Genomic DNA, 114,557 nt, shown 5'->3' on the forward strand with positions numbered 1-114,557 from the left:
CGCTCTTCCGAGGCGTCGAGGACAGCGCCTTCCACCTGGAGGTCAAGGACAACTACGCCGTGGCCGACGAGGCCGAGGCGCTGCGTCGGTGGGCGGCCGGTGAACCGTACGAACATGACGAGCAGCCGGACTCCTGGCACGCGTGGGACGAGCTGATGCGCGAGACGTCCGCGCGCGGCGTAGCGCTCGAACGGCTGCGCGTCGTGACGGTGCCGCATTCCGACTACGTTCGGTGGCTCCTCAGCACGACCGCCGGAAACGTCGATACTGGCGAAGATGTGCGCTGGCTGCCGCGCCACCTGATCCAGCCGACCGACGTGCCTGCCGATGACTACTGGTTGTTCGACCGCAGCACCGTCGCCTACACCACCTTCGGCGAAGACGGAAGTTTCACCGGGCTGTCGATCAGCACCGACCCGAAGCTCGTCGCGTGGGCAGTCGAGGCGCGAGATACGTTGTGGCCGTTGGGTATCGCACACGCGGCATACATGGGCAGCGAGTACGCAACGACGTGACCGGCGTCGAACAGGCACGAGCGGCACTCGGCGCCCGCCTACGGGAACTGCGCCGGGATGCCCGCCTGTCCGGCATCGGCCTGGCGGCAGCGTGCGGCTGGCATTCCTCCAAGGTCTCCCGGATCGAGCACGGCAAGCAGAACCCAACCGAGGCGGACCTCGCCACTTGGTGCCAGGCGGTCGGCAATCTCGCAGTGCTCGATGACCTGGTGGCGTCGCTTCGCAACATGCAGGCCATGTACCTGGAATGGCAGCGCACCGTGGCGGCCGGCCACGCGCACCGGCAACGTCAGTCGATCAAGCTCGAAGCTCAGACCCGGCACGTCCGCTGGTGGGAGCCCGAGGTGGTTCCTGGCCTCCTGCAGACCGAGCGCTATGCGCGCGGCGTGCTGGCGGCGTGCATAGCGGTCATCGCCGGGCGGGATGACCTCGACGATGCGCTTGCCGCCCGGATGCAGCGCCAGCAGGTACTCGCTCAGGGCGACCATCGGTTCCACATCGTCATCGGCGAATGGGCGCTCTACCGCACGGTCGGCGATGACGATGTGATGCGGGAGCAGCTTGACCGCTTGACCGACCTTCTGGCACACCCACGGGTCCGCCTCGGTGTCCTGCCGCTGCTCGCGGAGTACCGGGGACCGGCGTCGAACTTCGTCATCTACGACCGGGCCAAGGTGCTGGCCGAGACCGTAAGCGCCGAGCTGACGATCACCAGGCCGTCCGAGATTCTTCTCCACGAGAGGACGTTCACGATCATCGCCGAGCAAGCTCGCTATGGCGCCGAGGCCGACGCGCTGATCACTGCCGCCGCACAGCAACGGCGCTGAGGACGCGGTGCCTCGGCAGAGTCAGATCCCAGCGGCTCGTCGCTCGAAGAACTCCTTGACCTCGGGCACCTTGTGATGCGGCTGCACGGCCCGCGCGATGCCCTCGATGTCCGCGTCCAGGCGCGTCGAGGCCAGTCCCTTGAACGTGTGCAAGTTCGCCGACAGCAACGCACACGATGCAGCAACATCTCCGGCGGCGAGGTAGTTCCTAGCCAGATGCACTTGCCAGTGCCAGTGCTCGCGGGGCCACGCTTTCGAGCCGCCGATTGCTGAGCGCAGGTGGGTATCCGCCTGCCGATGGTCGCCCGCCCGCATGAAGGCGAGGCCGGTCAACCCGGTCAGTTCGGCTTCGGGAAGGTAGACCCATTCCGGATCGTGCCCGCGCGCAGAGTCGTAGGCACGGTGTGCCCGGCTGACCGCACTAGCCATCGAGGACGTGTCACTCACCGCGCCCTGCGCCTCGGCCTCACGGACTGCGCAGAGGGCGCGCAGTCTCGGGCCGCCGTGCTTGGCCGCTGATCTCTGCGCAGCATGGGTGAGGTTGACGCCATCGCGCGGCCGGTTGCCTTCGCGGAAGGCCACGATGCCAGCATTCAGCAGGGCATGAGCACCGGCGATCCCATCGCCTGCGGCGGTGGCTGACTGGGCGGCGTCGGCGTAGTAGTGGCGCGCGTCATCCATCCGGCCAGCGCCGTAGTGCACCCAGCCGGCGGCGGTCATCATCTCGGCACCCGCGCTGGCGAGTGCCCGGCCGGTCTCCTCGGAGTAGGTGCCGGTGGTGAGTAACTGCTCGACGTAGCGCACTTCGTTGGCGGCCGTCCGACACAACCGATCACCACCGACGATCAGGTCGAGCTCGTGTATCTGATTCAGACTGGCGTTGATCGCGGCTACGTCGCTCGCACCGACCTTCACCCCCGTGGCCGCCCCAGCTTGGCCAAAGGAGCCCGCAGCGGTGACGGCCACGCCCGCGCCGCCAAGCGCTCCAGCTCTGAAGAAGTTGCGACGATCCACGTCCGCCTCCTCATCCGACTCCACCACCAGGATAGACAGCGGAACGTGCAGCGCGTGGGCTACACGACGTAGTACACGGACATCGTGTACCCCAGAGCCGCCGTGCTCCAGCTGTGAAATCGCGGGTTGGGTGTAGCCGAGAATTGCGCCGAGCTCGGTCTGGGTCATTCCGAGAGACCGGCGAACTCGGCGGATAACCTCGCCGGTGGTCATATACATCTTGGTCAACCCCGATGTCATAATTTTGCGTCTGTTTGCGAGTCTTTCCGACCTGAATAGCTGCTCGGTCGGGGTTTCGCGGCCCCTCCACCCGACCATATACCGCCTTTCTTATTTTTCAGAACGGCGGCCAATTTCAGCCGGTTTTCGGCCCTTCCGGCCGCTTACGGTCGCTTTCGCACCCGGTACCGGGCCGACGCCGAACAACCCCCGTCCGGCGCATTGGCCGCCAAGGTGGCAGGCCAGTGGCTACCGCCCCCGGTACCGGGTGCCCTCATATTCGGTGAGACTCCAGAGAGGCCACTCCCATGGAACCGACCGACCGCCGCCTGCAACCGAACGCGATGAGCGGCGATACGCCACGATCTCGCTGCGCCTACTACCGAAGCGTCTGCCAGTTGCCTGCGGTGCTGGAGCCGCCGACGGGTCGGATCTTCTTCACCACCGGCCGGGTCTGGGCGATCTCGATGCCAGCGGCGATGGGGCAGGCGGTCAAGCAGCACCTGGACCGCCGCCACGGTGGTGGGGGGCCGATCATCTCGCATCCGCGCCGCCACACCTGGACGATGCTGACGCGAGCCGACACGCCGCCAAACGCCGTGCGCGACGAAGCGATGCTCCAGCACTACGGCATCCGCGTCCTGCGCGGTGGACAGCGAATCGCACTGCCGTCGCCTGCCGATCGAGGCACGCAGTTCCGAGGATGGATCCTGCCGGCCCGCAGCACTTTCTGTCCGTCCGGGCTCGTCGTGCTGGCCTCGGCGCGCATCGTGCTGGGTGCGCGGGTGACTCACCGATAAGCAACCCCGGCCCATTACCACTCCGTCACGAGCCTGACGGACGGGTGTTGGTGTACCTGCCTGGCACGCGCGTGACTTCGCCGAGTGCCTTCGAGCGGCACCGCTGTTAGTCCAGCAGCACTATGTGGAGGCGGTCAGCGCCACTGCCACTGGCGCTGACAAGCTGCCGCGACTACTGGATGAGCGGCTGTATTCGGCTCCTTGAGTCGAGGATCTCACGCGTGCTCGCGCGAGACTGAGCTGCTTGCCGCCAGAAGGCTTGACGTACATCGTTCGACTGACAGCTCGGTGCGAGCAAAGGAGCTATAATTCCAGAGTTTCACCTGGGATACGGTACGCCAATCAAGCATAATGAGGTTCTGTAGAACTGAAGTTCGGGGAGCATGACACACCCAGGGCAGGACTCAATAGCTGGGGAGGATTGTAGTGGGAAGACCTCGCAAATCCGAGGGGTTGCGGCGCTGCCGTCTGTGTCGAGGAATCACTGTCAATGCGCGCCATCCGAAGATCTTAGTTCAAGCACCCTTTTTTCGGCGTCTCGATGGGTCGAACTCGTCCACCGAGTTGAGAATGTCCACATACACCGACGGATTCGGAGATAAAGAAGTATGGGACGAACCGGTCCAGCTGGGTCGGATCTATGTCGAGAGCATATGCTCCTATTGTAGGATCAAGATCGCCACCGAGATTGACATCCCCGCTTCCGAGGTCATGAGTCAATTAGCCGATCTATCAGAAGTAGCCATCGATGCTAGAGCGGCTGAGCATATCTCGCGCTTTACTGTCAAAACACTACTACTCATGAACGTCGCAGAGCCAACCTTTTTTTCTCCCGCTCTCGCAGCAGAACTCCGCACCGTCATGAGGACTAAAGTTCCGCTCGCCAGAAATATCAGCGTCGGCATAGCTCGTACCACAGGTAGAGAGTCGAAAGGATTGCAGTTCAGACAAATCGGCAAGAACGAGGCTCGATGCACATTCGGGACCTTGAGCGTTCACAACTTAGCTCTCTATGGATGCATCCCACAAAACACCGAAGTATCGATAGAAAGCATCGTGCCTTCTTCGCATCCCTATTGGCGATTTCAATCCGCATTCACTCCACTCTGGCCGTCACGAAGTTTTACACTACAATGGCCATTACCCGACGCTATAGGTATAGCCGACATTAATGAAGCATACGAAAAAGTGCGCACTTCAAAGCCAGGCACCGATCCTATTATAGAAGCGCTGCGACGGGCAGGTCTCCGATAGGATTGCGAATCGGAGTATTGCCTACATCAAGCTCATGAAACGAGGATCAGCCGATACTGCCCTTAGCCACTGCAGTGCATCGTCATTAGTTGAAAAGCCCTTGTGCGGCATAACTAGGCCCGCGAGCTCCGAGAGCAGATTCCGCAGCTCGCCTTTCCGGCTACTTCGGCGGCGCAATACAGCGATCTGAGCTGCCAAGCCCAATCTACGTCCACGAGCGTCTTGGTAGGCCTCCCATGCCTGAAGCGTTAGATCGGCTAAGCTTTTCAGATTAAAAACATAGTCCGATTTAAGCTGCAGAGCCATCTCTTCAAGGATGGCGATACGACATTGCAGATGTGGCTCGTCCAAGCTGTCGAGCAGCTGGCGCAGACTACTACGCTCCGAATCGTCAGCCTTGCGGACTTCGAACACTACGTCGATAAGGTATGCCTCAGTATATAAAGCTACCGCATGCCGCCGTCCCCCGGCGCGTACATGTTTCTGCGCCGCAGTAACGAATGCGTCCGACACTTGCCGCGCTGAATCCACGTCACTCAATGTTGATCGCAGAATCCACGCTTGCCCTTCAGCCGAATCTGCTTCACGTCCAAATGAATCGGCGAGATCCGGCGCTTCCTGGACTCGCTCCATGAAGAAGTGCCAATCCTTTGCTACCTCATGATTACCTTGAAGCCCGTAGAACTCTACCGCATGCCTCGCCATGCCAGCCGCATAAATAGGAAAGGATCCCAGGGATTCTCGATCGATCGCGCTCAACAGCTGTGGTGTCATAATTCCACCTACTCCCACCCAATTCAGCGACCTGCTGAACGTCAAAGCCAACCCCAACTTCACCACGTTGACAATGTCGGTCTGCAGTACCGACTTGAGCTCAGGAATGGGAACGGGCCACTCTACGAGGATTTCGCGGATCTTGTATGACACTTCAGCAACTGCCAGCAGCACCTCTGGATCATCAGCAACCCGCTTATCGCGCTGAACTAAGCCGCGCAATTTATCAAGATATTCTTGCCTTGAAATCTTCCCAAAGTGAAAGCAGGCCTTGAGCATTGCTTTATACTCAAGGTACCCGATGGCGATACCATTATGGGTATACACCATTTCTATATAGTCCTCGAATCGGCCGAGGTATGCCATTCCGACCCGGACATCGCCAACGAGTTGGTCGAGCCGATTGCGCTCGATTGTTTCCAGAATTGCAACTGGGAACTGTTTCAAGACAGTGCATATTGTTGGCGCCCAATTGATCAACTCGGGATGCAGGCGTCCGAACCGGGCGGTGGCAATTGACTGCCTGAATTCGAAATAAGCTTCAATGAACGAGTGTACGATGTCGCGTCGGTTTGCCCGCGTCACGTCACGGAAGAGTTGAGCCGTCACTCCGTGAATGCGGATATTTTTGAGATCCCGCGTAATAAGGTATCGACGATGGAGCGGTTCTGCTACTGCTTTTACAGCAAACTTCGAGAGGTCGCCGAACTCTGGAAATAATGTGCCGTAACGCGACAGAGTTTCTCCGCAGACCTCGGTCGGAACATAATCGGTACTGAGATGAGCGATACTCGCCAGCAGCAGAGATGCTATTACGTCTTCGCTTTCAAGCCTTATGAAGTAGCGCTCGTACAGCTTGTGAACTGCGCGACGATTTGACTCTCCCTTCCGCTGAATGAGACGACTCTCTTCGTTCGCGATTAGATCAGACATTTCATCTAGCGAAGTGTTGTCATTGGGGAACATTGCTAAACAGTCCATGATTATTCTTGGTTTGCGTCCTACCGAGCTAGCGAATCGACAGACCGCCTCCGCGCTCTCCTCGGGGCGAAACCAAGAGATCAACTGTTGAGCGGACGAAAGAGGCATTGGCTCAACATCGATAACGCTGAAGGGGTGAATGAAGTCGGTTGGGACTATCCTTTCTTCTGCAGTGATAAGAGTTCGAGACGCCCAGACGACAATGGGCTCGACTTCGGAAAAGTCGGAAACATTGTCGAGGAATACGATAGAATCAATACTTCTAGCGTCCGCCCGAGACAGCGTTCTTACAAACGAATCGATCGCCTTCTTGACGTCTGGTACAGGACCCTCTGGAAGATACTTTCCCAGCGTCATTTGTAGGCTCAGAATGTTTCCCGCATCGATATAGTAGACCGTAGAAGCGTATTTGCTTGCGGCGAGCGTTTGCATTGCGAGCGTGGACTTTCCATTGCCACTATCCCCCGCTAATAGCAGCACACGTTGTTTCCCTGAAATCCAGCTCTCTATCTCCGCAATTTCTTGAGGTCGCTGAATTATTGGTGGTCCATCATCGGCGGAGCGTCCAAAACGAGCGGCTATGACCCACTCGCCTGAGAGCAACGAAGCGGATGTGTCTGTTACTTCATCCACCTGCTCGCCCTCTCTCGCAATATCTTCACAGACTGGAGAGAACTCTCTCCTGAGAGGCAATCTCACGGGGGCACCCAGAATCAGAGCACGAATTTCAGGATCGTTGAGTGTTTTCCAGAGGTATCCGACATAACTCCGTCGGTACAGCGGCAACTTATTACGCGCTTGCGAGTTGTCGTCGTGCATCTCGCGGCCTTGAGTGCCCACCTTTTTGCCTGCACGCTCCCGCCTCTTAACTAGACCGGGTTCGACTCGGTCTTCAATAAGAAGCATCTCGCCCACCGCTTGCACGATATCGTGTGACATTGTCCCGCGCGAGTTTTGCTTTTTGCGCGCAACCTTCTTCTCCTTGATGCTCTCACCCTGCGCAAACCTGTCAAGAGCAACCAGGACACTTAGCAAGACCGCCGGATCTTCGACGCCGGGATCCTCTGAACCCAGAGCTTTTGCGACTAGCGCTCTGAGTTTGTCCAGTTTCCCCAGCTGATCAAGGTGAACCGCACCGCATGTGGAATGCTTGTACAAGCTGGTCAATTCTTCGGCCACTACACGGAGAAGCTGGGCGGTCCCCAGAGGTGATCCTAGCCCGTCCGCGCTTTGCATAGGCGATATGGTACCTGAGGCTGTCGCACCCGCTCGCAACGAACTGTGTTGCGCCTCCAAATATCTTGCAATTTAATACAAAGTATGGTACAATAACTCTGGGTGCGCATCAGTAGAAGGGTATACCTCCTGATGAGCAAGAATTTGATCGACATTCTCGAAGACCTCACGGGCGTATCGCGCGAATCAATTGTCGCAGGACTCGCTGCAGTGGGGATACAAGAATCTGACGTCAAAGAGTTCTCTCCCGCGCAACCAACGGTGGAGGAGGCGCTCCAAGCGGCTGCACGCATCCGCGCGCAGTACGCCATCGCCGCATGCTGGCACATGCCCAACGGGATCTACGAGGGCACAGGCGATGATGTCTACCTTCTGAGGCATGGCCTCGATTGGTGAGTCTTCACCAGCCGAACCCGATTCAACTCGCCACGTTCACCTGTCCATCTAGCGCACCCCTACGGCCCGTTCTCCCTGGAGAGCGGGCCTTTCTCGTCGCGCATTGATTTGCGACACGGTGTCCGAGTAATAAAATTGTCAGATTTCCGTCACAGCCGTGCGCATAGTCCTATCTCGAAGTTGTCAGGTATCCGTCAGGGACCTGACGGCCAGTAGGCAAAAGCGCTGGTAGACAGGTGATTACACGCTGGCCTACCTTCTGGGTGTCATCAGCTGCGACCCCGTGCAGAACTAGGAGCAAATCATCAGTTACGCAGCGATCGTTCGAATCCGAGAAGAAGGGCAGAGAATTGCTGACGGCACTGACCGTGTGGGCATTCCTAATGCTCACCTACGTGATCGTCTTTCCCGACGTCGCCTTCCAGGTGCATATGAAGCTCACCAAGCGCTTCAGCCCGGACGGCAGGAAGCGGCGCCACCGCAAGGGAGGCCGTCGCTGAGCTAATCCTATTGACGTACTCGGGGCCGAATACGCCACTCGGCCCCGAGTATGTCATGGAAATTCTTCTACAGAAAGGAATCCGCGCCTATGCCGATGAAGAAGACGCTGCCGCGCGGCAGACAGCCGCGCGTTCCCACAAATCTTCGCTACGTCGTCTTTGCCGTCGCTGTTGCCATTCTGGTCATCGGCGCATTGTGCGGGTGCGCATCTGCCCCCACGGATCAGGTCGCGTCCGCGATAACGCTCGTAGCTACAGCTACCAGCGCTGAACCCCGCCCGAGCCTGCCAGATTCGCTGGCGAACAAGCTGGCCAGCATGACTGAGCGCTCCAAGCAACGCGGCGACGCCACAGTCCGACTCCTGACCTCCGCTACCGGCGAGATCCACAGCATCGACATGACGCCGACGCGGCCGAACGGCCAGGTGCAGCATGCCGCAGCCGACGCCGAGCGCCAGATCAACGCGGCCATCGGGAAGCTCGGCGAAACCCTCAGCAACGCGACGGCACCAGTTCCGGGCTTGGCCGTGCTGCCGCTGCTCGACCGAGCCGCGCAGATCCCGGACGCCGACATTCACGTGCTGTCCTCAGGCATCAGCACTGAAGCCCCGATGGACTTCCGGGTGCTCGGCTGGAACAGCAACGTGGACAGCATCGTCGACAGCATCACCCGGCAGGGTCATCTGCCCAACCTAACCGACCGTCACGTGACCTTTCATGGCCTGGGTATCGCTGGCGGCTCTCAGCCGAGCTTGCCGCCCTTCGCCCGCGCCATCGTCGAGCGGGTTTGGGTCGGCATCTGCCAGCGAGCCGGAGCGGCGAGTTGCACCGTCGCGCACGACGCGCCGTCTGCAGCGGCGCCCGTGGCCACGATGCCGGTTCCGGTGATCCCCGTGCCGGAGGCGATCACCGAGGGCGGCTGCCCGGTATGGATGAACCTGTCGGATGCGGTGCTGAACTTCGCGGGCGGGAGCGCGGTCCTGCCGGCCAGCGCCGACGAGGCCCTGCGCCCGATCGTGGAGGCCACTAAGCGCTGCACCGTCCAAGCCATCGACATCACCGGGCACATCGCCGACACCGGTGACGGCGACGATCACAACAACCTCGCCGGACGCCGCGCCCGCGCCGTGGCGGACCGCCTGCTCGCGCTCGGCCTGCCACCCGCACTGCTCGGCACGGTGTCCGGCCGAGGTGCCCGCGAGCCGGTCATCCCCAACTTCACCGGTGGCGTCTTCGACGAGCAGAAGGCCGCAGCGAACCGGCGCACAGAAATTGTCTTCCAGCAGGCGAGCCGCTGATGCCCGCCATCCAACCCCAGACTCCCTTGTCTGCCAGCGAGATCGGAGATTACTCATGACCATCGCCCCCGCCACCCGCTCGAACGGCCAGCATCCCGAGCCGTTGCCACCGAGGACGGTGACGCTGCGCAAGCGCACCGAGCCGCTCGCCACATCCGAGGGGCCGCCGCACACGCCGCCGTCGGTGCCCACGCGGGACCGGCTCCTGTCCAAGCTCACCAACCGTCCGAACCACCGCACATGGATGGCGGAGACCATGGCGCTGGTCGACGAACAGAAGCGCATCGGCAGGCTGCGCGACCGTGATCTGCTCAGCAACATGGAAGCGCTGGTGCTGAGCAAGGGCATGGCGAGCGCAGGCCAGGCCCGCGACACGGGCGCTGCGCAGATCACCCAGCTGGTCGAGCAGTACCAGCGCACCGAGGCCGACATCGTCGTGTTGAGTGCCGAGCTCGCTCGACTCGACGATCAGCCAGTGACCGGTATGAACGGAGAGAACACCAGTGCGAAGCGGGCGAGCCTGCGCATGCAGGACGTCGCGGCCACCGTGCAGAAGGAGCACGACGCGGGCAGCCTCAAGCACCGCCAGGTGCCGCTATGGCTGCACCGCTCCTCGACTTGGGCAGCGCTGCTGGACTTCCCGGTGCTGCTCTACTTCGTGACGCAGGTGTTCAATGTCGACCTCGCCGGGATCGCTTCTGGCGACGGCGCCGCGCTCGGCGAGAGCATCGTGCCGCTGCTCACCTCGATCGTCTTCGCCCTGCTCGGCACCGCAGCGGTGGCGATCGGCCTGAAGTTCTTCGGCCGCGACCTCAAGGGCTTCAAGGACGAGCACGGGCACATCCAGCTGCCAGAGGGCAAGGCGCGGGTGATCCCGCTGCTGTTCATTGGCCTGGCGACGCTCTTGGCCATCGGGGCGGGGATCGTCATGGCCTACCGCATCGTGGCCGACAGCCTGGCCGCAGGCAACGGCATCACCAGCGCCCTGATCCTGGGCGTGTTCTTCGCGGTCATCGTGGTCGCGGTGAACGTGGTGGTCTTCGCGGTGCATTTCCGCGACGGCTCGCTCCAGACCGACGAGATCGGGCACCTGAACACCCAGGTGGCTCCGCACGCCGCGCGACGAGCCGAGCTGCACCGCCGGATCGACCAGCTCACCCCGGAACTCGATCTGCTGCGTGCCCGCGCTGAGCGGGTGTACGCCGCCACGTTGACCAAGATGGGCGAGGCGATCAAGGCGGCGGATCAGCTGCGGTTGCTGGCGCGGTCGTACCACCAGGGCTGCGGCGCTGAAGCCGAACTGACCGACCAGCAGGGTCGGCCACTGCGGGGACTGCTGCTGCCTGATGTCTCCCTCGATACCTCGCTGCTGGACGGGCTGCTCAAGCAGATGACACCGAAGCTGAAGGCCAGCCAGGACGCCAACGACGCGGATGCCGAGCAGGGTAGCGATGCCACGGCGGCCGGAGCTTCCGAAACCGTCGGCCCTGGCGAAACCGTGGACGACGACCTCGGCGGGGAGTGGTGACCGAATGAGCGACGACCTGAACATGGCCGAGAGGTTCAAGCGCGGCTGCATCAGCATTCTGGTCGGCACCATCGCCGTCTACTGCGCCATCAGCGTCATCGAGTCCATCTGGCCGACCCTGGCGATCATTCTCGGGGTGCTGGGGGTGATCGCCCTGCTGGTCGGTGCGATCATGCTCTACCGCAAATTCCGTTCGGGCTGGTAGGTGAAATAGCTGTGGAAAACCAGCACCTCCTACCCCTGTCAGCCGTGTTCGTACCGGCGTAGTAGTTTTCACAACTTTTCTTTGCAATTGCGTTCACGCAACGCATAGTGACCCTTGAACTTGTTGCGCGAAAGCAACAGTGAGTCACGGACGCGACATTCCGCGTCAATTCGAAGAAATCACCGTAATTCATCGAGGAGGAGAGCTATGTCCAAAACAGGAAGAACCAACCACCGTCGGGCTGACCGCGAAGCCAAGCGCCGCAGAGGCTCGACCGGCGCCGAGCGCCGCATCACCGTGCGCAGCGAGACGCGCACACCACCCGACCTGTACAAACTCAGCCGCGCCGTGATCGCCATAGCGATGGCTGACGCCGAGGCGGAGAAGACGGCCGCGAGCGATGACGCTCGTAGCACCAAGCCCACCGCCGGGAGGGAGAAGACTCATGACGACGAATAGTCTCTCCCCCGACCTCACCGCCGACTCTCTCGTTTGGCAGCTATTGTTCTGGCCGAGCCCATTTCGAGAAGGAGCCGCCACCTCGCTTCTGCGCGACTGGGCTGCGCAGAAGCACGCGCCTCAGCTTATTCTCGAAGCCCGCTCCACCGCTGACGGCGTCGAATATCTCGTCGGCAGTCAACTGCGGCACGCCCACGGCGTTCGGCGTTCGGTCGAGCAGCTAGTCAATGGCGCAGTGGTGACCCCGTTTGACCCGACTGAGCGCGGTGACATCGTCACGGCGCGTCGGATGAAGCTCACCGCGACGGACTGGCCGCTGGAGCCGGTCGACCGGGTGGCCTCCAGCCGCTCCATCCTGTCCGCGCTTACAGCGGTCAAAGTTGCTGAGCGCCTGGTGATCCAAGTCGTCCTCGGCCCGCGCCGCCAGCCGATGCTGCCGCCGGTCGAACAGCCATCCAGCGGCCATCAATCGACCGCCTCGAAGGTATGGCAAGGTCTGCTGCCCGACAAGCGTCCCAACGCCCGCCAAGCCCTCGTCCGCAAGCTCGGCCAGCACGGCTTCGCTGCGGTGGTGCGGATCGGCGTCGAGGCCGGCACGGCGGAGCGTCGCAAGTCTTTGCTACTCGGCCTGGCTGCGGCTATCGGCACGGTGGAGACGGCCGGCGTGCACTTCAAGCTGGCCGAGGAGAAGGCCGGGAAGATCAACGAGCCCAAGTCCGCCTGGTCGATTCTGACTCCGGCACAGCCGCTCAGCGTGCCGGAACTGAGCCACCTTCTGGCATGGCCGGTATCAGATAGCCGCGATGATCGCTTCCCCGGCCAACCGCCGATCCACCCTCGCCCCGTCAGACCGACCCCAGCTCTATTGTCCGGTGAGCGGGTGATTGCCGAATCCAATGCGCCCGGCGTCTCCGGCACCGTCGGCTACGACGTCCTCGACGCCATGCGCCACACCTGGGTGATCGGGCCGAACGGCACCGGCAAGTCGACGCTACTGCTCAACCTGATCGTCCAGGACCTCCAGGCCGGGCGTCCGGTCGTGGTCATCGAGCCCAAGGACCTGGTGGCCGATGTGTTGGCCCGCATTCCCGAGCACCGCCGCAACGACATCGTCCTGCTCGACCCGCTCGATGAGGCACCGGTGGGCATCAACCCGCTGGCGCACAGCGAAGGCCGCACGCCGGAGGTGATCGCCGACTCGCTGTTCGGCACCATCCACGCCATTCACGGCGACCTCGGCCCGCGCTCGGCCGACATCCTGCGCAACAGCCTGGAAGTGCTGGCCAAGCGCGACGACGCCAGCCTCACCATGCTGCCGTTGCTGCTGACCAATCCGGGGTTCCGGCGGTCACTCACCCAGCGGGTCATCCGCGAGGATCCGTTCGCGGCTGGGCCGTTCTGGGCCTGGTTCGACTCGCTCTCGCCGGAGGCAGTGGACACCAAGATCGCCCCGCTGAGCAACAAGCTGCGCCCGTTGCTGACCAAGCAGCTCCGAGCCGTGCTGGCCCAGCGTAACCCGAGGTTTAATACCCGGCAGGTGCTGCGCGAGAACAAGGTGCTGCTGGTGCCCTTGCAGAAGGGCGTGATCGGGCCCGAGGCGGCGCAGCTGCTCGGGGCGATCATCTTGGCCGAGCTCTGGCAAGCAGTACGGGAGCGAGCGGGCACATCAGAAAACTCCCGCACGCCGGTCATGGTCTACATCGACGAGGTGCAGGACTACCTGCGCCTGCCGACCGACCTCGGGGATGCGCTGGCCACGGCGCGCAGCTTGCGGGCCGGATTCCACCTGGCCCACCAGTACCAGAAGCAGCTCCCGCCCGCGATGCTCGACGCCTTTCGCAACAACGCCCGGAGCCGGATCACCTTCCAGCTACAAGCGGGCGATGCCAAGGACATGGCCACCGGGCAATCCGTGCTCGCGCCGGAGGACTTCGGCGCGCTGCCCGCCCACCACGTCTACGTCAACCTGATGCGCGACAACACCGTGCAGCCGTGGGCCTCGGGCGTCACGCTGCCGCCACCACCAGTCACCAGTGATCCAGCCGAGATTCGGCGCCTCAGTCGAGAGCGCTACGGCCAGCCCTTGGACGAGATCGAAGCCGGATTCACCGAACTGCTGGAGCAGGTGAGTGGCGGCGGCGCCGAGGGAGCTGGCGGTCGACGCCGAAGGAGGCAAGCATGACGGAGAAGTCGTACGAAAGTGGTGGAAGCGACGTAGAAGTCACATCGGTCAGCGGTATTCATCCCGCTATTCGCACCGGCCCGACCACGAACCCCCCTCTGACCTCGTCATCTCCCGCCCAGCGGAAGCCGAATGATGGTGCCCATGGGGGCACCACACCCCGGCGGTTGGTCCGCGATCTGAGCAAAGTCGCCCAGCAACTCAGCGACCGGGACTGGTCAGTTCTTCGCTCGGTCGCCGAGCACCGCTACCTGAGCGTCCCGCATATCCGGGTCCTCCACTTCGGCGAGATGCCCCAAGCCAGCGGTCTGCGCACCACCCAGCGGGTACTGGCCCGACTGCGCCGCGACCGCGTACTCGCCAGTTTGCCCGCCCGGATCGGCGGCCACCGCTCCGGAAGCGGTGCCACCATCCACTACGTCGACGAGATTGGCGACCGGCTCCTCCGCCAACAGGCAGAGCGGCGCACGCGCCGTCCCTTCCGCGAACCAACGCAGCGGTTCCTTGATCATCAGCTGGGCATCGCCGATGCACACGTCGCCTTCGTGGAGGCCGCCGCCGTCGGTCGGCTCGAGCTCCTACGCTGCGAGACCGAGCCCGGTGCCTGGCGCGACTACGTCGGCATCGGTGGCGCGCGCGTGACCCTCAAGCCTGACCTGTACGCCGAGACCGCCAGCCCGCCCGGCAGCGACTACGTCGACGCGGCGTTCATGGAGATTGATCGCGGCACCGAGAGCATTCCAACCTTGCTGAAGAAGTGCCGCGAGTACGAGTCCTACCGCCGCCAAGGCGTCGAGCAAGATCGCAACGACGGCGCGTTCCCGCGCGTGGTCTGGGTCATGACGGCCACCACCGCCGAGAAAGCAGAGCGCCGTCGCACCGCGTTGCAGGAGGCCATCACCAAGGACCGCAGCTTGCCGGACGGACTCTTCGTCGCCATTGCCCCGGAGCAGCTCGTACCACTTATGCAGAAAGGAGCCGAATCATGAAGGAGAACGACGCAGCCAACTCATCCTCACCGGCCAGGCGCTACCGCACCATCTTGGCCGACCCGCCCTGGGACATCCTGCAGCAGGGTGCACGCGGTGCCGAGCACCACTACCCGCTGATGACCACCGACGAAATTGAGGCGATGCCTATCACTGATCTCGCCGAGGAGGACGCCCACCTGTGGCTGTGGGTCACCAACGGCTCGTGGCGCGCCGGATACGACGTCATGACCGCCTGGGGCTTCACGTACCGCTCACCGCTCACCTGGGTCAAACCCCGCCTGCAGCTCGGCCACTACCTGCGCAATATGACCGAGCATGTCCTGTTCGGCACTCGCGGGAAGGCGCCAGTCAAGTTCCGAGCCCAGCCGACCTGGTTCATGGCTCCCACCCAGGAGCACAGCCACAAGCCCGAGGAACAGTTCGGCATTATCGAACGGGTCAGCCCCGGGCCGTACCTGGAGCTCTTCGCTCGCCGCCGTCAGCCCGGCTGGGACGCGTGGGGAAACGAAATCGACTCCGATGTCGTCATTCCCGGCTACCCGGTACCGTCGGACTCCGCCCGAGCACCGCGCGGACCGCTCGGGCCACCAAGCATCAGTTCATGACCTCCCCCCCTGAGCGCGCCCACCGCCTCGTCGGTGCTGTGCGGCCGTCACCGTGAACACACCACGTGTTCGCCGGCCGCTCGCACCGAGGAGGAGCGACATGTCCACACCCGACCCGTCGAGCGCGGCCAAGGAAATCACCTTGGCCATCCGCATCGACACCGCACGGCACGCCCAGCTCACCTGGATCGCCGAACTGCGCGGCAGCAACCTCAAGCGCGAATGCTTGAAGGCCGTCGATGCCCACATCGAAGCCGCCAAGAACGATCCCGAGCTGATGGCCAAGGCCGACGCCGCCCGCGCGGCGATCGAGGCCGAAGCCCAGGCACGCCAGGCGGCCATCGCCAACCTGTTCACCGCCACCCAGCCTCCCGAGCCCGTGCAGACCGACACCCCCGACGACGGAGGTAGCGGCGAGGACGAGCAGGCGAAGGAGACACCACGCAGCACGCGAGGGCGGCGCGGCCAGCAGGCCAGCGAGTAGGAAAACCGGGTAGCGGGCGACGTAGCTCGTACCCCCGACAGGGCCGGGCAGATAGCACAAACAGGCGAGGTCTTTATGAGCCCTCACTGCTATCCGCCCGGCCCGCTATTCCTCACACTTTAAGAAGACACAGTTCCGATCCCAAGAAGTTCTGCAATTCTCGCAATTATACATTTTGGTTTTAACTGTTGCTTAAACGCAACAATGGAGTTATTGTCAATGGTAGGGGAAATTGAATAGGAGAATAGCAAAATGAGAGCATCGCATAAAGAGGCGGCAATAGCGATCGGAAGGACGATCGACGCGCGATGCAAGGAATTGAAGCTCACACGAGCTGCAATCGCAGCACGATCCGGCATGAGCCGATCAACAATTACACGGGTCGCACAAGGGGTTTTTCTTCCGACGCCGAACAGCCTTAAGGCCATCGCGGATGCTATCGAGGTACCGCACGAAGAGCTGTTTACCCTGGCGGGATGGCGAGACTCGCTCGCAATCCCTTCCCGTAGAGGCCCTCACGTCCAGGTCACGTACCACGACGTTCCACGGGAGATCGCACAAGAGATTCACGCCGCGATCGACGAAGTAGCAGCACGCCATGACCTGTGTCTGCAACCAAATTGCACCAGACCAGAGTGTCGCCACTGAACAGGCGCCACAGTAGACGACAGCAGCGAGAGGAGGTATCACCATGAGGAAACGAAACGACAATTCCAAAATACCGCAGAGCACCGCGACTCAACGTGGCGAACTCCGAACAGCTCGATTTAGCGACCTTCGCGATGTCGCCCGCAGGGAAGCACGTCCGATCGGGTACGCGGGGACGCTCCGTGTAGCGCAGCAGCAAGCCGCCCTGCTGCTCACCGGACACGGGGCAGTCGCTCCCGTACCAATAGAAATTATCTCCGGCCTGAGACAGCTACGAGTGGAATTCGTCGACGATCAGCATCTGCCGAGCGCAAGCTTTTGGGATGTATTAACCCGTCGATGGGTGATCCAAGTTTCCTCCTCGCTCGAACTGGCACAGCGCCGAGTGGCCATCGCCCGCGAGTTCAAACGAATCCTCGATCACCCGGACGCCACGATCGGCGTCGACGAGTTCGTCGAGCACCTCCTCGTACCTGGGGCTTTGCTTCACGAAGCGATCGAAGCCGGACACACGACGCCCACAATGCTCTCGGAATACTTCAAGGTGCCCGAACCCGTGATCACGCAACGACTCAGAGGTTCTGGACTCGGTCCGGGTATCCACGCGCGAGCTCATCTCGATACCCAAGCCCTGGCAGATCGCCCACAGATGAACATGGAAGGTGCCGCACAGGAGAGTGAGCCCCAGTTCCCGACTGGGGTTCTGTTTCTTTCCATCGAGACCCCGTCCGCCGCCGATAAGGCAGCTGGGAGCGAGGAGCCTATAGCAATCGGGATACAGCGTGATATAGGGCATCGCCTTGCGGTCGACCGTGGAATAGGGATCGTCAAGGAATTCGTCGAGGTCGGCATACCTGCAGCGAGCCTGCGGCGTCGGCCAGTCCTGCGGCGCGCGCTGGCCTACCTCGAAACCCATCCTGGCATCAGCTACGTAGTGGTCCCGGGTCCGGTCCCGCCGATCAGCACTCGCGCTCATGCAGAGTTGATGGTGAGCCACCTCAAACGCCTCAGGCTGCGCGTCGTACTCAGTGACCAGACCATCGCAACCGCTCCCGAACTATCCCCAGAACCAGGAGTCCTTGCATGACCAAGACAACCGATGCTATTGACATCGCGACCGCAGACATCGCTCTCGACTTCGCCGTCTCTTACCTACGTGTTTCCAGCAAGAAGCAGATGGACACCGCTCGTGACATTGATCCTGACGGCAACTCGATCGCCACCCAGCGCATCTATGTCGACCGCAAAGCCAGCGCACTCAACGCGCGCATTATCGAGGAGTTTCTCGATCCCGGCCTCTCGGCGAAGTCGATCGAAAAACGCCCCGACTTCCAGCGGATGATGGAGTATCTGCGCGAACATCCCGAGATCAAATACGTCATCGTCTACGCCCGCTCACGCGCCTTTCGCAACTACATCGATGCCGCGCTGACCAAACGTCTGCTCGACAAGCTGGACGTCAAACTCGTTTCCGCCCGCGAAGACTTCGGCGACGGCATCTACGCCGAGATGATGGAAGCGGTCACCGACATTTTCAACGATGTCCAGAACAAGCTCTCCGGCGAAGACGTGCGCATGAAGATGCGCAATAAGGCCATCAACGGTGGCACCATTGGCGTTGCCAAGCTCGGCTACCTCAACGCCCGTGTCGACGTCGGCGGACGTTTGGTCAACACGATCGAGGTCGACCCGGAGCGGGCGCCGCTGGTCTTGCGCGCCTTCGAGCTGTACGCCACCGGCGAATACAGCATGGATCTGCTGGAAGCGACGATGGGCGACCTCGGTCTGACCTCACGACGCAGCGGCAAGCCCGTCACCGACGGCACTCTGCACAAGATGCTCTCCGACCCGTACTACCTCGGCTACGTCGTCTACAAGGGCGAACGCTACGAGGGACGTCATCCCGCCATCGTCAGTCCGGAGCTGTTTCATCGGGTTCAGGATGTCCTCAATGCTCGCAGCGCTCGCGGCCAGCGCGACCGCGTCCAGACCCACTACCTCAAGGGCGGTCTATTCTGCGACCGCTGTCACCGCGCCGGACGACATGCTCGCCTGATCTACACCGAAGTCACCAACCGCCACGGCATGCGATACGGCTACTTCCTATGCCGCGCCCGGCAGGAGGGCCTCTGCGACCTCCCGCATCTGTCCGCCGCCATGGTCGAACAAGCCATCTCCGACCACTACCGCACCCTCCAACTACCCGCCGACTTCGCTACCGAGGTCCACAGACGCCTCGAAGCGGCCCTCGGCCAGGAGCAGTCAGCCACACAGGAGATGCACAACAGTCTCAAGAAGCGGCTTCGCGAGATCGAACAGCAAGAGAACCGGCTCATCGAACTCGCCGCTCACGACACCATGCCCCAGGCCAAGATCCGGGTGCGGCTCCTGGAACTGGGCGAGGAACGCAAGCGCGCCGAGGCCGGACTCAACGACACCAGCGCCGAACTGCAAGTCGGCGCCCAGGTCCTGCGAGACGCGCTGCACCTCGTTGCCGACCCGCATGCGCTCTACCGCGACGCACCCAACAGCGCACGCCGCCATCTCAACCAGACCTTCTACGAGCGGCTCTACCTCGACGAAACCACTGTCACCGACGAGGAACTCAGCCCGCTCTTCCAAGAGATCAACGATGCGATGCGCGAGTACGTGCGTAGCAACCCCGGCACGCGGCCACGAACCGCTCGCAGGCAGCCTCGGCCTGCCGAGACCCCAGTTCGACAACACGAAGGAAGCCCCCGCGATGCGGAGGCTCCCAGATCAACTACCTTGACCGATCTGCTCACCCTTGCCGATGTTTTTTCGGTCAAGGGTTCGAGTAAACCCGTCATGGTCGGCGATGGAGACCGAGGAGCAGATCGTCGCGACCTTCCTGCACGATGTGCCCGCCGAGCTGGCGGCCGAGGAGCTGGCGCGCGGGCGGGAGCAGGTCGAGGACGGCGACGTCCCGATTCCGCTGGATGCCTGGCCGGAGGTGCCGACCCGGTTCCTGGTGTGCCGGGACGACCGCTTCTTCCCGGCGGACTTCATGCGCACGCTCGTGCGCGAACGGCTCGGCATCGAACCCGATGACATCGAGGGGAGTCACGGGGTGATGCTGAGCCGTCCGCGCGAGCTTGCCGACCGGTTGAACCGGTACGTCACATCTTGGCGTGCTTCGCCTGGAAGAAGTTGAACAGGCCGTAGGCGGCGATCCCGAGCGCGGCGAGCACCAGCAGCACCTGCCCGAAGGGCTGAGCGCCGAGCGTCTTGAAGGCGCCGTCCAGGCCGGAGGCCTTGCTCGGGTCGTGGTCGAACACGGCCCAGGCGATCAGCCCGCCGATGACGGCGATGGCGATCCCCTTGGCGATGTAGCCGGTGGTGCCGAGGCGCTTGGCCAGCTGGGTGTTGGTGTCCAGGTCCTCGAGGAACTTCTTGGTGACGCCCTTGTACACGTAGTAGGCGCCGACGCCGAGCACGACCAGCGCCGCGATGACCAGCAGCGCCTTGCCGCCGGTGCTCTCCATCAGCTTGGCGGTGGTTCCCTTGTTCTGACCGCTGCTCGAGTTGCCGCCGCCCTTGGCGAAGGAGTAGGCGGTGAGCGCGAGCCCGGCGTAGATCACGGCGGTGCCGAGCGCCTTGACCCGGCGGAACGCCTCGCCCTCCTTGCTGTTCTTGTCCGGCTTGTTGGCGCTGCCGAAGGCCGCCTCGGCCAGCCGCCAGAGCGCCATCAGCACGAAGGCGACCACGGCGAACCAGAGCACGAACTTCCCGCCGGGCGCGGCGGCGATCTCGGCCATGGCCCCGGACTGATCGGCGGTGCCGCCGCCGCCGAAGGCGACGCGCAGGGCGATGTAGCCGACGAGCAGATGGACGATTCCGCTCATCACGTATCCGGCGCGGGCCACGCGCTCGAACGTGCTGTTCTGGGCGATCCGGCTAGCGGAGCCCGTCGAGGTGTTGGTGATAGCCATGGCGCCTTCTCATCAAGTGTGGTGCGGTCGTTCGGCGAGTTACCCGGCCGCGCGGCGCCGAAACGGGCGCCGCTGCCCGCGAACGGGTTACGGCCACCCGGCGCCGGGCGCGGGTGCGGGCACCGCGGCCACCACTCCCGATGGCCCGCCCCGCTCGTCGCCCCACCGCTGGCCGACCACGTAGAGCTGCGGGTTCGCGCCGCGGCCGAGCGTGCAGGAGAAGGCGCCGCGGTCGAATTCCACGGTGCCGCAGCGCTCCCCGCCCGCGCGCACCCGGACGCAGCGGGAGGTGCCGACATCGGCGTACCAGATCGCGCCGTCGGCGTCGGCGCAGATGCCGTCGGGGTGGTCACCGGGGGTGGCGGCCCACTCCGCGGCCGCGCCGAGCGTGCCGTCCGGGTGCACGGCGAACGCGGTCAACCGCTCCGCGTAGGACTCGGCCAGGATCAGGGTCCGCCCGCCGGGCAGGACGGCCATGCCGTTCGGGAAGGCGACGTCACCGGCCACCCGGCGCGCGATGCCGTCGGTCTCGACGAGGACCAGGAAGCCGGGGGCGAATTCGCCGCCGGGGAAGTCGAAGCCGATGTTGTTCAGGTAGGCGCGGCCCGCCGCGTCCACCACGATCTCGTTCCACGGCGTGGCGCCGAATTCGGCCAGGTCGGCGTGGGTGGCGAGGGTGCCGTCCGGTTCCCGGCGCAGCACCCGGCGCCCGGCGGAGTCGAGCAGCAGCAGCCTGCCGTCCGGCAGGAAGTCGAAGCAGAGCGGGAAGGACGGGACCTCGGCGATCACCTCCGCCCCGCCCGCGTCGTCCAGCGCGAGCACCTGCCCGGCGGCCCAGTCGGCCACCCAGGGCCGTCCGCCGTGCCAGCGCAGCGATTCCCCGAATCCGATCCCCTCGCGCACGATTCGCATTCCCGGCTCCTCACGTCGATGTCATCGGTACCGACGGACCGAGTCGCCGGAACTCGTCGGTCCGCGCGGCGTGCGTCGCTATTCTGGACGGGGGCCGGACGCCGCGCCGGCACTACGCGTGCGGGCACGACGCCGCGTCGTCGTGCGCCGGACGCAATCGGGAGGTCCCGTGGAACCGCGTTACGACCGTGCCGCCCTGGCCCGGATACTCGGCTCGCTCGCCCACCCCGCGCTGCTCGCCGCGGCCGCGCCGGAGCGCGAGCCGTTCACCGCGCACTACCGGGCGGTACCGCTCACCCCCGAACCGGGCCGCCACCTGACGCTCTCGCAGCGGCTCTACCTCGAAGGCTTCATGCGGCCCTGCCCGCCGGAGCTGGTGACCTCGGCGACGCACCGCCTCACCTGGGTGGACGAGGACGGCATCGGCAACACCGGGCACTTCCACGCCGACGGGCTCGGCCCGATCGTGCCGATCGCCGCCCGCTCGGCGTACCTGGAGCTCTGGCGGGCGCTGCGCACCGACGCGGAGTTCCTCGGCCGGGTGCGCGCCCTCGACGAGCCCGACCGCGCGGTGCTGGCCGGGACGACCACCGACCAGGAGCCGCTGGAGATCGTCCGGGTCGGGGTGGAGGCGGCCGCGCGAGCGCTCACCCAGCACGCGCTGCTCGCGCACCGCACCCCGTACCGGGATCCGGCGGATTTCGCGCGGGCGCTGCGGGATTCGGGGATCTTCGGCGCGGTGGCGACGCGCTGGTTCTGGGAGCTGCAGGCCTCGACTCATCGGCGCGGCATGATCCCGGTGGCGTTCGAGAGCAGCGGCGAGCGGCTGCGCTACACCCCCGAGTCGGTGGCGACGCTGCACGCCATGAAGAACGCGACGCTCGCCGAGGCGCGCGCGGTCATGCACCGGGCCCGCACCGCGGAGGGGCTCGGCACCGAGCAGGCTATCGCGAAGTACCACGACGAGCTGGACCTCATCTCCCGGCAGTACGCGCTGCTCGGCCCCGCGGAGCGGCCGGTCTGCCCGGCCACGAGCTGGCAGCGGGTGGATGGCACTGCGCTGCAGCCGCACGGCCTGGTGGCGGAGCGGTTCGTCGAGGCGTTCGCGGCGGCGGTGCGGCGGGTCGACGTGGTGCCCGCTCCCCCGGCCGAGGCCGAGGACGGGCCGGACGGGCTGGTCACGGTGCCGGACATGAACTGCAAGCACTGCGTCCGCACCATCACCGCCGTGCTCACCTCGATGGACATCGCCGTGCACGACATCGATCTGGAGCGCAAGACGGTGCACGCCGAGTTCCGCAGCCCGCGCAACCGCGAGCGCGCCTTCGAGGCGCTGCGCGACAGCGGTTACAACCCGGCCCTGCTCACCCCGGACCGGGCTCACCTGGCCTGAGCCCGGGCGCCGGTGGCGCCGGGCGTGGCGGTACTCAGGCGGCGTGCAACGCCGTGACCAGCTCCGCGACGGCCTCGGGGGCCGGGGTGTAGCCGGGGAAGTAGCAGCAGACCTCGGCGACGTCGGGCCCGAACCGGGCGCGGATCCGCGCGGCGCACTCCGCGGGCGTGCCGACGATGCCGATGCGCCGCACCATCTCCTCGGTGACCAGCGCGCGCATCTCGGCGTAGCCACCGGTCTTGGAGAGCTGGTTCAGCTTCGGCTGCACCTCGCCCCAGCCCTCCGCCTCCAGGACCGGGCGGTAGGCGGGGGTCGAGCCGTAGAAGGAGATCAGCATGCCGACCCCGGCGAGCGCCGCCGCCAGCTCCGCCTCTGTCCGCCCCACCGCCACCATGACCTGCCCGATCACCGGGAAGTCGGCGGCGCTGCGGCCGGAGCGGCGCAGCCCCTCGGCGATCGCGGGGGCGGTGCGCTCGGCCAGGTGCCGGTCGGTGTTGAACGGCATGACCAGCAGCCCGTCCGCCACCTCGGCGGCCTTGCGGGTCATCACCGGGCCGAGCGCGCCCATGAGCACCTGCGGCGGCCCGAACGGGTTCGGGCCCGGGTTGAAGTTCGGCGGCATGAGCGTGTGCGTGCTGAACTCACCGCGGAAGTTCAGCGGCGCCTTGCCCTCCCAGGCGTCCAGGATGGCCTTCACGGCCGCCACCGTCTCCGCGGTGCGCGCGGCCGGGTTGCCCCAGGTGCTTCCGTACCGCTTCTCGATGTGCACCCGGATCTGCGAGCCGAGCCCGAGCCGGAACCGCCCCGCGCTGTAGCTCTGCAGGTCGTGCGCGGCGTGCGCCAGGTGCAGCGGGCTGCGCGGCCCCGCGATGGCGACATTGGTCATGAGCTCGAGCTGCCCCGCCCCCGCGGCGACCACCAGCGGGAAGAAGACGTCGTGCGGGCCCTCGAAGGTGAACAGGCCGTCGGCGCCGGTCTCGGCCAGTTCCCTGGCATGGGTGGCGGCCCGGCCGGGCGCGCCGTCGACCTGCAGGTGTACTTTCACCCCGCCATCCTATGGACAGGACTCCGTTCAGGTGTCCAGTTCGGGGACGATCAGGCTCACGCCGTCACCGAGGCGCAGCCGGTGCCCCGCCGGAGTCTCTGTGAGCACCAGCAGCACCGCCGCGCAGGAGGCGCAGCGCAGCACCGCGCCGGGGCCGCGCAGGTAGGCGGGGGCCGCGCCGATCGGGCCCGCGGCGCCGCAGGCACCGCAGCGGCAGCCGCACGCCGTGACCTCCACCGCGAAGATCTCGGCCAGCGGCCCGGCCAGGGCGTTTCCGTCCAGGTGCGTGCTCATCGACTACCTCCCGGCCGGGCCGAAGCGTTCGGTGCGGATCAGGGCCGGATCGTGCCCGAGCTCGACGAGCTGGGCCGCGGTGGCCTCGACGAAGCCGGTCGGCCCGCAGACGTAGCAGGTGACGTCCGGCGCGGGGGCGAGCCCGTGCTCGGTCAGCTCGGCGGCGGTGAGCCTGCCGGGGTCGCGGGGGTAGCCCTCCGGCACCCGCCTGGTGTACGCGACGAAGACGCCGTCGGCGTCCAGCTCCGGGCCGTAGTAGCGCTGCGCCGGGGTGCGTAGCGCATACAGCGCCCGCACCGGGACCCTGGCGTTCGCCGCGCGGCGCGCCCGCAGCATGGCCATGATCGGCACCACCCCGGAGCCGCCCGCGACCAGCATCGCCGGGCCGCCGGTGGCCGGATCCCAGACGAACCAGCCGCCGACCGGGCCGCGCAGCTCGACGCTCGCGCCGACCGGCAGCTCGTCCACCAGGTAGCCGGAGACCTCGCCGTCCGGCACCCGCTGCACGGTGAGCTCGACGATGTCGCCGTCGGCGGGCGCGGCCAGGGAGTAGCTGCGCACCGCCCGGTAGCCGTCCGGCGCGGTGAGCCGGACGTCGACGTGCTGCCCGGGCAGGTGCCCGGGCCAGTCCGCGACCCGCAGCAGCAGGGTGCGGGCGGTCGGCGTCTCGAAGCGCTCGCCCGCCAGTTCGGCGGGGCGCCAGCCGCGGGCCGCGGTCAGTCGTCCCGGTACCGCTGCTCGCGCCATGGGTCTCCGTAGTCGTGGTAGCCGGCGGCCTCCCAGAAGCCCTGCTCGTCGCGGTCGAGCAGCCGGATGCCGCGCACCCACTTGGCCGACTTCCAGAAGTAGAGGTGCGGGACGAGCAGCCGCGCCGGGCCGCCGTGCTCGGGGTCGAGCTCGGCGCCGCCGTAGCGGTGCGCCACCCAGGCCTTGCCGTCGAGCAGGTCGTCCAGCGGGAGGTTGGTGGTGTAGCCGCCGTAGCTGTACACCAGCGCGTACTCGGCCTGGGTCTCGACCGCGCCGAGCAGGGTGTCCAGCGAGACGCCGGTCCAGTCGGTGTCGAGCTTGCTCCAGCGGGTCACGCAGTGGATGTCGACGTGCGGCTGCTCCTGCGGCAGCGCCAGGAACTCCGCGCGGCTCCAGGTGGTCTCGGCGCCGGTCTCGTCGGTGACGGTGAAGCTCCAGCGCTCCGGGGCGATCCGCGGCGTCGGGCCCGCGGAGAGCACCGGGAAGTCCTTGGTCAGGTACTGCCCCGGCGGCAGCCGGTCGTCGGCCCCGCGGGCCCGGCCGCGGAACCCGGGCGAGAAGATGGCCATGCCGAGGATCGTAACCCCCTGGTTGCCGGGGTGCAGCGCTCAGCGCTGGAGCCGGTCGAGGAAGGCGCGCAGGTTCTCCCGCACCCGCTCGACCTTCTCCTCGGTGCTCAGGTTCTCGCGGTAGCGGTTGCCGAGCGCGGGACGTCTGCGGCCGCGGGCGTAGAGCGAGCAGGCCAGGTCGGTGCACATGAGGGTGCCGACCGAGTCGCCGCGGCGCCCGGCCTCGCCCGCCTTGTGCGCGGTGAGCAGCGAGACGCCGCCGCCGGTGTGCGTGGTCAGGCAGATGGTGCACATCTGGGCCCGGCCGGAGCCGCCGGTCTCGTAGCGCAGCGCGACCCCGATCGGGCCGTCGGCGCCGGGCGCGACCAGGTAGCAGCGGCCGGGCAGCGAGCGATCGCTCCAGCCCAGGAAGTCGAGGTCGTCCCAGGGCCGCTCGGCCAGGTCGCGGGGTACCGGCAGCCGCTTGGCCTCGCCCTTGGAACAGTTGACGAACGACGAGCGGATCTCGCCCTCGGTGATCGGATCCATGCGACCGACGGTACGAATTCCGCGCCCGGGGGACAACGCAATTTCCGTACCACCCCCATTCGCTACTTGTTTGCCCGATCCCGAGCGGGGCACCGCCGATGCGCGCACGATGAAGGCACAACGATCACCGAGACAGGAGGTCGACATGCCCCATCGCGACACCCCGTGGCCGACCGGCACCCCGTGCTGGGTCGATTGCCAGGTCGACGACACGCACCGGGCCGCGGCGTTCTACGGCGCGCTGTTCGGCTGGAAGATCGAGGACGGCGGCGCCGAGTTCGGCGGCTACCTCATGGCCATGCGCAACGACCGCGCCGCCGCCGGGATCGGCCCGAAACCACCGGAGATGGCCATGCCGTCGGCGTGGACCACCTACCTCGCCACCGAGAGCGCCGACCGCACCGCCGAGGCGGTGACGGGCGGCGGCGGCGCCCTGCTCGTCCCGCCCTTCGACGTGCTCACCGTCGGGCGGATGCTGGTCGCCGCCGACCCGACCGGCGCCGCCTTCGGGGTCTGGCAGGCGGGCGAGCACAACGGCGCCGGAATCTACAACGAGCACGGCGCCTACTGCTGGAACGAGCTGCACACCGACGGCTACCGGCGCGCGCAGGAGTTCTACACCGGGGTCTTCGGCTGGGCCTACACCGAGATCGGCGACGGCGCGAACGTCGTCTACTCGACCTTCGCGCACGCCGCCGACGGCGAACCACTCGGCGGCATCAATCAGGCCGCGGCACCGTCCTACTGGCTGACCTGGTTCCAGGTCGACGACACCGACGCGGCGCTGCGGCACGCCGCCGAGCTCGGCGCCACGGTGCTGAGCGGGCCGGACGACGGTCCGTTCGGGCGGATGGGCATCCTGCGCGGCCCGCAGGACGAGGTCTTCGCCGTCATCGACCCGACCCGGACGGTGGCCCCGCCGCCCGGCGGCTGAGCACGGGGCGAATCCCGCGGGAGCCGCGGCGGATGGTCGCGGCCCCGGTCAACTGCCGCGATTCTCCCCGAGCTCCTCGACGATCGGGTTGACCGGCACCGCGCGCTCCCGCTCGGTCACCGTCGGGTGCGCGTGGTCGCGGTGCTGGGCGGCCTTCTCGGCGGCCGAGCGGCCGTCGTCCAGCGTCACCGACTGCACCACCTCGCCGACGTTCGCGTACTCCACCGGCGGGATCGCGTTCAGCGCGCGCACGGTGTCGTCGTCGGCGCCCGCCTCGGTCGCGGAGCGCACCAGCTCGGTCTTCTCGGCCGGGAAGTCGGCCTCGGCGAGCGCGCGGTGCACCCGCTCCACATCGGTCGTCACCATCTCGAATCCTTCCCCGGGCCGGGCTCGGCCCTCGATCCTGCAGTGCCGATCCCGGCGGTACCCGGGCGGCAGGACCGCGAAACCGGCTCAGCCGCGCAGGCCGTCCAGCGCGAGCGCGAGGCAGCGCTGCCCGGCCTCGGCCCCGGCCTCCGCACCGAGCAGCGACATCGCCCAGATCAGGTGCGCCACGTCGGTGTCGCGGAGGTCGGGGCGCACCACCCCGGCGGCCCTGGCCCGCGCCAGCACGGCGGTGAGCCGAGCGGCCCCGTCCCGGCAGGCATCGGCGATCACGGCGGCCGCGGAATGCTCGCGCACCAGCAACTCCAGCAACCCGCGGTCGGCGGTCATGTGCGCGACCAGCCCCGCGCAGAACCCGGTCAGCGCCCGCCACGGGTCGGGCTCGGCGTCGGCCGCGGCGGCCAGCTCGCCGAGCACCGCGAGCCGCTCCGGCAGCAGCGCCTCGATCAGCGCGTCGCGGTGCGGGAAGTGGTTGTAGAGCGTGCCGATGCTCACCCCGGCCCGGCGGGCCACCTCCTCCAGCGACCCGTCCAGCCCCTGCGCGGTGAAGACCTCGGCCGCCTCGCGCAGCAGCTTCTCGCGGTTGCGGGCGGCGTCGCGACGCAGCGGTCGGGTGGGCACGGCGCCATTCTACGAAATCGAGGCGCCCCTCGAGTTCCGTGGTACCGTGCGGTAAATCGAGGCCCCCCTCACTTTTGGAGGTAGCAATGTCCCCTTCCCCCATCGCCCTCGTCGTCGGCGCCGGTCCCGGCCTCGGCCTCGCCATCGCGCGGCGGTTCGGCCGCGCGGGACTCGGCGTGGTGCTGGTGTCCCGCTCGGCCGAGCGGCACCCGCGCTACCTGGCCGACCTGGCCGCCGACGGCATCACCGCGCACGCCTACGCCGCCGATGTCACCGACCCGGCGAGCTTCCGCGCCGCGCTGGCGGCCGCGCGCGGCCACGGCGACGTCGAACTCCTCTACTACGGCCCCGCCCCGAGCCACCTGCCGATCCCGCTCACCGCGACCGACGGCGCCGTCGCCCGGACCGCCTTCGACTGGGTGTGGCCCGCCGCCGACGCGGTCGCCGCGGTACTGCCCGGCATGCGGGAGCGGGGCTCCGGCGCACTGCTGTTCACCGGCGGGCTCTCCAGCGTCCGGCCCATGCCGATGCTCGGCCAGCTGGCGCTGCCCGCCGCCGCCATCCGCAACTACGCGCTCACCCTGCACGCGGCGCTGGCAGGCGACGGGGTCTACGCGGGCACCCTCACCATCGGCGGCGTGGTCGAGCGCGGCGACATCCACACCATGGTCGCCGCCGATCCCGGCACCTTCGGGCCGCTCGCCGGGCACACCCTCGACCCCGACGAGCTCGCCGAGGCGGCCTGGCGAATGACCCGCGAGCGGGACCGCGCGGAAGCGGTCTTCGACGTGTTCAGCGCCGCCTGAGCGAAGGGGCGGGGCCGATTCCGCGCGCCGCCGCGGCGTGGGCGACGTACCGTCGAGATCATGGCGGAACTGGTTCTCGGTCCGGTGCTGCGGCACGTCGACGCCACCTCGGCGACGGTGTGGGTGGAGACCGACGCACCCTGCGAGGTCACGGTGCTCGGCGCCCGTGCCCGCACCTTTCAGGTCGGCGAGCTGCACTTCGCCCTGGTCGTGGTGACCGGGCTGGAGCCGGACGGCTCGGTGCCCTACGAGGTCGCGCTGGACGGCGCGCGGGTGTGGCCGGAGCCGGATTCGGAGTTCCCGCCCAGTCGGATCCGCACCCACCCGGTGCGCACACTGATCTTCGGCTCCTGCCGCGCGGCCAAGGCGACACCGGGCGCGCAAGCCGCGGACAAGGTCGGTGTCGACGCCCTCGACACCTACGCGCTGCGCATGAAGGAGCGCGCCGAGCCGGAGTGGCCGGACGCGCTCGTCCTGCTCGGCGACCAGGTGTACGCCGACGAACCCACGCCGCGGATCAAGGAGTGGCTGGCGCGGCGGCGGGACGGGGCCGAGCCCGCGGGCGAGGTGGTCTCGTTCCGCGAGTACGCCGAGCTGTACCACGAGTCCTGGGCCGACCCGGAGATCCGCTGGCTCATGTCCACCGTGCCCACCTCGATGATCTTCGACGACCACGACGTGCGCGACGACTGGAACACCTCGCGCACCTGGCGCGAGCAGATGGCCGAGCTGCCCTGGTGGCCGGAGCGCATCCGCTCCGGGCTCGCCTCCTACTGGGTGTACCAGCACCTGGGCAACCTCGCGCCCGCCGACCTGGCCGCGAACGAGCTGTATCGGAGGGTCACCGAGCACGGCGGCGACGTCGGGGAGCTGCTGGAGGAGTTCGGCGCCGCGGCGGACAGGGAGGCCGACGGGCGCAAGCCGGTGCGCTGGAGCTACCGCCGCGATTTCGGCCGGGTCCGGCTGCTCGTCATCGACACCCGCAGCGGGCGCATCCTGGACGGCGACCGGCTCATGGTCGGCGCCGAGGAGTTCGAGTGGCTGGAGGAGAACGCCGCGGGCGATATCGACCACCTGCTCATCGGGTCGTCGCTGCCGTGGCTGATGCCGCCCGCGCTCAGCCACTTCCAGTCGCTGAACGAGCGCGCCGCCGGGTTGCCGGGGTGGCGCGGGCGGCTCGGCGAGAAGGTCAGGCAGGAGGCGGATCTGGAGCACTGGCCCGCGTTCCGCGCCTCCTTCGAGCGGCTGGCCGCGCTCATCCGGCGGATCGGGAGCGCGCCGGACGCGCCCGCCACCATCTCGGTGCTCTCCGGGGACGTGCACCACAGCTACGCCGCGCGCGCCGACTACCCGGAGCCGACGACATCGACGGTGCTGCAACTGGTCTGCTCACCGGTGCACAACGAGCCGCCGAAGATCTTCCACGCCGTCTTCGCCGCGGCCTGGGGGCGCCGGTTGGCGCGGGCGCTGCGCCGGCTCGCCGATCGGCGCGGGATCTCGCCTGACCCGGTGCGCTGGGAAAAGATCAGCGGGCCGCACTTCGGGAACTCGCTCGCCGCGCTGCACCTGGACGGGCGGCGCGGGCGCTTCGTGCTCGAGACCGCGCGCTCGGACGAAGGATTGGTGAAGGTCGCCGATCTCGAGTTGCGGGCGCCGCACTCCTGACCACCGCCGGTGGGTTCGGCGGAGCGCGCCGCCCGAGCACCACCGGCCCGGCGGTCACGTCCGGGGCCGACCCTGCTTCGTCATGCTGGTGACCCGCACCGGCCCGCTCCACCCGCAGGGCGAGTCGCAGACCCCGACCACGTCGCGCCGGGTGCGCCCGTCGGCGACGAGGGTGTGCAGCCACGCGGTGGCGGGATACCCGCAGCGCGGGCACTTCCCGAAGTAGTCGAGGATCTCGGTGGCGGTGCGGCGCCCGACGGAGGCGCTCATCCGGCGGCGTCCGGGTCGTACTCGAGCAGCGCCCGGCGCAGCAACTTCCCGGTGGCGTTGCGCGGTAACTCGTCCAGCACGATCACCTCCCGCGGCACCTTGTGCCGCGCCAGATCCGCCTTGACGTAGTCCTTGATCTCCTGCGCGTCCACCGACGCCCCATCGACCGGGACGACGAACGCCCGCAACCGCTGCCCGAAGTCCGCGTCCGGCACCCCGACCACCGCCGCCTCGGCGATATCCCCCCGCTCCACCAGCAGGTTCTCCACCTCGAGCGGGAAGACGTTCTCCCCGCCCGAGATGATCATGTCGTCGTCCCTGCCGTCGACGAACAGCCGCCCCTCGGCGTCGAAGTGCCCCACATCCCCGCTGGAGAGCAGCCCGTCCACGGTCTCCCTGGTCCGCCCGTCGGTGTACCCGGCGAAGCTCAGCCCGCTGGAGACGAAGATCGTCCCGACCACCCCCGGCTCGGTGATCCGCGCCCGCCGCTCGTCGTACAGCGCCACCCGGCACCCCACCGGCGGCCGCCCGACGGTCCCCGGCGCCAGCCGCATGTCCTCCGGCGTCGCCACCGCCGCCACCGCCACCTCGGTGGAGGCGTACAGGTTGTAGAGCACGTCGCCGAAGAGCTCGGCGGTCCGTCTGCTCAGATCCGGCGAGACCGACGATCCGGCCGCGAAGATCACCCGCAGCGCGGAGGTGTCGTGCGCGGCCAGCTCGGCGGCGGGCAGGTCGACGATGCGCTGCAGCATCGTCGGCACCACCACCAGGCTCGCGGCCCGGTGCTCGGCCACCGCGGCGACCGTCCAGCGCGGATCGAAGCGCCCGGGCCGCAGCACGACGGTGTTGCCGAGCGCCCAGCCCAGCCCGAGCTGGGAGAGCCCGGTGCCGTGGAACAGCGGAGCCGCCATCACCATGGCGCTGTCCCTCGGCAGCGGGATCCGGTCGAGGAACTGCGCCGACTGCAGCGGCGAGACCTTCTCCCGCGGCGCGCCCTTCGGCGTCCCGGTGGTGCCGCTGGTCAGGATGACCAGCCCGCCCGCCCTGGCGGGCGCCGGCAGCGGCTCGGGCGCGTGCGCGGCGGCCAGCCCGTCCACCGTGAGCACTCCGGGCTCGGCCCCGTCCGCCCTGGTGAGGATGCGCGCGATGGTGTCCGGCGCCGCGGCGAGCAGCGGTAGGAACTCGGCGTCGAGCAGGAGCGCGGCGATCCGCTCGCGCACCGCGACCTCGGCCAGCTGCCGCCCGCCGAACCCGGTGTTCAGCAGCACGACCCTGGCCCCGAGTTTCCCGGCCGCGGCCATCGCCAGCAGCATGCCGCGGTGGTCGCGGCAGAGCACGCCGAGCACGGTGTCCGCGCCGTGGCCGCCAGCGGCGAGGCCGCGGGCCAGCGCGTCCGAGCGGGAGTCCAGCTCGGCGAAGGTCAGCCCGCCGCGGTCGTCGATCACCGCGGTGCGCTCGGGCCAGCGCCGCGCGGCCGCCCGCAGCACCGTGGTGAACGGACCGTAGCGGCTCGCGTCCCGCGCGGCGCGCAGGGTGTGGTCCGGGCGCAGTGGATCCAGCATGCCACGCCGGACCAGCACGCTCGCCGCGGCCAGTGAATCGGTGAGCGGACGGGTCAGCTCCTGCAGCCCCACGGCGGTTCTCCCTCAGCGATGACGGATAGGTGCGCAGAGCGTAGCGCAGGAGCAGAATGCCCATTCACTTATTTCGACATCCGGCGTCATCGGAGGCGCGATCGTTGTTGAACCGTTGATTACATGAGAGACTTGGAGTCAACTTGTTTCATCTACTCTCGGGAGGTCGAAGATGACCCGCTCGATCCAGCCGATGCCCAGCACGCCGGGCACCGAGCCGACGGACCGCCGCCGCTTCATCGCGGGTCCGGGCGCCCTGCTCGGCGGCCCGGCGAACGTGATCATGCAGCTGAGCCTGGCGCCGGTCGGCCGCGGCGTCGTGGAGAGCACGGTGGCCAGCGGCCGCTTCGACCTCCGGCCGCAGAAGCGCGGCCGCACCACGCTCACCTACCTCGCCGTCGCCATGCTCGGCACCGAGGAGGAGCGGGTCGCCTACCGCGAGGCCACCAATACTTCGCACCGCCAGGTCCGCTCGCAGCCCGGCGCCGAGGTGCGCTACAACGCCTTCGACCCGAAGCTGCAGCTCTGGGTGGCCGGCTGCATCTACCTCGGCACCGCCGACTCCTTCCGGCTGCTCTACGGCGAGCAGACCGAGGAGTTCCAGGACGCGCTGTACCGGGAGTCGGCGCGGTTCGGCACCACGCTGCAGATGCCCGCCGAGCTGTGGCCCGCCGACCGCGCGGCCTTCACCGCGTACTGGGAGTCGATGCTGCCGCAGCTCTCCATCGATGAGGGCGTGCGCCGCTACCTGCTCGACCAGGTGGTCGACCTGGGCCCGTACAGCCGGGTCGAGCAGCTGCTCGGCAAGCGCGTGAACCGCTTCTTCACCACCGGCTACCTGCCGCAGTGGTTCCGCGACGAGCTCGGGCTGGACTGGGGGCCGCGCAGGCAGCGCGTCTTCGAGCTGATCATGCGCGGCCTCGGCTTCGTCATCCAGCGGCTGCCCGAGCCGTGGCAGCGGTACCCGCTGGACAAGCACCTTGCCGACATGCGGCGCCGGATCGCGACGGGCAAACCGCTGGTCTGAGTCAGCCGGCGCGCACGGCCTGCCTGCGCCTGCGCGCCGCCGACCAGCGGGTGGCGATCAGCCCGTGCCGCGGCCCGAACAGGTAGACCGCGGCGAAGAACACGCCCTGGGCCAGCACCACCATGCCGCCCGCCGCGGTGTCCAGGTAGTAGGCGAGGTAGAGCCCGGTCACCGCCGCCACCACGGCGAGCGTCGGCGCGATCAGCAGCATCCGGCCGAACCGGTCGGTGAGCAGGTAGGCGGTGGCGCCGGGGATGATCAGCATCGCCACCACCAGCACCACCCCGACCACCTGCAGCGCGGTCACCGCGGTGAGCGCGAGCAGCCCGAGCAGCAGCGCGCCGAGCAGCCGCGGGTTCAGCCCGATGGCGTGCGCGTGCGTCGGGTCGAAGGCGTAGAGCGTGAGGTCGCGGCGCTTGGCCACCGCGATCACGAAGACCACCGCGCCGAGCGCCGCGATCTGCCACAGATCCGAGGGGGCGACGCCGAGCAGGTTGCCGAAGATGATGTGGTTCAGGTCGGTCTGGCTCGGCGTCACCGAGATGAGCACGAGCCCCAGCGAGAACAGCGTGGTGAAGACGATGCCGATGGTGGCGTCCTCCTTGACCCGGCTGGTGTCGCGCACCACCCCGATCAGCGCCACCGCCAGGAAGCCGAAGACCACCGCGCCGAGCGCGAACGGCGCGCCGACGATGTAGGCGAGCACCACCCCGGGCAGCACCGCGTGCGAGACCGCGTCGCCCATGAGCGACCAGCCGATCAGCACCAGCCAGCAGGACAGGATCGCGCAGACCACCGAGGAGATCACGGTGGCGGCGAGCGCACGGACCATGAAGTCGTAGGCGAACGGGTCGAGCAGCAGGTCGATCACCGCGCACCGCCCGCCATCGGGTCGAGGCCGAAGGCGCGGACCAGGTTCTCCGGGCGGATCACCTCGTCGATGTCGCCGTGCGCGAGCACCTTCCGCATGAGCAGCACCGCCTCGTCGGCCAGGTTCGGCAACGCGTGCAGGTCGTGCGTGGAGATCAGCACGGCCGCGCCGTCGGCGGCCAGCTCGCGCAGCAGCGCGGTGATGGTGGCCTCCGAGCGCTTGTCCACCCCGGCGAAGGGCTCGTCGAGCAGCAGCACCGACGCCCCCTGCGCGATCCCGCGGGCGACGAAGGCGCGCTTGCGCTGCCCGCCGGAGAGCTGACCGATCTGCCGGTGCGCCAGGTCGGCGAGCTCGACCCGCTCCAGCGCGGCATCGACGGCCGCCCGATCCGCCGCCCGCGGCCTGCGGGTCCAGCCGAGCCGGCCGTAGCGCCCGGTCATGACGACCTCGCGCACGGTGATCGGGAAGGCCCAGTCGATCTCCTCGGACTGCGGCACGTACCCGACCAGCCCCGCCCTGCGGGCCGCCGCCGGGGTGTCGCCCGCGATCCGGACGGTTCCGGTGTCCGGGGTGAGCATGCCCATGATCGCCTTGAACAGCGTCGACTTGCCCGACCCGTTCATCCCGATCAGCGCGCAGACCCGGCCGCGGGCCAGCTCCAGCGAGGCGCGCTCCAGCGCGAGGACCTCGCCGTAGTGCACGGTGACGTCGCTGACCGCGATCGCCGGGGTCATCGGGCGGCGCTCCCGGTCAGCCCGGCCACCACGGTGTCCGCGTCGTGCCGGATCAGGTCGAGGTAGGTGGGGACCGGCCCGTCCGGCTCGGAGAGCGAGTCCACGTAGAGCACCCCGCCGAGCCGGGCGCCGGTCGCCGATGCCACCTGCCGCATGGGGGCGTCGGAGACGGTGGACTCGCAGAACACCGCCGGCACCGCGGCCGAGCGGACGAACTCGATCACCCCGGTCACCTGCTGCGGGGTGGCCTGCTGCTCGGCGTTCACCGGCCAGATGTAGCGCTCGGTGAGCCCGGCGTCGCGGGCCAGGTAGGAGAAGGCGCCCTCGCAGGTCACCAGCGCGCGCTGGGTCGGCGGCAGCGCGGCGAGCCGGGTCACCAGGTCGTCCCTGACCTGCTGCAGCGCCGTCTTGTAGGCGGCGGCGTTGGCGGCGTACTGCTGCGCGCCGCCGGGGTCGAGCTCGGTGAAGGCGCGGGCCAGGTTGTCGGCGTAGAGCTGGACGTTGACCGGGCTCATCCAGGCGTGCGGGTTCGGTTTGCCCGCGTAGGCGTCCGCGGCGATGTCGATGGTCCGCACCCCCTCGGAGGCGACCACGTGCGGGACGTCCAGGTCGGCCACGAACTTGGCGAACCAGGCCTCCAGGTTCAGCCCGTTGTCCACGACCAGATCGGCCTGCGCGGCCCGCCGGAGATCGCCCGGCGTCGGCTCGTAGCCGTGGATCTCCGCGCCCGGCTTGGTGATCGACTCCACCCGCAGCCGGTCGCCCGCGACGTTCGCGGCGATGTCGGCGAGCACGGTGAAGGTGGTCAGCACCACCGGGCGCCCGTCGTCGTCGCGCGCGCCGACCCGGTCGCAGCCGGCCGTGGCCAGCCCCAGCGCCAGCACGACGAGCAGCACCATCCGATTCATGGAGCCATCATAAGTTCGGGTCACCGAACTCGAAAGCGCGGGTGGCGGAACTCTCGCGGGCTACCCGGTGGCGCCGGGCAGGGTGAAGCGGAATCGGGCGCCCCCGGTGTACTCGGTGTCCAGCTCGATCCGGCCGCCGTGGAACTCGACGATCTTGCGGCAGATCGCGAGCCCGAGCCCGGTCCCGCCGTACTCCTCCCGGGTGTGCAGCCGCTGGAAGATGACGAACACCTTGTCCGCGAACTCCGGGGGCACGCCGATCCCGGTGTCGCGCACCGCGAAGTGGTGCGTGCCGTCGCGCTCCTCGTGCTCGATCACGATCTCCGGCTTCCGGCCGGGCGCCGCGAATTTCACCGCGTTGCCGAGCAGGTTCTGCCAGAGCATCTCCAGCAGCGTCGGATCGCCGACCACGGCGGGCAGCCGCTCCGGCCGCTGCACCGTCGCGCCGGACTCGGCGATCGCGGAGCCGAGGTTGTGCAGCGCCCGGTCCAGCACCGGCCCCAGCTCGAGGCGCTCGGTGCGGTCGTTCACCCGGCCCACCCGGGAGAAGGTGAGCAGGTCGGTGATCAGCACCTGCATCCGCTTGGCGCCGTCGACGGCGAACTCGATGTACTGACGGCCGCGGTCGTCCAGTGTGTCGTCGTAGCGCTTCTGCAGCAGCTGGCAGAAGGAGGCGACCTTGCGCAGCGGCTCCTGCAGATCGTGCGAGGCGACGTAGGCGAACTGCTCCAGCTCCTGGTTGGAGCGGCGCAGCTCGACGGTCTGGGCGTCCAGGTCGGCGGCCTGGCGCACCAGGGTGGCCTCCTGCTCGCGGGCCGAGCGCAGCTCGGTGACGATCCGGCGGCGCATGTCCTCCACCGCGACCCCGACGGTCGCGATGTCGGCCGGGCCGCGGGTGCTGATCCGGTGCTCGAAGTCGCCGCCCGCCACCCGCAGCGAGCTGCGCTGCAGCTCCGCGAGCGGCCGCACCACCAGGCCGCGCACCAGCACCGTGAGCAGCACCGCCGCCAGCACGAAGACCACGACCAGGCCGCCGAGCAGCAGGTTGCGGTTGTCCCGGTTGTGGTACATGGCGGTGCGCTCGGTATCGAGGGTGACCGCGAGCCGCTCGGCCTGGCCGGTGAAGCCGGTGCGGACCACGTCGAAGAGCTGCCGCCCGTCGGCGGCGGCGGCCCGGGCGCGCTCCGGTGCGGCGGTGACGGTCTCGGCGTAGCCGGTGCGCCAGCGGAGGGCGCTGGCCTCCACCGCGGCGAGGTCGGCGAGCGCGTCGGGGCGGTCGGCGAGCAGCCCGCGCAGCGTGCTCAGCGTGCGCGCCTCGGCATCCCGGCCGGTGCCGTAGGAGCGCAGCGCCACCGAGTCGGCGCCGATCGCGTAGCCGCGCACACCGTTCTCCTGGTCGATCAGCGCCGCCTGCAGCCGGTAGCTCTCCGCGAGCGCGGGCTGCAACCTGCCGATCACCAGGCTGGAGCTCTCGGTGGTGCGGGCGATCATGCTCGCCCCCGCGACCGCGCCCGCCAGCACGATCACCACCATCGAGCCGAGTACGAGCTGGAACCAGGTTTCGACGGTCAACCGGGTCGTCCCCCGGGCACGGGTATTCATGGTGTCGTCCAAGCTCTCGACTCGCAGATGACCGCGCCACCGGGATTCGAGCGCCTGCGGACACTCTGCCACACCGCCGACACGCCGGATGGGCGGTGCCGTCCACCGGGCTTGCACACCGCGGTGCGCACGGTCGCCGCGGGGTTGCGGTGCAGCACAGCAGGGCTTTTCACCGGCGCGGCGGAGTTATGCGGGCGCCGCACGGGATGTCGGGTACGCGGCACTCCGTGTCACGGCGCCGGAAGTGGGCATGCCCCGCAGCACAGAGAGTGAAGGAGCTCAGCATGTTCCAGCGTGCCAACGCATATCGGCGCCGTGATAGATCGGGCGGACGGCGCCGGGGCGCGAACCGGACCACCGGGAGGCGCTCCTGGCGCCGGGGTGGTGGGGGCGGGGCCCGCGGCCGCAGCACCGTGAGCAACAGCCGCGGCCTGGAGAAGGTCGCCCGCTTCGGCTTCATCGCCCGCGGAATCGCCTACATCGTGCTCGGCATCCTCGGCTTCATGCTCGCGGTCGGCACCGCCGAGCACTCGGCCAACGAGGTCGGCGCGCTGGCCGCGCTCTCCGAGCAGCCGCTCGGGTACCTGCTGCTGTGGATCCTGGTGTTCGGCTTCGCCGCGCTCGCGGTGTGGCGCTTCACCCAGGTGGCCACGGCCGGGCGCACCGTCTCCGGCGGGCACCGGGCCTACGCGGCCGTCGCGGGCGTCTTCTACGCCCTCGCCTTCTTCTTCACCCTGCGCTTCGTGGTGAACGGCAGGCTGCCCGTCCCCGGCGAGGTGGTGGCGCGCGACTTCACCATCCGCATCCTGGCCTGGCCCGGCGGCCAGGTCGTCGTCGCGCTGCTCGGCATCGCGGTGCTCGCCTTCGGGCTGCTGCTCATCGTGCGCGGTGCCCGGCTGCACTTCACCGACGACCTGCGCATGGGCTGGATGACCCGCGGTTCCCGGACCGCCGCGGTCTGGCTGGGCCGGGCAGGCTACATCGCCCGCGGCGCCGTCGTCGCCGCGATCGGCCTCGCCGCCCTGGTCGCCGCGCTGAACTACGACCCGGCGCAGGTCGAGGGCGTCGACGGCGTGCTGCGCGACTTCGCGGGCACCCCGTTCGGCCCGTGGCTGCTCATCCTGATCGCACTGGGGCTCATCGCCTTCGGGCTGCTGTCCTTCCTCGAGGCGCGGCACCGCCGCACCTACGGCGGCGTCCCGGTCTGATCTTCGCTGCCTGCGAGCGGCCCGGCGGTCTCCACCGCCGGGCCGTTCGGCGTTGCGGGCCCGCTGCGCGCCACCGCGACCCCGGCCAGGCAGAGCACGCCGCCGAGCAGCGCGAGCGGCACCGGCACCTCGCCGAGCGCGAGCCAGGAGCCGAGCACCACCAGCGCCGGGACCGCGTAGGTGGTCACCCCCATCCGCCCCGCCGTGGTCCGGGCCAGGGCGTAGGCCCAGGTGGTGAAGGCCAGCGCGGTCGGGAAGACGCCCAGGTACAGCACGTTCAGCGTGGCGGCGGCAGGCGCCGCGGCGACCTCGCGCACCAACTGCCCGGCGAAGGGGAGGCAGGCGAGCGCGCCGACCACGCAGCCCCCGGTGGTGACCTGCAGCGCGGAAGCCACTGCCAGCGCGGGCTTCTGGACGATGGTCGAGATCGCCCAGGTGGTCGCGGCGAGCACCGCGAGCAGCACCCCGACCGCGGCGCCGCCCTGCGCGGTGCCGAGCCCGACCACGATCGCGCCCGCGAAGGAGACCGCGATCCCGGCCAGCAGCCTGCGCGGGAACCCCTCCCCCAGGAACACCCCGCCGAGCAGCGCGATGAGCACCGGCCCGATGTTGACCACCATGGCCGCGGTGCCCGCGTCCACGTACTCCTCACTCCAGTTCAGCGCCACCATGTAGACGCCGAACCAGAGCACCCCGGTGATCGCGATCGCGCGCCACGCCGCGCGCGGCGGCAGCCCCTCGCCCACCACCAGCAGGATCAGCAGCAGCGTTACGGCGCCCGCCAGCAACCGGCCGAGCGCCAGCGCGCCCGGCGAGAAGTGCTCGCCCGCCGCCCGGATGAAGACGAAGGCCGAGGCCCAGAGCAGGACCGTCGCCCCGGCCGCCGCCGCGGCCCGCTGTCCCTCGGTTCCGATCGCACGCATCCGCCGAACCTAGTCCGCGCAGGGGTCCGCCGTCGCGCGGATTTCGGCCATCGCGCTGTCCGGCCCGGTCGTCGAGCGGTGGGCCGAAATTCGGTTGCCACGGGGCGCATCCCGGGGTCCGATGGGATCGTGCCCCCCTCCCGCGATCTCACCGGCCGCGTCGCCGTGGTCACCGGCGTCGGCCGCCGGGCCGGTATCGGCTTCGCCGTCGCCCGGCGGCTCGCCGAGCGCGGCGCCGCGCTCTACCTCGCGCACTGGCGCCCGCACGACGAGCGGCAGCCGTGGGGCGCCGACGACACCGGCGCCTTGCGCGCCGAACTCGCCACCACCACGACGGTGGTCGACCGCGCCGTCGATCTCGCCCTTCCCGACGCCGCGCACCGGCTGATCGAGGATGCCGTCGCCGAGTTCGGCCACCTCGACATCCTGGTCGCCAACCATGCCCGCAGCGGCGGCGACGGCACGCTGCTCGAGCTGGACGCCGCCATGCTGGACGGGCACTGGGCGGTCGACGCCCGCTCGGTGCTGCTGCTCACCCAGGCGTTCGCCCGGCAGTACCGGCCGGAGCGCGGCGCGGTGCCGGACCGCGGCCGGGTCGTCTGGCTCACCTCCGGCCAGCACCTCGGCCCGATGCCGGGCGAGATCGCCTACGCGGCGGCCAAATCGGTGCTGGCCGGGCTCACGCCGACGGTGGCGGACGAGCTCATCGAGCTCGGGATCGTGCTGAACACCGTCAACCCGGGCCCGGTCGACACCGGCTACCTCTCCCTCGGCAGCACCGGCCTCGACCCCGCCGTCGCCGCCGCCGTGCACGCCGCCTTCCCGCGCGGCCGGGCGGGCGAACCGGACGATCCGGCCCGGCTCATCGCCTGGCTGATCTCCGACGAGGGCCGCTGGATGGTGGGCCAGGTCCTCGACTCCGAGGGCGGCTTCCGCCGCGCCCGCTGGTAGCGGAGAACAGACCGCCGGTTAGAGTGGCACCACGGATGCCGGTCCGGGGAGTTCCGGCGCCTGGCGCGAGGAGAGCAGCCGATGAGCGATCGGCCCGGTTCGACCGCGGTGCCCGGAGCAGGGTCGCGCACCGCCGCCGACGCGCTCGCGCCCTGGCGCGGCCGCCGCTACGTCGCACTCGGCAGCTCCTTCGCCTCCGGGCCCGGCATTCCGCCGCGCGCCACCGGCTCGGCGCGCGCGGCGGGCCGGTCCGGCCGCAACTACCCGCACTTGATCGCCGCCGCGGCCGGGCTGCGGCTCACCGATGTCACCAGCTCCGGCGCGACCTGCGCGCACATCCTGCACGAGCGGCAGTACGGCAGCCCCCCGCAGCGCATGGCCGTCACCCCGGACACCGACCTGGTGACGGTGACCATCGGCGGCAACGACATCGGGCTGACGGCGTTCCTGATCGCCCGGCGCATGCCGTCGCCGGTGCGGCTGCTGCCCGCCGCCCGCCGCTCCGCCGACGAGGCAGCCACCGGGCGGGCGCTCGGCGGGATCGAGGAGCGGCTGAACCGGGTGTTCGGCACGGTGCGCGACCAGGCGCCGAACGCACGTTTGCTGGTGGTGAACTACCTGTCGGTTCTCGGCCCGCCGCTGCCCGGCGAATCACCGACCGACCGGCACTACCGCTACCTCGCGGAATCACTCGCCGACCGCACCGCCGCGGCCGCGGAGCGGGCGGGCGGGCAGCTGATCGACGTCCGCACCCCGAGCCTCGCGCACGCCCCCGGCTCCCCCGTCCCGTGGACGTCGGACTTCTTCGTCCCGGTACCGGGACGCCCCGCCCACGGCACACCCTGCCACCCCACCGCCGCGGGGATGGCGGCAGTGGCCGACCTCGTACTGGCCCGGCTACGGACCCTGGCCCCGGTCGGCTGACGCGCCCGTCGGCTGGGGTCGGCGCGGGTGCGGGTCAGCACGGGTGAGCAGCGCCTTGCGACGCCTGCCCGGTGCCGCCCGGTGCGGCCGCCCCGGGAAAACTACGGCGCCGGAGCGGGTGGGGCCGGGAGCGGGATGGTGATGCCGAAGGGAAGGACGAGGCCGGGGGGCGGCGGGGTCGCCGCGTCCGGGCCGGGGGCGACCGGCTGCCCGTCCGGGCCGAACTCCACCGGCGCCTGCCCCTGCGGCGCCACCTGCTGCGGGGCGGGCACCGGCGCCTCGCGCGGCAGCTCCTCGGCGCGCGGCCCCGGCTCACCGGGCTGCACGGCGGGCGGCGGGGGCGGCGGGCAGAAGATCCCGCACGGGATGGGCGGCAGCCCGGGAATGGTGATCATCGGCTCGGGCACCGCGGCGGGCGTCGGCGTCTGCACCGCCTGCTCCAGCGGCAGCCCGTCCGGCACCTCCGCGAGCAGCGGACCGGGCACCGGCCCCGGCGCCGAGGTCAGCAGCACGCCGGGCGTATTGCCCCAGCCCCCCGACCCCGGAGCGATCGCCTCCGGCGACACCCGCCCCGCCGACGGCGACCCACCCGTCCGATACGCCGCCGACCAGCTCAACACATCCGCCGCGTACGACATCGAATTGTTGTACCGCAACACCGCACGCAACTCCTGCGCCCGATCCCGCAGATCCAACCCCCCACTGCACAGATACTTCCCCGCCGCCAACGCCGCATCGAACACATTGTGCGGATCCGACGCACCGTCACCATTACCGTCCGCCGCGTAATGCGCCCACGTCGACGGCAGGAACTGCATCGGCCCCACCGCCCGCACGAACCCACCACCCGACGCCGCGATCACCTCGTTACCCGGCAACGAACCATCCAACGCCGGACCGAAGATCGGCGTCACCGTCGTCCCCGCCGCATCCGTCCGCCCACCACCCGCATGCCCCGATTCGATCCGCCCGATCCCCGCCAGCAGACTCCACGACACCCCACACCCCGGCTGCGCCGACGCCAACGCCAGCTCCGCGTTCCGATACGCCGCCAACACCACCTCCGGAATACCGAGCAACCCCGACCCCGACGGCAACGCGATACTCCGCAGAACCGGCCCCGCACCCACCGGAACAGCACCGTCCGCGGGCGGAACAACCGCCCGCAATTCGCGCGCCACACCGCCGTCGACCGGGAGCAACCCTACGATCCGGGAGGCGGGTGCCGGCGCGTTCACAGCGGCCGCGGCGGCGTCGGATCCGGTGGAGCCGACCAGCAGCGCTTCGCCGGCATCCCCGGCGCCGCCGGCCGAGACCACCGATCCCGAACCGACGGACACAAGCCCGGCGGCTACCAGAAGCGACACCGTTACCGGGGCAGACTTGCGCATATCGACGACACCGTCCTCTCGGTCGCGGTGCCGATCCCCCACCGGCACACGCTACTAGTGCCGAATCAGCACTAACTTACGCTGCGTTGACCATAGCAAAAGGGGAGAAAATACCGTGGAGGCTTCATGAACTTCTCAGAAACCTCACACCCTGGCCTCCTCGCCTCGATGTCGGCGGCGCCACTCGGGCGCTCCCATCAAGGGTACGAGCTACGGCCCGGTTCCGGGCCCCTTCCTTCGCACGCGACCTCCGACGGTCAGCGCGGCATGGTAGTAGCAGTGAGGTAGCGGGTCACCTCGCCGACCGCCCGCACGGCGCTCTCCACTGCCGCCTCCATGGTCGAGGGCAGGGTGAGCAGCTCGTCGGCGCCGGTGCGGATCGCGAACGGCGGTGCGTCCCAGATCAACCCAGCCGGCTCCGCTTCTCCAGCAGCGTCACCCGATGGCCGCGCTCGGCCAGCCATACCGCCGAGGCGAGGCCCGCCAGGCACGGGCGAAATTTCTTCCCCGGAAACGACTGAAGGCCCCGCCAACGAATTGGTGGGGCCTTCAGTAACAATTGTTCCGGCGGTGTCCTACTCTCCCACACCCTGTCGAGTGCAGTACCATCGGCGCTGGCAGGCTTAGCTTCCGGGTTCGGAATGGGACCGGGCGTTTCCCTGCCGCTATAACCGCCGTAACTCTGTGAAACGAACACGAACCGTGTTGTTTCAGAACCGTACAGTGGACGCGTAGCAATCTTTGTTGGTAAGCCCTCGGCCTATTAGTACCAGTCACCTCCACGCATTACTGCGCTTCCAGTTCCGGCCTATCAACCCCATGGTCTGTAGGGGGCCTTAACCACTCGATGGTGGTGAGAAACCTCATCTTGGAACAGGCTTCCCGCTTAGATGCTTTCAGCGGTTATCCCTTCCGAACGTAGCCAACCAGCAGTGCCCTTGGCAGGACAACTGGCACACCAGAGGTTCGTCCGTCCCGGTCCTCTCGTACTAGGGACAGCCTTCCTCAAGTTTCTGACGCGCGCGGCGGATAGAGACCGAACTGTCTCACGACGTTCTAAACCCAGCTCGCGTGCCGCTTTAATGGGCGAACAGCCCAACCCTTGGGACCTACTCCGGCCCCAGGATGCGACGAGCCGACATCGAGGTGCCAAACCATCCCGTCGATATGGACTCTTGGGGAAGATCAGCCTGTTATCCCCGGGGTACCTTTTATCCGTTGAGCGACACCGCTTCCACATGCCGGTGCCGGATCACTAGTCCCGACTTTCGTCCCTGCTCGACCTGTCAGTCTCACAGTCAAGCTCCCTTGTGCACTTGCACTCGACACCTGATTGCCAACCAGGCTGAGGGAACCTTTGGGCGCCTCCGTTACATTTTGGGAGGCAACCGCCCCAGTTAAACTACCCACCAGGCACTGTCCCTGAACCAGATCATGGCCCGAGGTTAGAAGTCCAATACGATCAGAGTGGTATTTCAACGATGACTCCACGAACACTGGCGTGCCCACTTCACAGTCTCCCACCTATCCTACACAAACCGTACCGAACACCAATACCAAGCTATAGTGAAGGTCCCGGGGTCTTTTCGTCCTGCCGCGCGTAACGAGCATCTTTACTCGTAATGCAATTTCGCCGAGTCTGTGGTTGAGACAGCAGAGAAGTCGTTACGCCATTCGTGCAGGTCGGAACTTACCCGACAAGGAATTTCGCTACCTTAGGATGGTTATAGTTACCACCGCCGTTTACCGGGGCTTAAATTCTCAGCTTCGCCCTTGCGGGCTAACCGGTCCTCTTAACCTTCCGGCACCGGGCAGGCGTCAGTCCGTATACATCGTCTTACGACTTCGCACGGACCTGTGTTTTTAGTAAACAGTCGCTTCTCTCTGGTCTCTGCGACCACCACCAGCTCACGGAGTAAATCCGGTCACCAGTGTTGGTCCCCCTTCTCCCGAAGTTACGGGGGCATTTTGCCGAGTTCCTTAACCACAGTTCTCTCGATCGCCTCGGTATTCTCTACCTGACCACCTGTGTCGGTTTGGGGTACGGGCCGTGTACCAACTCACTAGAGGCTTTTCTCGGCAGCATAGGATCACTGAATTCACCTCAATCGGCTACGCATCACCTCTCAGGCTATATGCTGTGCGGATTTGCCTACACAACGCCCTACAGGCTTACACCCGGACAACCATTACCGGGCCCAGCTACCTTCCTGCGTCACCCCATCGCTTGACTACTACACCCAGGGTCACGCGCATCCCCCTCTCCTCACCCGAAGGTGATGGATCCGGTTCAGGGCGTTTAGCACAGATGATTCGCCATTGGGCGCGGATACACGGGTACGGGAATATCAACCCGTTGTCCATCGACTACGCCTGTCGGCCTCGCCTTAGGTCCCGACTCACCCTGGGCGGATTAACCTGGCCCAGGAACCCTTGGTCATTCGGCGGACGAGTTTCTCACTCGTCTTTCGCTACTCATGCCTGCATTCTCACTCGCACACCCTCCACAACTAGCTCACGCTGCTGCTTCCCAGGATGCACGACGCTCCCCTACCCACCCCCACCACTAGACCAACCTCCGCAGAAGTTGGCCGATGTATTGTGGGAGTGCCGCGGCTTCGGCGGTGTACTTGAGCCCCGCTACATTGTCGGCGCAGGATCACTTGACCAGTGAGCTATTACGCACTCTTTCAAGGGTGGCTGCTTCTAAGCCAACCTCCTGGTTGTCTTCGCGACCCCACATCCTTTTCCACTTAGTACACGCTTAGGGGCCTTAGCCGGCGATCTGGGCTGTTTCCCTCTCGACTACGAAGCTTATCCCCCGCAGTCTCACTGCCACGCTCTCACACCCCGGCATTCGGAGTTTGGCTGACTTCGGTAAGCTTGTGGGCCCCCTAGGCCATCCAGTAGCTCTACCTCCGGAGTGAAACACGTGACGCTGCACCTAAATGCATTTCGGGGAGAACCAGCTATCACGGAGTTTGATTGGCCTTTCACCCCTACCCACAACTCATCCCCTCAGTTTTCAACCTAAGTGGGTTCGGGCCTCCACGACGTCTTACCGTCGCTTCACCCTGGCCATGGGTAGATCACTCCGCTTCGGGTCTAGAACACACGACTCAACGCCCTATTCGGACTCGCTTTCGCTACGGCTACCCCACACGGGTTAACCTCGCCACATGCCACTAACTCGCAGGCTCATTCTTCAAAAGGCACGCCATCACCCACCACAGACCAAACTGTGCACAGGCTCTGACGGATTGTAAGCGTCCGGTTTCAGGTACTATTTCACTCCCCTCCCGGGGTACTTTTCACCTTTCCCTCACGGTACTAGTCCGCTATCGGTCACCAGGGAGTATTCAGGCTTACCGGGTGGTCCCGGCAGATTCACAGCAGATTTCACGGGCCCGCTGCTACTCGGGCATCACCTACGACAGGGAACATGTTTTCGTCTACCGGACTCTCACCGTCTACGGTCGGCCATCCCAGACCACTTCGACTAACACGCACCTTTCTGACTGTCGCCCAGCTCGGCAGAACCGGGAAAAATGACCCCACGACCCCACACGTGCAACACCTGCCGGCTATCACACACGCATGGTTTAGCCTCATCCGCTTTCGCTCGCCACTACTCACGGAATCACTGTTGTTTTCTCTTCCTGCGGGTACTGAGATGTTTCACTTCCCCGCGTTCCCTCCACACACCCTATACATTCAGATGCGGGTGACACGACATCACTCGTGCCGGGTTTCCCCATTCGGACATCCTCGGATCACAGCTCGGTTGACAGCTCCCCGAGGCTTATCGCAGCCTCCTACGTCCTTCATCGGCTCCTGGTGCCAAGGCATCCACCGAACGCTCTTAAACACTTACAAACAAAGATGCTCGCGTCCACTGTACAGTTCTCAAACAACACACAAGACCACGCAATCCGCGTCACCGACACCCCTACACAAAGAGGCTGGTATGAACCGCTACGCGGTCTCGTCGTATTCTTCTTCCTCGAAAAAACTCGCTTCCGCGTGTTCTTTCAGGACCCAACAGTGTGTCGATATAGAACCGGACGAATCCGGTACAGCGTCAGCGTTCCACCCGTGAGCAACACCGGGCCACACTCGGACCCGAAATGCTATGTGCTCCTTAGAAAGGAGGTGATCCAGCCGCACCTTCCGGTACGGCTACCTTGTTACGACTTCGTCCCAATCGCCGATCCCACCTTCGACGGCTCCCTCCCACAAGGGGTTAGGCCACCGGCTTCGGGTGTTACCGACTTTCATGACGTGACGGGCGGTGTGTACAAGGCCCGGGAACGTATTCACCGCAGCGTTGCTGATCTGCGATTACTAGCGACTCCAACTTCACGGGGTCGAGTTGCAGACCCCGATCCGAACTGAGACCGGCTTTAAGGGATTCGCTCCACCTCACGGTATCGCAGCCCTCTGTACCGGCCATTGTAGCATGTGTGAAGCCCTGGACATAAGGGGCATGATGACTTGACGTCGTCCCCACCTTCCTCCGAGTTGACCCCGGCAGTCTCCTGCAAGTCCCCGGCATAACCCGCTGGCAATACAGGACAAGGGTTGCGCTCGTTGCGGGACTTAACCCAACATCTCACGACACGAGCTGACGACAGCCATGCACCACCTGTACACCGACCACAAGGGGGCCTACATCTCTGCAGGTTTCCGGTGTATGTCAAACCCAGGTAAGGTTCTTCGCGTTGCATCGAATTAATCCACATGCTCCGCCGCTTGTGCGGGCCCCCGTCAATTCCTTTGAGTTTTAGCCTTGCGGCCGTACTCCCCAGGCGGGGTACTTAATGCGTTAGCTACGGCACGGATCCCGTGGAAGGAAACCCACACCTAGTACCCACCGTTTACGGCGTGGACTACCAGGGTATCTAATCCTGTTTGCTACCCACGCTTTCGCTTCTCAGCGTCAGTTACTTCCCAGAGACCCGCCTTCGCCACCGGTGTTCCTCCTGATATCTGCGCATTTCACCGCTACACCAGGAATTCCAGTCTCCCCTGAAGTACTCAAGTCTGCCCGTATCGCCCGCAAGCTTGGGGTTGAGCCCCAAGTTTTCACGGACGACGCGACAGACCGCCTACAAGCTCTTTACGCCCAGTAATTCCGGACAACGCTCGCACCCTACGTATTACCGCGGCTGCTGGCACGTAGTTGGCCGGTGCTTCTTCTACAGGTACCGTCACTTGCGCTTCGTCCCTGTCGAAAGAGGTTTACAACCCGAAGGCCGTCATCCCTCACGCGGCGTCGCTGCATCAGGCTTTCGCCCATTGTGCAATATTCCCCACTGCTGCCTCCCGTAGGAGTCTGGGCCGTGTCTCAGTCCCAGTGTGGCCGGTCGCCCTCTCAGGCCGGCTACCCGTCGTCGCCTTGGTAGGCCATTACCCCACCAACAAGCTGATAGGCCGCGGGCCCATCTCACACCGATAAATCTTTCCACCACCAACCATGCGATCAGTGGTCCTATCCGGTATTAGACCCAGTTTCCCAGGCTTATCCCAGAGTGCGAGGCAGATCACCCACGTGTTACTCACCCGTTCGCCGCTCGTGTACCCCGAAGGGCCTTACCGCTCGACTTGCATGTGTTAAGCACGCCGCCAGCGTTCGTCCTGAGCCAGGATCAAACTCTCCGTTGAAGACTCACAACCACACCCCCGAAGAGGCGCAATCGAAAGAAAACGCGAGTCCGAAAACCCAGCAAAACAAAACGCCAGCAAAAAACAATTTGCTGACTAAATGTCCCGACCCTCACACGGGGGTGCAAGAATCGAGAACCAAATAAACATTTGGCACTGACATTCATCGACACACTATTGAGTTCTCAAAGAACACACGCACACACATCCGAACCAGAGACTGGATCTTCCGTGAGGCAACTGTTCCAGGCTAAACCCGAACATCCGAGATGTCAAACAGGCCAGCCAACCACCAGGCGCTCAGCCGTCCAACCTCGTGTCCCGGTCTCCCGGGTCGGTGTCCGTGTCGCTCTGACATGGAATAAGTTACGCGGCGGGAAACGCAACGTCAAATCGCCTGGTGGACACCGTGAATGCCCAGGTCAGGGCGGTGCACTTCGGGCCGAATCACAACCGTGTGACCCAGCACACGACGACTGTCGGCCCCTATGGGTAAACCGCCTGTTCATCCGGGACTCCTAGCCTCGGAACGTGCAGTGCTACACGCGCTTCGTCGCCATCGGGGACAGCCAGACCGAGGGGGTCGGCGACCCCGACGAGTCCGGGGGGCTGCGCGGCTGGGCGGATCGGTTCGCCGACATGCTCGGCGGCGAGGCTCCCGAGTTCCGCTACGCCAATCTCGCGATCCGCGGCAGGCGCGCGGGGCAGATCCGCGCGGAGCAGCTGGCGCCGGCGCTGGCCATGCAGCCGGATCTGACGGCGGTGCTGGCGGGGCTGAACGACCTGATCCGGCCGCGCTTCGACCGGGAGGCGCTGCTCGCCGAGCTCGCGGCGCTGATCGAGCCCCTTCGAACGGCGGGCTCGACGGTGGTCACCTTCACCTTTCCCGACATCGGGGCGATCGCGCCGGTGCTGCGGCCGCTGGCGGGGCGGATCCGGCAGTTCAATGCCGATGTCCGGGAGCTGGCGGTGCGCTACGAGGCGGTGCTGGTGGAGCTCGAGCCGGTGCCGGTGGCCGCGCACCGGCTGCTGTGGGCGCAGGATCGGCTGCATCTGAGCCCGCTGGGGCACGAGGTGGTGGCGCGGGCGGCGGCCGAGGCGCTGCGGGTGCCAGGCGCGGACGGGTCGTGGCGGGAGCCGCTGCCGCCGGTGCGGCAGCGCGGGGGCGAGCAGATAGTCGACGAGCTGCGCTGGGCGACGGTGCACATGCTGCCGTGGCTGGTGCGCCGGGCGCGCGGGATCTCGACCGGCGATCGGGTGACGGCCAAGCGGCCGCAGCTCGCTCCGCTGTTCGAGGGTTGAGCGGGCGGGAGCGGCGTCCGGCTCAGGTCCAGAGCGTGGCGACGACGACGTTGACGACGGCGAGGCCGCCCGCCGCGTCGGAGAGCCTGCCGACGGGCTTGCCCCGCTTGGCGTCGGCGTAGCCGACCTCGGCGAACCCGGCGACCGCCACGGCGATCACCAGCTTCACCCCGACCTTCGCCAGGTTCGGGTCCTTGCCGAGCGAGTCGATCGACTCGGCGAGCCCGACCAGGGCGATCCCGGAGATCAGCTGGGCGCGAGCGCCCCAGACCATGACCGAGTTGACCTCGGGGCGGCACGCCACCCAGCCGCCGACCACCGCGGCCATCCCGAGCAGGTGCGTCACGACCAGCACGTTGTAGACGAAATTCATGGCGTCGCAGCCTAGTTCACCCCGAGTGCTTCTACTACACCACGTCGTGCAACGCGCCGCTCCGCTCGCTGTCGCGCTTGACGCCGAAGGCGGTGGCGATCTCCATGATGCCGATCACCACCAGCCAGATGCCCGCCACCCAGGCGAGCGTCGCCACCGAGCCGACCGGCCAGACCACGAGCACGACGCCGGCGATCGCGGTGACAACCCCGAAGAAGCCCTGCACGCCGCGGCCGGGCAGGTTCGGCTCGGAGATGGCGGCCATGACCGCCCCGATCCCGCGGAACAGCCAGCCGATGCCGATGAAGATGCCGAGCAGGAGCAGCGAGGCGATCTCGTCGCGGAAGCAGAAGATGCCGAGCACGATCGAGAGCACGCCGCTGATGAAGGCGAGCACCCGCAGCCCGGTGCTCGCGGGCGCCCCGAAGGCGGCGAGCAGCTGGAGTACCCCGCTGACCACCAGGTAGATGCCGAAGAGCACCCCGGCGACGGCGAGGGTGGCGCCCGGCCAGACCAGGATGAGCACACCGAGGATCACCGAGAGGATTCCGGTGACGAGAATCGTTTGCCAGGCGGCGCGCGCGAGAGCTCGAACCGGGCCGCCGACCGCTTCCGTTGTCGTCATGACGTGATGTTATGCCCGTTGCCGCAGGCAACCGCGCTGATTTGCCCGGAGTTTCCCGTTCCGTGATCGGCAGTGCGTCAGGGCTCGGTGCTCCACGCCTCGTCGATGGCGGCCGCGTAGGCGGCGAGCGCGCTCGGCCAGTACCGCTCCACGTAGTCCCTGACGTCGGCGAGGCCGCGCGGGTCGAGGTGGTAGAGGCGGCGGTTGCCGTCCGGCCGCATTCGCACCAGCCTGGCCTCGCGCAGCACCCGCAGGTGCTGGGAGACCGCCGAGCTGGTGACGCCGACCCGCTCGGCCAGCTCGCCGACCGAGCGCGGCGCGGCGGGCAGCGCTTCGAAGATGGCCCGCCTGGTCGGGTCGGCGAGCGCGACCATGGCACGCACTCCATTAGTCGGCACTAATCCAGTGTGCGCGCCCGCGACCGGTTCCGTCAACCGGAACGGGCTCGCCGAATGTCGGGTCGAGCGGGAGCGCTGCGGCCGACCAAGATCGGGTGTAGGTTCTCTACCTGCGATTTCTCCGGCGGTGAAGGTAGCCACAGAATTGCGGCTCCGGGTTTGGGCTGTCGTACGTTCGACGCCATGCCCGTAACCTCCTCGTTACCAGCGCGCCGCACCGTGACCCGGGCGGCCGTCGCCACCACTGCCGTGAGCGCCGCGCTCGCCGCGCTCGCGGTGGCCGGACACGATCCGGCCCCCGCCACCGCCGCCCGCCCCGCACTCGCCGCCGCGGTGACCCCGTGGGAGGCGCAGCGACCGCAGACCGTGCCCGCCGCCGTTGTCGAGGAGCAGCACCGCTTCGCCGTCGAGGCGGCGCGGCCGCGCACCGTCCGCCCGGTGGCGGGCAGCCTCACCTCGCTCTTCGGTACGCGCTGGGGCGCGCTGCACGCCGGGCTCGACTTCGGCGATCCGATCGGCGCGCCGATCGCGGCGGTCACCGACGGCACCGTGCTCGAGGCGGGGCCGGCCGCGGGCTTCGGGCTGTGGGTCCGGGTGCAGCAGGACGACGGAACCGTCGGCGTCTACGGCCACGTGCAGGACATCCTGGCCGCCGTCGGGCAGCAGGTGCGGGCGGGCGACGTCATCGCCACCGTCGGCAACCGCGGCTTCTCCACCGGCCCGCACCTGCACTACGAGGTGCACGCCGGGGACGGCGCCAAGCTGGATCCGCTGCCCTGGCTGGCCGCGCGCGGCGTGGACGCGCACCGCCCCGCGGGCTGACCCCTACCGGGGTACGACACCCGGATCACCCGCGGGCGGGAGGTCGCCGAGCGCCCCGCGTTCCTACCGTCGACGCATGACGCAGCTCGACGAAAGATCCACGCTCCCGGTCGGATCCGGGCCGCGGCGCCTACACCGGCCGCTGCTCGTCGCCTGCGGGCTGATGGCCGCGCTGCTGCTCTGGTCGCTGGCCGGGCTGAGCCTCGACGACCGGCTGATCGCCGGCGAACCCGCCTGGGCCAAGCCGGCGAAGTTCGCCGCGGCCTTCGTCCTCTACACCGCCACCCTGGCCTGGCTGCTGAGCCTGCCGCACCGCGGCTCCCGGGTGACCGGGTGGATGGGCACGATCTTCGCGGTGACCACCGTGGTCGACGTCGGATTCGTCGTCGTGCAGGCCGCGCGCGGGACGTTCAGCCACTTCAACACCGAATCCGACGCGGTGAACACCGTCGGGCAGCTGATCTTCGCCTCCGGCGTGCCCGGGCTGTTCGCGGCGAACCTGGTGATCGCGGTGGTCGTGCTGTGGCAGCGGGTGGCCGATCGGCCGGTCACGCTGGCGATCAGGGCGGGGCTGGCGCTGGCCGTGGCCGGGATGGCGCTCGGCTACCTCATGGGGTTCACCGGTGCGCGGACGGCGGCGGCCGCGGACGGCGGGGCCGTCGAGCTGGCCGGGAGCCACACCGTCGGCGACCGCGGCGTGCGCGACGACCCGGCCGGGCTGCCGGTGACGCACTGGAGCACGACCGGCGGCGACCTGCGGGTGCCGCACTTCGTCGGGTTGCACGGCGTCCAAGTGCTGCTGCTCGCGGCCGTCGCGCTCGGGTTCGCCGCGCGCCGCTACCCCGCGCTGCGCGCCGAGCGCACCCGCGCCCGGCTGGTCGGGGTGCTCGCGGCCGCCTGGACCGGGCTGCTCGCGCTGACGCTGGGGCAGGCGCTGCGCGGGGTGCCGCCCGCCGCGCCCGACGCCCCGGTGCTGCTCGCGGGCGCGGCGCTGCTCGCCGGTACGGCGCTCGGGGTGGCGCTCGTGCTCAGCGCAGCCGCTCGGCGTCGCGCGCCAGCGACACGAGTTTCGCACTGAGCGCGGCCAATTCGACCGAGCCGGCGCCCTCGTCGACCGCGATCGCGACGTCCTCGGCGGCGCAGCGGGCGGCGAACCAGCGGTCCGCGAGGGCCGCCGCCTCCTGGGCGCTGAGCACGACGGAGTCGGACGGGATGCCGGTGCCCTTGAGGCTGTTCCGGTGTTCGTAGGCGCGCTGACGGCAGGACTGACGGCAGTACCGGCGCCTGCGTCCGGCCTCCGACTCGACGATCTCCCGCCCGCACCACAGGCAGGACAGCAAGCGGCGCATGGGGCAGAACACTAGCCGTACGGCGGCCCCGGCGAGAACTCCCGGCCGCGGCGCGGACCACGGGCACCGGCCGGGCCGGGCACACCGGGCGAGGCACTATCATGGAGGGGTTAGCCGGTTGCCCCGGGAACACCGGCTCGTCACCGAGCGTTGTACCGTGCGGCACCGGCCACGTTCGACACGACTGGGACTCGACAGGGAGAGGCACACATGGCAGATCGCGTACTCCGGGGCAGCAGGCTCGGAGCGGTGAGTTACGAGACCGATCGCGACCACGACCTGGCGCCGCGCCGGATTGCCCGCTACCGGACCGACAACAACGAGGAATTCGACGTCCCGTTCGCCGACGACGCCGAGATCCCGCCCACCTGGCTGTGCCGCAACGGCCAGGAGGGGGTGCTCCTCGAGGGCACCGCGCAGGAGGCCAAGAAGGTCAAGCCGCCGCGCACGCACTGGGACATGCTGCTGGAGCGGCGCTCCAAGGACGAGCTCGAGGAGCTGCTCAAGGAGCGGCTGGAGCTGCTGAAGACGCGCCGCCGGGGCTGACCGGCACACCCGACGAAGGCCCCCACCCGTGACGGGTGGGGGCCTTCGTCGTGTCCTAGGCTCGGCGATCGTGAGCGTGTACAACGAGCGGCTCCAGCAACTGGGGCTGCGGGCGGCGGAGCTGCTGGAGAATGCCGACGAACTCGACGAGCCGCGACGTGACCTGGCCTACCTCACCGTACTGGCGGCGCATTTCGACTACCAGGTGAAGAACGGCGGCTTCGCGCAGCTGATCCACAACGTGGGCAGCGACCGGCTGGAGCAGGTGGACGACATGCTGCGCGCGGTAGACGCGCCGGTCGCGCTCTCCTTCTACCTGCGCGCCGTCACCCGCTGCAGCGAGCTGATGGACGACTACCACCGGCTGTTCGACGACTTCACCGCGCCGACGCAGCTCGCGGTCGAGCTGACCGGGATCAGCGTCGACTACCTGCGCGGCGAGGTCGGCTTCGATGCCGAGATCGCGCCGTTCCTCGAGGTCGCCGACGCGCTCTAGCGGCTCGCGACCTTGCGGTAGCGCAGCAGCGCCAGCGGCATGGCGACCGCGAGGATGGCGAGCGAGCAGCCGATGGAGTACAGCACCGCGTTGTCGGCGACCCAGCCGGTGGCCGGGATGAAGGTCGGCGGCGAGCTGTTGCCGAAGAGCTGCCGCCCCGCCGTGGAGACGGCGGTGATCGGGTTCCACTCGGCGATGTTCTTCAGCGGGCCGGGCAGCGTCTCGCCGGAGATGAACGCCGAGGAGATGAAGGTCAGCGGGAAGAGCCAGATCAGCCCGGCGCTCTGCGCCACCTCGACGGTCGGCGAGAGCAGCCCGGTGAGCGCGCCCACCCACGACATGGCGAAGGCGAAGAGCAGGATCACGCCGAAGGCGAGCAGCGCGTCGCCGATCGAGCCGTTGATCCGCCAGCCGACGATCAGCCCGCAGACCACCATGACGAACAGGCTCAGCACGTTCACGACGAGGTCGGAGAGGGTGCGGCCCATGAGCACCGCGAGCCGGGACATGGGCAGCGCCCGCATCCGGTCGATGATGCCCTTCTGCAGGTCGCCCGCGAGCCCGACGGTGGTGAAGGCGGCGTTGAAGGCGACGGTCTGGGTGAAGATGCCCGCCAGCAGGAACTCGCGGTACTGGTCGCCGCCGAGCGAGGCGCCGAAGATGTAGGCGAAGACGAAGACGAACATGAGCGGCTGGATGGTCGCGGTCACCAGCAGCGTCGGCACCCGCAGGATGGTGAGCAGGTTGCGGTAGGCGACGATCGCGCTGTCCCGGAAGATCCGGCCGCGGGGTTCGGGCTCGGCGGCCTGCGCGGAGGCCTGCTCCGGGCGGGCGTGCCTGCCCCGCTTCTCCAGGACCTGGGCACTGCTGGTCACGACAGGATCTCCTCGGGAACATCGTCGGTTTCGGGCGCGGGGGCGGCGTCCGCGGCGGGCGCGGTGCCGGTCAGGGAGAGGAAGACGTCGTCCAGGCTGGGGCGGTTGACCTCGGCGTCGACCACGCAGACGCCGGCGTCGTCGAGCCTGCGCAGCGCCTCGACCATGGTGCGCGAGCCCTCCCCCACCACGATCGACACCTGGTCGGTGCCGGATTCGTGGTTCGGCTCGCCGAGCCCGATCTGCGCGAGCACCGACTTGGCCAGCGCGGTGGCCTGGCCCGCGGCCAGCGTGACGGTGAGCCGGTCGCCGCCGATGGCGGTCTTGAGCTCGTCGGCGGAGCCGCGCGCGATCACCCGGCCGCGGTCGATCACGGTGATCCGGTCGGCCAGCTGGTCGGCCTCCTCCAGGTACTGGGTGGTGAGCAGCACCGTGGTGCCGTCGTCGACCAGGTCGCCGATCACCTGCCACATGTCGAGCCTGCCGCGCGGGTCGAGACCGGTGGTCGGCTCGTCGAGCACCACCACCGGCGGCCGCGCGACCAGCGCCCCCGCCAGGTCGAGGCGGCGGGCCATGCCGCCGGAGTAGGTGCCCGCCCGGCGCGCGGCGGCGTGCTCCAGGCCGAAGGCGCCGAGCAGCTCCTCGGCGCGCGCGGTCGCGCGCCTACCGGACATGCCGTAGAGCCTGGCCACCATGCGCAGGTTCTCGAAGCCGGTGAGGTTGGCGTCGACCGCGGCGTACTGGCCGGAGAGCCCGATCAGCCTGCGTGCCCCGGCGGGGTCGCCGAGCACGTCCACCCCGGCCACCCGCACGGTGCCCGCGGAGGGGCGGAGCAGGGTGGTGACGATCCGGACGGTGGTGGTCTTGCCCGCACCGTTGGGGCCGAGCAGCCCCATCACGGTGCCCGCCGGGATCTCCAGATCGATCCCGTCGAGCACGCGGATCTTGCCGTAGCTCATGCTCAGGTCGCTGACTTCGACGGCGAGGCTCACCTGCGCACCTCTGCTCGGGCACTCATCGATTCTCCTGTCCCCCCGCCGCCGCCGAGCCGGGACCGCAGTACCGGGCCGATCACGGCGAGCGCTTCGGGTGTGGTCATGTCCGCGTGCCTGCACGGCAGCGCGTGATCGTGGATGGCACCGGTCGCGTGCGGCCGCCAGGCCGCCGCGGACCGGTTCGGGTCGGCGCGGTTGATCTCGTCCTCGGCGGCGGTGAAGAAGAGCAGGTCACCGTCGAAGACCCGCGGCCGGAAACCGTGCGCCAGCACGGTTCCCGCGCGGTACCCCTCGTACAGCCGTTCCAGGTGCTCGGCGGTGAGCGCCGCGAACGGCCCGTTCTCCTCGCGCAGCAGCGCGGCGGCCCCGGCCAGGTCGAGCTCCGGGTCCAGGTCGGCGGCGGCGATGCCGCCGAACTCGGCGACGATCTCCGCCACGCTCGGCATGGCGAGCTCGAGCAGGTCGTCGGAGAGCCGGTAGCTGTCCAGCAGCGCGAGCAGCGCGACCTCCTCGCCCTGCTGTTGCAGCCTGGTCGCGACGGCGTGCGCGATGAGCCCGCCGAGCGACCAGCCGAGCAGGTGGTAGGGGCCGTGCGGCTGCACCGAGCGGATGTGCTCGATGTAGCGGTTCGCGGCCTCGGAGATGCTGCCGAACGGCTCGTCGCCGGTGACGTGCGGCGCCTGCAGCCCGTACACCGGCCGGTCGGTGTCCAGGTGCGCGAGCAGCCCGGAGTAGCACCAGGAGAGCCCGATCGCGGGGTGCACGCAGAACAGCGGGGCGGCCTCGCCGGTGGTCCGGATCGGCAGCACCGGGGCCAGCGGGTCGATGCTCGCGCCGCCGGAGAGGCTCGCCGCGATCGCTGCCGGGGTGGCCGCGCCGAACATCTGCTGCACCGCCACCTCGATCCCGGCCGCGCGGAGCAGCCCGACCACCCGGGTGGCGAGCAGCGAGTTGCCGCCGAGCTCGAAGAAGCCGTCGTCGGCGCCGACCCGCTGAATCCCGAGCACCTCGGCGAAGGCGGCGGCGATCGCCGTCTCCAGCGGGCCGAGCGGCGCCCGGTAGCCGTGCGCGCCCGCGAAGACCGGCTCCGGCAGCCGGGCCCGGTCCAGCTTGCCGACCGGGGTCAGCGGCAGCTCGTCGAGCAGCATGATCGCCTGCGGCACCATGTAGTTCGGCACCCTGGCCGCCACGTGCGCGGTGAGCTGGGCCGCGGTCGGCGCGGTGCCCGCGCGCGGCTTGACGTAGGAGACCAGCGCGGTGGCGCCCGCCTCGGTGCGGTGCCCGATGGTGAGCGAGTACTCGACCTCGTCGTGGCTCGCCAGCGCGGCGTCGATCTCGCCGAGCTCGATCCGGAAGCCGCGGATCTTGACCTGGTGGTCGGAGCGGCCGACGTACTCGATCTCCCTGGCGGAGCGGCGGCCGGGCAGCTCGGGGGCGCCGGTGTCGCGCCAGCGCACCAGGTCGCCGGTGCGGTACATGCGCTCGCCGGGCTTGCCGTACGGGTTGGCGACGAAGCGCTGCGCGGTGAGGCCGGGGCGGTTCAGGTAGCCGCGGGCCAGCGCGGCGCCTGCCAGCTGCAGCTCCCCGGTGACGCCGATCGGGGCCGGGTGCAGCCGCGCGTCGAGGACGGTGGCCGCGACGCCGCGGATCGGGCCGCCGATGGTGATCGGCGCGCCGGGTGCCATCGGCGGCGAGATCACGGTGACGATGGTGGTCTCGGTCGGGCCGTAGACGTTGTAGAGGTTGCGCCCCGGCGCCCAGCGGTTCACCAGGTCCGGCGGCAGCGCCTCGCCGCCGACCAGGATGTGCGCCAGGTCGACCACCCCGGCGGGGTCGACGGTGCCGAGCGCCGCGGTGGTGATGAAGGCGTGCGTGATGCGCTCGCCGACGAACACCTCGCGCAGCCCGTCGCCGCCGACCACCTCCGGCGGCGCGATGACGAGGGTGGCGCCGCCGCCGAGCGCGAAGAGCAGGTCGAGCATGGCGGCGTCGAAGCTCGGGGTGGCGAAGTGCAGCACCCGGGAGCCGGGCCGGACGTCGAAGCGCTCGGCCAGCTCGGCGGCGAAGTTGGAGAGCCCGCCGTGCGTGACCACGACGCCCTTCGGGGTGCCGGTGGAGCCCGAGGTGTAGATGACGTAGGCCGGGTTCTCCAGCCGCAGCGGCGCCGGCCGCTCGGCCTCGGCCAGCGGGCTGTCCTCCGAGGCCAGCACCCCGGCCCTGGTCTCCGGGTCGTCGAGCACCAGCCAGTCGACGGTGTTCGGCAGGGTGTCGCGGTGCGCGGCCAGGGTCAGGCCGAGCGCGACGCCGGAGTCGGCGAGCATGTGCGCGATCCGGGCGGCCGGGTAGCGCGGGTCCACCGGGACGAAGGCGGCGCCGGTCTTGACCACGGCGAGCACCGTCGCCACCGACTCCACCGAGCGCGCGATGCCGAGCGCGACCAGCGTCTCCGGGCCGACCCCGCGGCGGATGAGCAGCCGGGCCAGCCTGCTGCTCCAGCGGTCGAGCGCCTCGTAGGTGACGTCGGTGCCGTCCGCGCGCAGCGCGATCGCGTCCGGCTCGGCGGCGACCGCGGTGGCGAAGACCTCGGGGAAGGTGAGCGGGCGGTCGGGCTCGGCGCCCTGCACCGGGGCCAGCCCGGACCACTCCGCCGGGTGCAGCAGGTCCAGGTCGCCGACGGCGCTCGCCGGGTTGGCGGCCACCGCGGTGAGCAGCCGGACCAGCCGCTCGCCGAGGCCGAGCGCGCTGTTGTGGTCGAACAGGTCGGCGGCGTAGTTGACGCCGACGGTGATGCCGTCGGGGTCGGCGCCGCCGTGCTCGGTGAGGGTGAACTGCAGGTCGAACTTGGCGATGCCGGCGTCCAGGTCGACCGGCTCGATCTGCAGCCCGGGCAGCTCCAGCGGGCCGATCGGCTCGGTGCGCACCGAGAGCATGACCTGGAACAGCGGGTGGTGCGAGCGCGAGCGGGCCGGGTTGAGCACCTCCACCAGCCGCTCGAAGGGCAGCTCGGCGTGGTCGAAGGCGTCCAGGTCGGTCTCCCTGACCCGGGCGAGCAGCTCGTCGAAGCGCAGCGCGGGGGAGACCGCGGTGCGCAGCACGAGGGTGTTGACGAACATGCCGATCAGCCCGTCCAGCTCGCGGTCGCCGCGACCGGCGTGCGGGGTGCCGACGGCGACGTCGCCGGTGCCCGACATCCGGTGCAGCAGCACCGCGAGCGCGGCGTGCAGCAGCATGAACATGCTGACGTTGCCGCGGTCGGCGATCCGCTTCAGCTCGCGGTGGGTGAAGGCGTCGACGGTGACCTCGGCGGTGCCGCCGCGGTGGCTCGGCACCGGCGGGCGCGGCCGGTCGGTGGGCAGCGCGAGCAGCTCGGGCAGCTCGGCCAGGGTCTCCCGCCAGTACGCGAGCTGGCGGTGCGCGGGCGCGGCCGGGTCGTCCTCGGCGCCGAGCGCGTCGCGCTGCCACAGCGTGTAGTCGGCGTACTGCAGCGGCAGCGGCTCCCACTCCGGCGCGATGTCGAGCCGGGCCGCCCGGTAGGCGATCGCGATGTCGGCGGCGAGCGGGCCGAGCGACCAGCCGTCCACCGCGATGTGGTGCACGACGACGGCGAGCGCGTAGTCCTCGATCGGCCCGCCGGAGGCGACGTGCAGCAGCGCGGCCCGCACCGGGACCTCGGTGGCGAGGTCGAAACCCGGTGCGGTGAAGCGGGAGATCGCCTCGACGACCTCGGACGGCCGCACCGAGTCGAAGGCGACCGGGACCGTGGTCGTCGCGGCGTCGAGGATGCGCTGCACCGGCTCGCCCTCGTGCTCGGGGAAGACCGTGCGCAGCGTCTCGTGCCGCTCCTGCACCGTGACCAGCGCGGAGGCGAGCGCCTCCAGGTCGAGGGTGCCGCGCAGCCGGAGCACCAGCGGGACGTTGTAGGCGCCGCGCGAGCCGCTCTCCTCGAACCGGTCCAGGAACCAGAGCCTGCGCTGGGCGGCGGAGAGCGGGATGTGCGCCGGGCGCCGCACCGCGACCGGGCGGGACACCCGGGTGGCGGGCTCGGCGCGGTCGATGCGGGCGGCGAGCGCGGCGACCGTCGGCTCGGCGAAGACCGCGCGCACCTCGAGCCGCACCCCGGTCTGCTCGGCCAGCCGGGCGACCAGCCTGGTGGCGAGCAGCGAGTTGCCGCCGATGTCGAAGAAGCCGTCGTCGGCCTGCACCGTCCGCACCCCGAGCAGCTCGGCCATGGTGGCGGCGACCAGCCGCTCGGACGAGGTCTCGGCGGCACGGCCGCTGCCGGTGCCCGGCAGGGGCTGCGGCTCGGGCAGCCGCGCGATGTCGAGCTTGCCGACCGGGGTCAGCGGGATCTCGTCGAGCACGGTGAGCGCGGAGGGGACCATGTGCGTCGGCAGGACGCGGGCGACGTGGGCGCGCAGCGACTCCACGTCGACGCCCGCGACCGGGTCGGCCGGGTGCACGAAGGCGGCGATCCGGTCGGCGCCGGCGATCCGGCGCACCTCGGTGTGCGCGAACCGCACCGAGGGGTGCGCGCTGAGCGCGCCGGTGATCTCGCCGAGCTCGATCCGGAAGCCGCGCATCTTGACCTGGTGGTCGCTGCGGCCCAGGTAGCGCAGTGCGCCGTCGGCGGTCCAGCGCACCACGTCGCCGGTGCGGTAGAGCCGCGCGCCCGGCTCGGTCGGGTCGGCGACGAAGCGCGCCGCGGTCAGGCCGTACCGGTCCAGGTAGCCGCGGGCGACGCCGTAACCGCCCAGGTACAGCTCGCCGGGGACGCCGACCGGCACCGGACGCAGCCGGTCGTCGAGGACCAGCGCGCGGGCGCCGCGGACCGGGGTGCCGATATCGATCGGGCCGCCGACGGTGAGCGGCCGCGAGATGGTCGCCACCACGGTGGTCTCCGTCGGGCCGTACACGTCGAACATGCGCCTGCCCGGAGCCCAGCGGGCGACCAGCTCGGCACCGACCGCCTCGCCGCCGACCATGAGCGAGCGCAGCTCCGGCAGCGGCCAGCGCTCGTGGTCGACGGTGGCCAGCGCGGCCGGGGTGAGGAACAGGTGGGTGACCCGCTCCGCCGCGAGCAGCGCGCCGAGCTCGTCGCCGCCGAAGACGTCGGTCGGGCAGAGCACCATGGCCGCGCCGGCGTTGATGGTGAGCAGCAGGTCTAGCATGGCGGCGTCGAAGCTGGGGGTGGAGAAGTGCAGCGTGCGCGAGTCCGGGGTGACCTCGGCGCGCGCGCCGAACTCCTCGGCCAGCCCGGCGAGGCCGGTGTGCGTGACGGCGACGCCCTTGGGGGTGCCGGTGGAGCCCGACGTGTAGATGATGTAGGCGAGGTCGTCGGGGCGGGCCGGGCGGGCGCGCTCGGCGGCGGCGAGCGGGCGGGCGGAGAGCGCGGCGAGCTCGGCGACGAGGTCGGGGTCGTCGAGCAGCAGCCAGCCGGTGCCGCCGTCGTCCGCGGCGGCCAGTGCGGCCGCGTGCGCGGAGCGGGTGAGCCCGGCCCGGCAGCCGGAGTCGGCGAGCATGTGCCGCAGCCGGTCCGCCGGGTAGGCGGGGTCGAGCGGCACGTAGGCCGCGCCCGCGGTGACGACGGCGAGCGCGGCCGCCACCGAGTCGATCGAGCGGGTGAGCCCGAGCGCGACCCGGTCGCCGGCGCCGATGCCGCGGGCGCGCAGCATGCGGGCCAGCCGGTTCACCCGCTCGGCGAGCTCGAAGTAGTCGAGAACGGTGCCGGCGGACCGCACGGCGATCCGGTGCGGGTGCTCGAACGCGGTGCGCTCGAAGTACTCGGCCAGGGTGACCGGGGCGGCGGCCGGGGCGCCGCGCGCGGGGCTCAGCGCGGCCCGCTCCCAGTCGGTGCGCAGGTCGATCCGGTGGACGGGGCGCTCCGGGTCGGCGGCGACCGCGGCGAGCACGGTGAGCAGCCGGTGCCCGACCGTCTCGACCGTGCCGGCGTCGAAGAGCTCGGTGGCGTAGACGAGTTCGAGCTCGTCGCCGAGCCCGGCCGGGGCCCGCAGCTCCAGGTCGAACTTGGCGCGGGCGATGTCGAGCGCCCGCGCGGTGACGGTGAGGCCGGGCAGCGCGAGGTCGGGGTGCGGCTCGTCCTGCACGGTCAGCGCGACCTGGAAGAGCGGGTGCCGCCCGGTGCCGCGCACCTCGGCGCCGAGCTCGGCGACCAGGAGATCGAAGGGCAGGTCGGCGTGCTCCATCGCGGCCAGCTCGGACTCGAGGTCGGCGGCGAGCAGCGCGCCGAAGGTGGCGTCCGGGTCGACGTCGGAGCGCAGCACCACGGTGTTGACGAACATGCCGACCAGGTCGTGCAGCTCCGGCGCGGAGCGGCCGGCGACCGGGGTGCCGATCACGACGTCGCGGCCGCCGGTGAGCCCGCGCAGCAGCACCGCCAGCGCCGAGCGCAGCACCATGAACGGGCTGACGCCGCGGTCCCGCGCCAGCCGCTCCAGCGCGGCGCGCAGCCCGGCGTGCAGCGGAATCCGCACCGTGCCCGCGCGCTGGGTCGGCTCGGCCGGGCGCGGCCGGTCGTAGGGCAGCGGGAGCTCGTCCGGCAGGTCGGCCAGCGCGGCGCGCCAGTGCGCGAGCTGGGCGGCGGCCGGGCTCGCCGGGTCGTCGGTGGCGCCGAAGCGCGCGCGCTGCCACAGCCCGAAGTCGGCGTACTGCACCGGAAGCGGCGACCAGTCGGGCGCGGTCCCGGCCGCGCGGGCCAGGTAGGCGGCGCCGAGATCGCGGGTGAGCGGGGCGAGCGAGGCGCCGTCGGCGGCGATGTGGTGCAGCACGACGGCGAGCACGTGCTCGTCCGGCGCGGTGCGGGCCAGCGCGACCCGCAGCGGCGGCTCGGTGGCGAGGTCGAATCCGCGCTGCGCGAGCGCGGTCAGCGCCTGGGTGGCGTGCTCGGCGTCGACGGTGTTCGCAGGCACCGGCAGTGCCGGGGTGGCCGCGACCGTCGGCAGGATGCGCTGCACCGGGCCGTGCTCGTCCTCCGGGAAGACGGTGCGCAGCACTTCGTGCCGCTCCACCAGGTCACCGAGCGCGGAGCGCAGCGCGGCGACGTCGAGCTCGCCGGTGATGTGCAGCGCCACCGCGATGTTGTAGGCGCTGTTCGCCGGGTCGAGCCGGTTCAGGAACCAGAGCCGCTGCTGCGGCAGGGCGAGCGGGATCCGCTCCGGGCGCGGGCCCCCGCTCACCCGGACCCGCTCGCTGCGCGGCGAGACCGCGAGCGCGGCGGCGATGTCGGCGACGGTCGGCGCCTCGAAGATCGCCCGCACCGGCAGCTCGACCCCGAACTCGTCGTGCAGCGCGGCGACCAGCCTGGTGGCGAGCAGCGAGGTGCCGCCGATCTCGAAGAAGCCGTCCTCGGCGCCGGTGACCGGCTGCCCGAGCACCTCACCGAAGAGCGCGGCGACCCGGCGCTCGGTCTCGGTGCGCGGGGCACGGGAGCCGGCGGCGGCGTCGAAGACCGGGTTCGGCAGCGCGCGCCGGTCGAGTTTGCCCGCGCCGGTGACCGGCATCCGGTCCAGGACCAGCAGCGAGGCGGGCACCATGTAGCCGGGCAGCCTGCCGCGCACGCCGGAGAGCACGTCGGCGGGGGTGAGGTGCGCGGCGCCGGTGACGTAGGCGGCGAGCCTGGTGTGCCCGGCGGAGTCGGTGTGCACCACGGTGACCGCGCCGGTGACGCCGGGCTGGGCGCGCAGCGCGTGGTCGATCTCGCTGAGCTCGACCCGGAAGCCGCGGATCTTGATCTGGTCGTCGGCGCGGCCGAGGAAGCGCAGCGCGCCGGTGCGGTCGGCGACCACCAGGTCGCCGGTGCGGTACATCCGCTCGCCGCGGCGGCCGTAGGGGTTGGCCGGGAAGCGGGCCGCGGTGAGGCCGAGCTTGCCCAGGTAGCCGCGGGCGACGCCGGGGCCGGTGAGGTAGAGCTCGCCCGGGGTGCCCGGCGGCACCGGGCGCAGCCTGCCGTCCAGCACGAAGAGCCGCATGCCGCGCACCGGAGACCCGAGCGGCACCGGCGCGCCGGGCACCATCGGCGCCGAGGCGGTGGCGGCGACGGTGGCCTCGGACGGGCCGTACATGTTGTGCATGCGGTAGCGCGCGCCCCAGGTGCGCACCAGGTCGGCGGAGACCGCCTCGCCGCCGACGATCACGGTGCCGAGCTCGGCGAAGGGCTCGGCGGCGGGCACGGTGGCCAGCGCGGCCGGGGTGACGAAGGCGTGCGTGACCCGCTCGTCGCGCAGCAGCCGGGCCAGCTCGGCGCCGCCGTAGACGTCGTCGGGGGCGACCACGATGGTGGCGCCCGCGGCGAAGCCGAGCAGCAGCTCCAGCACCGAGGCGTCGAAGCTGGGCGAGGAGAAGTGCAGCGTGCGGGAGCGGTCGGTGACGCCGAAGAGGTAGCGCTGCTCGGCGGCGAGCGAGGCGATCCCGGCGTGCGTCACCACGACGGCCTTCGGCTTGCCGGTGGAGCCGGAGGTGTAGATGAGGTAGGCGGGGTGCGCGCCGCGCAGCGGGCGCTCCCGCTCGGCGTCGGTGAGCGGGAGCGGCGCGGCGGCGGCGCAGGCGCGCTCCAGCTCCGCGGAGTCGAGGACCAGCCACTCCATCTCGGCCCGGTGGTGCCTGCCCTGCACCGCGAGCATGCGGCGCGGCAGCCCGTCGACGCTGCGCGCGACGGTCAGCCCCAGCGCGGCCGCGGAGTCGGTGAGCATGTGCTCGATCCGGTCGCTCGGGTAGCGCGGGTCGACCGGGACGTAGGCGGCGCCGGTCTTGGCCACCGCCCAGATCGCGACGATCGCCTCCGGGCTGCGCGGGATCGCGACCGCGACCACCATCTCCGGGCCGGCGCCGTGTCCGGCCAGCACCCGGGCCAGCCGGTTGGCCCTCGCCTCCAGCTCGCCGTAGCTCAGGCCGGTGCCGCGGTAGCGCAGCGCGATCGATTCCGGGGCGCGCTCGGCGACCGCGCCGAACAACCCGGCGAGGGTGACCGTCGGCTCGGCCGGGCCGCCGGCCAGCGGCAGGAAGCGGCCGGTCTCCCGGAGATCGAGCAGGTCGATGTCGCCGACCGGGCGCGCCGGGTCGGCCACCGCCGCGGTCAGGACGGCGACGAAGCGGCGGGCCACCGCCGCGACCGTCGCGTGCTCGAAAACGTCGGCGGCGTAGCCGAATTCGCCGGTGAGCGGGGCCTTCTCGTCGCCGTCGTGCACCTCGAGCCTGAGGTCGAACTTGGCCACGTCGGCGTCGAGCTCGATGCGCTCGGTGCGCACGCCGGGCAGCTGGACGGTGAGCTCGGGGCCGTTGTCGTAGGCCAGCATCACCTGGAACAGCGGGTGCCGCGCGGTGCTGCGCTCCGGGTTGACCAGCTCGACCAGCCGCTCGAACGGGACGTCGGCATTGGCGAAGGCGTTGAGGTCGGTGTCGCGGGCGTGGTCGAGCACCCGGTGGAAACCAGCAGCCGGATCGACCGTCGTGCGCAGGACCAGGGTGTTGACGAACATGCCGACCAGCTCGTCCAGCTGCGGGTCGGAGCGGCCCGCGATCGGGGTGCCGACGGCGACGTCGCGGGTGGCGCAGATCCGGGCGAGCAGGGTGGCGAGCGCCGCGTGCAGCACCATGAACATGCTGACGCCGCGCTCGGCCGCGAGCGCCGCCGCGGCGGCGCGGGTCTCGGCGGGGACGGTGAACGGCACCCGGCCGCCCTCGGTGCCGCGGCGCCGGGGGCGCGGGCGGTCGAGCGGGAGGTCGAGCTGGTCCGGCAGCCCGTCCAGCGCGCCGCGCCAGTGCGTGAGCTGCCTGCTCAGCGCGCTGCCGGAGTCGGATTCGTCGCCGAGCAGGGCGCGCTGCCAGAGCGCGAAGTCGGCGTACTGCACCGGCAGCGGGGTCCAGGCGGGCGCCAGGCCCGCGGCCCGCGCGGCGACCGCGACGGTGAGATCGCGGGTCAGCGGCGCCAGCGACCAGCCGTCGCCGCAGATGTGGTGCAGCACCGCGACGAAGATGTGCTCCTCCGGCCCGGTGCGCCACAGCGCGACCCGGATCGGGGCCTGCTCGCGCAGGTCGAAGCCGTAGCCGGTGAACTCCGCGACCAGCGTGGGCACCTGCGCGGCCGGAGCGGGCACCGGGTCCAGGGTCAGCGGGATGTCGGCGGCGGGGTGCACCCGCTGGGCCGGGCCCGCCGGGGTCTCCGGGAAGGTGGTGCGCAGGCTCTCGTGCCGCTCCAGCACGTCGCGCAGCCCGGCGCGCAGCGCGGTGACGTCGAGCGGGCCGTCGATCCGCAGCGCGAGCGGCATGTTGTAGGCGGCGGCCTGCTCGTCGATCCGGTTCAGGATCCACAGCCGCTGCTGGGCCGGGGAGAGCGGCACGTACTCCGGGCGCGGGCCCGCGGCGAGCACCGGCGCGGTCCGCTCGTCGGCGTGCTCGCCGCAGCGCTCGGCCAGCGCGGCGACGGTGTCCGCCTCGAACAGGTCGCGGATGGTGAGCACGGTGCCGAGCAGCGCGTTGATCCTGGCGATGGCGCGGGCGGCGACGAGCGAGTTGCCGCCGAGCGCGAAGAAGCTCTCGGTGACCGCGATGTCGTCCAGCTCGAGCAGCTCGGCGATGATCTTCGCCACCGCGCGCTCGACCTCGGTGCGCGGCCGGGTGCCGCCCGCAGGGCGCTCCGGGGCGGCGGGCGCGGGCAGTGCCTTGCGGTCGATCTTGCCGTTGGCGCTGAGCGGCAGCTCGTCCAGCTCGACCAGCTGCGCGGGCACCATATAGGCGGGCAGCAGCGCGCGCACCCCGGCCAGCAGGGCGTCCCGATCCAGCGGACGAGCCGCGCCGGGCGCGGCCACCACGTAGCCGACCAGCTCGGCGCCGACCCGCCCCGAGTGCGCCACGCAGACCGCGCGCGCCACCCGCTCGTCGGCCAGCAGCGCGGCCTCGATCTCGCCGAGCTCGATCCGCTGGCCGCGGATCTTCACCTGGAAGTCGCTGCGGCCCAGGTACTCCAGCGCGCCGTCGGCGCGCCAGCGGGCCAGGTCACCGGTGCGGTAGAGCCGCTGCCCCGCGGTGAACGGGTCGGCGACGAAGCGGTCGGCGGTGAGCTGCGGGCGGCCGAGGTAGCCGCGGGCCAGCTGCACGCCCGCCAGGTACAGCTCCCCCGAGACGCCGGGCGGCACCGGCCGCAGCCGCGCGTCCAGCACGTAGGTGCGGGTGTTCCAGACCGGCGAGCCGATCGGCACGCTCGCCGGGTTCGGCGGGCAGTCCCACGCGGTGACGTCCACCGCGGCCTCGGTCGGGCCGTAGAGGTTGTGCAGCCGCACCCGCGGCAGCGCCGCGGAGAAGGCGCGCACGGTGGCGGCGGGCAGCGCCTCGCCGCTGCAGAACACCCGGCGCAGCCCGGCGCAGCCGCGCACATCGGTGTCGGTGACGAAGACCGAGAGCATGGACGGGACGAAGTGCGCCGTCGTGACCGACCGCTCGGCGATCGTCCTGGCCAGGTAGTCCGGGTCGCGGTGGCCGTCCGGCGCGGCGATCACCAGCCGCGCCCCCACCTGCAGCGGCCAGAAGAACTCCCAGACCGAGACGTCGAAGGTGGCGGGGGTCTTCTGCAGCACCGCGTCGGTGTGGTCCATCGGGTACTCGTGCTGCATCCAGCGCAGCCGGTTCACGATGGCCGCGTGCGTCACCGTGACGCCCTTGGGGCGGCCGGTCGAGCCGGAGGTGAAGAGCAGGTACGCCGGGTTCTCCGGGCGCAGCGGCGACCGGCGGTCCCGGTCGGTGACCGGCGCCGGGGACTCGGCGGAGAGGTCGATGGTGTCCAGCGCGAGGCGGGCGACCCCGGCGGGCAGCGGCACCTCGTCGCGCTCGGTGGTGAGCACCGCGACCGGCTCGGCCTGCTCCAGGATGCCCGCCAGCCGCTCGGCCGGGTGGTCCGGGTCGAGCGGCAGGTACGCCGCGCCCGCCTTCATCGCCGCGTACATACCGACGACCAGCTCCACGCTGCGCCGGATCGCCAGCGCGACGACGCGCTCCGGGCCCGCGCCGCGCGCGATCAGGAACCGGGCCAGCCGGTTCGCCCTGCGGTCCAGCTCGGCGTAGCTGAGCAGCTCGTCGCCGAACTCCAGCGCGGGCGCCGCCGGGCTGCCGGCCACGGCGCCGTCGAAGAGCTCGGCGAGCGTGCCGGGCCGCAGCGGCATCGCGGTGTCGTTCCAGCCGTACAGCACCCGGTGCCGCTCGTCGGCGGTGAGCGCGGAGAGCGCGTCCGCGCCGGTCTCCGGGGGCGCGGCGAGGAAGCGGCCGACGAAGTCGCGGAAGCGGGTGTGCTGGGCGGTGACCTCGGCGGCCGGGTAGCGCGCGGGGTTCGCCTCGAAGTCCAGGTGGATCTCGCCGTCGATGCCGTTGTAGACATTGATCGACAGATCCTCGACCGGCCCGGTGGCCAGCACGTGCATCGAGCCGAGCATCTCGCCGAGGCGCAGCTCGTTCTTGAACAGCATGATGTTGACCATCGGCCCGAAGAAGCCGCGCGCGGCGCGCGAGTAGCCGCCGTCGCGGCGGATGTCGTCGTGCCGGTACAGCTGGTGCCGCAGCGCGGCGGTGACCTGCAGCTCGGATGCCCTGACGACGTCGGCGAGCGTCGTCTGCGGCGTGAACTCGATACGCAGCGGCACCACGTTCGACACCACGCCGGCCGAGCGGCGCAGCGCCATCGTGGTGCGGCCGGAGACCGGGAGGCTCAGCAGCACGTCGGCCCTGCCGGTGACGGCGTGCGCGTAGCAGGCGGCGGCCGCGACGAAGAGCACCGCGGTCTTGGCGTCGTGCGCGGTGCCCGCCGCGGCCAGCGCGGCGGCGGCGGCCTCGTCGAGCACGGCGGTGGTCAGGTGCCTGCCCGGTGCGTCCGGCACCTCGGTGAGCGGGCTGCCGTCCAGGCTCACCGGCTCGCCCGTGCCGGCCAGCTGCGCGCGCCAGTGCTCGCGGTCGGCGCGGAAGCGCGCGGAATCGCGGTAGCGGGACTGGTTCTCGTAGATCTCGGTCAGCGGCGCGGCGCGCGAGACGGTGGGCTCGGTGCCGTCGGTCGCGGCGGTGTAGATCTCGGCCGCCCTGGTCAGCACGTTCATCGCGCCGTAGCCGTCGACCAGGATGTGGTGCGCGCGGACGTACCAGAGGTGGTGGGCGTCGCCGATCCGCAGCACGGCGTTGGTGGAGAGCGGATCCCGCTCGATATCCACCGGCGCGGCGGCGTGCTCGGTCATCCAGCGGAAGGCGGCGGCGCGCGGGTCGGGCTCGCCGCGCAGGTCGAGCCGGAGCCACTCCGGCCCCACCTCGGGGTCGACGACCTGGTACGGGACGCCGTCCTCCTCGATCAGCCGCACCCGGCCGACCTCGGCCTCCGCGCCGCACCGCTCGATGGCGTAGTGCAGCCTGCCGAGGTCGAGCTCCCCGCGGAGCTCGACGTACTGCGCGATGATCAGCGGCACGTCCGGGCGCAGTCGCTGCGCGTAGTAGAGCGCGCTCTGCGCGGGCGAGAGGGGGAACGGCTCGACGCCGTCCCGGGAATCACAGGGGGATGCACATTGGTCGACCCGCTCGGTGGCCAATGAACTCATCAATCACTCCGTTCTGCCGCACATGTCGCATCTCCCCGAGCAGACCTTCAGCGGATGCATCGAGACGGTCCCCGAGGCCGCCTCGCCCGCCCTTTGATTCGGTGCATCACATCCGGCGGATTGCCGACCGGATGAATGCGCCGCACTACCGAGTCATCCGAACTGTCGTCGGAGTGATCAGCAATGTTTCCGCAAACGCCGAATAGGTGCGGCTTTTCACCGGAAAAAGACTTGGGGTTCAGAATCGGCGGCACAAGAAGGCCGTACTACCGCTAACAGCGGGTGAACCGGTTTGCTGGAAGTGTCCCAGCCCCCCGGAAAGCGCTGCGGCTCCCCAAGCTATACCTAAGGTGCCGCTTATGTGTGGCTCGTCACACCGGCTTCGAAACGGCGCTTCCCCGGCGGCGGAGCACAGCGGCGGCGGCCAGGCCGAGCCCGCACAGCGCGACGGCCAGGTACTCCGGGGCCGGGCCGAGCCGGGTGGCGAGGGTGCGGTCGGTGCGCAGCGGGAGCCGGGCGGTGAGCGCGGCGGGGACGAAGAGCTCGCTCCGCTCGGTCACCGTGCCGTCGGCGGCGACGATCGCGCTCACGCCGGAGGTCGCGGCCACCACGAGGGCGCGGCCGTGCTCCACCGCGCGCACCCGGGACATGGCCAGCTGCTGATAGGTCATCTCGCTGTCGCCGAAGGTGGCGTTGTTGGTGGGCACGGTCAGCAGCTGCGCGCCCGCGGCGATGGAATCGCGGAAGGCGCGGTCGAAGGCGACCTCGTAGCAGGTCGCGACGCCGATCGGGATGCCTGCCGCGTGCACGGTGCCGGTGCCGTCGCCGGGCACGAAGTAGCCGGCGCGGTCGGCGTAGTCGGAGAAGAGGCGGAAGAAGCCGCGCAGCGGCAGGTACTCGCCGAACGGCTGGATGATCTTCTTGTCGTGCCGCTCGGCCGGGCCGGTGGCGGGATCCCAGACGATCACCGAGTTGGTGGTGGTCTTCCGGTCGGCGTTGATCAGCACCGCGCCGACCAGGATCGGGGCGCCGACCGCGCGGGCGGCCGCGGTGATCGCGGCGGCGGCGTCGGGGTTGCGCAGCGGGTCGATGTCGGAGGCGTTCTCCGGCCAGATCACCACGTCCGGTTTCGGGGCGCGGCCCGCGGCGATGTCGGCGGCGAGCTGTTCGGTGCGGCGCACATGGTTGTCCAGGACAGCGCGACGCTGGGAGTTGAAGTCGAGGCCGAGGCGGGGGACGCTGCCCTGCACCGCGGCGACGGTGATCGTGCGGTCGCCCGCCTCCGGGGCGGGGAGGGTCGCGCGCAGAGCGAGGCCGGTGAGCGGGAGGAGTATCACCGCGGCAGCCGCTGCCGCGAGCGCGGGTCGTCCCGCAGCGGCCCGGGTGCGGCGGGCGAGCGCTGTGGCGAGGTAGGCGAGGCAGGTGCCGGTGAGGGCTACGGCGAAGCCGATGAGGGGGGCGCCGCCGATGGCGGCCAGCGGCAGGTACCAGCCGTCGGCCTGGCCGAAGGCGAGCCTGCCCCAGGGGAAGCCGCCGAACGGGAAACTGGAGCGGGCCCACTCGCAGGCCGTCCAGGCCAGCGCGATCCAGAGCGGGCGCACCGGGAGCGGCGCCGTCCAGTACGTCAGCGCGCCGAACAGCGCGAGGAAGGCCGCGCACGCGGTCGAGAGCGCGAGCCACGGCACCGGGCCGACGTAGATGCCGGTCCACGGCAGCAGCGGGAGGAAGAAGCCGAACCCGGCCAGCAGCCCGTACCCCGCCGCCCCGCGCGCGGTCCGCGCCCGCTCGAGCACCGGGGTCAGCAGCGCGATGCCGAGCGGGGCGAGGAACCACAGGGGTCGCGGCGGGAAGGAGCCGAACAGGAGGAGTCCGGCGAGCAGCGCCGCGGCGGCGCGCAACGAGAATGCACCGCCGGGGAAGCGGAGCCCGCGGCCGCGACCGGCCGCGGAATCCCCGGCGCCCGGCGCGGACGCGATCGCCGGACCGCGGGCGGGCGGCTCGGCACCAGGAGGCGGCACGGCATCGCCCGGCCCCGGTGTACCCGGCCGGCCGTCGGCATGCTTCACACTCGGCGCCGGGCCGACGGCCACAGGCGTTTCCGGCCCGACCGAATCACTCCGGGGGGCAGCCGTCTCCTCAGGCTGCATAGATCGTCACACCCCGGTGCACCGTGCGCAGGCAGCGCGGAAGGCGCGCGGCGGGGTCGAGCGACGGCAACCCGGGAACCCGGGAGCGGGGGTCGGTGGACCAGCGCTGCACCGAATCGGCCGCGGCCGCCACCACGAGGTCGTCGGCTTCCCAGACGGCGTAGGAGGCGGGGGCGCCGGGGACCAGCGTGCCCGCGACCCCGTCGCGCACCCCGCCCGCCCGCCAGGCCCCGCGGGTGGCGGCGGCGAAGGCGGCGCGCGGCGAGAGCCCGTGCCCCGGCGTCCGGTGCTGCACGGCGGCCCGCACCGCCGCCCACGGGTCGAGCGGGGTGACCGGCGCGTCCGAGCCGATGGCGAGCGCGACCCCGGCCGCGGCCATGGCGGCGAAGGGGTTCAGCGCCGCGGCGCGCTCGGCGCCGAGCCGGGTGGCGTACATGCCGTCCGGCCCGCCCCAGGCGGCGTCGAAGCCCGGCTGCACACTGGCGATCACGCCCCAGCTCCCGAGCGCGGTGATCTGCTCCGGCGAGATCATCTCGGCGTGCTCGACGCGGTGCCCGCGGGCGGCGACGGCGGGCGCCCCGAGCTCGGCGGCGACCACCCCGATGCCATCGACCACCGCGTCCATCCCGGCATCGCCGATCACGTGGAACCCGGCCTGCACCCCGGCCAGCGTGCAGGCCCGCACGTGCGCGGTGACCCCGGCGGCGTCCAGGTACCCGACCCCGTGCCCGCCCGCGTCGGCGTACGGTTGGCGCAGCAGCGCGGTGCGCGACCCGAGCGAGCCGTCCACGAAGAGGTCGCCGCCGAGCGCGTGCACCCCGAGCTCGGCGACCAGTGCCCGCGCCTCGTCCTCGTCGTGCACCGCCTCGCCCCAGTAGGCGCGCACCGAGACGCCGTGGGCGAAGGCGAGCAGCTCGGCCAGGTCGGTGCGGCCCGCGATCTCCGGCCCGCCGCACTCGTGCACCTCGGCGACCCCGTGCGCGGCGGCGGAGTCCAGCGCCGCGGTGCGGGCCCGGTCGCGCAGCGCGCGGTCGGCGCGCTCCAGCGCGGCGGTGCGGACCAGGTGGTGCGCCGCGGCCCGGAGCGGCTCGCCCCTGGTGAAGCCCGCGGCGTCGCGCACCCCGGGCACGGCGTCGAGCAGCGCGGTGGAGACGGCGGCGGAGTGCACATCCACCCGGGAGAGGTAGACGAGCCTGCCCGGCCCGGCGGCGGCGTCGAGCTCGTCGGTGCTCGGCGGGCGCTGCTCCGGCCAGCCGGTGTCGTCCCAGCCGTCGCCGAGCAGCACCCCGGACGGGTGCGCGGCGGCGAAGGCGGTGAGCAGCTCCAGGCAGTGCGCCAGCGAGCGGGCCGCGGACAGGTCGAGCCCGATCAGCTTCAACCCCAGCGCCGTGACGTGCACGTGCGGGTCGACGAAGGCGGGGGCGACGAAGGCGCCGTCCACGTCGATGATCTCCGCGCCCGGGTGCAGCGCCCGCCCCGGCCGCTCCGCGCCGAGCCACACCACGGTGCCGTCGGTGACCGCCATCGCGGTGGCATCGGGCGAACTCGCGCTGTAGAACCGACCGCCGATGAGCAACTGCGTAGCCACGGAGCACAAGTCTGCCGTACCCGGTGGCGCCGGGCGGGGTCAGCCCTTGGTCAGCGAGCGGCCGCCGGAATCGCCTGTCGCCGGATCCCACACCGTGCGCACGACCGAGCCGTCCACCACGGTGCCGTCGGCGTCGATGATCACCCGGTTGCCCTGCACGGTGTCCAGCACCCGCGCGGCCCGGCGCGCGGCGAAGGCGGTGAGCGCCGGGCGCAGCAGCGCGCGGGTCGGCGGCAGCAGCACCAGCAGCCCGAGCACCGAGGTGAGAAGCCCGGGGACGAGCACGAGCAGCGCGCCCGCGGCGACGAGGGCGCCGTCCGCGACGGCGGTGCCCGCCCGCAGCTCGCCGCGGCCGACCCGGCGGAACCCGTCGAGCACCTTCCTGCCCTGCCCGGCCACGAGCAGGACCCCGACGGCAGAGCAGGCGATGAGCAGCAGGATCGCGGCGCCGACGCCGGCGAAGTGCGCGACGGCGACGAAGGTGGCGACCTCGGCGACGAGGTAGACGGCGAGCAGTACGGCGGGCATGGCGTTCCTTCCGGGACGATCTAGGAGTACCAACGCGCGAGCGCCCGATTTTTCTCCCGGCGCTACCCGCCCGGGCGTACCAATCCGGTCTCGTAGGCCAGCACGACGGCCTGCACCCGGTCGCGCAGCCCCAGCTTGGTGAGCACCCGGCCCACGTGCGTCTTGACCGTCGCCTCGGAGAGGAAGAGCTCACCGGCGATCTCGGCGTTGGAGCGCCCGGCCGCGATCTGCTCCAGCACCTCGCGCTCGCGGGCGGTGAGTGCCGCCAGCACCTCGGGGTCGCGGGAGGGAACCGGGTCCTCGGCGATCAGCCGGTCCAGCAGCCGCTTGGTGACCTTGGGTGAGACGACGGCGTCACCGGCGGCGACACTGCGGATGGCGGAGACCAGGTCTTCCGGCGGGGTGTCCTTGAGCAGGAAGCCGCTGGCCCCGGCGCGCAGCGCGCCGAGCGCGTGCTCGTCCAGGTCGAAGGTGGTCATGACGAGCACCTTGCAGCCGTCGCCGGCCTCCAGGATCCGGGCGGTCGCGGTGACCCCGTCCACCACCGGCATCCGGACGTCCATCAGCACCACGTCGGGGCGCAGCTCCTTCGCCTTGCCGATGGCGGCGGCGCCGTTCTCCGCCTGCCCGACCACCACGAGGTCGTCGTGCGCCCCCAGCACCATCTCCAGCCCCATGCGCATGAGTTCCTGGTCGTCCACGACGAGCACGGTGATCGGCACGTCCCCACTGTATCGGCGGTGTCACGGGGTTTCCCGGTGCACCGGGAGCTCCGCGGCCACCCGCCAGCGCCCGGACGGTTCGCGCCCGGCCGCCATGACCCCGCCGAGCACCGCGATCCGCTCCCGCATGCCGACCAGCCCGAGCCCGCTGCCGGTGATCGCGGTGTGCACCGGGACGCCGCCGGTATCGACCACCTCGATGTACACCCGGTCGCCGGTGCGGCGCACGGTGACCCACGCCTTGGGGTGCGCGCCCGCGTGCCGCAGCGTATTGGTCAGCGCCTCCTGCACCACCCGGTGCACGCCCAGGCTGACCTCGGGCGGGACGTCGTCGAGTTCACCGCTGAGCTCCAGGTCGACCGCGAGCCCGGTGTCCCGCATCATCGCCACCACCCGGGCGATCCCGGCGGTGCCGTGCTGCGGCAGGTCGTCGGGGGCGTGCTCGGTGCGCAGCAGCGCGACGGTGCGGCGCAGCTCGCGCAGGGCGTCCCGGCCGGTGCCCGCGATGGTGCCGAGCGCGCGCTCGGCGGCGTCGGGGTCGCGGCGCAGGGTGTAGCGGGCGCCGTCGGCCTGCACGATCATCACGCTCACCGTGTGCGCGACCACGTCGTGCAGCTCCCTGGCGATCCGGGTGCGCTCGGCGGCGACGGCGTCGTGCGCGCGGCGCTCCCGGTCGTAGTCGGCGACCGCGAGCCTGGCCTGCACCTCGGTGTCGTAGGCGTGCCTGGCGCCGGTGAACTCGGCCAGCGTCCAGCACAGCGCGTAGAAGGTGATCGTGAAGGCGATCACCGCGGTCGGGTCCTGGTGCAGCACCAGCGTGGTGCTCACGCCGTCGGCGAGCAGCAGCGCCAGATAGAACAGCCCCTGTCGCCTGCCCACGTAGGCGACCAGGGTGTACAGCGCGAGCCCGAGCCCGAGCGAGCTCGGGTGCAGGGTGTGGTCGCCGAGCGCGCCGGAGAGCCCGGTGCTCAGCTGGGAGAGCACGAACAGCGCCAGCGCGGCGGTGCGCGGGTAGACCCGGCGCACCACCACCGGCAGCGGCAGCAGCAGCGCGAAGACCAGGAAGACCGGCTTCTGGGTGCTGCCCTGCAGCGCGGTCAGGTCGAGCAGGAAGAGCCCGAGGGCGAGCACCGAGTCGGCGACGACGGGGTTGTCTCGGACCCACAGGCTGAACCGGCGCACGCCGCCCACCCTAGGCCGGTGGCCGTCTGCTTGGCTGGGACCGTGCAGGTGACGGACTGGATGGTGCTGCTCACGGCGGCCGCGGCCGCGGGCTGGGTGGACGCGGTGGTCGGCGGCGGCGGGCTGATCATCCTGCCGACGCTGCTCCTGGTCGCGCCCGGCATCACGCCGCAGACCGCGCTCGCCACCAACAAGATGGCGGCGGTCGCGGGCACCTTCGCCTCGGTGCTGACCTTCGCCCGCCGGGTGCCGCTGCGCTGGCCGGTGCTGATCCCGGCGGCGCTGCTGGCCGCGGTGACGGCGGCGGCGGGTGCCGCGGCGGTCTCGCTGATCGACCGTGAGCTGTTCATCCCGATCGTGCTGGTGGTGCTGGTCGGGGTGGCGATCTTCGTGACGCTGCGGCCCGCGATCGGGGTCACCATGGCGACCGACCCGCCGACCCGGCGGCGCACGCTGCTGGTGATCGGGCTCGCAGCCGGGCTGATCGGCTTCTACGACGGCATTCTCGGCCCCGGCACCGGCACCTTCCTGATCATCACCTTCGCCACCCTGCTCGGCACCGAGTTCGTGCGCGCCGCCGCGATGGCCAAGGTGATCAACTGCGGCTCCAATGTCGGCGCGCTGCTCTACTTCGCGCTCACCGGGCACATCCTGGTCGCGCTCGGCGCGGCCATGGCGGTGACGAACATCGCCGGCGCGGTGGTCGGGTCGCGGATGGCGCTCGCCCGCGGGGCCGGGTTCGTCCGGATCGTGCTGCTGGTCGTTGTGCTCGGGATGGTGCTGCGGCTGGGCTGGCAGCAGTTCGGCTGACCCGGCGGTGCCCGCGACACGACACCCCGCGCGGCGAATTCGGATCGCGGGGAGCGCGCGCCACCGGCTAGCGTGGGCGGGTGAGCATTTCGCACTCCCCCGGCGCACCGCACGAGGTGGACGCCGAATTCCTCGCGCTGCCGCTGCGCCGGTTGGCCGACGCGGCACTCGGCGCCGCCCGCGACGCCGGGGCGTCGCACGCCGACCTGCGGGTGCACCGCCTGGTCACGCAGTCGATCCGGCTGCGCGACGGCCGGGTCGAGGCGATCACCGACGGCACCGAGCTCGGCTTCGCGGTGCGGGTGATCGTCGACGGCACCTGGGGCTTCGCCTCGCACGCGGTGCTGACCGCGGAGACCGCGGCCGAGGTCGCCCGCCGCGCGGTGCACGTGGCCACCACGCTGCGGGCGCTGAACCGCGAGCGCGTCGAGCTGGCCGACGAACCGGTCTACGCCGACGCGCGCTACGTCTCCGACTACGCGATCGACCCCTTCGCGGTGCCGACCGGCGACAAGGTCACGCTGCTGCAGGAGTACTCCGAGCGGCTCGCCGCCGCCGACGGCGTCGATCACGTGTCGGCGTCGGTGCTGCAGGTCAAGGAGCAGACCTTCTACGCCGACACCGCGGGGTCGGCGATCACCCAGCAGCGGGTGCGGCTGCACCCGCAGCTGGAGGCGGTCACGGTGGACGCGGGCTCGGGCGTCTTCGAGTCCATGCGCACCCTTGCCGCCCCGGCCGGGCGCGGCTGGGAGTACGTCACCGGCGCGGACGGGGTCTGGGACTGGGCCGACGAGCTGGCCCGGATCCCCGGCTGGCTGGCCGAGAAGGTGAAGGCGCCCGGCGTCGTCGCCGGCCCGGCCGACCTGGTGATCGACCCGACCAACCTGTGGCTCACCATCCACGAGTCGATCGGCCACGCCACCGAGTACGACCGCGCCATCGGCTACGAATCCGCCTACGCGGGCACCTCCTTCGCCACCCCCGACAAGCTGGGCACGCTGCGGTACGGCACCCCGGTCATGCATGTCACCGGCGACCGCACCGAGCGCTTCGGGCTGGCCAGCACCGGCTGGGACGACGACGGCGTGGCCGGGCAGCGCTGGGACCTGGTGCGCGACGGCGTGCTCGTCGGCTACCAGCTGGACCGGGTCTTCGCGCCGCGGCTCGGGCTGGAGCGCTCGAACGGCTGCTCCTACGCCGATTCCCCGCACCACGTGCCGATCCAGCGGATGGCGAACGTCTCACTGCAGCCCGACCCCGAGCGCGATACCAGCACCGCCGAGCTGATCTCCCGGGTCGAGGACGGCATTTACATCGTCGGCGACCGCTCCTGGTCGATCGACATGCAGCGGTACAACTTCCAGTTCACCGGGCAGCGCTTCTTCCGGATCCGGAACGGCGAGCTGGCCGGGCAGCTGCGCGACGTCGCCTACCAGGCCACCACCACCGACTTCTGGGGCGCGATGGAGGCCGTGGGCGGGCCGTCGACGGTGCGGCTCGGCGGCGCCTTCAACTGCGGCAAGGCGCAGCCGGGGCAGGTCGCCGCGGTGAGCCACGGCTGCCCGTCGATCCTGGTGCGCGGCATCAATGTCCTGAACACCCGAGCGGAGGCGGGGCAGTGACCGCGAACGAGACCGTCCCCGGCGGCGAACTGGTGGAGCGCGCGCTCGCGCACTCCACCGCGGACGAGACCATCGTGCTGGTCACCGACGCGCACGAGGCATCGCTGCGCTGGGCCGGGAACTCCATGACCACCAACGGCTCGTCGGTGGCGCGGCAGTGGTCGGTGGTGGCGATCGTGCGCGAGGGGCCGAACGCGGCCCGGGTCGGCGTGGTCGGCTCGACCAGCATGGACCCCGGCGAGATCGGCACCGTCGTCCGCGCCGCCGAGGCCGCCGCGCGCGCCGCCACCCCGGCCGGTGACGCGGTTCCGCTGCTCGAGGCCGCCGCCACCCGCGGTGCGGGCGACGACGACTGGGCGGCCGCACCCGCCGGCACCGACATCGAGGTCTTCGCTCGACTGGCGGGCGACCTGGCAGGCGGCTTCGACGGCGCCGACCGGCTCTACGGCTTCGCGCACCACCAGGTGCACACCACCTGGCTCGGCACCTCGACCGGCGTGCGGCGCCGCTTCACCCAGCCCACCGGCTCGGTGGAGATCAACGGCAAGCGCGGCAGCGGCGACGAGGTGGCCAGCGCCTGGGTCGGGGTCGGCACCACCGACTTCGCCGACGTGGACACCCCGGGGCTCCTCGCCGACCTGAGCCGCAGGCTGGACTGGGCGGGCCGCCGGGTCGAGCTGCCCGCCGGGCGCTACGAGACGCTGCTGCCGCCGTCCGCCGTCGCCGACCTGATGATCTACCTGACCTGGTCCATGGAGGGCAGGGCCGCGCACGAGGGGCACACCGCCTTCTCCCGCGCTGGCGGCACCAGGATCGGCGAGCAGCTGACCCAGCTCCCGCTCACGCTGTACTCCGACCCCGCCGCCGCCGGGCTGGAGTACCGGCCGTTCGTGGCGACGCCCGCCTCCTCGGAGCTGCTCTCGGTCTTCGACAACGGGCTACCCGCCGAGCGGGTGGACTGGGTGCGCGACGGCGCCGTGCGCTCGCTGGTCTACCCGCGCGCCACCGCAGCCGAGTTCGGCACCGCGCCCACCGTGCCCGGCGACAACCTGCTGCTCACCGGCGGCTCGGCGGCCACGCTCGACGAGATGGTCGCGCGCACCGAGCGCGGCCTGCTGCTCACCACGCTCTGGTACATCCGCGAGGTGGACCCGGCCACGCTGCTGCTGACCGGGCTCACCCGGGACGGCGTCTATCTGGTGGAGGACGGCGCGGTCACCGCGGCGGTGAACAACTTCCGGTTCAACGAGAGCCCGCTGGACCTGCTGCGGCGCACCGCCGAGGCGGGGGCCACCGAGATCACGCTGCCGCGCGAGTGGAAGGACTGGTTCACCCGCACGGCCATGCCGCCGCTGCGGATCCCGGACTTCCACATGTCCTCGGTGAGCAAGGCGACCTGATCAGGCCGGGGCGGCAGCCGGGGTGATGGCGAGCCCGACGGTGCCGTCCTTGCCGCGCCGGATATTGCTGCCGAGGATCAGCAGCGGCGCGGTGAGCCAGTACTTGCGGCGCAGCAGCGAGCGCACCTTCTCGGTGCCCGCGGCGTCCAGCACCCGGGCGCTGCCGTGCTCGATCACGTCGCCGGTCGGCTTGCCCCTGGCCGAGCAGGGCTGCAGGGTGACGGTGCCGTCCCGGCGGATCCGCTTGACCTTGCCCGCGTTGGTCTCGGTCCACACGTAGAGGGTGTCGCCCTCGGAGACCGCCCAGACCGGCGTCGCCACCGGCGTGCCGTCCTTGCGGAACGTGGTCAGCAGAACGTAGTTCGCGGTGGCGACGGCGCCGAAGCTTGTGCTCATGCCCGGCAGCGTAGCCGGGAACGTCAGCGATCGTCCGCCATGCGGTACTCCCCCGCCTCGAGTCGCGCGATCACGCCGTCGGTCCAGCCGGTCAGGTTGCCGAAGACGCTGCTCCAGAGTTCCAGCAGGTCGGTGGTGTGCGGCGTCTCGTAGCGGCCGGGGAAATCCGGCACCATGCCGAGCAGCTCGCGCTCCACCTCGGCGCTGCGTGTTCGCTGCTCGCGTAATCGCGCGAGCACGTGCGCGCGGGGCAGCGCGTCCATGAAGGCGATGGCGGCGCCGAGCTCCTCCATGTCGATGCTCACCAGCGCCTCGTCCATGAGCGTGCGGAACTCCCGCTCGCCCGCCGCCGTCAGCGCGTAGAGCGTCCGGCCGGGGCCGCGCTCGCCCGGCTCGGTGCCGAGCTCGCGCAGCTTGCCCTCGGCGGTGAGCTGCTTGAGCGCGTGGTGGATCGAGCCGGGGCGCACGTTGGTCCAGGTCTCGGCGCGCCAGTCGAGCAGCTCGCGGCGCACCGCGTACCCGTGTGCGGAGCCGCGCCCGCGGATCACCCCGAGCACGAGCAGGCGTACCGCGGCCATCCGCGCCCCTTCCTTGACGAGCGATGCGTGCCAACCCTAGCCTGGTAATCAAATTTGACTACCTAGGAGGGGTTGTGGCGGATACCGCCGTACCGGTCATGTGGGCGGGCGAGCTGAGCGCGACGCTGGATTTCTACCGGGCGCTCGGATACGAGGTGACGCACGAGCAGACCCGGCCGTACAGCTACGGCGCGATCCACCGGCCCGGCTACGACCTGCACTTCTTCGCTCCGCCGAAGGCCGGGGACCGGAGCACCGAGAATGTCGGCTGCCTCGTGATGGTCGGTGAGGTGGAGGAGCTGCACGCCGGTTTCAGCGCGGCGCTGCGCGCGAAGTACGGGAAGGTGCCCGCGCGCGGCATCCCCCGGATCACCCGGATGCGGCCGGGGCAGACCCGGTTCACCGTCTACGACCCGGCCGGTAACGGCGTCACCTACATCCGGCACGACGAACCGGAGATGGAGTACGGCGGCTCGTCGAAGCTCACCGGGCTGGCGAAGGTCATCGACAATGCCCGGATCCTGCGCTTCTCCAAGCAGGACGACCCCGCCGCGCGGCGCGCGCTGGAGGCCGGGCTGCGCAGGCACGGCGCCACCGCGACCGCACTCGAGCGCGCGCACGCCCTCGCCGACCTGGTGGAAATCGCGGTGGCCGAGGAGAATTCGGCCCGCGCCGCCGAGCTGCGCGGAAAGATCGCCGAGCTGGAGCTGAGCGCCGAGGAGCGGAAGGCGATCGCCGAGCACCTGCGGATCGCCACCGATCTCGCGGAGTGGCTGGACGCCGACTGAGGTTTGCGCGCGGCCGTCATCGCGGGAAGGATCGGCGACCATGTCCACGGATGTGCAGCTGATCGGCGATGCGCTGGAATTGCCCGGCGGGGTGCGGGTGACCTTCGTCCGCACCCTCCGGCTCCCCGAGGAGGGCACCTACCCGCTGCCGCCGGGGCTCGGGTCGTTCCCGCTGCGCCGGGTGGCCGACTACCCGGAGACGGCGCCTGCCGAGTGGCGCGAGCGCGGCGGCGTGATGCTCCCGGTGTACCAGCGGGAGGCCATGTGGCTGCGGTTCTCCGCGGCCGCGCCCGCCGCGCTGCGGGTCGGGATCGGCAAGGTGTGCGCGGTCTCCGGAAAGCCGTGGAGCGGGGCGTTGGCGCGGAAGCCGCAGAACTACCTCGCGCTCCCGCGGCAGCCGTGGCTGGACGGGATCAACTCCGGCACCGGGACGGTCAGGCAGTTCGTCGCGGTGCCGCTCGGACTCGGCGCGACCGTCGAGGGGCAGGTCACCGGAGCCGAGCAGTGGGGCGGGGTGCAGCTGGCGGTGCACCCGCTGACCGCGGCGGCGCGGTCGGCCTTGGAGGCCGAGCAGCGGGCCCGGCCGCCGGTCGCCAGGGCGGGCGGCCCGATGCCTGCCGCGCCCGCGGCGTACTCGGCGCCCGCGCCCGCGGGCGCCCCCGCTCGGGCCGGGGGCCCGCGGCCGCGGCGGGCGATGGGGCTCGGGGCGGGCGGCACCATGCGGCAGGAGATCGTCGCCGACACCCGCCCGCTCACCGACTACCGGCCGGAGCCGGCCGGGCGGGTCTTCGTGCACCTCGCCTCGGCGGCGGAGTGGAAGGCGATCACCGGTGAACCGGCCCCGGCCACCCCGATCACCGCGCACGCCTACGCCGAGCACGGGCTGCCGTGGTACGAGTACTACGACGCGGACGCCGACGACCTGCCCGCCGCCGACGAACTCGCCGTGGTGCGCCCCACCGGCGACTGGCTGGCCGACGAGGGCGAGAATCCGGCCGTCACGCAGCCGCTCCCGGTCATCCCGATCGGCACGAAGCCGGTGGCCGACGGCGAGTGGTGATCGGCCCGGCCGAACCTGTCACCGGGTCGCGGTAGCGTCCCGGCGGACAGCGTCCCCTACCGGGAGGAACCCACCGTGCCACCACTCGTGCGGGTACAGAACTTCGGCGTCTCCGCCGACGGCTTCGGCGCAGGCGAGGGCCAGAGCCGCGAGCGCCCCTTCGGCCACGCCGACCCGGGAGCGCTGCTCGGCTGGGCGGGCGCGACCGCGCACTGGGTGAACCGGGCCGAGCCGGGCGGCAGCTACGGCCTCGACGACTACTTCACCCGCGACTTCGACCGCAACATCGGCGCGGAGATCATGGGGCGCAACAAGTTCGGGCCGCAGCGCGGGCCGTGGGATGACCACTCGTGGGAGGGGTGGTGGGGCGCGGAGCCGCCGTTCCGCACCCCGGTCTTCGTGCTCACCCACCACCCGCGCCCCGCCATCACGCTCGGGCAGACCACCTTCCACTTCCTGGACGCCACGCCGCGGGAGGCGCTCGATCGCGCGCTCGCGGCAGCGGACGGCCGCGACGTGCGGATCGGCGGCGGCGTGCAGACCGTGCGGGAGTTCCTGGACGCCGACCTGATCGACACCATGCACGTGTCGGTCGCCCCGATCGAACTCGGCAGGGGCGAGCGGCTGTGGCGTAGCCCGGACGAGCTCACGGATCGGTTCCACCTGGAGCGGGTGCCGAGCACGAGCGGCGTGGTGCACCACCTGTTCTGGCGGCGGTAGCGCTCAGACGGCGGTGAGGATCCGCGGGCCGTCGGCGGTGACGGCGACGGTGTGCTCGGTGTGCGCGGTGCGCGAGCCGTCGGCGGAGCGGATGGTCCAGCCGTCCGGGTCGGTGACGATGCGATCGGTGGTGCGGGCGAACCAGGGCTCGATGGCGATGGTCAGGCCGGGGCGCAGCGGATAGCCGCGGCCCGCGCGCCCGGCGTTGGGGATGTGCAGCTCCTCGTGCATGGTGCGGCCGATGCCGTGGCCGCCGTACTCGGTGTTCACCGGGTAGCCCGCCGCCCGCGCGACCGCCTCGATGGCGGCGGAGACGTCGCCGATCCGGTTGCCCGGCCGCGCGGCGGCGACGGCGGCGGCCAGCGCCTCCTCGGTGGCGCGGATCAGCCGCAGGTCCTCGGCGTCCGGGGTGCCCGCCACCGTGGTGATCGCGGCGTCGGCGGCCCAGCCGTCGATGGTGACGGCGAGATCGGCGGTGAGCACGTCGCCGTCGCGCAGCGCGTAGTCGAACGGGAGGCCGTGCAGCACGGCGTCGTTCACCGACAGGCAGACGGTGTTGCGGAACGGGCCGCGGCCGAAGGACGGGGCGTAGTCCCAGTAGCAGGAGACGGCGCCGCGCTCGGCGATCCGGTCGCGCACGTAGCGCTCCAGGTCGAGCAGGTTCACGCCGACCACGGCGCGGTCGCGGACCCCGGCCAGCACGTCGGCGACGAACGCGCCGGTGACCCGCATGCGCGCGATCTCCGCGGGGGACTTCAACTCGACCATGGGCACCTCCGGTATAGGAATACCGGAGCAACGGTAGCCGAGACGGTATTTGAATACCAGCTCTTGCGGTATATCAATACCGGCCGCTACGGTGTCCGCATGGTTCGCCTCCCCCTGACCCCGGCCCAGCTCGAAGCGGGGCGCAGGCTCGGCACGCGGCTGCGCGCCGCCAGGGGCGAGCGCGACCCGGGCGCGATCGCGCACGCCGCGGGGATCTCGCCCGAGACGCTGCGCAAGATCGAGACCGGGCGGCTGCCCTCCCCCGGCTTCGGCACCGTCGTCGCGCTCTGCCACGCGCTCGACCTGCCGGTTCAGGAACTGGCCGAGGTCTGGCGCTCGGCCGGGCTGGCCGAGACCGCCTGACCCCGCGCTACTCCAGCTCGCCCTCGGACTCCAGGTAGACCTCGCGCAGGCGGTCCAGCGTCTCCGGCTCGGGCTGCGCCCACATGCCGCGCTCGGCGGCCTCCAGCAGCCGCTCGGCGATGCCGTGCAGCGCCCACGGGTTCGACTGCGTCATGAACTTGCGGTTCACGTCGTCGAAGACGTAGCTCTCGCTGAGCTTCTCGTACATCCAGTCGGCGACCACGTCGGTGGTGGCGTCGTAGCCGAAGAGGTAGTCGACGGTCGCGGCCATCTCGAAGGCGCCCTTGTAGCCGTGCCTGCGCATCGCCTCCAGCCAGCGCGGGTTCACCACGCGGGCGCGGAAGACCCGGGTGGTCTCCTCGGAGAGGGTGCGGGTGCGCACCGCGTCCGGGCGGGTGCTGTCGCCGATGTAGGCCTCCGGGTTCTTCCCGGTGAGCGCGCGCACCGTGGCGACCATGCCGCCGTGGTACTGGAAGTAGTCGTCGGAGTCGGCGATGTCGTGCTCGCGGGTGTCGGTGTTCTTCGCCGCGACCGCGATCCGCCGGTAGGCGGTGCGCATGTCGTCGGCGGCCGGGGCGCCGTCCAGGTCGCGGCCGTAGGCGAAGCCACCCCACGCGGTGTAGACCTGCGCGAGGTCGTCGTCGGTGCGCCAGCTCTTGGAATCGATGAGCTGTAGCAGGCCTGCGCCGTATGTACCCGGCTTGGAACCGAAGATCCGGGTGGTGGCGCGGCGCTCGTCGCCGTGCTCGGCGAGGTCGGCGGCGGCGTGCGCGCGGACGTAGTTCTGCTCGGCGGGCTCGTCCAGCCCGGCGACCAGCCGCACCGCGTCGTCCAGCAGCGCGAGCACGTGCGGGAAGGCGTCGCGGAAGAAGCCGCTGATCCGGACGGTGACGTCGATCCGGGGGCGGCCCAGCTCGGCGAGGTCGAGTACCTCGAGCGCGGTGACGCGGCGGCTGGCCTCGTCCCACACCGGGCGCACGCCGAGCAGCGCGAACACCTCGGCGATGTCGTCGCCGGAGGTGCGCATGGCCGCGGTGCCCCAGACCGAGATCCCGACCGAGCGCGGGTACTCGCCGTGGTCGGCCAGGTACCGCTCGAGCAGCGAGTCGGCCATGGCCTGGCCGGTCTCCCAGGCCAGCCGGGACGGGACCGCCTTGGGGTCGACCGAGTAGAAGTTGCGGCCGGTGGGGAGGACGTTGATCAGGCCGCGCAGCGGGGAGCCGCTCGGGCCGGCCGGGACGAAGCCGCCGTTCAGGGCGTGCAGGACGCGGTCCAGCTCGATGCCGGTGCCGCGCAGGCGGGGGACGACTTCGCGCGCCGCGAAGCGGAGCACCGCGCGCACGGGTTCGGTGTCGGTGACGCCGTCGAGCGCGGGGCGCGCGGCGCTGTCGGCAGCGGCCCCGAGCGCGTCGCGCGCGGCGTCCGCCGGACCGCCCGCGGCGGCGACGTTCGCGGCGACGGCGTTCGCGGCGACGGCGTTCGCGGCGGCGACGTTCGCGGCGGCGAGGTTCGCGGCGGCGGCGTCGACGATGGCGTCGACCGCGTCGACCGACCAGTCCGCGGCCTGGAGGGCGGCGACCAGCGAGCGCGCGCGCTCCTCGACGTCGTCCACGCGGGTCCGCGACTCGCCCCCGGACTCGTCAAGGCCGAGCGCCTCGCGCAGCCCCGGCACCGAGTGCTCACCGCCCCAGAGCTGGCGGGCGCGCAGCATGGCGAGCACCAGGTCGAGCTCGGTCTCCCCGGCGGGCGCCTGGCCGAGGATGTGCAGCCCGTCCCGGATCTGCACGTCCTTGATCTCGCAGAGCCACCCGTCGACGTGCAGCAGCATGTCGTCGAAGACGTCCTCCTCCGGACGCTCGGCGAGCCCCAGGTCGTGGTCCATCTTGGCGGCGCGCATGAGCGTCCAGATCTGCTGCCGGATGGCGGGCAGCTTGGCCGGGTCCAGCGCGGAGATGTTGGCGTGCTCGTCGAGCAGCTGCTCCAGCCGGGAGATGTCGCCGTAGGTCTCGGCGCGCGCCATCGGCGGGATCAGGTGGTCGACCAGGGTGGCGTGCGCCCGGCGCTTGGCCTGCGTGCCCTCGCCCGGGTCGTTGACCAGGAACGGGTAGATCAGCGGCAGGTCGCCGAGCGCGGCGTCGGTGCCGCAGGCGGCGGACATGCCGAGCGTCTTGCCAGGCAGCCACTCCAGGTTGCCGTGCTTGCCCAGGTGCACGACGGCGTCCGCGCCGAACCCGTCCGCCAGCCAGCGGTACACCGCCAGGTAGTGGTGGCTCGGCGCGAGATCCGGGTCGTGGTAGATCGCGACCGGGTTCTCGCCGAACCCGCGCGGCGGCTGCACGATCAGCACCACGTTGCCGAACCGCAGCGCGGCGATGACGATCTCGCCTGCCGGGTCGGCCGAGCGGTCCACGTAGAGCTCACCCGGCGGCGGGCCCCAGGACGCGATCACCGCTTCGCGCAGCTCGTCCGGCAGCGTCTCGAACCAGGCGGTGTAGGCGGCGGCGCCGATCCGCACCGGGTTGCCCTCGAGCTGCTCGGCGGAGAGCCAGTCCGGGTCCTGCCCGCCCGCCGCGATGAGCGCGTGGATGAGCGCGTCGCCGTCCCGCTCCTCCAGCCCGGGCACCTCGCCGGGGTCGCCGATGTCGTACCCGGCGGCGCGCAGCTCGTGCAGCAGGCGGATGGTGCTGGCCGGGGTATCGAGGCCGACGGCGTTGCCGATCCTGGCGTGCTTGGTCGGGTAGGCGGAGAGCATGAGCGCCAGCTTCTTCTCCGGGGCGGGGATGTGCCGGAGCCGGGCGTGCCTGGTCGCGATCCCGGCGACCCGGGCGGCGCGCTCCGGGTCGGGCACGTAGGTGGAGAGCCCGTCCGCGTCGAACTCCTTGAAGGAGAACGGGACCGTGATGATCCGGCCGTCGAACTCCGGCACCGCCACCTGCGTCGCGACGTCCAGCGGGGAGAGGCCGTCGTCGTTCGCCGCCCACTGCGCGCGGCCGGAGGTCAGGCAGAGCCCCTGCAGGATCGGGACGTCGAGCGCGGCCAGCGCGGCCACGTCCCACGCCTCGTCGTCGCCGCCCGCGGCGGCGGTGGCCGGGGTGCTGCCGCCCGCCGCGAGCACGGTGACGATCAGGGCGTCCGCGGCGCGCAGGGTGTCGAGCAGCGCGGGCTCGGCGGTGCGCAGCGAGGCGCAGTACACCGGCAGCGGCCTGGCGCCCGCGGCCTCCAGCGCGTCGCAGAGCGCGGCGATGTAGCCGGTGTTCCCGGCCAGGTGCTGGGCGCGGTAGTAGACCACCGCGACGGTCGGGCCGTCGAGCGCGGCGGCCGCCCGCTCCAGCACGCCCCAGGCGGGCAGCCGCACCGGCGGGCGGAAGCCGATGCCGGTGAGCAGGACGGTGTCGGAGAGGAAGTGGTGCAGCTCGCGCAGGTTGTCCGGACCGCCGGCGGCGAGGTAGTTGTGCGCGTCGGCGGCGACGCCGCCCGGCACCGTGGAGAGCTCCATGAGCTCGGCGTCCGGGGCGTTCTCGCCGCCGAGCGCGACCAGCGGGACGCCGGCGGCGCCGAGCGCGGCCAGCCCCTCCTCCCAGGCGCGCTTGCCGCCGAGGATGCGGACGATCACCAGGTCGGCGCCGTCCAGCAGCGCGGGCAGGTCGTCGACCAGCAGCCGGGCGGGGTTGGCCCACCGGTAGCCCGCGCCGCTGGCGCGGGCGCTCAGCAGATCGGTGTCGGAGGTGGAGAGCAGCAGGATCACGAACGACCTTCCTCGGGAGACGCGCCCAGCGGGATGTGGTGCTCGCCGGAGAGGGTCTGGCTGTGAACAGTGGCGCGACCGCACCGGACTCGCACCGGTTTCCTCGTGGCTTCCCGCAAGCATCCGGGATGCTACCGGCAGCAGGTGGGGGCGCTCGACGCGAGGTTCCGGGGGCGGCGGCGGCCGCAGGGGGTCCGTAGGCTGGAGCGGTCATGACGCGATCGGATGCTGATTCCTGCCCGGGGGTGCTGCGGCTGCACGAGGCCGCCGACGGGCCGCTCGCCCGGGTGCGGGTGCCCGGCGGGCAGCTGGGAGCCGCCGGGCTGCAGGCGCTGGCCGAGGCGGCGGCGGAGCTCGGGGACGGCGCGCTGGAGCTGACCTCGCGCGGGAACGTCCAGCTGCGCGGGATCCGGGACGCCGCCGCGCTCACCGAGCGGCTCGGCGCGGCCGGGCTGCTGCCGACCGCCACCCACGAGCGGGTGCGCAATATCGTCGCCTCGCCGCTCTCCGGGCTGGCAGGCGGGGTGGCCGACGTGCGCGAGCTGGTCCCGGCGCTCGATGCCGGGCTGCGGGCCGCGCCGGAGCTGGCCGGGCTGCCGGGCCGGGTGCTCTTCACGCTGGACGACGGGCGCGGGGACGTCAGCGGGTTCGGCGGCGACATCGGCCTGCACGCGGTCGAGCCCGGGGTGTTCGCGGTGCTGCTCGCCGGGGCGGACAGCGGGATCCGGGTCGCCGCCGGGGACGCGGTCGGGCTGGTGCTCGCCGCCGCCCGCGCCTTCGCGCAGGTCCGCGGGGGCGGGTGGCGGTTGGCCGAGGTCGCGGACGGGGCCGCGCGGGTGCGCGAGCTGCTCGGGTTCGCCTCCACCGCGCCGGGGCCGGTGCTCCCCGACCCCGCCGACCACCCGCCGATCGGCTGGCTCCCGCAGGACGACGGGCTGGTCGCGCTCGGCGCCGGGGTCCGGCTCGGGGTGCTGCCCGCGCGCACCGCGCTCTTCGTCGCGGCCGTCGAGAAGCCGGTGCTGGTGACGCCGTGGCGCGGGCTGGTCCTCCCCGACCTCGACGAGTGGAGCGCCGAGCAGGTGGTCCGGGTGCTCGCCCCGATGGGGCTGATCTTCGACGCGGAGTCGCCGTGGGTGCGGGTCAGCAGCTGCGCCGGGGCGCCAGGGTGCGCGAAGTCGCACACGGACGTGCGCGCCGATGCCACCGCCGCGGTGGAGTCGGGGCGGGTGGCGAGCCCTGCCGACGGGACGGGTGCGGCGCTCGGCCCGATTCCCGCCGGGGACGTCCTGGCGTCCGGACGCCAGCACTGGTCCGGGTGCGAGCGGCGGTGCGGGCACCCGCACGGCCCGGCGACCGATATCGTCGCCGGCCCGGACGGCTACCGGGTGACCGGGCCCTGACCGCCCACGTCCTACTGTTGTGCCCATGTCCGTAACCCGTGCCGGCTACCTCACCGATGGCGCCGAGATCTACCGGCGGTCCTTCGCCACCATCAGGGCGGAGGCGAACCTGGAGCGCTTCCCCGCCGACGTCGCGCAGGTGGCGGTGCGGATGATCCACGGCACCGGACAGGTCGACCTCGCCGACGACATCGCCTTCTCCCCCGGCGTCGTCACCGCCGCCCGCACCGCGCTCCGGGCGGGCGCCCCCATCCTCTGCGACGCGACCATGGTCGCCGCCGGCGTCACCCGCAAGCGCCTGCCCGCCGAGAACGAGGTGCTCTGCACCCTCGGCGACCCGCGCACCCCCGCGCTCGCGGCCGAGCTCGGCACCACCCGCTCCGCCGCCGCGCTCGAGCTGTGGCGGGACCGGCTGGCCGGCGCCGTCGTCGCCATCGGCAACGCGCCGACCGCGCTCTTCCACCTCTTCGACATGCTCGACGCCGGGGCCCCGCGCCCCGCCGCGATCCTCGGCATCCCGGTCGGCTTCATCGGCGCGGCCGAGTCCAAGGAGGCGCTGATCTGCTACGGCGGGGTCGAGTACCTGACGGTGCGCGGCAGGCGCGGCGGCAGCGCCGTCACCGCGTCGGCGCTGAACGCGATCGCGAGCGAGACGGAGTGAGCGGCAAGCTGTGGGGCATCGGGCTCGGCCCCGGCGACCCGGAACTCGTCACCGTCAAGGCGGCGCGGATCATCGGCGCGGCGGATGTGGTCGCCTTCCACAGCGCCAGGCACGGGCGCAGCATCTCGCGCGCGACCGCGGCGCCCTACCTGCGGGCGGGGCAGCTCGAGGAGCACCTCGTCTACCCGGTCACCACCGAGACCACCGACCATCCCGGCGGGTACCAGGGTGCCATCGACGAGTTCTACGAGCAGGCCGCCGAGCGGCTCGCGGCGCACCTCGCGGCCGGGCGCTCGGTGGCGCTGCTCGCTGCGGGTGACCCGCTCTTCTACAGCTCGTACATGCACATGCACCGGCGGCTCGCCGATCGCTTCGAGGCCGAGGTCGTTCCGGGCGTGACCTCGGTGAGCGCCGCCTCGGCCGCGCTCGGCACCCCGCTGGTCGAGGGCGAGCAGGTGCTCACCGTGCTGCCCGGCACGCTGCCCGCCGCCGAGCTCGCCGAGCGGTTGCGCTCCACCGAGGCGGCGGCGGTCCTCAAGCTCGGCCGCACGTATCCGGCCGTGCGGCAGGCGCTCGCCGACTCCGGCCGGCTCGACGACGCCTTCTACGTCGAGCGCGCCAGCACCGGTCGGCAGCGGATTCAGCGCGCCGCCGACGTGGACGACAGCAGCGTCCCGTACTTCGCCATCGCCGTCGTGCCAGGGCCGAAGCCGGAGACGCGGATTCCGCTGACCGCGGCAGGGGTTCGAGCGGAGCCTCCGCGCGCGGCGAGCGACAACGGAGCCGAGCGGGGCGGCCGGGCCGGCACCGGCGACAGTGCGGCGCCCGCCGCGCGCAGTGGCGACGGCGGCGCGCTCGCGGGCAGTGGCGACGGCGGCGCGCTCGCGGGCAGTGGCGGCGAGGTGGTCGTCGTCGGCCTCGGGCCGGGCGACCCGAACTGGACCACGCCCGAGGTCACCGCGGCCCTCGCCGAGGCGACCGACCTCGTCGGGTACACCACCTACATCGATCGGGTCCCGCCCAGGCCGGGCCAGCGCAGGCACGCCAGCGACAACCGGGTGGAGTCCGAGCGCGCCGCGATGGCGCTCGACCTGGCCCGGCGCGGCGCCCGCGTCGCCGTCGTCTCCTCGGGCGACCCCGGCGTCTTCGCCATGGCCGCCGCCGTCCTTGAGGAGGCCGCGGACCCGCGCTGGGCGGGCGTCCCGGTCCGGGTGCTGCCTGGCGTCACCGCCGCGCACGCCGTCGCGGCCAGGGCGGGCGCCCCGCTCGGCCACGACTACGCGACGATCTCGCTCTCCGACCGCCTCAAGCCGTGGGAGGTGGTGGCCGGGCGGCTCGCCGCGGTCGCCGCCGCCGACATGGCCATCGCCGTCTACAACCCGGGATCGTCCCAGCGCACCTGGCAGGTCGGCGCCATGCGGGACCTGCTGCTCGAGCACCGCGCCCCGGACACCCCGGTGATCCTCGGCCGCGATGTCGGCGGCCCGGCCGAATCCGTCCGCGTCGTCGCGCTCGCCGAGCTCGACCCGGCCGAGGTCGACATGCGCACCCTGCTGATCATCGGCGCCTCCACCACCGCGGTGCACGGCCGGCGGGTCTTCACCTCGCGCCGCTACGCCGCCCTGCCGCGCTAATATTCCACAAAGGAAGGTGCGCAGCATGACCGAACCCAAGACCAAACCGCTGAACGCCACCGCGGCCTCGCTGCTCGGCTTCCTGCACGAGGGCCCGCGCTCCGGCTGGGACCTGGTGACCGAGGCCCAGCAGCGGATCGGCGACTTCTGGACCGTCACCCAGAGCCAGGTCTACCGCGAACTCGCCGCCATGGACGCCGCGGGGCTGGTCGAGAAGGGCGCGGCGGGCGCCCGCGAGCGCACCCCGTACCGCATCACCGAGGCGGGCAAGGCCGCCTTCGGCGAGTGGATCGCCCGCGACCCCGGCACCGAGACCATCCGCGTCCCGCTGCTCCTCACGCTCTCCTTCGGCGAACACCTGGACCGCTCGCACGTGGACCGCATCGTCGCCGCGAACCGCACGGTGCACCAGCAACGCCTGGCCGGCTACCTGGCCGAGGAGTGCCCGCCGCAGGCCCGCTACCAGCGCGCGACACTGGAGTTCGGCATCCGCTACGAGCGCGCGGTACTCGGCTGGTTCGACGATCTCGCCGCGATCCTGGACGGCCGCCCGCCGGGGTGAGCCGTCTTTCCGGGAACACCGCACCGGGTGCGGAGCTCTCCGCACGACATCACCGCCCCCGCAGCCACGCCATCGCCTCGTCCACGCCGGCGACCACCGGCGCGCCACCGGCGGGCAGCGGGGGCCGGTCGACCACGATCACCGGCACCCCGAGTTCGCGGGCGGCGACCAGCTTCGCCTCGGTATCCGGCCCGCCGCTGTCCTTGGTGACCAGCACGTCGATCCGGTGCGCGCGCAGCAGCGCGATCTCGTCATCGACGGCGAACGGCCCCCGCGCGAGCAGGATCTCGTGCGCGGCGGGCAGCGGCGGGTCGGGCGGGTCGATGGCGCGGATCAGGAACCACGCCTCCGCGACATCGGCGAAGGCGGAGACGCCCTGCCTGCCGATGGTCAGGAAGACCCGGCCGCGCAGCCCGGCGGCGGCGTCGGGCAGCGCGGGCACGCGGGTCCACGAATCCCCCTGCGCGGCAACCCAGCCGGGGCGGCGCAGGTGCAGCAGCGGGATGCCTGCCGCGGCAGCCGCCTCGGCGGCGTGCGAGCTCATCACCGCGGCGAACGGGTGCGTGGCATCGACCAGGATGTCGATCGCGTTGTCGCGGAGGTACTCCCGCAACCCCGCGACCCCGCCGAACCCCCCGACCCGCACCTCCCCCTCGGGCAGCACGGGCGCACGAACGCGGCCGGCGAGCGAGGACACGATATCGAGTCCCTGCTCGCCGGCCGCGATGGAGGCGAGGCTCCGCGCTTCGGCGGTTCCGCCCAGGATCAGAACCCGGGTCAGGGCTGGCCGCTGAAGTAGGCGGCGCCCGCGTTCAGCAGGGACGGGCCGCCGGCCACGAGCAGGCCGATGACGCCGCCGATCACGGCGCCCGGGATGATGGTGACGATGCCGACCAGGCCGAGCAGGGCGCCGATGACGGCGCCGACGGCGGCACCGAGCGAGGCGCGCTGCAGCTCGGCGAAGAACCAGTCCTGCGAGGAGATGTCCTTGATGCCGCCGACCGAACCGGCGACCGGGGTCAGCGTGAGGGCGGTGCCGTCCGCGCTGACGGCGGCGCCGATCGCGACGTCCCTGTCCTGCGCCTTGCCGCTCAGCGGGATCGTGGTGACGACCTCGCCCGCGGCGTTGGTCAGGGTGACCGAGCCCTGGTCGGCGTTCAGGCTGAACGCGCCGCCGGTGACCGTGGTGACGATCGACTTGCCCGCGTCGGCGAGCGCGACGGCGTAGTCGACGCCCTTGTCCTGGCCCTGCACCGAGGGCGAGGCGGGCTGCTGCTGCTCGGCGGGCGCGGCGGGGACCGGGGCCGCGTAGCCGGTGCCGGAGGCGATGCCGGTGGCGGCGGCCGCGAGCAGCGCGGTGGCGGCGAACTTGCTGTACTTCATCTGTCTCCCCATCAGGAAAATCCGGTTTCCGGGTGGCCGGAACTCGGGCCCGACCCTACCCCTTCGCACCGCCGTGTTTCAGGATCCCGCTGGTGATTCACCGGTTTTCCGGACCGTCCAGTGCGTCACCGGCAGCTGTGGCGACCACGTGGTGAACCCGCCGAGCGGCGTACCCCGATACACCTGGTAGCGGCGCAGGGCGCCGCCGTACCGCTGCGAGTTCGCCAGGAGCAGGGCCTCGGACTCGGCGGTGACCGCGGCCGCGACCAGGCGGCCGCCGGACGGCAGCGCGACCCAGCACGCCTCCAGCAACCCCGGTTGAGTGATTCCGCCACCGACGAAAACGGCGTCCGGTGTCCCGTCCCACGGCTGGAAATCCGGGGCGGCGCCGCGCACGGCGATGCCGGGGACGCCGAGCGCGCGGGCATTGGCGGTGATCCGCTCGCGGCGGTCGGCGCGCTGCTCGAAGGTGACCGCGCGGCAGCTCGGGTGGGTGCGGCACCACTCGATGGCGATGGTGCCGGAGCCGCCGCCGACATCCCAGAGCAGCTCGCCGGGGGCCGGGGCCAGCGCGGCCAGGGTGAGCGCGCGGATCTCGGCCTTGGTGAACTGGCCGTCGCCGCCGTAGACGGCGTCCGGGAGGCCGGGGGTGCGGGTCAGCCGGAGCGCGTCGGCGTCGGCCACGGCGTCGACGGCGACGATATTGAGCGGGTCGCACGCGGTGTGCGGCCAGTCGGCGGCGGTGCCGGTGCGCCGGTGTTCGGCTGGGCCGCCGAGCTGCTCGAGCACGGTCAGCCTCGACCGGGCGAAGTGGTTGTCGCGCAACAGTTCCGCGAGGGTTCCCGGGGTGGTGCCGTCGGCGCTGAGCAGCAGGATCCGGCGGCCGTCGGCGAGCTCGGGCAGCACCGTCTCGACCGGCCGCCCGACCGCGCTCACCACCGCGACGTCCTGCGCCGCCCAGCCGAGCCGGGCACAGGCCAGCGCCACCGACGACGGCTGCGGCCGCACCCGCAGCGCCGCGGGCCCGTACAGCCCGGCGAGCGTGCTGCCGATCCCGAAGAACATGGGGTCACCGCTCGCCAGCACCGCGACCCGCTCCCCCGCGTACCCGGCGAGCAGCCCCGGCAGCGCGGGCACCAGCGGCGACGGCCACGCGATCCGCCGCGCGGGCACCTCGCGGGCAGGCACCAGATCGAGCTGCCTGGCGGAACCGAACAGCACCGCGCACTCCGCGAGTTCGGCCCGCACACCGGGCACGATCCCCGCCCACCCGTCCGCCCCGATCCCGGCGACGAGAATGGGCGCGCCGCGCCACGCCGGTTCGCTCATACCGTGCCCGCCGCGACGAGCGGCTCGGCTCTCACCGCGGCATCCGCCGCCACACCGCCTGCGGCAGCAGCCGCGTCCCGGCGATGATCGGCCGCAGTGCCGACGGCACCCAGACCCGCGCCTTCCCCCGGTGCAGCGCGCGCACGACGGCCGCCGCGACCTGGGCGGGCGTGCTGGAGAACGGGGCCGGAGTCATCCCCTCGGTCATCCGCCCGATCACGAACCCGGGCCGCACCAGCAGCAGCCGCACCCCGGTCCCGTGCAGCGCGTCCCCGAGCCCGGAGGCGAAACCGTCGAGCCCGGCCTTGGCCGAGCCGTAGACGTAGTTCGCCCGGCGCACCCGCGCCCCGGCGATCGAGGAGAAGACGACGAGCTGCCCCGCCCCCTGCGCCCGCATGAGGTTCGCCAGCGTGGTGAGCACCGAGACCTGCGCGACGAAGTCGGTGTGCACGACGGCGACGGCGTGCGCCGGATCCCGCTCCGCGCGGGCCTGATCGCCGAGGACGCCGAAGGCGAGCACCGCCACCCCGATCGGCCCGTGCTCGGCGGCGGCCTTCTCCAGCAGCGCCGGGTGGCTCGCGATGTCGTCGGCGTCGAACTCGATCGCATGCACGGCGACGGCACCGGCCGCGGTCACCCGCGCGGCCTCGGCGGCCAGCTCGGCGCTGCGCCGCGCGGCGAGCAGCACGGTGCGGCCGGGCGCGAGCCGCTCCGCCACCTCGAGCCCGATCTCGCTGCGTCCCCCGAGCACCAGCACGGTTCCTTCTCCCATGCGCCCATCCTGTCAGGCACCGGGCGCGGCGCCGGAGCGCGCCCCGGCTACGGTCGTGCCATGACGACCGGCATCACGCAGCTCTCCCCCGCCGCCAGCGAATTCGTCACCGAGCGGCACCTGGCCACGCTCAGCACGCTCCGCGCCGACGGCACCCCGCAGGTGACCGCGGTCGGCTTCACCTGGGATCCGGAGGCCGGGCTGGCCCGGGTGATCACCGACAACGGCTCGGTGAAGGTGCGCAACGCGCGCCGCTCCGGCTACGCCGCGGTGAGCCAGGTCGACGGGCCGCGCTGGCTCACCCTGGAGGGCCCGGCCGAGGTGCTGGACGACCCGGCGAGCGTCGCCGACGCCGAGCGGCGCTACGCCGCCCGCTACCGGGTCCCCCGGGAGAACCCGACCCGCGTGGTCCTCGTCATCCGGGTGGCGAAGGTGCTGTCCAGCCGCACCCTGCGCGACCGATAGCGGCTCAGAGTACGGTCAGCCCGTGCGGCTGCTGGTTCACGGACTCGCACCCGTCCTCGGTCACCACGACGATGTCCTCGATCCGGGCGCCCCACTCCCCGGGGAAGTAGATCCCCGGCTCCACGCTGAAGGCCATCCCCGCGCGCAGCTCGAGGTCGTTGCCTGCCACGATGTAGGGCTCCTCGTGCACCGAGAGCCCGATCCCGTGCCCGGTGCGGTGCACGAAGGCGTCGCCGTACCCGGCGTCGGTGAGCGGAGCCCGCGCGGCGGCGTCCACCGCTTCGGCGCGCACCCCCGGCCGCACCGCGGCGACCGCGGCCGCCTGCGCCCGCTCCAGCTCCGCGATCCGCTTCGCGACCTCGGCCCGCGGCTCGCCGAGCACATAGGTGCGGGTGCTGTCGGAGTAGTAGCCGGGGTCCACCGGCCCGCCGATATCGATGACCACCACGTCGCCGCGCTGGATCACCCGGTTGGAGACCTCGTGGTGCGGGTCGGCGCCGTGCGGGCCGCTGCCGACGATGATGAAGGCGGCCTCGGTGTGCCCCTCCTCCTGGATGGCGCGATCGATGTCCGCGGCGACCTGCGCCTCGGTGCGCCCCGCCATGAGGAAGTCGCCCATCCTGGCGTGCACCCGGTCGATGGCGGCGCCCGCCCGGCGCAGTGCGTCGATCTCCGCCTCGTCCTTGATCATCCGCAGTTCGCGCAGCACCGGGGTGGCCGAGACCGGCAGCCCGGAGAACGACTCGGCCAGCGGGATCAGGTGCAGCGCGGGCATGGCGTCGGCCACCGCGACCCGCGACCCGGCGTGCAGCGCGGAGCGGACCAGCTTGTACGGGTCGGTGCCGTCCACCCAGTCGAGCACGCGCAGTCCGAGATCGGAGACCGCGGAGCCGTGCAGCGAGGCCAGCTCCAGCTTGGGCACGACCACCGCGGGGGTGGCGCCGTCGGCATTGATCACCAGGCAGGTGAGCCGCTCGAACGACTGCGCCGCCGACCCGAGCAGGTAGCGCAGGTCGGGGCCGGGGGTGACCAGCAGGGCGTCCAGGTGCGCGGCGCGCATGGCCGCGACCGCCCGCTCGAGCCGGTCGCCGTAGACATCCGCCGCGAACCGCGTCTCCTCACTCATGGAACGACCGTACCCGGCACCCGGCCGGCCCGCGTGCAACGCCCGCCGTGCAGGCGCCGAATGGGGCCGCGCGGCCGAACTCGGTCCTCGCCGGTGCGGGCGCGCGTGCGCCGGAGCGAACGGCCCGCGCGGCGGCACGTCCCGGTGTCGGGGATGCCGGGTACCCTTCGGCCCGTGAGCGATCCCGACCGGCCCCTGCTGCTGCTCGACGGCGCGAGCCTGTGGTTCCGCGCGTTCCACGCCATCCCGGACAAGCTGACCGCGCCCGACGGCCGCTCGGTGAACGCGGTGCGCGGCTTCACCGACATGGTCGCCTCGCTGGTCACCAAGCACACCCCGAGCCGGCTGGTGGTCGCGCTCGACCTGGACTGGCGCCCGGCCTACCGGGTCGAGCTGGTGCCGAGCTACAAGGCGCACCGGCTGGACACCGCCGCACCGCCCGGCACCGAGGCGGTGCCGGACAAGCTGACCCCGCAGGTGGAGATGATCCTGGAGGTGCTGGCGGCGGCCGGGATCGCGACCGGCGGCGCCGAGGGGCTGGAGGCCGACGACGTGCTCGGCACGCTCGCCGACCGGGAGCGCACCGACCCGGTGGTGGTGGTGAGCGGCGACCGCGACCTGCTGCAGCTGGTGCGCGACGAGCCGGAGCCGCGGGTCCGGGTGCTCTACGCCGGGCGCGGGCTGGCCAAGGCGGAGCTGTTCGGGCCGGCCGAGGTGGCGGCGAGGTACGGGGTGCCGGTGCCGAACGCGGGCCCGGCCTACGCGGACATGGCGACGCTGCGCGGCGACGCCTCGGACGGGTTGCCCGGCGTCGCCGGAATCGGCGACAAGTCGGCGGCCACGCTCATCCAGCGCTTCGGCTCGCTGGAGGCGCTGCGCGCCGCGGTCGAGGATCCGGCGGCCGACCTGGCCGCGGGCGTCCGCGCGAAACTCCGCGCCGCCGCCGATTACCTGACCGCCGCGGCCCCGGTGGTGCGCGTGGTCCGCGATGCCGACGTCGCGCTCTCCACCGACGATGCCCTCCCCGCCGAGCCAGCGGATCCGGAGCGGCTGCGCGAACTCGCCGCGACGTACAACGCGGAGAGCCCGATCGAGCGGCTGATCAAGGCCCTGGCCGCGGCGCACGCGGGCTGACCGGCAGCCCCGGACCCGGGCGCGCCCGCCCGAGCTCCGCGCGACTACGCACCCCCGGACATGACGAACCGGGCGACGCCCCTCGTCGGCGCCGCCCGGAACCACCCGGACCTCCCGGCGGAGCCCGCCGGGACCGATCTCAGCTGGGCCGGCCGACCTCGTAGGTCCCGTCGTCCCTGGTGATCTTCACCTGGACCGTCTTCTGCTCACCGCTGACGTCGACGGTGCACTGGAAGACCGCGTCCACCTCGACCTTCTGCCCGGAGGGGCAGGAGACCGAGCCGACATCCTGGATGCCGTAGGAATCGCCGAGCACCTTCTCGACGCCGTCCTGCACGGCGGCCTGGTCCAGCTTGTCGGTCGCGGTGACGGCGAGAACGAGCGCGACGATCAGCCCGACGACGACGAGCCCGCCGACGACCAGCCCGATCAGCAGCCCCTTGCCCTTGCCACCCTGCTGCGGCTGCTGGGGCTGCCCCCACTGCTGCTGCGGCTGGCCCCACGGCTGCTGCGGCTGCCCCGGCTGCGGCTGCTGCCACTGCGGCTGGGATTGCTGCGGCTGCTGCTGGCCCCACGGCTGGGACTGCTGTGGCTGCTGCTGCCCCCACTGCGGCTGCGACTGCCCCCACTGCTGCTGCGGTTGCTGCGACTGGTCACCCCCGCCCCACTGCTGGGTCGGCTGGGCCTGCGAGGGGGGCTGACCGGTCCACTGCTGCGTCGGCTGCGCGCCGCTCACCGGTTGCTGTCCACCCCACTGCTGGGTGGGATCGTTGCGTCCCTGGTCGGGGCCGCTCGGTCCGTACGGGCCGCTCATCCAGTTGCCTCCACTCGCATCGTTGTACACACGGTAGCCCCCCGTGCGCGACCCGTCGCGTGGCGACGGCTGCGTACACGGTCGGTACGCGAGGAAATCAAATCACACACGGTTCGGTCACGCGGCGTCCACGGCGACGACACCCCGCCGGATGGCCCGCACGGCCTTGGCGGCGGTCGCCGCCAGCTCGACGTCGTCGGCGGTGCCGTGGATCTGGTCGAGCAGATCGATCACCTGCCTGCACCAGCGCACGAAATCACCGGCGGAGAGCGGCGAGCTCTGCTCGCCACCGGCCAGCAACGCGTCGGCCAGCCCGTCGCCGCGCGCCCAGAGGTAGACGGTGCCGGCGAAACCGGGGTCCGGCTCGCGGGTGGGGGCGAGCCGATGCGCGGCCTCGTCGGCGCGCAGCTCGGTCCAGACGGCGAGCGTGGCGTTCAGCGCCCGCCGGATCGGCTGGGTGGGCCCGGTCGCCCCGATCAGCCCGACCTCCTGCCGCGACTCGTACACCAGCGCGGAGACCACCGCGGCCAGCTCGGCCGGGCCGAGCCCGCGCCAGCTGCCCTGCCGCAGGCACTCCGCGACCAGCAGGTCGCTCTCGGTGTAGATCCGGGCCAGCCGCCTGCCGTCCGCGGTGACCTCGCCGTCGGCCACGTATCCGCGTTCGGCCAGCAAACCGACGATCCGGTCGAAGGTGCGGGCCAGCGAGTTGGTGGTGGCGGCGACCTGCTGCCGCATGGACTCGGTCTCCCGCTCCAGCCGGCTGTACCGCTCCCCCACCCGGCACAGCTGCTCGCGGTCCGGGCGGTGGTGCGCCGGGTGCGCGCGCAGCGAGCGGCGCAGGGTGGCGAGCTCGCGGTCGTCGGCGGCGTCGGCCCGGTTCCCGTTGCGCCTGCCCCGGCCCGGCGTGGCGATGCCGGTGCTGCGCAGCGCCGATGCCAGGTCCCGGCGGGCCCGCGCGGTGCGGTGGTCGACCCGGCGCGGCAGCCGCATCCGGCCGAGCGCCTCGGCGGGGGTCGGGAAGTCGGCGACCGAGACCCGCCCCGCCCACTTGTCCTCGGTGAGCACCAGCGGGCGCGGGTCGCCCGGGGTGGCGTCCGGCTCCAGGATCACCGCGAGCCCGGCCCTGCGCCCGGCGGGAATGGCGACCACGTCGCCGCGCTGCAGCGCGACGAGCGCGTCCGCGGCGGCGCCGCGGCGATCGGCCCTGCGCTGCTGGTTGAGCTGCCGCTCGCGCTGCGTGATCCGCTCGCGCAGCTGGATGTACTCGAGCATGCCGCCGCCGGCGCCGCCGAGCTGGTCGCGCAGCTTGGCGAGCTGCCCCTGGTTGCGCTCGATGCCGCGGACCAGCCCGACCACCGAGCGGTCGGCCTGGAACTGCGCGAACGACCGCTCCAGCAGCTCGCGCGATTCCGCCGCGCCCATCCGGTCGATCAGGTTGATCGACATGTTGTAGCCGGGCCGGAACGAGCTGCGCAGCGGGTAGGTGCGGGTGGAGGCGAGCCCGGCCACCGCGCTGGCGTCGACCTGCGGCTGCCAGAGCACAACCGCGTGCCCCTCGACGTCGATGCCGCGCCGCCCGGCGCGGCCGGTGAGCTGGGTGTACTCGCCGGGGGTGAGCTCGGCGTGGCTCTCGCCGTTGAACTTGACCAGCCGCTCCAGCACCACGGTGCGGGCGGGCATGTTGATGCCGAGCGCCAGCGTCTCGGTGGCGAAGACCGCGCGCACCAGGCCGCGCACGAACAGCTCCTCGACGGTGTGCCGGAAGGCGGGCAGCATGCCGGCGTGGTGCGCGGCGAGCCCGCGGTGCAGCGCCTCGCGCCACTCCCAGTAGCCGAGCACCTCCAGATCGCCGCGCGGCAGGTCGCCGGTGTGCCGCTCGATGATCCGGTCGACCTCCTCGAGTTCGTCCGGGCGGCCGAGGTCGAGCCGGGAGCGCACGCACTGCGTCAGCGCGCCGTCGCAGCCGGCCCGGCTGAAGATGAAGGTGATCGCCGGGAGCAGCCCCTCCTCGTCCAGCTGGGCCAGCACCTCGGGGCGCGGCAGCGGGCGGAAGTCGCGGCGCTGCCCGCCGCCGCGCCCGCGCGGGGCGCCCCAGTTGTTCATCCGGTCGGTGCTCTCCCGCTGCCGGATGTAGCGCACCAGATCCTCGTCGACGATGATCTTCTGCTCGCTGGAGGAGGTGTCGAACAGGTCGAAGAGCCTGCGCCCGACCATCACGTGCTGCCAGAGCGGCACCGGCCGGTTCTCGTCGACGACGACGGCGGTGTCGCCGCGCACCGTCTCCATCCAGGCGCCGAACTCCTCGGCGTTGCTCACCGTCGCGGAGAGGCTGACCAGCCTGACCTCCTGGGGCAGGTGCAGGATGACCTCCTCCCAGACCGCGCCGCGGAACCGGTCGGCCAGGTAGTGCACCTCGTCCATGACGACGTAGGAGAGCCCGCGCAGCGCGTCGGACGAGGCGTAGAGCATGTTGCGCAGCACCTCGGTGGTCATCACCAGCACCGGGGCGGTCGGGTTCACCGACTGGTCACCGGTGAGCAGCCCGACGCTCTCGCGGCCGTGCCGCTCCACCAGGTCGGCGAACTTCTGGTTGGAGAGCGCCTTGATCGGCGTGGTGTAGAAGCACTTGCCGCCGGAGGCGAGCGCGAGGTGGACGGCGAACTCGCCGACCACGGTCTTGCCCGCGCCGGTTGGCGCGCAGACGAGCACGCCGTGCCCCGCCTCGAGGGCGGCGCAGGCATCCCGCTGGAAGGGGTCGAGCGCGAAGGAGAGGTGAGCGGCGAAGCGTGCCAATTCGCCCGTCAGCGACCGATCGTGTGTCACTCCTCAGAGCGTATCGGAGTAGTCCGACACCGAGCGCGGAGTTTTTCCGGCCTTCGTGACCGGGGCCGCGGCGTCGACGCCGGACGGCCCGTCGATGGCGGATGCCTCCTCGTCGTCGAGCGCGCCGAGCCCCTCCGCGCTGTCGCGGCGGACCCTGCGGCCGTCGTTGAAGCGGGAGACCTGCACCGCGACCTCGAAGAGCACCGTCAGCGCCAGCGCGAGCGCCAGCATGGAGAACGGGTCCTGCGGGGTGACGATGGCGGCGAAGACGAAGAGCCCGAAGACGATGCCGCGCCGCCAGGCCTTGAGCTTGACGTAGCTGAGCACGCCGACCAGGTTCAGCCCGATGATCAGCAGCGGGAACTCGAAGCTCACGCCGAAGATCACCAGCAGCTGGATGATGAAGCCGAAGTACTGCGAGCCGCTGAGCGCGGTGATCTGCACGTTGTCGCCGATGGTGAGCAGGAAGCTCAGGGCGTGCGCGACGACGACGTAGGCCAGCACCGCGCCGGTCACGAAGAGCACGGTGCCGGTGACGACGAAGCTCACCGCGTAGCGCCGCTCCTTGGCGTACAGCCCCGGGGTGATGAACGCCCAGATCTGGTACAGCCAGATCGGCGCGGAGAGCACGATGCCCGCCGTCATGCCGACCTTGAGCCGCAGCATGAACTGCTCGAACGGCGCGGTGGCGAGCAGCCGGCAGGCGCCGTCCTGGGTCAGCGCGGCGCGCGCCTCCGGCGGCAGCGAGCAGTAGGGGCCGCGCAGCAGCTCGCCCAGGCTCTCCAGCCCGAAGAAGGAGTGCGAGTACCAGAGGAAGCCGATGACGGTGCCGAGTGCGACGGCCGCGATCGCCTTGAGCATGCGGCTGCGCAGTTCGTGGAGGTGCTCGACCAACGACATGGTGCCGTCGGGGTTCGTCCGGCGCCGGCTGCGCCGCGGATCGAACGGGATTCGCATGATCGGTGGGGCCCCTGGCCGGTCGCGCGGCGCGGCACCTGCCGGCTGCGTCGTGGATGCGGAGTGGTGCGGGTCGAACGGCCCGCGCACCGGGCAGCGCGGCGGCTACTCCCGGCGCGACGCGGCGGAGCCGCGGTCTGCTGCCCGGCTCGTCAGAGCGACTTGGACTGCGTCGTCGGCTCGGTGACCGGCGCGGGCTGCGGCGCGGCGGCGGGCAGCTGCTGCGTCGGCTCGGCCGCGGGCTGCTGCGGCGCCGGCTGCTGGTTCCCGCTCTCGTTCTGCATCTGGCTGACCTCGCTCTTGAAGATGCGCAGCGAGCGGCCCAGGCCGCGGGCGGCATCGGGCAACCGCTTCGCGCCGAAGAACATCACGAAGAGCGCGGCGATGATCAGCCAGTGCCAAATGCTCAGACTGCCCATTGTTCTACCTCCCGAAGCTGTGGTAGGTCCGATGCTACCGGACCCGGATACTCCCGACCGCGTGTTGCGGTCAGCATTTGCGGGCGACCGCCATCAGATGCCGGATTCGGTCAGCCCGGCCTCGGCGTACGCGGCCAGCGCGGCGGTCGAGCGCTCGCGCACCGCGGCGACCAGTTCGGGCGGGCCGAGCGCGGTCACCCCGGAGCCGAAGCCGAGCAGCAGCCGCGCCATCCAGTCCAGGGTGGCGAAGCGCATGGTGGCCTCCAGCCCGCCGTCCGGATTCGTGCGCACCCGGTGCATCGGGTACTGGTCGAGCACCCACGCGTGCTCGGCGCGGATCAGCAGCCGGGCCAGCGGTACCGACGGATCGTCCTGGAAGAGGTCGAGCCCCGCGGCCCGGTCGGTGGCGTCGCGCGGTGGCGCGGCGGGTTCGTCGAGCTCGACGGCGCCCTCGATCCGGTCGAACCGGAACAGCCGCACCCCCTCGGCCTGCCTGCACCAGGCCTGCAGGTAGCTGTTGTCGTCGACCAGGACGATCCGGATCGGGTCGACCACCCGCTCGGCGACCTCGTCCCGGCTGGCCGAGTAGTAGACCAGCCGCAGCGCCCGCCCGTCGGCCAGCGCGGCGCGCACGGTGGCGACCTCGGGCGGCTCCACCGGCGGCTCGGCGCCGGGCAGCACCGAGGGCGCGGGCGCGGCGCCGGTGATCGCCGCCTCCAGCTTGGCGATGGCGGCGTAGGCGGCGCTCGGGTCGACCATGCCGGGCATGTCGACGATCGAGCGCAGCGCCACCAGCAGCGCGGTCGCCTCGGTGGAGGTCAGCCGCAGCGGGCGGTCCATGCCCGCGGAGAAGGTGACCTCGATGCTCTCCTCGGAGAAGGAGAGGTCGATCAGGTCGCCGGGGCCGTAGCCGGGCAGCCCGCACATCCAGAGCTGGTTCAGGTCGCTCATCAGCTGCTTGGTGGTGACGCCGAGGTCGGCGGCGGCCTCGGCCGCGCTGATCCCGGGGTTGGCGATCAGGTACGGCACCATGTTCAGCAACCGGGCGAGCCGCACGGAGAGCCTGCTGGTCACAGCGCCACCTCGGTGCGGTCGAGGACCGAGCGGAGCCGGGCGACCACATCGGCGCGCAGCTCCTCCGGCCCGATCACCAGCGCGTCCGCGCCGAGCCCGGTGATCAGCCTGGCCAGCCAGCCCAGCGAACGCACCGGCAGCTCCACCACCTCGCCGGAGCGGCCGGCGAGCTCCTTCGTCCCGGTCACGGTGCCGCGCCTGCGCAGCTCGCGGCCGCGGCCCTCGGCCACCCACACGGTGGCGGTGCCGACCACGGGGGAATCCTCGGTGACCCGGCCGACCACCTCGCGCAGGTCGACGCCGTCCGGCTTGCGGACCGTGTTCTCCGGGCCGTACGCGGTGATGTCGTCGCCGATCCGGGAGAGCCGGAAGGTGCGGACGGCGTCCCGGTCGCGGTCGTGCCCGACCAGGTACCAGCGGCCCCGGTGGGTGACGACGCCCCACGGCTCGACGTCGCGCATGAGAAAGGGGGCGTTGAACCGGGCCCGGTGCTCGAAGCGCACCGCGCGCCCGGCGTCCACCGCGGCGAGCAGCTTGTTCAGCACCGGCTCCGAGCCGCGGGTGCGGGCGGGGACGGCGGGCACCGAGGCGATGGCGGCGTCGGTCTCCACGTGCACGCCCGCGGCGCGCAGCTTGAGCAGCGCGCCCTCCGCCGCGGCGGCCAGCTCCGGCGACTCCCACATCTGCACGGCGACCGCGACGGCCGCCGCCTCCTCACTGGTGAGGTCGATCTCCGGCAGCTCGTAGGCGTCCCGGTTGATCCGGTACCCCTCCACCGAGGTGAACCGGCCCACCGGCCCGACCTCCAGCGGGATGCCGAGATCGCGCAGCTCGTTCTTGTCCCGCTCGAACATCCGGCTGAACGCTTCGTCGCTGGCCGAGTCCTCGTACCCGGCGACGCTCGTCCTGATGCGATCGGCGGTGAGGAACTGCCTGGTCGACAGCAGCGCGATGACCAGATTCATCAGCCGTTCGACCTTGGATATCGCCACCCGATAGAGGGTAGTGGACGGCCGTCACATGGATGCGATGAGCCGATCCACGCGCTCGTCCACCGAGCGGAACGGATCCTTGCACAGCACGGTGCGCTGGGCCTGGTCGTTCAGCTTGAGGTGCACCCAGTCGACGGTGAAGTCGCGCCCGGCCTCCTGGGCGGCGGTGATGAAATCGCCGCGCAGCTTGGCCCGCGTGGTCTGCGGCGGGGTCTCCACCGCGGCGTCCACCGCCTCGTCCTCGGTGACCCGCTTGGCCAGCCCCTTGCGCTGCAGCAGGTCGAAGACGCCGCGGCCGCGCTTGATGTCGTGGTAGGCGAGGTCGAGCTGGGCGATCTTGGGGTCGGAGAGCTCCATGCTGTAGCGGTCCTGGTAGCGCTGGAAGAGCTTGCGCTTGATCACCCAGTCGATCTCGGTGTCGACCTTGGCGAAATCCTGCGCCTCCACCGCGTCCAGGGTGCGGCCCCAGAGGTCGACCACCTGGTCGACCTGCGGGTCGCGGTCGCGGTTGCGCAGGTGCTCGACGGCGCGGGCGTAGTACTCGCGCTGGATCTCGAGCGCGCTGGCCTGCCTGCCGCCCGCCAGCCGCACCGGGCGGCGGCCGGTCAGGTCGTGGCTGACCTCGCGGATGGCGCGAATCGGATTGTCCAGCGCGAAATCACGGAAGGAGACGCCTGCCTCGATCATCTCGAGGACCAGCGACGCGGTGCCTACCTTGAGCATGGTGGAGGTCTCGGCCATGTTCGAGTCGCCGACGATGACATGCAGCCGGCGGTACTTCTCCGCGTCGGCGTGCGGCTCGTCGCGGGTGTTGATGATCGGGCGCGAGCGGGTGGTCGCCGAGGAGACGCCCTCCCAGATGTGCTCGGCGCGCTGCGACAGGCAGAAGGTGGCCGCCTTCGGCGTCTGCAGCACCTTGCCCGCCCCGCAGATCAGCTGCCTGGTGACCAGGAACGGGAGCAGCACGTCGGAGATCCGGGAGAACTCGCCCGCGCGCACCACGAGGAAGTTCTCGTGGCAGCCGTAGGAGTTGCCCGCGGAGTCGGTGTTGTTCTTGAACAGGTAGATGTCACCGCCGATGCCCTCCTCGGCGAGCCGCTGCTCGGCGTCGATGAGCAGATCCTCCAGCACCCGCTCGCCGGCCCGGTCGTGCGTCACCAACTGGGCGAGGCTGTCGCACTCGGCGGTGGCGTACTCCGGGTGCGACCCGACGTCGAGATACAGCCGGGCGCCGTTGCGGAGGAACACGTTGGAACTCCGGCCCCAGGAAACCACCCGGCGGAACAGGTACCGGGCTACCTCGTCGGGGGACAGCCGACGGTGACCGTGGAAGGTGCACGTGACACCGAATTCGGTCTCGATCCCCATGATTCGTCGCTGCACTCCATCGACATTACAGCTCTTTGTGCCGGTGGCGGGGCTGTCGGTGGAAGCCCGTTGCCTACGTTCTCGCAACGATGCCCGGTTCGGGCCGGGTAAAGAACGCCTGGAACCCCCGGGACACGAAAAATTTCCGGTGCGGAACGGGTTCGCGACGGACGCCAGGAAACGCGCCGCGAGCCGTCGGCCCGTGGCGCGTTCCCGGTTCGTCAGGAGGGGGAGCCGTTGCCCTCGGTGGGCTTCTGCTCTCCCTCGGGGGCGGATTCCGCGGTGGCGGAGAGCAGTTCCTGCAGCGCGGCGTCGGCGATCCGGCGGAAGGTGCGGCGCGGCCGCGCCTGCTCGAGGTTGGCGACCTCGAGCGAGCTGACGCCGAGCACCCGCTTCTCCTTGTCGGCGCCCTCCGGCTGCCCGGCCTGCAGCGCGTTCACCGCGACCCGGACCGCGGCGGCCAGGTCGAGCCCGGCCCGGTAGGACTCCTTGAGCGCGCTGACGATCGGCTCCGTGGTACCGCCCATGACGACGAACTCGCGCTCGTCGACGATCGAGCCGTCGAAGGTGACCCGGTAGAGCACGGACCGCGGATGCTGCTCCGGGTAGCCGACCTCGGCCACGCAGAGCTCGACCTCGTACGGCTTGAGCTGGTCGGTGAAGATGGTGCCGAGCGCCTGGGCGTAGGCATTGGCCAGCGCCCGGCCGGTGACGTCGCGCCGGTCGTACTGGTAGCCGCGGACGTCGGCCTGCAGGATGCCTGCCCGCCGCAGGTTCTCGAACTCGTTGTACCGCCCGACGGCCGCGAAGCCGATCCGGTCGTACAGCTCGCTGACCTTGTGCAGCGTCGCGGAGGGGTTCTCCGCGACGAACAGCACGCCCTTGTCGTAGGCGAGCACGATGACGCTGCGGCCGCGGGCGATGCCCTTGCGCGCCAGCTCGGTCTTGTCCCGGACGATCTGCTCGGCGGAGGCGTAATACGGCAGGGTCATGCCCCGGAGCTCCCTTCCCCGGCACCGCGGCCGGCCCCGTCCTCGATCGCGGCCCGGCCCGCGACCGCCTCGGCGGCCTCCCGGTCGGCGACGATATCCCTGGTGATCGCGATCAGCCGCTCCTCGGCCACCTCGGCGGCGCCGTCGGCGTCGATCACGACCGCGGTCGGGAAGATCCCGCGGATCAGATCGGGCCCGCCGGTGGCGGTGTCGTCGTCGGCGGCGTCGAAGAGCGACTCCACCGCGATCCGCAGCGCCCGCGTCTGGTCGATGCCCTTGGCGTACAGCTTCTTCAGCGACGATTTGGCGAAGGTCGAGCCGGAGCCGACGGCGGCGTACCCGAAGCGCTCCTCGCTGCGGCCGCCGACCACGTCGTAGGAGACGATGCGGCCCGCGCGGTCGGCGTCGGTGGCGTGCTCGTCGAAGCCGACCAGCATCGGCACCACCGCGAGCCCCTGCATGGCGGCGGGCAGATTCTCCCGCACCATCTTGGAGAGCTTGTTCGCCTTGCCGTCGAAGGTGAGCGAGACGCCCTCGAGCTTCTCGTAGTGCTCCAGCTCGACGGCGAAGATGCGCACCATCTCGACGGCGAGCCCGGCGGTGCCCGCGATCCCCGCCGCCGAGAACGAGTCGGTGATGTGCACCTTCTCGATGTCCCGGCTGGCCAGCAGGTTGCCCATGGTGGCCCGGCGGTCACCCGCGATGAGCACGCCGCCGCGGAAGCTGACCGCGACGATGGTGGTGCCGTGCGGGGCGAGATCCGACGCGCCGGTGCCACCGGCATGGCCGGTGGCACCGGTGGACGCGGCGAAGCCGTTGCCGGGCAGCAGCTCCGGTGCGGTCGCGCGCAGGTGGTCGGTGAACGAGGAGGTCACGTATCCGAGCCGGAGCCGCGACGGGTCACCTGCTGTCACTGGCCGCCTTTCTGCACGTACGCACGGACGAAGTCCTCGGCGTTCTCCTCGAGCACGTCGTCGATCTCGTCCAGCAGGTCGTCGGTCTCCTCCGCGAGCTTCTCGCGACGCTCCTGTCCGGCGGCGTCGGCGCCGTCCGGGCCCTCGTCCTCGTCGCCGCCCCCGGCGCGCTTGGTCTGCTCTTGTGCCATGGCAGCCGACCTCCCTCTTCCTCGTCACGGCCGAAGCCGCCTCCGCACTGTGCGTGCGCGTGTCTCAACACTACCCAGCCCCGCCGACAGCAGGGACCTTTTACCTACGTGGTGAGCTGTTCCACCAGGTCGGCTGCGGTCTCGACGCCGTCGAGCAGCTTCCCGACGTGCGCTTTCGTGCCGCGGCGCGGCTCCAGCGTCGGGATCCGGACCAGCGAGTCGCCGCCCAGGTCGAAGATCACCGAATCCCAGCTCGCGGCGGCGATATCCGCGCCGAACCGGCGCAGGCACTCGCCGCGGAAGTAGGCGCGGGTGTCGGTGGGCGGCTCGGTCATCGCCGCCAGCACCTGCTGCTCGGTGACCAGGCGCTTCATCGAACCGCGGGCCACCAGCCGGTTGTACAGCCCCTTGTCCAGCCGGACGTCGGAGTACTGCAGGTCCATCAGGTGCAGCTTGGGCGCGGCCCAGCCGAGCCCCTCGCGGCTGCGCATGCCCTCGAGCAGCCGCAGCTTGGCCGGCCAGTCCAGCAGGTTGGCGCATTCCATCGGGTCGCGCTCCAGCAGGTCGAGCACCATGGCCCAGTTCTCGATGATGTCGCGCACCCGCGGGTCGTCGTCGCCGGTGTGCTCCACGAAGGCCGAGACCCGGTCCAGGTAGATCCGCTGCAGCGCGAGGCCGGTGAGCTCGCGGCCGTCCTGCAGCGCGACGGTGGCGCGCAGCGTCGGGTCGTGGCTGATGGTGTGCACGGCGGTGACCGGGCGGGCCAGCTGCAGGTCGGAGAGGTCGGCGCCGCTCTCGATCAGGTCGAGTACCAGCGCGGTGGTGCCCACCTTGAGGTAGGTGGACATCTCGGCCAGGTTGGCGTCGCCGATGATGACATGAAGCCGGCGGTACTTGTCGGCGTCCGCGTGCGGCTCGTCGCGGGTGTTGATGATGCCGCGCTTGAGCGTGGTCTCCAGCCCGACCTCGACCTCGATGTAGTCGGAGCGCTGGGACAGCTGGAAGCCGGCGTGGTCACCGGACTGGCCGATGCCGACCCGCCCGGAGCCGGTGATCACCTGCCTGGAGACGAAGAACGGGGTGAGCCCGACGATGATCTGGTTGAACGGCGTGGCCCGGTTCATGAGGTAGTTCTCGTGGGTGCCGTAGGAGGCCCCCTTGCCGTCCACGTTGTTCTTGTACAGCTGTAGCCGCGGCGCGCCGGGAACGCTGGAGGCGTGCCGCGCGGCGGCCTCCATCACCCGCTCCCCCGCCTTGTCCCAGATCACTGCGTCCAGCGGGTCGACGACCTCGGGCGCGGAGAACTCCGGGTGCGCGTGGTCGACGTAGAGCCGGGCGCCGTTGGTCAGGATCATGTTCGCCGCGCCGACCTCGTCGGCGTCGATGACCGGCGCCGGGCCGCTCATCCGGCTCAGGTCGAAACCGCGCGCGTCCCGCAGCGGCGACTCCACCTCGTAGTCCCAGCGCGTGCGCTTGGCGCGGGGCACACCCGCCGCCGCCGCGTAGGCCAGCACGGCCTGGGTGGAGGTGAGGATCGGGTTGGCCGACGGCTCGGTGGGGGTCGAAATTCCGTACTCGACCTCGATTCCGATGATGCGCTGCATCCTTCGAGCGTAGGCGACCGACGCCGATGTCATCCCGAGGGTCGTCTTCCCGCTGGTACGGGCGCCGGGCGGCCGTACACTGTGCGCATGCTCTCCGGCCACCGTGCGCTGCCCGCGATTCTCGCGGCGCTCTCCGCGGTGGTCGTGCTGGTCCTGCCCGCCGGGCTGAACTCGCCCGCCCCGCAGGCCGCGGTACAGGTCGCGGCGGTGCTGGCGGCCGCGCTGGTCATGGCACTACTGGTCACCCGCGGTGACCGGACTCCACTGCCGCCGATCCCGCGCACCGGCCCCCCGCCCGCCGCGCAGCAGCGCAGGCGCGGCGACTTCCTGCGCCAGAGCAACCCCGGCACCCCCGGCCGTCCACGGCCACGGGCACCCGGCGCCGCGCGCGGCTGAGCGGTCTTCCCGCTCGGCGCTCGCCGTCGTCCGAAATCCGCTCGTGCGCCCACGCGCACGTGTCCGTGAGGGGTGTCCCCATGCTCGACTTCGTCTATTTTCCCGTGTCCGCCCTGCTCCTGGCCGGCCACACCGCCACCGCCGCGCTGCTCGGTAACTCGCTCGCCTGGATCGCCGCGGTGGTCCTCCTCGTGATCGCGGTGCGCGCCGCGCTCTACCCGGTGGTCCGCGGACAGGCCGTGCGCTCGGTCACCATGGACCGGCTGCGGCCCGCGGTGGAAAAGATCCGCCGCACGCACACCGACCCGCGGCGGCAATCCGCCGAGCTGCGCAAGCTGTATGCCGAGCACGACGTCCGGCTGTTCGGCGGCTTCCTGCCGATGCTCGGGCAGGCGCTGCTCTTCCTCGGCCTCTTCCACGTGCTCCGCTCGTTCGACCGCACCGCGGCGGCGGCGCTGCCCTTCGGCAGTACCGCGCACCCGCTGAGCCCCGAGGTGAACGCCGCCACCGCGAACTACCTGCTCGACCCGGGCCACGTACGCGCGTTCCTGGAGGCCGACCTGTTCGGCGCCCCGCTCTCGGCGGCGCTCGCCGGCGCGGCCACCCCGCTGACGATCGCGCTCGTCGCCGTCCCGCTGGCGCTGCTCGCGGCGGTCGCGGCGCACGCCACCGCGCGGATGGCCCTGCGTCGCGGTACGGATCGGCCGAGCCTGCCCATGGTGCGGCCGCTCACCCTGTGGGTGCTGCCCGGCACCGCGCTGGCCGGCGCGGCGCTGCTTCCGGTGGTCGTGCTGGTGTACCTGGCGACCAATGCCGCCTGCACCCTGGCGCTGCAGCTCCTCGCGTACCGCGGGCTACCCTCGATCGGTGGGTGACGGAGCGGGGTCCGAGCTGATCGCGGTGTACGACGGCGACGGCCGGGTCACCGGCAGCGCCGAGCGGGCCACCGTCTACCGGGAGGGGCTGTGGCACGCCAGCGCGGGCGTGCTGGTGCGCTCGGGCGACGGCCGCCGGGTCTACGTGCACCGCAGGACCGACAGCAAGCTGGTCTTCGCGGGGATGCACGACTGCCTGGCGGGCGGCGTGGTCGGGCCGGGCGAGACCCCGGCCCGCACCGCCGAGCGGGAGCTGGCCGAGGAGCTCGGCATCGTGCCCGCCCGCGGCGTCGGGGCGCGGCCCGCGGCCAGGGTCTCCTGGGACGGGCGGTGGCAGGGCGCGCCGATGCGCTGCCACCTGTTCGCCTACCTGGTGCACTGGGACGGCCCGATCCGGCACCAGCCGGAGGAGGTCGCCGACGGCTGGTGGTGGACCGACGCCGAACTCCGCGCGCACCTGGCCGATCCGGCCTGGCCCTTCGTCCCGGACACCAGGCTGCTGGTGGACGACCTGCTCAGCTCGCCGAGCTGACCGACCCGGCCCAGGCCGCGAAGGCGCCCGGGTTGCGGGTCTGCAGCAGCACCCGGCCGGGCCCGACGAAGTCGAAGACGAAGCCCTCGCCGGACTTCAGCGACTGGATCGAGCGCCCGGAGACCGCGCGCCGGATGGTGAAGCTCATCGCCAGGTCGTAGGCGACGACGTGCCCGGTGTCGATGGTGATCGGCTCGCCCGGCTGCAGGTCGATGATGTCGATGGCGCCGAAGACGCCGACCACCACCTCGCCGTCGCCGTGCGCGCGCAGCCCGAAGCCGCCCTCGCCGCCGAAGAGGTTGGCGAAGCCGCCCCACTTGCTCTCCACCTGCACCGCGTGCGAGTTCGCGATCCAGCCGCCGCGGCTGATGAAGTACGGCCGGTCCTGGGTGATCTGCAGGTTCAGCACGTCACCGGGGAGCGCGGGCGCCACGTCGACCCAGCCGCCCTGCTCCGGCGCGGTGAAGGTGGAGACGAAGAACGACTCGCCCGCCAGCACCGACCGCTTCAGCCCGGCCAGGATGCCGCCCTCGGCCTTGGCCTGCAGCGCGACCCCGGCCGAGTGCGCGACCATGGCGCCGCTCTCCACCCGCATGGGCTCGCCGCCGGCGAGGAAGCACCGCGCGACGGCGGAGGCGGGACTGTGCCGCAGTTGTACCTTCATGGTCGGCGACCCTACCGCCCGGCCGCAGAACCGAGGCGGGCCAGCGCTTCCGGCGTCCTGGCGACGACCGCGCCGCCGTCCGGGGTGAGCACGATCGGGCGTTCGATGAGCACCGGGTGCTCGGCCAGCGCCGTGATCCAGCGCTCCCGCTCCGCCTCGGTGCGCGGCCACTCCTTCAGCCCGAGCTCCTTCGCCACCGCCTCGCCGGTGCGGGTGATCTCCCACGGCTCCCTCCCGAGCCGGGCCAGCACCGCGCGCAGCTCGGCCGCGGTGGGCGGATCGTCCAGGTAGCGGCGCACGGTGTACTCGGCGCCGATGCCGTCCAGGTGGGTGGTGGCGGCGCGGCTCTTGGCGCAGCGCGGGTTGTGCCAGATCTCGGGTCCTGCGGCCATGCCCCGCAGCGTACCGCCGTCGTACGCGGCGCGGCCGCCACAGTGCGCGGCCCGGCTGCCGAGGTGATCGGTCGCTGCTCCCGGCGCTCCGGCGGCGTCGGCCGCGCGGGCGAACTGGGCGAAGCACGGCGCCACGCCGGGGCGGGGTGGCAAGATGCGGGCCGCATCGATCGACTCCGCGACACCCCGAAAGCGAGCACGCCCGGTGAGCTGCGTTCCACCGCCCGTTTCCCCCGCGTCCCCCCGGCCCGCGCCGGGCCGACCCCGATTCCGCGCCGCCCTGCTGGCCGCGCCGCTGCTGGCCGCGCTGATCAGCGCCGCGCCCGCCACCGCGATGCCCGGCCCCGCGCTCTGCGCCCTGCCCGGCCCCGCGACCCCGACCGGCCAGCAGTGGCAGGCCGAGCCGCCGCTCACCGTCGAGCGGGCCACCTACG

Annotated in this window: 100 protein-coding genes, 3 rRNA genes and 2 pseudogenes (2 of these 105 only partly in view); 47 read left to right on the top strand and 58 right to left on the bottom strand. The window is 71.0% G+C overall.

Annotated features, from left to right (window positions below; genetic code table 11):
• Positions 1-515: the 3' portion of a DUF6879 family protein gene (locus tag LTT61_RS05875; RefSeq protein WP_233018915.1), read on the top strand. 34 nt of this gene lie to the left of the window's left edge; the window shows 515 of its 549 coding nt (coding positions 35-549); its start codon lies beyond the left edge, outside the window; its stop codon occupies positions 513-515.
• Positions 512-1,342, top strand: a complete 831-nt coding sequence (locus LTT61_RS05880) for a helix-turn-helix domain-containing protein (RefSeq protein ID WP_233018916.1) — start codon at positions 512-514, stop codon at positions 1,340-1,342. The genes LTT61_RS05875 and LTT61_RS05880 overlap by 4 nt, the downstream gene beginning before the upstream one ends.
• A gap of 21 nt (positions 1,343-1,363) precedes the next feature.
• Here LTT61_RS05880 and LTT61_RS05885 read toward each other — a convergent pair whose 3' ends face one another.
• Entirely contained in the window at positions 1,364-2,674 is a 1,311-nt protein-coding gene (locus tag LTT61_RS05885; RefSeq protein ID WP_332909227.1) for a helix-turn-helix transcriptional regulator, read from the bottom strand.
• Positions 2,675-2,883: 209 nt separating this feature from the next.
• On the opposite strand from LTT61_RS05885, the gene LTT61_RS05890 reads away from it, so the two are divergent.
• Positions 2,884-3,375: a DNA-directed RNA polymerase subunit beta gene (locus tag LTT61_RS05890; protein WP_233018918.1), complete on the top strand. Its 492-nt coding sequence runs from the start codon at positions 2,884-2,886 to the stop codon at positions 3,373-3,375.
• A 1,275-nt stretch (positions 3,376-4,650) separates the two neighbouring features.
• Here the strand turns inward: LTT61_RS05890 and LTT61_RS05895 are convergent.
• Positions 4,651-7,620, bottom strand: a complete 2,970-nt coding sequence (locus tag LTT61_RS05895; protein WP_233018919.1) for an ATP-binding protein — start codon at positions 7,618-7,620, stop codon at positions 4,651-4,653.
• Between the two features lie 132 nt (positions 7,621-7,752).
• Between LTT61_RS05895 and LTT61_RS05900 the strand changes: the two genes are divergently transcribed.
• The 14 genes and pseudogenes from LTT61_RS05900 (at position 7,753) to LTT61_RS32905 (ending at position 20,092) form a co-directional block, all read left to right on the top strand.
• The gene (locus LTT61_RS05900) at positions 7,753-8,016 is read left to right on the top strand and encodes a hypothetical protein (RefSeq protein ID WP_233018920.1); all 264 of its coding nucleotides are present in this window, start codon (positions 7,753-7,755) and stop codon (positions 8,014-8,016) included.
• Positions 8,017-8,366: 350 nt separating this feature from the next.
• Positions 8,367-8,516 carry a hypothetical protein gene (locus LTT61_RS05905; RefSeq protein ID WP_233018921.1) on the top strand — a complete coding sequence of 50 codons (150 nt, stop codon included), beginning with the start codon at positions 8,367-8,369 and terminating at the stop codon, positions 8,514-8,516.
• 89 nt (positions 8,517-8,605) lie between these two features.
• Entirely contained in the window at positions 8,606-9,814 is a 1,209-nt protein-coding gene (locus tag LTT61_RS05910; protein WP_233018922.1) for an OmpA family protein, read from the top strand.
• A gap of 55 nt (positions 9,815-9,869) precedes the next feature.
• Complete coding sequence (locus LTT61_RS05915; protein WP_233018923.1) at positions 9,870-11,342, top strand: hypothetical protein; 1,473 nt, start codon at positions 9,870-9,872, stop codon at positions 11,340-11,342.
• A gap of 4 nt (positions 11,343-11,346) precedes the next feature.
• Positions 11,347-11,547: a hypothetical protein gene (locus LTT61_RS05920; protein ID WP_233018924.1), complete on the top strand. Its 201-nt coding sequence runs from the start codon at positions 11,347-11,349 to the stop codon at positions 11,545-11,547.
• Between the two features lie 207 nt (positions 11,548-11,754).
• The gene (locus tag LTT61_RS05925) at positions 11,755-12,006 is read left to right on the top strand and encodes a hypothetical protein (protein ID WP_233018925.1); all 252 of its coding nucleotides are present in this window, start codon (positions 11,755-11,757) and stop codon (positions 12,004-12,006) included.
• Positions 11,993-14,188 carry a type IV secretory system conjugative DNA transfer family protein gene (locus LTT61_RS05930; RefSeq protein WP_233018926.1) on the top strand — a complete coding sequence of 732 codons (2,196 nt, stop codon included), beginning with the start codon at positions 11,993-11,995 and terminating at the stop codon, positions 14,186-14,188. The genes LTT61_RS05925 and LTT61_RS05930 overlap by 14 nt, the downstream gene beginning before the upstream one ends.
• The gene (locus tag LTT61_RS05935; RefSeq protein ID WP_233018927.1) at positions 14,185-15,177 is read left to right on the top strand and encodes a replication-relaxation family protein; all 993 of its coding nucleotides are present in this window, start codon (positions 14,185-14,187) and stop codon (positions 15,175-15,177) included. Before LTT61_RS05930 ends, LTT61_RS05935 begins: the two co-directional genes overlap by 4 nt.
• Complete coding sequence (locus LTT61_RS05940; RefSeq protein WP_233018928.1) at positions 15,174-15,785, top strand: MT-A70 family methyltransferase; 612 nt, start codon at positions 15,174-15,176, stop codon at positions 15,783-15,785. The genes LTT61_RS05935 and LTT61_RS05940 overlap by 4 nt, the downstream gene beginning before the upstream one ends.
• Positions 15,786-15,885: 100 nt before the next feature.
• Positions 15,886-16,269, top strand: coding sequence for a hypothetical protein (locus LTT61_RS05945; RefSeq protein WP_233018929.1), 384 nt, complete (start codon positions 15,886-15,888; stop codon positions 16,267-16,269).
• 252 nt (positions 16,270-16,521) lie between these two features.
• Entirely contained in the window at positions 16,522-16,917 is a 396-nt protein-coding gene (locus LTT61_RS32895) for a helix-turn-helix domain-containing protein (protein ID WP_420094738.1), read from the top strand.
• Positions 16,918-16,960: 43 nt separating this feature from the next.
• A complete protein-coding gene (locus LTT61_RS05950; protein WP_233018930.1) occupies positions 16,961-18,004 on the top strand; it encodes a hypothetical protein in 1,044 nt (347 codons plus the stop codon).
• Positions 18,001-18,858 (top strand): annotated as a pseudogene (locus LTT61_RS32900) (recombinase family protein); the annotation flags it as partial. The gene LTT61_RS05950 and the pseudogene LTT61_RS32900, both read left to right, overlap by 4 nt.
• An 898-nt stretch (positions 18,859-19,756) precedes the next feature.
• Positions 19,757-20,092, top strand: a complete 336-nt coding sequence (locus tag LTT61_RS32905; protein WP_420094739.1) for an alpha/beta fold hydrolase — start codon at positions 19,757-19,759, stop codon at positions 20,090-20,092.
• On the opposite strand, the gene LTT61_RS05960 is transcribed toward LTT61_RS32905, so the two are convergent.
• Both LTT61_RS05960 and LTT61_RS05965 read right to left on the bottom strand, forming a co-directional pair.
• A complete protein-coding gene (locus LTT61_RS05960; protein ID WP_233018932.1) occupies positions 20,058-20,870 on the bottom strand; it encodes a DUF1206 domain-containing protein in 813 nt (270 codons plus the stop codon). The genes LTT61_RS32905 and LTT61_RS05960 overlap by 35 nt on opposite strands.
• Positions 20,871-20,957: 87 nt before the next feature.
• Positions 20,958-21,782: an SMP-30/gluconolactonase/LRE family protein gene (locus LTT61_RS05965; RefSeq protein ID WP_233018933.1), complete on the bottom strand. Its 825-nt coding sequence runs from the start codon at positions 21,780-21,782 to the stop codon at positions 20,958-20,960.
• A gap of 169 nt (positions 21,783-21,951) precedes the next feature.
• On the opposite strand from LTT61_RS05965, the gene LTT61_RS05970 reads away from it, so the two are divergent.
• Complete coding sequence (locus LTT61_RS05970) at positions 21,952-23,175, top strand: heavy-metal-associated domain-containing protein (protein WP_233018934.1); 1,224 nt, start codon at positions 21,952-21,954, stop codon at positions 23,173-23,175.
• A 34-nt stretch (positions 23,176-23,209) separates the two neighbouring features.
• Here LTT61_RS05970 and LTT61_RS05975 read toward each other — a convergent pair whose 3' ends face one another.
• The 5 genes from LTT61_RS05975 to LTT61_RS05995 are packed head-to-tail and all read right to left on the bottom strand — an operon-like array spanning position 23,210 to position 26,358.
• Positions 23,210-24,220: a TIGR03617 family F420-dependent LLM class oxidoreductase gene (locus LTT61_RS05975; protein ID WP_233018935.1), complete on the bottom strand. Its 1,011-nt coding sequence runs from the start codon at positions 24,218-24,220 to the stop codon at positions 23,210-23,212.
• A 27-nt stretch (positions 24,221-24,247) separates the two neighbouring features.
• A complete protein-coding gene (locus tag LTT61_RS05980; protein WP_233018936.1) occupies positions 24,248-24,514 on the bottom strand; it encodes a DUF6510 family protein in 267 nt (88 codons plus the stop codon).
• 3 nt (positions 24,515-24,517) lie between these two features.
• On the bottom strand, positions 24,518-25,261 hold the full coding sequence (locus tag LTT61_RS05985; protein ID WP_233018937.1) for an FAD-binding oxidoreductase: 744 nt from the start codon (positions 25,259-25,261) through the stop codon (positions 24,518-24,520).
• Positions 25,231-25,830, bottom strand: coding sequence for a sulfite oxidase-like oxidoreductase (locus tag LTT61_RS05990; RefSeq protein ID WP_233018938.1), 600 nt, complete (start codon positions 25,828-25,830; stop codon positions 25,231-25,233). The genes LTT61_RS05985 and LTT61_RS05990 overlap by 31 nt, the downstream gene beginning before the upstream one ends.
• A 39-nt stretch (positions 25,831-25,869) precedes the next feature.
• Positions 25,870-26,358 carry an FBP domain-containing protein gene (locus LTT61_RS05995; protein WP_233018939.1) on the bottom strand — a complete coding sequence of 163 codons (489 nt, stop codon included), beginning with the start codon at positions 26,356-26,358 and terminating at the stop codon, positions 25,870-25,872.
• Between the two features lie 145 nt (positions 26,359-26,503).
• On the opposite strand from LTT61_RS05995, the gene LTT61_RS06000 reads away from it, so the two are divergent.
• On the top strand, positions 26,504-27,292 hold the full coding sequence (locus LTT61_RS06000; RefSeq protein WP_233018940.1) for a VOC family protein: 789 nt from the start codon (positions 26,504-26,506) through the stop codon (positions 27,290-27,292).
• Between the two features lie 48 nt (positions 27,293-27,340).
• On the opposite strand, the gene LTT61_RS06005 is transcribed toward LTT61_RS06000, so the two are convergent.
• Together LTT61_RS06005 and LTT61_RS06010 are read right to left on the bottom strand one after the other, a co-directional pair.
• Entirely contained in the window at positions 27,341-27,658 is a 318-nt protein-coding gene (locus LTT61_RS06005; protein WP_233018941.1) for a DUF2795 domain-containing protein, read from the bottom strand.
• Between the two features lie 87 nt (positions 27,659-27,745).
• Positions 27,746-28,297, bottom strand: coding sequence for a TetR/AcrR family transcriptional regulator (locus LTT61_RS06010; protein WP_233018942.1), 552 nt, complete (start codon positions 28,295-28,297; stop codon positions 27,746-27,748).
• An 86-nt stretch (positions 28,298-28,383) separates the two neighbouring features.
• On the opposite strand from LTT61_RS06010, the gene LTT61_RS06015 reads away from it, so the two are divergent.
• Both LTT61_RS06015 and LTT61_RS06020 read left to right on the top strand, forming a co-directional pair.
• Complete coding sequence (locus LTT61_RS06015; RefSeq protein ID WP_233018943.1) at positions 28,384-29,103, top strand: SDR family NAD(P)-dependent oxidoreductase; 720 nt, start codon at positions 28,384-28,386, stop codon at positions 29,101-29,103.
• 60 nt (positions 29,104-29,163) lie between these two features.
• Positions 29,164-30,768 (top strand): alkaline phosphatase D family protein, encoded by a 1,605-nt coding sequence (locus LTT61_RS06020; protein ID WP_233018944.1) that lies wholly within the window; start codon positions 29,164-29,166, stop codon positions 30,766-30,768.
• A gap of 54 nt (positions 30,769-30,822) precedes the next feature.
• Here the strand turns inward: LTT61_RS06020 and LTT61_RS06025 are convergent, their stop codons facing one another.
• Positions 30,823-31,038 carry a hypothetical protein gene (locus LTT61_RS06025; protein WP_233018945.1) on the bottom strand — a complete coding sequence of 72 codons (216 nt, stop codon included), beginning with the start codon at positions 31,036-31,038 and terminating at the stop codon, positions 30,823-30,825.
• Positions 31,035-32,672 carry an acyl-CoA synthetase gene (locus tag LTT61_RS06030; RefSeq protein WP_233018946.1) on the bottom strand — a complete coding sequence of 546 codons (1,638 nt, stop codon included), beginning with the start codon at positions 32,670-32,672 and terminating at the stop codon, positions 31,035-31,037. The genes LTT61_RS06025 and LTT61_RS06030 overlap by 4 nt, the downstream gene beginning before the upstream one ends.
• Before the next feature lie 172 nt (positions 32,673-32,844).
• On the opposite strand from LTT61_RS06030, the gene LTT61_RS06035 reads away from it, so the two are divergent.
• On the top strand, positions 32,845-33,699 hold the full coding sequence (locus tag LTT61_RS06035) for an oxygenase MpaB family protein (RefSeq protein ID WP_233018947.1): 855 nt from the start codon (positions 32,845-32,847) through the stop codon (positions 33,697-33,699).
• 1 nt (position 33,700) lies between these two features.
• Here LTT61_RS06035 and LTT61_RS06040 read toward each other — a convergent pair whose 3' ends face one another.
• Genes LTT61_RS06040 through LTT61_RS06055 form a run of 4 tightly spaced genes read right to left on the bottom strand, consistent with a single transcriptional unit; the run spans position 33,701 to position 37,784 of the window.
• On the bottom strand, positions 33,701-34,531 hold the full coding sequence (locus LTT61_RS06040) for a metal ABC transporter permease (protein ID WP_233020886.1): 831 nt from the start codon (positions 34,529-34,531) through the stop codon (positions 33,701-33,703).
• Between the two features lie 35 nt (positions 34,532-34,566).
• Positions 34,567-35,304: a metal ABC transporter ATP-binding protein gene (locus tag LTT61_RS06045; RefSeq protein WP_233018948.1), complete on the bottom strand. Its 738-nt coding sequence runs from the start codon at positions 35,302-35,304 to the stop codon at positions 34,567-34,569.
• Positions 35,301-36,212, bottom strand: coding sequence for a metal ABC transporter substrate-binding protein (locus LTT61_RS06050; protein ID WP_233018949.1), 912 nt, complete (start codon positions 36,210-36,212; stop codon positions 35,301-35,303). Before LTT61_RS06050 ends, LTT61_RS06045 begins: the two co-directional genes overlap by 4 nt.
• A gap of 60 nt (positions 36,213-36,272) precedes the next feature.
• On the bottom strand, positions 36,273-37,784 hold the full coding sequence (locus LTT61_RS06055; RefSeq protein WP_233018950.1) for a sensor histidine kinase: 1,512 nt from the start codon (positions 37,782-37,784) through the stop codon (positions 36,273-36,275).
• A 443-nt stretch (positions 37,785-38,227) separates the two neighbouring features.
• Between LTT61_RS06055 and LTT61_RS06060 the strand changes: the two genes are divergently transcribed.
• A complete protein-coding gene (locus tag LTT61_RS06060; protein WP_233018951.1) occupies positions 38,228-39,022 on the top strand; it encodes a DUF1206 domain-containing protein in 795 nt (264 codons plus the stop codon).
• On the opposite strand, the gene LTT61_RS06065 is transcribed toward LTT61_RS06060, so the two are convergent.
• On the bottom strand, positions 39,001-39,945 hold the full coding sequence (locus LTT61_RS06065) for a DMT family transporter (protein WP_233018952.1): 945 nt from the start codon (positions 39,943-39,945) through the stop codon (positions 39,001-39,003). The genes LTT61_RS06060 and LTT61_RS06065 overlap by 22 nt on opposite strands.
• Before the next feature lie 129 nt (positions 39,946-40,074).
• On the opposite strand from LTT61_RS06065, the gene LTT61_RS06070 reads away from it, so the two are divergent.
• Both LTT61_RS06070 and LTT61_RS06075 read left to right on the top strand, forming a co-directional pair.
• A complete protein-coding gene (locus tag LTT61_RS06070) occupies positions 40,075-40,896 on the top strand; it encodes an SDR family oxidoreductase (RefSeq protein ID WP_233018953.1) in 822 nt (273 codons plus the stop codon).
• 81 nt (positions 40,897-40,977) lie between these two features.
• Positions 40,978-41,820 (top strand): SGNH/GDSL hydrolase family protein, encoded by an 843-nt coding sequence (locus LTT61_RS06075; protein ID WP_233018954.1) that lies wholly within the window; start codon positions 40,978-40,980, stop codon positions 41,818-41,820.
• A gap of 101 nt (positions 41,821-41,921) precedes the next feature.
• Here the strand turns inward: LTT61_RS06075 and LTT61_RS06080 are convergent, their stop codons facing one another.
• From LTT61_RS06080 to LTT61_RS06100, 6 genes and pseudogenes are all read right to left on the bottom strand, one after another.
• Complete coding sequence (locus LTT61_RS06080; protein WP_420094740.1) at positions 41,922-42,818, bottom strand: lytic murein transglycosylase; 897 nt, start codon at positions 42,816-42,818, stop codon at positions 41,922-41,924.
• A gap of 650 nt (positions 42,819-43,468) precedes the next feature.
• The gene (locus tag LTT61_RS06085) at positions 43,469-43,618 is read right to left on the bottom strand and encodes a hypothetical protein (protein WP_233018956.1); all 150 of its coding nucleotides are present in this window, start codon (positions 43,616-43,618) and stop codon (positions 43,469-43,471) included.
• Positions 43,618-43,698 (bottom strand): annotated as a pseudogene (locus tag LTT61_RS32910) (FAD-dependent oxidoreductase); the annotation flags it as partial. The gene LTT61_RS06085 and the pseudogene LTT61_RS32910, both read right to left, overlap by 1 nt.
• A 75-nt stretch (positions 43,699-43,773) precedes the next feature.
• A 5S ribosomal RNA gene (gene rrf / locus LTT61_RS06090) occupies positions 43,774-43,890 on the bottom strand.
• A gap of 64 nt (positions 43,891-43,954) precedes the next feature.
• A 23S ribosomal RNA gene (locus LTT61_RS06095) occupies positions 43,955-47,087 on the bottom strand.
• Positions 47,088-47,356: 269 nt separating this feature from the next.
• Positions 47,357-48,875 (bottom strand): 16S ribosomal RNA (locus LTT61_RS06100).
• The 16S, 23S and 5S rRNA genes sit together here, the layout of an rRNA operon.
• Positions 48,876-49,406: 531 nt before the next feature.
• Here LTT61_RS06100 and LTT61_RS32620 point away from each other — a divergent pair.
• Positions 49,407-50,177: an SGNH/GDSL hydrolase family protein gene (locus LTT61_RS32620; RefSeq protein WP_269821856.1), complete on the top strand. Its 771-nt coding sequence runs from the start codon at positions 49,407-49,409 to the stop codon at positions 50,175-50,177.
• Between the two features lie 22 nt (positions 50,178-50,199).
• Here LTT61_RS32620 and LTT61_RS06110 read toward each other — a convergent pair whose 3' ends face one another.
• From LTT61_RS06110 to LTT61_RS06120, 3 genes are all read right to left on the bottom strand, one after another.
• Complete coding sequence (locus LTT61_RS06110; protein ID WP_233018957.1) at positions 50,200-50,550, bottom strand: hypothetical protein; 351 nt, start codon at positions 50,548-50,550, stop codon at positions 50,200-50,202.
• A gap of 34 nt (positions 50,551-50,584) precedes the next feature.
• Positions 50,585-51,175 (bottom strand): HdeD family acid-resistance protein, encoded by a 591-nt coding sequence (locus LTT61_RS06115; protein ID WP_233018958.1) that lies wholly within the window; start codon positions 51,173-51,175, stop codon positions 50,585-50,587.
• 77 nt (positions 51,176-51,252) lie between these two features.
• Positions 51,253-51,549: an ArsR/SmtB family transcription factor gene (locus tag LTT61_RS06120; RefSeq protein WP_233020887.1), complete on the bottom strand. Its 297-nt coding sequence runs from the start codon at positions 51,547-51,549 to the stop codon at positions 51,253-51,255.
• A 207-nt stretch (positions 51,550-51,756) separates the two neighbouring features.
• Here LTT61_RS06120 and LTT61_RS06125 point away from each other — a divergent pair, with 207 nt between their 5' ends.
• Both LTT61_RS06125 and LTT61_RS06130 read left to right on the top strand, forming a co-directional pair.
• Entirely contained in the window at positions 51,757-52,395 is a 639-nt protein-coding gene (locus LTT61_RS06125; RefSeq protein WP_420094741.1) for a M23 family metallopeptidase, read from the top strand.
• A gap of 76 nt (positions 52,396-52,471) precedes the next feature.
• Positions 52,472-53,473: a hypothetical protein gene (locus LTT61_RS06130; protein WP_233018960.1), complete on the top strand. Its 1,002-nt coding sequence runs from the start codon at positions 52,472-52,474 to the stop codon at positions 53,471-53,473.
• Here LTT61_RS06130 and LTT61_RS06135 read toward each other — a convergent pair.
• The gene (locus tag LTT61_RS06135; RefSeq protein ID WP_233018961.1) at positions 53,424-53,744 is read right to left on the bottom strand and encodes a hypothetical protein; all 321 of its coding nucleotides are present in this window, start codon (positions 53,742-53,744) and stop codon (positions 53,424-53,426) included. The genes LTT61_RS06130 and LTT61_RS06135 overlap by 50 nt on opposite strands.
• A 210-nt stretch (positions 53,745-53,954) precedes the next feature.
• Here LTT61_RS06135 and LTT61_RS06140 point away from each other — a divergent pair, with 210 nt between their 5' ends.
• Complete coding sequence (locus LTT61_RS06140) at positions 53,955-54,290, top strand: RNA polymerase-binding protein RbpA (protein WP_067659014.1); 336 nt, start codon at positions 53,955-53,957, stop codon at positions 54,288-54,290.
• A gap of 70 nt (positions 54,291-54,360) precedes the next feature.
• Positions 54,361-54,786 (top strand): DMP19 family protein, encoded by a 426-nt coding sequence (locus LTT61_RS06145; protein ID WP_233018962.1) that lies wholly within the window; start codon positions 54,361-54,363, stop codon positions 54,784-54,786.
• Here the strand turns inward: LTT61_RS06145 and LTT61_RS06150 are convergent.
• The 8 genes from LTT61_RS06150 to LTT61_RS06185 all read right to left on the bottom strand — a co-directional run bounded on the left by LTT61_RS06150 (position 54,783) and on the right by LTT61_RS06185 (position 76,400).
• Positions 54,783-55,565 (bottom strand): ABC transporter permease, encoded by a 783-nt coding sequence (locus LTT61_RS06150; RefSeq protein ID WP_233020888.1) that lies wholly within the window; start codon positions 55,563-55,565, stop codon positions 54,783-54,785. The two genes, LTT61_RS06145 and LTT61_RS06150, sit on opposite strands and share 4 nt — an antisense overlap.
• A 92-nt stretch (positions 55,566-55,657) precedes the next feature.
• The gene (locus LTT61_RS06155) at positions 55,658-56,653 is read right to left on the bottom strand and encodes an ATP-binding cassette domain-containing protein (protein ID WP_233018963.1); all 996 of its coding nucleotides are present in this window, start codon (positions 56,651-56,653) and stop codon (positions 55,658-55,660) included.
• Positions 56,650-70,233 (bottom strand): non-ribosomal peptide synthetase, encoded by a 13,584-nt coding sequence (locus LTT61_RS06160; RefSeq protein WP_233018964.1) that lies wholly within the window; start codon positions 70,231-70,233, stop codon positions 56,650-56,652. The genes LTT61_RS06155 and LTT61_RS06160 overlap by 4 nt, the downstream gene beginning before the upstream one ends.
• Before the next feature lie 371 nt (positions 70,234-70,604).
• Positions 70,605-72,131 carry an apolipoprotein N-acyltransferase gene (gene lnt / locus LTT61_RS06165; protein WP_233018965.1) on the bottom strand — a complete coding sequence of 509 codons (1,527 nt, stop codon included), beginning with the start codon at positions 72,129-72,131 and terminating at the stop codon, positions 70,605-70,607.
• A gap of 238 nt (positions 72,132-72,369) precedes the next feature.
• The gene (locus tag LTT61_RS06170; protein WP_233018966.1) at positions 72,370-73,968 is read right to left on the bottom strand and encodes an amidohydrolase; all 1,599 of its coding nucleotides are present in this window, start codon (positions 73,966-73,968) and stop codon (positions 72,370-72,372) included.
• A gap of 39 nt (positions 73,969-74,007) precedes the next feature.
• Complete coding sequence (locus tag LTT61_RS06175) at positions 74,008-74,496, bottom strand: FxsA family protein (RefSeq protein ID WP_233018967.1); 489 nt, start codon at positions 74,494-74,496, stop codon at positions 74,008-74,010.
• A gap of 62 nt (positions 74,497-74,558) precedes the next feature.
• Positions 74,559-75,218, bottom strand: a complete 660-nt coding sequence (locus tag LTT61_RS06180) for a response regulator (RefSeq protein WP_233018968.1) — start codon at positions 75,216-75,218, stop codon at positions 74,559-74,561.
• Between the two features lie 21 nt (positions 75,219-75,239).
• Complete coding sequence (locus LTT61_RS06185) at positions 75,240-76,400, bottom strand: sensor histidine kinase (protein ID WP_233018969.1); 1,161 nt, start codon at positions 76,398-76,400, stop codon at positions 75,240-75,242.
• A gap of 42 nt (positions 76,401-76,442) precedes the next feature.
• Between LTT61_RS06185 and LTT61_RS06190 the strand changes: the two genes are divergently transcribed.
• The 3 genes from LTT61_RS06190 (at position 76,443) to LTT61_RS06200 (ending at position 80,232) form a co-directional block, all read left to right on the top strand.
• Complete coding sequence (locus LTT61_RS06190) at positions 76,443-77,210, top strand: TSUP family transporter (RefSeq protein ID WP_233020889.1); 768 nt, start codon at positions 76,443-76,445, stop codon at positions 77,208-77,210.
• An 80-nt stretch (positions 77,211-77,290) separates the two neighbouring features.
• Complete coding sequence (locus LTT61_RS06195) at positions 77,291-78,832, top strand: TldD/PmbA family protein (protein ID WP_233018970.1); 1,542 nt, start codon at positions 77,291-77,293, stop codon at positions 78,830-78,832.
• A complete protein-coding gene (locus LTT61_RS06200) occupies positions 78,829-80,232 on the top strand; it encodes a metallopeptidase TldD-related protein (protein ID WP_233018971.1) in 1,404 nt (467 codons plus the stop codon). Before LTT61_RS06195 ends, LTT61_RS06200 begins: the two co-directional genes overlap by 4 nt.
• Here the strand turns inward: LTT61_RS06200 and LTT61_RS06205 are convergent, their stop codons facing one another.
• A complete protein-coding gene (locus LTT61_RS06205) occupies positions 80,233-80,628 on the bottom strand; it encodes a PPOX class F420-dependent oxidoreductase (RefSeq protein WP_233018972.1) in 396 nt (131 codons plus the stop codon).
• Positions 80,629-80,651: 23 nt separating this feature from the next.
• Positions 80,652-81,206 (bottom strand): PadR family transcriptional regulator, encoded by a 555-nt coding sequence (locus LTT61_RS06210; protein ID WP_233018973.1) that lies wholly within the window; start codon positions 81,204-81,206, stop codon positions 80,652-80,654.
• 74 nt (positions 81,207-81,280) lie between these two features.
• On the opposite strand from LTT61_RS06210, the gene LTT61_RS06215 reads away from it, so the two are divergent.
• From LTT61_RS06215 to LTT61_RS06225, 3 genes are all read left to right on the top strand, one after another.
• The gene (locus LTT61_RS06215) at positions 81,281-81,994 is read left to right on the top strand and encodes a VOC family protein (RefSeq protein WP_233018974.1); all 714 of its coding nucleotides are present in this window, start codon (positions 81,281-81,283) and stop codon (positions 81,992-81,994) included.
• 40 nt (positions 81,995-82,034) lie between these two features.
• Positions 82,035-83,054, top strand: a complete 1,020-nt coding sequence (locus LTT61_RS06220; protein WP_233018975.1) for a hypothetical protein — start codon at positions 82,035-82,037, stop codon at positions 83,052-83,054.
• 75 nt (positions 83,055-83,129) lie between these two features.
• On the top strand, positions 83,130-83,774 hold the full coding sequence (locus LTT61_RS06225) for a dihydrofolate reductase family protein (RefSeq protein ID WP_233018976.1): 645 nt from the start codon (positions 83,130-83,132) through the stop codon (positions 83,772-83,774).
• Positions 83,775-83,777: 3 nt separating this feature from the next.
• Here LTT61_RS06225 and map read toward each other — a convergent pair whose 3' ends face one another.
• Positions 83,778-84,542: a type I methionyl aminopeptidase gene (gene map / locus LTT61_RS06230; RefSeq protein ID WP_233018977.1), complete on the bottom strand. Its 765-nt coding sequence runs from the start codon at positions 84,540-84,542 to the stop codon at positions 83,778-83,780.
• Between the two features lie 99 nt (positions 84,543-84,641).
• Here map and LTT61_RS06235 point away from each other — a divergent pair, with 99 nt between their 5' ends.
• A complete protein-coding gene (locus LTT61_RS06235; protein WP_233018978.1) occupies positions 84,642-84,905 on the top strand; it encodes a helix-turn-helix transcriptional regulator in 264 nt (87 codons plus the stop codon).
• A gap of 7 nt (positions 84,906-84,912) precedes the next feature.
• On the opposite strand, the gene cobN is transcribed toward LTT61_RS06235, so the two are convergent.
• Complete coding sequence (gene cobN, locus LTT61_RS06240) at positions 84,913-88,650, bottom strand: cobaltochelatase subunit CobN (protein WP_233018979.1); 3,738 nt, start codon at positions 88,648-88,650, stop codon at positions 84,913-84,915.
• Between the two features lie 212 nt (positions 88,651-88,862).
• Between cobN and cobG the strand changes: the two genes are divergently transcribed.
• The 4 genes from cobG to LTT61_RS06260 are packed head-to-tail and all read left to right on the top strand — an operon-like array spanning position 88,863 to position 92,907.
• Entirely contained in the window at positions 88,863-90,050 is a 1,188-nt protein-coding gene (cobG, locus tag LTT61_RS06245; RefSeq protein ID WP_233018980.1) for a precorrin-3B synthase, read from the top strand.
• A gap of 25 nt (positions 90,051-90,075) precedes the next feature.
• The gene (locus LTT61_RS06250; protein WP_233018981.1) at positions 90,076-90,711 is read left to right on the top strand and encodes a precorrin-8X methylmutase; all 636 of its coding nucleotides are present in this window, start codon (positions 90,076-90,078) and stop codon (positions 90,709-90,711) included.
• Entirely contained in the window at positions 90,708-92,345 is a 1,638-nt protein-coding gene (locus LTT61_RS06255; protein WP_233018982.1) for a precorrin-2 C(20)-methyltransferase, read from the top strand. The genes LTT61_RS06250 and LTT61_RS06255 overlap by 4 nt, the downstream gene beginning before the upstream one ends.
• A gap of 25 nt (positions 92,346-92,370) precedes the next feature.
• Positions 92,371-92,907, top strand: a complete 537-nt coding sequence (locus LTT61_RS06260) for a PadR family transcriptional regulator (protein WP_233018983.1) — start codon at positions 92,371-92,373, stop codon at positions 92,905-92,907.
• A 49-nt stretch (positions 92,908-92,956) separates the two neighbouring features.
• Here LTT61_RS06260 and LTT61_RS06265 read toward each other — a convergent pair whose 3' ends face one another.
• The 4 genes from LTT61_RS06265 to LTT61_RS06280 form a co-directional block, all read right to left on the bottom strand.
• Complete coding sequence (locus tag LTT61_RS06265; protein ID WP_233020890.1) at positions 92,957-93,688, bottom strand: cobalt-precorrin-6A reductase; 732 nt, start codon at positions 93,686-93,688, stop codon at positions 92,957-92,959.
• Positions 93,685-94,290, bottom strand: coding sequence for a hypothetical protein (locus tag LTT61_RS06270; RefSeq protein ID WP_233018984.1), 606 nt, complete (start codon positions 94,288-94,290; stop codon positions 93,685-93,687). Before LTT61_RS06270 ends, LTT61_RS06265 begins: the two co-directional genes overlap by 4 nt.
• Positions 94,291-94,368: 78 nt before the next feature.
• Entirely contained in the window at positions 94,369-95,619 is a 1,251-nt protein-coding gene (gene cbiE / locus LTT61_RS06275) for a precorrin-6y C5,15-methyltransferase (decarboxylating) subunit CbiE (protein ID WP_233018985.1), read from the bottom strand.
• Positions 95,620-95,650: 31 nt separating this feature from the next.
• Positions 95,651-96,391, bottom strand: coding sequence for an SDR family NAD(P)-dependent oxidoreductase (locus LTT61_RS06280; protein ID WP_233018986.1), 741 nt, complete (start codon positions 96,389-96,391; stop codon positions 95,651-95,653).
• A gap of 60 nt (positions 96,392-96,451) precedes the next feature.
• Between LTT61_RS06280 and LTT61_RS06285 the strand changes: the two genes are divergently transcribed.
• Positions 96,452-96,856 (top strand): PPOX class F420-dependent oxidoreductase, encoded by a 405-nt coding sequence (locus LTT61_RS06285; RefSeq protein WP_233018987.1) that lies wholly within the window; start codon positions 96,452-96,454, stop codon positions 96,854-96,856.
• Between the two features lie 4 nt (positions 96,857-96,860).
• On the opposite strand, the gene LTT61_RS06290 is transcribed toward LTT61_RS06285, so the two are convergent.
• Positions 96,861-97,982: a M24 family metallopeptidase gene (locus LTT61_RS06290; RefSeq protein WP_233018988.1), complete on the bottom strand. Its 1,122-nt coding sequence runs from the start codon at positions 97,980-97,982 to the stop codon at positions 96,861-96,863.
• A gap of 174 nt (positions 97,983-98,156) precedes the next feature.
• Between LTT61_RS06290 and LTT61_RS06295 the strand changes: the two genes are divergently transcribed.
• The gene (locus LTT61_RS06295; RefSeq protein WP_233018989.1) at positions 98,157-99,116 is read left to right on the top strand and encodes a 5'-3' exonuclease; all 960 of its coding nucleotides are present in this window, start codon (positions 98,157-98,159) and stop codon (positions 99,114-99,116) included.
• 139 nt (positions 99,117-99,255) lie between these two features.
• Here LTT61_RS06295 and LTT61_RS06300 read toward each other — a convergent pair whose 3' ends face one another.
• The 11 genes from LTT61_RS06300 to dop form a co-directional block, all read right to left on the bottom strand.
• Positions 99,256-99,930 (bottom strand): DUF4333 domain-containing protein, encoded by a 675-nt coding sequence (locus LTT61_RS06300; protein ID WP_233018990.1) that lies wholly within the window; start codon positions 99,928-99,930, stop codon positions 99,256-99,258.
• A gap of 117 nt (positions 99,931-100,047) precedes the next feature.
• Complete coding sequence (locus tag LTT61_RS06305) at positions 100,048-102,753, bottom strand: DEAD/DEAH box helicase (protein WP_233018991.1); 2,706 nt, start codon at positions 102,751-102,753, stop codon at positions 100,048-100,050.
• Positions 102,754-102,756: 3 nt separating this feature from the next.
• Positions 102,757-103,710: a twin-arginine translocase subunit TatC gene (tatC, locus tag LTT61_RS06310; protein ID WP_233018992.1), complete on the bottom strand. Its 954-nt coding sequence runs from the start codon at positions 103,708-103,710 to the stop codon at positions 102,757-102,759.
• 152 nt (positions 103,711-103,862) lie between these two features.
• Positions 103,863-104,129: a Sec-independent protein translocase subunit TatA gene (gene tatA, locus LTT61_RS06315; protein ID WP_233018993.1), complete on the bottom strand. Its 267-nt coding sequence runs from the start codon at positions 104,127-104,129 to the stop codon at positions 103,863-103,865.
• Between the two features lie 93 nt (positions 104,130-104,222).
• Positions 104,223-105,203 carry a helix-turn-helix transcriptional regulator gene (locus tag LTT61_RS06320; protein WP_233018994.1) on the bottom strand — a complete coding sequence of 327 codons (981 nt, stop codon included), beginning with the start codon at positions 105,201-105,203 and terminating at the stop codon, positions 104,223-104,225.
• Entirely contained in the window at positions 105,200-106,195 is a 996-nt protein-coding gene (locus tag LTT61_RS06325) for a helix-turn-helix transcriptional regulator (RefSeq protein WP_233018995.1), read from the bottom strand. Before LTT61_RS06325 ends, LTT61_RS06320 begins: the two co-directional genes overlap by 4 nt.
• 24 nt (positions 106,196-106,219) lie before the next feature.
• Entirely contained in the window at positions 106,220-107,578 is a 1,359-nt protein-coding gene (gene pafA, locus LTT61_RS06330) for a Pup--protein ligase (protein ID WP_233018996.1), read from the bottom strand.
• Between the two features lie 206 nt (positions 107,579-107,784).
• Positions 107,785-108,555, bottom strand: a complete 771-nt coding sequence (gene prcA / locus LTT61_RS06335) for a proteasome subunit alpha (protein ID WP_233018997.1) — start codon at positions 108,553-108,555, stop codon at positions 107,785-107,787.
• Positions 108,552-109,469 (bottom strand): proteasome subunit beta, encoded by a 918-nt coding sequence (prcB, locus tag LTT61_RS06340; protein ID WP_233018998.1) that lies wholly within the window; start codon positions 109,467-109,469, stop codon positions 108,552-108,554. Before prcB ends, prcA begins: the two co-directional genes overlap by 4 nt.
• Positions 109,466-109,660 carry a ubiquitin-like protein Pup gene (locus tag LTT61_RS06345; RefSeq protein WP_233018999.1) on the bottom strand — a complete coding sequence of 65 codons (195 nt, stop codon included), beginning with the start codon at positions 109,658-109,660 and terminating at the stop codon, positions 109,466-109,468. Before LTT61_RS06345 ends, prcB begins: the two co-directional genes overlap by 4 nt.
• Before the next feature lie 104 nt (positions 109,661-109,764).
• The gene (dop, locus tag LTT61_RS06350) at positions 109,765-111,264 is read right to left on the bottom strand and encodes a depupylase/deamidase Dop (RefSeq protein WP_233019000.1); all 1,500 of its coding nucleotides are present in this window, start codon (positions 111,262-111,264) and stop codon (positions 109,765-109,767) included.
• Between the two features lie 87 nt (positions 111,265-111,351).
• On the opposite strand from dop, the gene LTT61_RS06355 reads away from it, so the two are divergent.
• The 3 genes from LTT61_RS06355 (at position 111,352) to LTT61_RS06365 (ending at position 113,067) form a co-directional block, all read left to right on the top strand.
• Positions 111,352-111,660 (top strand): DUF6412 domain-containing protein, encoded by a 309-nt coding sequence (locus tag LTT61_RS06355; RefSeq protein ID WP_233019001.1) that lies wholly within the window; start codon positions 111,352-111,354, stop codon positions 111,658-111,660.
• A gap of 104 nt (positions 111,661-111,764) precedes the next feature.
• On the top strand, positions 111,765-112,535 hold the full coding sequence (gene yidC, locus LTT61_RS06360) for a membrane protein insertase YidC (RefSeq protein WP_233019002.1): 771 nt from the start codon (positions 111,765-111,767) through the stop codon (positions 112,533-112,535).
• The gene (locus LTT61_RS06365) at positions 112,528-113,067 is read left to right on the top strand and encodes an NUDIX hydrolase (RefSeq protein WP_233019003.1); all 540 of its coding nucleotides are present in this window, start codon (positions 112,528-112,530) and stop codon (positions 113,065-113,067) included. Before yidC ends, LTT61_RS06365 begins: the two co-directional genes overlap by 8 nt.
• Here the strand turns inward: LTT61_RS06365 and LTT61_RS06370 are convergent.
• Positions 113,051-113,731, bottom strand: a complete 681-nt coding sequence (locus LTT61_RS06370; RefSeq protein WP_233019004.1) for a TIGR00266 family protein — start codon at positions 113,729-113,731, stop codon at positions 113,051-113,053. The genes LTT61_RS06365 and LTT61_RS06370 overlap by 17 nt on opposite strands.
• 11 nt (positions 113,732-113,742) lie before the next feature.
• Positions 113,743-114,123 (bottom strand): arsenate reductase family protein, encoded by a 381-nt coding sequence (locus tag LTT61_RS06375; RefSeq protein ID WP_233019005.1) that lies wholly within the window; start codon positions 114,121-114,123, stop codon positions 113,743-113,745.
• A gap of 205 nt (positions 114,124-114,328) precedes the next feature.
• On the opposite strand from LTT61_RS06375, the gene LTT61_RS06380 reads away from it, so the two are divergent.
• Positions 114,329-114,557 carry the 5' portion of a peptidylprolyl isomerase gene (locus LTT61_RS06380; RefSeq protein WP_233019006.1) on the top strand. It continues 467 nt past the right edge of the window, so the window shows 229 of its 696 coding nt (coding positions 1-229); it begins with the start codon at positions 114,329-114,331; its stop codon lies off the right edge, out of view.

It is taken from the genome of Nocardia asteroides, assembly GCF_021183625.1.
Taxonomy (GTDB): Bacteria; Actinomycetota; Actinomycetes; order Mycobacteriales; family Mycobacteriaceae; genus Nocardia; species Nocardia asteroides_A.

Excerpts from the sequence above, each read along its gene's own strand:
- LTT61_RS06125 (WP_420094741.1), top strand. The coding sequence starts at position 51,757 with ATGCCCGTAACCTCCTCGTTACCAGCGCGCCGCACCGTGACCCGGGCG.
- LTT61_RS05910 (WP_233018922.1), top strand. The coding sequence starts at position 8,606 with ATGCCGATGAAGAAGACGCTGCCGCGCGGCAGACAGCCGCGCGTTCCC.
- cbiE (WP_233018985.1), bottom strand. The coding sequence starts at position 95,619 with ATGAGCGAACCGGCGTGGCGCGGCGCGCCCATTCTCGTCGCCGGGATC.
- LTT61_RS06040 (WP_233020886.1), bottom strand. The coding sequence starts at position 34,531 with ATGGTCCGTGCGCTCGCCGCCACCGTGATCTCCTCGGTGGTCTGCGCG.
- LTT61_RS05915 (WP_233018923.1), top strand. The coding sequence starts at position 9,870 with ATGACCATCGCCCCCGCCACCCGCTCGAACGGCCAGCATCCCGAGCCG.
- LTT61_RS05995 (WP_233018939.1), bottom strand. The coding sequence starts at position 26,358 with ATGGATCCGATCACCGAGGGCGAGATCCGCTCGTCGTTCGTCAACTGT.
- LTT61_RS06300 (WP_233018990.1), bottom strand. The coding sequence starts at position 99,930 with ATGAGCGGCCCGTACGGACCGAGCGGCCCCGACCAGGGACGCAACGAT.
- LTT61_RS06205 (WP_233018972.1), bottom strand. The coding sequence starts at position 80,628 with ATGAGCACAAGCTTCGGCGCCGTCGCCACCGCGAACTACGTTCTGCTG.
- LTT61_RS06140 (WP_067659014.1), top strand. The coding sequence starts at position 53,955 with ATGGCAGATCGCGTACTCCGGGGCAGCAGGCTCGGAGCGGTGAGTTAC.
- LTT61_RS05965 (WP_233018933.1), bottom strand. The coding sequence starts at position 21,782 with ATGCGAATCGTGCGCGAGGGGATCGGATTCGGGGAATCGCTGCGCTGG.
- LTT61_RS06210 (WP_233018973.1), bottom strand. The coding sequence starts at position 81,206 with ATGGCCGCGGTACGCCTGCTCGTGCTCGGGGTGATCCGCGGGCGCGGC.
- LTT61_RS05985 (WP_233018937.1), bottom strand. The coding sequence starts at position 25,261 with ATGGCGCGAGCAGCGGTACCGGGACGACTGACCGCGGCCCGCGGCTGG.
- LTT61_RS06115 (WP_233018958.1), bottom strand. The coding sequence starts at position 51,175 with ATGACGACAACGGAAGCGGTCGGCGGCCCGGTTCGAGCTCTCGCGCGC.
- LTT61_RS06160 (WP_233018964.1), bottom strand. The coding sequence starts at position 70,233 with ATGAGTTCATTGGCCACCGAGCGGGTCGACCAATGTGCATCCCCCTGT.
- LTT61_RS05930 (WP_233018926.1), top strand. The coding sequence starts at position 11,993 with ATGACGACGAATAGTCTCTCCCCCGACCTCACCGCCGACTCTCTCGTT.
- LTT61_RS06015 (WP_233018943.1), top strand. The coding sequence starts at position 28,384 with ATGTCCCCTTCCCCCATCGCCCTCGTCGTCGGCGCCGGTCCCGGCCTC.
- LTT61_RS06005 (WP_233018941.1), bottom strand. The coding sequence starts at position 27,658 with ATGGTGACGACCGATGTGGAGCGGGTGCACCGCGCGCTCGCCGAGGCC.
- tatC (WP_233018992.1), bottom strand. The coding sequence starts at position 103,710 with ATGCGAATCCCGTTCGATCCGCGGCGCAGCCGGCGCCGGACGAACCCC.
- LTT61_RS06260 (WP_233018983.1), top strand. The coding sequence starts at position 92,371 with ATGACCGAACCCAAGACCAAACCGCTGAACGCCACCGCGGCCTCGCTG.
- cobG (WP_233018980.1), top strand. The coding sequence starts at position 88,863 with ATGACGCGATCGGATGCTGATTCCTGCCCGGGGGTGCTGCGGCTGCAC.
- LTT61_RS05990 (WP_233018938.1), bottom strand. The coding sequence starts at position 25,830 with ATGGCCATCTTCTCGCCCGGGTTCCGCGGCCGGGCCCGCGGGGCCGAC.
- LTT61_RS06050 (WP_233018949.1), bottom strand. The coding sequence starts at position 36,212 with ATGAATCGGATGGTGCTGCTCGTCGTGCTGGCGCTGGGGCTGGCCACG.
- LTT61_RS06270 (WP_233018984.1), bottom strand. The coding sequence starts at position 94,290 with ATGAAGTACAGCAAGTTCGCCGCCACCGCGCTGCTCGCGGCCGCCGCC.
- LTT61_RS06075 (WP_233018954.1), top strand. The coding sequence starts at position 40,978 with ATGAGCGATCGGCCCGGTTCGACCGCGGTGCCCGGAGCAGGGTCGCGC.
- LTT61_RS05895 (WP_233018919.1), bottom strand. The coding sequence starts at position 7,620 with ATGCAAAGCGCGGACGGGCTAGGATCACCTCTGGGGACCGCCCAGCTT.
- LTT61_RS06020 (WP_233018944.1), top strand. The coding sequence starts at position 29,164 with ATGGCGGAACTGGTTCTCGGTCCGGTGCTGCGGCACGTCGACGCCACC.
- LTT61_RS05960 (WP_233018932.1), bottom strand. The coding sequence starts at position 20,870 with ATGGCTATCACCAACACCTCGACGGGCTCCGCTAGCCGGATCGCCCAG.
- LTT61_RS06025 (WP_233018945.1), bottom strand. The coding sequence starts at position 31,038 with ATGAGCGCCTCCGTCGGGCGCCGCACCGCCACCGAGATCCTCGACTAC.
- dop (WP_233019000.1), bottom strand. The coding sequence starts at position 111,264 with ATGCAGCGCATCATCGGAATCGAGGTCGAGTACGGAATTTCGACCCCC.
- LTT61_RS05940 (WP_233018928.1), top strand. The coding sequence starts at position 15,174 with ATGAAGGAGAACGACGCAGCCAACTCATCCTCACCGGCCAGGCGCTAC.
- tatA (WP_233018993.1), bottom strand. The coding sequence starts at position 104,129 with ATGGGCAGTCTGAGCATTTGGCACTGGCTGATCATCGCCGCGCTCTTC.
- LTT61_RS06045 (WP_233018948.1), bottom strand. The coding sequence starts at position 35,304 with ATGACCCCGGCGATCGCGGTCAGCGACGTCACCGTGCACTACGGCGAG.
- LTT61_RS05945 (WP_233018929.1), top strand. The coding sequence starts at position 15,886 with ATGTCCACACCCGACCCGTCGAGCGCGGCCAAGGAAATCACCTTGGCC.
- LTT61_RS06290 (WP_233018988.1), bottom strand. The coding sequence starts at position 97,982 with ATGAGTGAGGAGACGCGGTTCGCGGCGGATGTCTACGGCGACCGGCTC.
- LTT61_RS06135 (WP_233018961.1), bottom strand. The coding sequence starts at position 53,744 with ATGCGCCGCTTGCTGTCCTGCCTGTGGTGCGGGCGGGAGATCGTCGAG.
- LTT61_RS32905 (WP_420094739.1), top strand. The coding sequence starts at position 19,757 with ATGGAGACCGAGGAGCAGATCGTCGCGACCTTCCTGCACGATGTGCCC.
- LTT61_RS06120 (WP_233020887.1), bottom strand. The coding sequence starts at position 51,549 with ATGGTCGCGCTCGCCGACCCGACCAGGCGGGCCATCTTCGAAGCGCTG.
- LTT61_RS06175 (WP_233018967.1), bottom strand. The coding sequence starts at position 74,496 with ATGCCCGCCGTACTGCTCGCCGTCTACCTCGTCGCCGAGGTCGCCACC.
- LTT61_RS05900 (WP_233018920.1), top strand. The coding sequence starts at position 7,753 with ATGAGCAAGAATTTGATCGACATTCTCGAAGACCTCACGGGCGTATCG.
- LTT61_RS06235 (WP_233018978.1), top strand. The coding sequence starts at position 84,642 with ATGGTTCGCCTCCCCCTGACCCCGGCCCAGCTCGAAGCGGGGCGCAGG.
- LTT61_RS06065 (WP_233018952.1), bottom strand. The coding sequence starts at position 39,945 with ATGCGTGCGATCGGAACCGAGGGACAGCGGGCCGCGGCGGCGGCCGGG.
- LTT61_RS06280 (WP_233018986.1), bottom strand. The coding sequence starts at position 96,391 with ATGGGAGAAGGAACCGTGCTGGTGCTCGGGGGACGCAGCGAGATCGGG.
- LTT61_RS05980 (WP_233018936.1), bottom strand. The coding sequence starts at position 24,514 with ATGAGCACGCACCTGGACGGAAACGCCCTGGCCGGGCCGCTGGCCGAG.
- LTT61_RS06220 (WP_233018975.1), top strand. The coding sequence starts at position 82,035 with ATGTCCACGGATGTGCAGCTGATCGGCGATGCGCTGGAATTGCCCGGC.
- LTT61_RS06370 (WP_233019004.1), bottom strand. The coding sequence starts at position 113,731 with ATGAAGGTACAACTGCGGCACAGTCCCGCCTCCGCCGTCGCGCGGTGC.
- LTT61_RS05950 (WP_233018930.1), top strand. The coding sequence starts at position 16,961 with ATGAGGAAACGAAACGACAATTCCAAAATACCGCAGAGCACCGCGACT.
- LTT61_RS06285 (WP_233018987.1), top strand. The coding sequence starts at position 96,452 with ATGACGACCGGCATCACGCAGCTCTCCCCCGCCGCCAGCGAATTCGTC.
- LTT61_RS06110 (WP_233018957.1), bottom strand. The coding sequence starts at position 50,550 with ATGAATTTCGTCTACAACGTGCTGGTCGTGACGCACCTGCTCGGGATG.
- LTT61_RS32895 (WP_420094738.1), top strand. The coding sequence starts at position 16,522 with ATGAGAGCATCGCATAAAGAGGCGGCAATAGCGATCGGAAGGACGATC.
- LTT61_RS06345 (WP_233018999.1), bottom strand. The coding sequence starts at position 109,660 with ATGGCACAAGAGCAGACCAAGCGCGCCGGGGGCGGCGACGAGGACGAG.
- LTT61_RS05925 (WP_233018925.1), top strand. The coding sequence starts at position 11,755 with ATGTCCAAAACAGGAAGAACCAACCACCGTCGGGCTGACCGCGAAGCC.
- LTT61_RS05935 (WP_233018927.1), top strand. The coding sequence starts at position 14,185 with ATGACGGAGAAGTCGTACGAAAGTGGTGGAAGCGACGTAGAAGTCACA.
- prcA (WP_233018997.1), bottom strand. The coding sequence starts at position 108,555 with ATGACCCTGCCGTATTACGCCTCCGCCGAGCAGATCGTCCGGGACAAG.
- LTT61_RS06355 (WP_233019001.1), top strand. The coding sequence starts at position 111,352 with ATGCTCTCCGGCCACCGTGCGCTGCCCGCGATTCTCGCGGCGCTCTCC.
- map (WP_233018977.1), bottom strand. The coding sequence starts at position 84,542 with ATGGTCGAGTTGAAGTCCCCCGCGGAGATCGCGCGCATGCGGGTCACC.
- LTT61_RS05885 (WP_332909227.1), bottom strand. The coding sequence starts at position 2,674 with ATGGTCGGGTGGAGGGGCCGCGAAACCCCGACCGAGCAGCTATTCAGG.
- LTT61_RS06250 (WP_233018981.1), top strand. The coding sequence starts at position 90,076 with ATGTCCGTAACCCGTGCCGGCTACCTCACCGATGGCGCCGAGATCTAC.
- LTT61_RS06000 (WP_233018940.1), top strand. The coding sequence starts at position 26,504 with ATGCCCCATCGCGACACCCCGTGGCCGACCGGCACCCCGTGCTGGGTC.
- LTT61_RS06130 (WP_233018960.1), top strand. The coding sequence starts at position 52,472 with ATGACGCAGCTCGACGAAAGATCCACGCTCCCGGTCGGATCCGGGCCG.
- LTT61_RS05890 (WP_233018918.1), top strand. The coding sequence starts at position 2,884 with ATGGAACCGACCGACCGCCGCCTGCAACCGAACGCGATGAGCGGCGAT.
- LTT61_RS06035 (WP_233018947.1), top strand. The coding sequence starts at position 32,845 with ATGACCCGCTCGATCCAGCCGATGCCCAGCACGCCGGGCACCGAGCCG.
- LTT61_RS05920 (WP_233018924.1), top strand. The coding sequence starts at position 11,347 with ATGAGCGACGACCTGAACATGGCCGAGAGGTTCAAGCGCGGCTGCATC.
- LTT61_RS06375 (WP_233019005.1), bottom strand. The coding sequence starts at position 114,123 with ATGGCCGCAGGACCCGAGATCTGGCACAACCCGCGCTGCGCCAAGAGC.